Raw genomic sequence first — 108,871 nt, forward strand, 5'->3', positions numbered from 1 at the left:
GCTGTCCCACGTGGACGGCCTGGTGCTGCCCGGCGGGGAGTCCACCACGATGTCGCGCCTGCTCGAGACCTTCGAGCTGCTCGAACCGCTGCGCGAGCGGATCGCCGGCGGCCTGCCGGCGTTCGGCTCGTGCGCCGGGATGATCCTGCTGGCCCGCCAGGTCCTCGACGGGCGTCCGGACCAGCAGCAGCTCGGCGGGCTCGACGTGGTCGTGCGGCGCAACGCGTTCGGCAGGCAGGTCGACTCGTTCGAGGCCGACCTCCCGTTCGCCGGCCTGCCCGGCGGGCCGCTGCACGCGGTCTTCATCCGCGCCCCGTGGGTCGAGAAGGCGGGGGACGGGGTCGAGGTGCTGGCCACCGTGCCCGACCCGGACGACCCGCCCGACGGGCCGAGGGCGGATAGGATCGTCGCCGTCCGGCAGGGGGCGGTGGTGGCCACGGCGTTCCACCCGGAGATCACCCGGGACGAGCGCGTGCACCGGCTGTTCGTCGAGCTCGTGCGGAAAGCCTGAGCAAGGATTGCGGCGGCCGCGCCGGGAGGCTACGCGGCCGCGGGAACAGATGGAGGAAAGATGAGCGGCCACTCCAAGTGGGCCACGACGAAGCACAAGAAGGCGAACCTCGACGCCAAGCGGGGCAAGCTCTTCGCGCGGCTGATCAAGAACATCGAGGTCGCCGCCCGCACCGGGACCGGCGGAGGGGACCCGGACGGCAACCCCACGCTGTACGACGCCATCCAGAAGGCGAAGAAGAACTCCGTCCCGCAGGACAACATCGAGCGCGCGCGCAAGCGCGGCGCCGGCGAGGAGGCGGGCGGCGCCGACTGGCAGACCATCACGTACGAGGGCTACGGCCCCAACGGCGTCGCGGTGCTGATCGAGTGCCTCACCGACAACAAGAACCGCGCCGCGATGGAGGTCCGCACCGCGCTCACGCGCAACAACGGCTCGCTCGCCGACCCGGGCTCGGTCGCCTACATGTTCAACCGCAAGGGCGTCGTGATCATGCCCAAGGGCGACGCGACCGAGGACGACGTCCTCATGGCGGTCCTGGACGCGGGCGCCGAGGAGGTCAACGACCTCGACGAGAACTTCGAGATCGTCTCCGAGGGCACCGACCTGGTGCCGGTGCGCAAGGCGCTGCAGGAGGCCGGGTTCGAGTACGAATCGGCCGAGCTGACCTTCCTGCCGTCGGTGAGCGTGCCGCTCGACGTCGAGGGCGCGAAGAAGGTCTTCAAGCTGATCGACGCGCTCGAGGACTGCGACGACGTGCAGAACGTCTATGCCAACTTCGACGTGTCCGACGAGGTCATGGCCGCAGTGGACTGATCCAATCGCACGCGACACGGCCGCGCCCCCGGGAACTCCGGGGCGCGGCCGTTTTCGTCCGGGTTTTCCCTTGCCGCGCAACGGAAAGCGCGAAAATCCTTGGGACGTCGGGAAAATGACCGGCGCGGGGACTGTGCTTCCGGTGCGCGGGTGGGGCAGAATGTCCGCCGTGACGATCTCCGCCCTCACCGAGCAAGAGCAGAGCCTCATCGCCTGGATCGAGAACCAGGCAAGGGAACGGGGCAACGCGGTCATCGCCGTGCCCGCCGACGACCAAGGGGCCGGCTACTGCTTCACCGCGTGCGCGTGGGCGTTGCACAACGTGCCCGAGGCGGTCGTGATCGGCCTGCCCGACCACATGGCCCCGGTGCTGCTGGACGCGTACGTCGACCGTTCCGCCAACGGCGAGATCTTCGAGGTCGGCAAACGCTACGAAGACTTCTTCGAGGGCGCGCCGGTGGTCTTCGAACGCGTCGCGAAGGGCCACTACCCGGAGTACTTCGGATCCGCGTTCCTCGTCTACCCGGACGGCGACTTCCCGGCGCTGCAGATGATCGTCGCGACGCCGGACGGGCATTTCCCCTGGCACGCCGACGCGCCCGAGGGCTTCGCCGAATGGCAGCCGGTGCTCACCGAAAGCGGGGACCCGGAAAGCTGGACGCCCGGGGTCGACGGCCCCTGACCTGGCTAAGCGCGCCCTAGCGCGGCCAGGTCGGCGGCAGCATCCGGAAAACTCGCGGCGAGCGTCGCCGGATCCGCGAACTCCACGCAGTCGTCGGCATAAGGCGGCACCACCACGGTGCCGAGCAGGCTCCACGGGCCCAGCGGCACCGTCGCCTGCCACGTTCCCGCGGGCACGACCACCTGCGGGCGCTCTCCGGCGGCCACGTCGCTCCCCAGCACCGGGCGGGTCACCTCTCCATCGGCGTGCAGCAAGAGCATCCGGGCGGGCGAGCCCGCGTGGTGCACGAACACCTCGACCCGGTCGAGGCGGTGCGGCGCGGAGATCTCCGGTGCCGTGAGCAGGTAATAGATGGCCGAACCCTCGTCCGCGCGCCAGCTCTGCGCGAACCGGCCGCCCTCCACCGGCAACGGCTCCAGACCCAGGTGCGCGACGAAGTCTTCCGGTCCCGGCATGTCCCCATCCTGCTCGCGAGGCAGGGCGATCGTCCACGTCGGTCGCCGTTAAGGCGTGTCCGTCCGCCGGGCGGCGCGTCGCGACCGTTAGCCTGCACGTCGAACGGATGTTCGCGCGGGCGGAGGAGAAACGGTGCGGGTGCTCGGGGTCGACCCCGGTCTGACCAGGTGCGGCCTCGGCGTGGTCGACGGCGGCAAGGGCCGGTCGGTGCGCCCGGTCGCGGTCGGGGTCGTGCGCACGCCCGCCGACCAGGATCTCGCGGAGCGGCTGCTCGGCATCGCCGACGAGGTGGAGCGCTGGCTCGACCGGTACCGGCCCGAAGCGGTGGCCGTCGAGCGGGTTTTCGCGCAGCACAACGTGCGCACCGCGATGGGCACCGCGCAGGCGGGCGGCGTCGTGGCGCTGGCGGCCGCGCGGCGCGGGCTGCCGGTCGTCTTCCACACGCCCAGCGAGGTCAAGGCCGCGGTCACCGGGTCCGGCCGCGCGGACAAGGCGCAGGTCACCACAATGGTGATGCGGCTGCTCGGGCTCGAGGTCAAACCGCATCCGGCGGACGCGGCCGACGCGCTCGCGCTCGCCATCTGCCACCTGTGGCGCGAACCGATGCGGGTCCGCCTCGCCGAGGCCGAGGCCCGCGCGGCCGAACTGGTCCGCGCCCACAAGGCCCGGCTGGCGGCCGCGGCCAAGGCGGCCGGAACCACCACGAAGAACGAAACAGGAGCACGACGATGATCTCCTCGGTACGCGGCGAAGTGCTGTCCGTAGGCCTCGACCACGTGGTGGTCGAGGTCGGCGGCGTCGGCCTCGCCGTGCAGGCCACTCCGGCGACGCTGGCCACGCTGCGCCGCGGCGAGCAGACGCGGCTGCACACCGCGCTGGTCGTGCGCGAGGACTCGCTGACCCTTTTCGGCTTCGCCGAGGAGGACGCGCGCGAGCTGTTCGGCCTGCTCCAGACGGTGTCCGGGATCGGGCCGCGGCTCGCGCTGGCGACGCTGGCCGTGCTGGAGCCGGACAAACTGCGCGCGGCGCTCGTCGAAGGCAACATCACCGTGCTGACCCAGGTCCCCGGCATCGGCCGCAAGGGAGCCGAGCGGCTCAGCCTCGAACTGCGGGACAAGGTGACCGCGCTCGGCGGCGCCAGCGACGCCCCGGTCGTGACCGCGCCCGGCGCGCTGCGCGGCGAGGTGGTCGAAGCGCTGGCCGGGCTGGGTTTCCCGGCCAAACAAGCCGAGCAGGCGGTGGACAAGGTGCTGTCCGAAGGCGACGGGCACACCACTTCGTCCGTGCTGCGCTCGGCGCTGGCCCTGCTCGGTCGCAAGCGGTAGCCGCCGATGAACCACGAAGTGACCGAGTTCGACACCGGCGGCTCAGGCGGTTACGAGGCCGGCGACGAAACGCTGTCCGCGCTCGCGCAGACCGGCGAACGCGACCTGGAAACGTCGCTCCGGCCGCGCAAACTCGACGAGTTCGTCGGCCAGGAACGCGTCCGCGAGCAGCTGGAACTGGTGCTGGAGAGCGCCCGGCGGCGCGACGTGCCGCCGGACCACGTGCTGCTGTCCGGCCCGCCCGGCCTCGGCAAGACGAGCATGGCGATGATCGTCGCCGCCGAACTGGGCGCGGCCATCCGGATCACCTCCGGGCCCGCCCTGGAACGCGCCGGCGACCTGGCCGCGATGCTGTCCAACCTCGCGCCCGGCGACGTCCTGTTCATCGACGAGATCCACCGCATCGCCCGGCCGGCCGAGGAAATGCTGTACCTCGCGATGGAGGACTTCCGGGTCGACGTCGTCGTCGGCAAGGGACCCGGCGCGACCAGCATCCCGCTGGAAATCGCGCCGTTCACGCTGGTCGGGGCCACCACCCGGTCCGGATCGCTGACCGGGCCGCTGCGCGACCGGTTCGGCTTCACCGGCCAGATGGAGTTCTACTCCGCGGCCGAACTGGAGCTGGTCGTCCGCCGCGCGGCGACGATCCTCGGCATCGAGATCGACCGCGACGGCTGCGCCGAGATCGCCGGCCGGTCGCGCGGCACCCCGCGCATCGCCAACCGGCTGCTGCGCCGGGTCCGCGACTACGCCGAGGTGCGCGCCGACGGCAAGGTGACCCTGGAGGTCGCGCAGGCCGCGCTGAAGGTCTACGACGTCGACGAGCTGGGCCTCGACCGGCTGGACCGGGCCGTGCTCGGCGCGCTGACCCGCTCGTTCGGCGGGGGACCGGTGGGCATTTCGACGCTCGCCGTCGCCGTCGGCGAGGAGGCCACCACCGTCGAGGAGGTGTGCGAGCCCTACCTGGTCCGGGCCGGTATGCTCGCCCGCACTCCGCGCGGCCGGGTCGCGACCGCGGCCGCGTGGCAGCACCTCGGACTGGTGCCGCCCCCGGAAGCGGGACGTCCCGACCAGGGCGGTCCGACGCTGTTCGACCAGGCCTGACAAGGGCGGACAGCGGCCCGGGTGGTGGCGTTTCCGCCGGTACCTGGCACACTCGAACACAGCACATCCGTCGAAACCGGACGCGGGCAGCCGAGAAGGGCGTCCGTCGAGGAGAGTCATGAACAATTTACTGCTGCCGTTGCTGCTGCTGCTCGTGGTGGCCGTGCCGCTCGTCATGGGCACCCGCAAGCAGAAGAAGCAGCAGGCGGCTCAGCAGGAGATGCAGAACAGCATCGCCCCCGGTGACCGCGTGATGACCACGTCGGGCCTGTACGGCACGGTCGCCGACACGAGCAGCGAGACCACGATCGACATCGAGATCGCGCCGGGCGTCGTCACCACCTGGCTGCGGCTCGCCGTCCGCGAGAAGGTCGAGCCGACCGTCGAGGGCGAGGAGAACGAGGGCGCGGCCGAGACCGAGGTCGCCGACGTCGAGTCGGCCCCGGAAACCTCGGCGTCCTCTTCGGAGGCCCCGGCTCAGGAGTCGATCTCCGCCGAGGACAAGCAGACCTCCGGTGCGCAGGTGGCGCCCCCGCTCGAGCACGGGAAGAAGTAGCCTCCGCGCTTCACCGGGCAGTGATCCGCCCACAGCCTACGAAAGTCGGTACGGGCGAACGCCGGGCTCACGCAGCACCGAGTACTGTCTCGGTGCTGCGTGCGTGTCCGCCGTCATAGTTCACGCCCAGCCGCGTCCGGGGCCCCCTTCCGGCTCGCGCACCCGAACCACTTGGGGTCCATCCAGTCCGTGCCAGTTCGAGGAGACCGAAGCACAGTGGCACCATCGGCCGGGCATCTCCGCCCGGGACGCTATCTCGCCTTCTTCGCCCTGATCGTGGTCGTGCTGTACGCCTTGGTGTTCTTCACCGGCAGCGGCAAAGCGACGCCGAAACTCGGCATCGACCTGCAGGGCGGCACCCGGGTCACGCTCACCGCGCGCACGCCCGACGGCGGCCAGCCCACCCGCGATTCGCTGAACCAGGCGCGCCAGATCATCGAGACCCGCGTCAACGGGATCGGCGTCGGCGGCACCGAGGTGGTGCTCGACGGCAACAACATCGTGATCACCGTCCCGGGCGAGCAGGGCGACGAGGCGAAGAACCTCGGCCGGACCGCGAAGCTCGGGATCCGCGAGGTGATCACCTCGGTCCCGAACACCCCGGCCGCGCCGCCGTCGGCTCCCGCTTCCGGAGCCCCGAGCGCCCCGGCGACCGCGCCGAGCAAGCCCGCCGGCGGCGGGGGAGCGGCGGGCGCCCCGGCGCAGCAGCCGCCGAGCACGACCCCCTCGGCCCCGGCCGGCGGCCAGAACGCGGGCAAGAACCCGATCGAGGAAGCCCGCGCCGTGCGCCAGGCTCCCGCGCTGATGCCGAAGGACCCGAAGAACCAGCAGGAGGCCGCCGCCGCGCAGGCCGCGCAGCAGAAGGCGCTCGCCGCGCTCACCTGCGCGCCGAACGTCGCGGACCCGCTGGAGGGCAACGACCTGCCGAACCAGCCGCTGGTCACCTGCGGCGACAAGGACGCCACCAAATACGTGCTCGGGCCGGAGATCATCCCCGGCACCGAGATCGCGAACGCCAACTCCGGCTACGACCAGCAGCGCGGCCAGTGGATCGTCGACCTGAGCTTCAAGAGCGCGGGCGGCAAGACCTGGGGCGACTTCACGTCGGCCAACGTCGGCAAGCAGGCGGCGTTCGTGCTGGACACGGACGTGGTGTCCGCGCCGACCGTGCAGAACGCCATCCTCGGCGGCAACACGCAGATCACCGGCAAGTTCACCCAGACCGACGCGAAGAACCTGGCGGACATCCTCAAGTACGGTTCGCTGCCGCTGTCCTTCGACTCGTCCGACGCCACCACGGTGTCGGCGACGCTCGGCTACGCCTCGCTGCAGGCCGGCCTGATCGCCGGCGCGATCGGCCTCGCTGTCGTGTTCGTCTACTGCCTGTTCTACTACCGGCTGCTCGGCATCCTCACGATCTGGTCGCTGGTGCTGTCCGGCCTGCTTGTGTACGCGGTGCTGGTGCTGCTCGGCCGCTGGATCGGGTACACGCTCGACCTCGCGGGCGTGGCCGGCCTGATCATCGCGATCGGCATCACGGCGGACTCGTTCGTCATCTACTTCGAACGGCTGAAGGACGAGATCCGGGAGGGCCGGACCTTCCGGTCCGCGGTGCCGCGCGGCTGGGCGAGGGCGCGGCGCACGATCCTGGCCTCGGACGCGGTCAGCTTCCTCGCCGCCGCGATCCTGTACATCATCGCGGTCGGCGACGTGCAGGGCTTCGCGTTCACCCTCGGCATGTCGACGGTGCTCGACCTGGTGGTCGTCTACCTGGTCACGCATCCGCTCGTGGCGATGGTGTCGACCTCGAAGTCGAAGTTCCTGTCCAATCCCCGGAATCTCGGCCTCGGCGCCGTCCAGAAGCTCGGCTCGCAGCGCAAGGCCGCGCGCCCCGCTCCCGGCCGCCGCGCGAACGTGAAGGAGGCCTGACGTGAGCGACGAAACCGCAGGCGTCACGCCGGACAGCACGGAGGGCTCGAACAACTCGGCCTCCGGAGCGAAGCCCGGCAAGAAGGAAAGCTTCTTCCACCGGCTCTACGTCGGCACCGGCGCGGTCGACATCGTCGGCGCGCGCAAGCGCTGGTACGTCTTCTTCGCGCTGCTGCTCCTGGTGTGCATCGGCTCGATGATCTTCCGCGGCTTCAACGTCGGCATCGAGTTCGAGGGCGGCACGCAGATCCAGCTGCCCGCGCACGGCACGCACGGCCAGATCACCCAGGACCAGGTGATCAAGTCGTTCAACACCGCGCTGGGCGAGGCTCCGGCGGAGACGCAGACGGTCGGCACCGGCAACGCGTCGACCATCCAGACCCGTTCCGAGGCACTCACCGCGGACCAGGTCGCGAAGGTCAAGAAGCAGATTTTCGAGGACCTGGGCCCGATCGGCAGCAACGGCAAGTCGAGCGAGCAGGCGATCAGCGACAGCGCGGTGAGCGCGTCGTGGGGCGACGAGATCTCGCGGCAGGCCCTGATCGCGCTCGCCGTGTTCCTGGTCGCGGTCGTGATCTTCCTGGCGATCTACTTCGACACCCGGATGGCGTTCGCGGCGCTCATCTCGCTGCTGCACGACATCGTGGTCACCGCGGGCGTGTACTCGCTCGTGGGCTTCGAGGTGACGCCCGCGACGGTGATCGGCCTGCTGACGATTCTCGGTTTCTCGCTGTACGACACCGTGGTGGTGTTCGACAAGGTCCGGGAGAACACCCGCGGCCTGCTCGGCCTGTCGCGGCGCACGTACGCGGAGGCGGCGAACCTGGCGCTGAACCAGACCCTGATGCGCTCGTTCAACACGGCGTTCATCGCGCTGCTGCCGATCCTGGGCCTGCTGATCGTCGGGTACGTCCTGCTCGGCTCGGGCACGCTGCAGGACCTGGCGCTGGTGCAGCTGACCGGTACGCTGGTCGGCGTCCTGTCGTCGGTCGCGCTGGCGACGCCGCTGCTGGTCGACTTCAAGATGCGCGACCCGAAGTACCAGCAGCAGGCCGAGCGCGTGGCCGCCCGCCGGGCGAAGGCCGCGAAGCGAGAAGCCACCGACGACGACTTCGACGCCCAGGACGAGGAGCAGCTGGCTGCCGAACTCCGCAAGGAGAAGGCGATGGCCGCCGCGGCCGGGGTCCCGGCGCGGCACCCGAAGCAGCGTCCGTCGGGGAAGAAGAAGCGCTGAACCCGATGAAGCTCGACGAGGCACTGGACCTGATCGCCGAGGTGCCGGATTTCCCGGAACCGGGCGTGCTGTTCCGCGATCTCAGCCCGCTGTTCGCCGACGGCCCGGCCTTCGCCGCGGTCGCCGACGCACTGGCGGACACCCTCGACCCGGCGGCCGACCTGGTTGCCGGGGTCGAGGCCCGCGGCTTCCTCCTGGCCGCGGCGGTGGGCTACTCGCGCGGCATGGGCGTGGTGCTGGTCCGGAAACCCGGCAAGCTGCCGTCCGTCGCCGGGCGAGTGGACTACTCCCTGGAGTACGGCACCGCGAGCGTCGAACTGCCCGCCGACGTCGTAAAACCCGGCCAACGGATCGCGGTCATGGACGACGTCCTGGCCACCGGCGGCACCGTCGCCGCGACCGCCAAACTGCTGGAAGACGCAGGCGCGACGGTCACCGGCGTGTCAGTCGTGCTGGAACTGGCCGCACTCAGCGGCCGCTCCACGCTGGACGGCCGCTCCGTGCACGCACTCCGCACCGTCTGATCCCACGCCGGACTTCTGCTGTCCGTGAGGGGAACCCTGAAGGAATCAGATTCCCTCTGAACTGCGCCCCGGGAGTTGGACTGGGAATCCAGTTCCGGCTGTCCGGGGAGTGGTTCGTTGCATCCACGCAGTTCGTTGTCTGAGTGGCAGCGGGCGTCCGCTGTTGCGTTGTTCGAGGACGGGTATGGCGCGAAGGCCGTGGCGTCCCGGTTGGGGGTGTCGGCGGGTGCCGTGCGACGCTTGCGTGATCGTTGGAGGCTGCGGAGCGCGGGAGCGCTGATGAACAAGCCAGGCAGGCGGTCGTTCGGGTTCGAGTTCAAGCTGGAGGTCGTGCGCCGGTATGTCGGCGGCGAGGCGACCGCGGCCGAGCTGGCGCGCGAGCACGGCCTGTCCTCGCCCAAACTCGTGGAGAACTGGGCGCGGGCGTATCGGCGCGAGGGCGAGGACGCGTTGCGGCCCAAGCCGAAAGGCCGTCCGCCCGGTGTCGCGGACTCGCCGGGTCCCGGCGAGCTGGAGCGGTTGCGGGCGGAGAACCTGCGGCTGTCGGCGGAGAACGCCTACCTAAAAAAATTGCGGGCCTTGAGGGAGCAGGGGCGAGGGTGAAAACCCAGGCCGTCGCCGCCCTCAAGGCCGACTATCCGCTGCCGGTGCTGCTGGCGGTCGCGGGCCTGGCCCGGTCGACGTTCTTCTACCACCAGGCCCGCCTGGACCGGCCCGACCCGCACGCCGGGCTCAAGGCCGCGATCGCCGAGGCGTTCGAGGCCGCCCGCGGCCGCTACGGGCACCGGCGGATCCACGCGGTCCTGGCCCGCGACGGCTGGCGGGTGGCGAAGAAAACCGTGCGCACGCTGATGAACGCCCTCGGCCTGGCCTGCCAGGTCCGGCGGCCGCGCCGGTGCCGGTCCTGGCCCGGGCGGCCCGGCACGACCGCGCCGAACCTGCTCAACCGCCAGTTCAACGCCGACGCCCCGGACACCACATGGGTCACCGACGTGACCGAGTTCCGCATCCGCGACCGCAAGCTCTACCTCTCGCCCGTGATCGACCTGTTCGACCGGTCCGTGGTCGCCTACGCCTGCGGCCCGTCCCCGACGCTGGAGCTGACGAACTCCTCGCTGCGCGCCGCGATCGCGACCCTGCCCGCCGGAGCCCGCCCGCTGGTGCACTCCGACCAGGGCTTCCAATACCAGCACGCCTCCTGGCGCACCCTGCTCGCCGACGCCGGCCTGACCCAGTCGATGTCCCGCCGCGCCACCTGCCTGGACAACGCCGTCGCCGAGAACTTCTTCGGCCACCTCAAAGAAGAACTCTTCCACCACAACACGTTCGACACCGTCGACACGTTCACCACGGCACTGCACGACTACATCGACTGGTACAACACCACCCGCATCTCCACCACCCTCGGCGACCTCAGCCCAGCCGAATACCGAGCCCAGACCCTCGCCGCCTAACCTCTACATAACCAGTCCAACTTCCGGGGCCCAGTTCAGAGGGGAGCAGGGGCCCCCAGGGTTCCCCTCACGGACGGTTACGCGTCAGTCGAGAGATGGTGCTGAAGCGCGCCCAGGCCCTCGACCCGTTCCTGGGCGTGCTTGTCCTGGGCGGCCAGCTCCGCGTCGGTCAGCACGATCGCGTCCGGGCCCGGGAAGACCGTCGACTCGTGGTCCGCGCCCTCCCAGCGGACGGTGAACGGAGGGTCGCCCTCGGGCGAACCCACGGCCACGATGCGGCCCCGGTGCTCCGGCACGTCCACCTGGTTTCCCTTCACGACCAGCCAGTCTCCGCGCTGTGCGTGCATGGTTCCTCCTCTGGCGGATAGCGTCGCCTGCAGCGATACCTCATCCCGCCGGGCGTGAAACCTGGGAGTAGTCCGATCGAGGAGAGACAACGGCCGGGAGCCGCACCGCGCGAAGGTGATTGCGGACCGATGGCCTCGAAAAAACGCTCTGAACTGCGAAAACGCACTATTCTGCAGAGGTATACACGGCGCGTATACCTCTGCTGTATAGTGATCTTCACCCCCGGGTTTCCGGGGTCAAGGGAGGAACAGGGGAATGTCGGTTTCACATACCTTGCTCGGGTTGCTCGAGTCGGGTCCGAGGCACGGGTACGACCTGAAACGGGCGTACGACGAGCAGTTCGGGCAGGACCGCCCGCTCGCGTACGGCCAGGTCTACTCGACGCTGTCGCGTCTGCTGCGCAACGGCATGGTCGAGGTCGCGGGGGTCGAGAGCGGCGAAGGGCCGGAGCGGAAGCGCTACACGATCACCGACGCCGGGATCACCGACGTCGAGAAGTGGCTGAGCACTCCGGAAAACCCGGAGCCGTATCTGCAGAACACGCTGTACACGAAGGTGGTCCTCGCGCTGCTGTCCGGGCGCGACGCCACCGACGTGCTCGACGTCCAGCGCGGCGAGCATCTCAAGGTGATGCGTTCGCTCACGAAACGGAAGTACGAGGGCGACCTCGCCGATCAGCTGATCTGCGACCACGCGCTCTTCCACCTCGAGGCGGATCTGCGGTGGCTGGAGCTCACCGCCGCCCGGCTCGGCGAACTCGAGAAGGCGGTGCGCTGATGACCAGGCCGGGAACTCCGTTGCTCGCGGGCAGCGGGCTGCACAAATCGTTCGGCCAGACGCGGGCGCTCGACGGGGCGGCGCTGGCCGTCTCGGCGGGGGAAGTGCTCGCGATCATGGGCGCGTCGGGGTCGGGGAAATCGACGCTCTTGCACTGTCTCGCCGGGATCGTCCGGCCGGATTCGGGCTCGATCCACTACGGCGGGCGCGACCTGGTCGTGATGGACGACAAGGGCCGGAGTGCGTTGCGGCGCACCGAATTCGGCTTCGTGTTCCAGTTCGGCCAGCTCGTGCCCGAGCTGACCTGCCTGGAGAACGTCGCGCTTCCGCTGCGGCTGACCGGGGCTAAGCGGGGGCCCGCCGAGGGCAAGGCGAGGGAATGGCTCGCCCGGCTGGAGGTCGACAACCTGGCGAAGCGCCGCCCGGGCGACGTCTCCGGCGGGCAGGCGCAGCGGGTCGCGGTGGCGCGGGCGCTCGTGACCGGGCCGAAGGTCGTCTTCGCCGACGAGCCGACCGGCGCGCTCGACTCGCTCAACGGCGAGAAGGTCATGCAGATGCTCACCCAGGCGGCGCGGGAAACGCACGCCGCGGTGGTGCTGGTGACCCACGAACCGCGGGTCGCGGCGTACTCCGACCGCGAGATCGTGGTCCGGGACGGGCGCACGGTCGACCGGGAGCTGGTCGCATGACGCGGGATCTGCTGCTGGGACTCCGGCTGGCCGTCGGGGGCGGCCGGATGTCCGGTTCGGCGCTCCTGCGGCTCGCGATGACCGCGTTCGGGATCGCGCTCGCGGTCGCCGTGCTCCTGCCCGCCGCCTCGGTGAGCCACCTGGTGAACGCGCGGGCGGACCGGGCGGCGGCGATCAAGCAGGACACGACGGTGCGGGAGGGGATCGCGCCGCTCGCGACCTATCGCTGGTACCCGTCGGTCGGCGCGGACTACGTCCAGCTGACCGCGGTCGCGCCGACCGGGCCGAACTCGCCGGTGCCGCCGGGGCTTTCCCGGCTGCCCGCGCCGGGCGAGGTGATGGTGTCGCCCGCGTTGGCGGAGAAGCTGAACTCGTCCGAGGGCGCGTCGCTCAAGGCACGGCTGCCGGGGACCGTGGTCGGCCAGATCGCCGAACCGGGCGTCGCCGACGCCGCCGACCTGACGGCGTACTACGGGTCGACCGCCACGGAGATCAAGGCCGAAGGGGAGAACGCCAGCAGCGTTTACTCCTACGGCAAGCCGCCCGAAGGGTTCGCGCTGTCGGCGGTGATGTGGATGGTCGTCGCGCCGATCGCCGCGGTGCTGCTGCTGCCGCTGCTGATCTTCGTGACCACCGCGTCGCGAATGGGCGCGGCGCAACGGGAACGGCGGCTCGCCGCGCTGCGGCTGATCGGGGTGGACGCCCGGCAGATCAAACGGGTCGCGGCGGCGGAATCGCTGGTCGGCGCCGTGATCGGGCTCGTGGCGGGCGGTGCGCTGTTCTCCGCGCTGCGGCCGTTCATCGGGGACTGGCTCCCGTTCGGCCTCCGCGTGTTCGCGGACGACTTCACGCCATCGTGGGTGTCCTTGCTGGTGATCGTGCTGCTCGTGCCCGGTCTCGCGGTCGGCTCGGCGCTGTTCGGCCTGCGCCGCACGATCGTCGAACCGCTCGGGGTGGTCCGGCAGGGCAAACCGGTGCGGCGGCGGATGTGGTGGCGCTGGACGATCACCGGCGTCGGTGCCGTGTTCCTGCTCGGGACGCTCGTCGTCTCGCCGGGGTCGGGGGACCAGGCCGCGGCGCTGGCGCTCGCGGTGGGCAGCGTGTTCCTGCTGATGGGCGTCGCGGCGCTGCTGCCGTGGCTGGTGGAACGGATCGTCGAACGGCTACGGGGCGGTCCGCCGTCGTGGCAGCTCGCGGTGCGCCGGCTGCAGCTCGACAGCGGCACCGCCAGCCGGGTGGTGTCCGGGCTGGTCGTTGTGCTGGCCGGGACGATCCTGATCCAGGGCGTGCTCACGTCGATGACCGACCGCACCTCCCGGTCGTACGAGACGCCGCTGGGCGTCGCGGCCGCGCCGGTGCGGGTGGACACGACGAGTGCGCACGAGGCGGAAGTCCGCGAGCGGCTGGCCGGAGTGGCCGGGGTGACCGGCGTGCACAGCGGCCAATCCCTGCAGCTCCAGGCGGGCGAACGGGAGGTCTACGGCACCGTTGGGGACTGCGTGGCGCTGAAGACGCAGGCGAATATCGGCGACTGCGCTGACGGGGACGTGTTCTACGTGGCGGGCGCGTCGTCGCAGGCCGCTCCGAAGGGCGAGTACCAGCTGACCGGCTACCAGAACGGCAGGACGGTCCAGGGTCCGAAGTGGACAGTCCCGGACAATGTCCGGGTCGTGCCGTCGGGCAACACCTCGAAGGCGGCGGCCAGCAGCCTGCTGGTCACGCCCAGCGCACTCGGCGGCGTCAAGCCGCCGACGGAGCGCACGCTGCTGTTCGTGGAAGGCACCGGCAGCGTGGACGCTTTGATCGACCGGGTCGCGACCGCGGTGCGGCCGCTGGCGTGGAAGGCGGAAGTCAGCAAGACGGACTATATGGCCGACTACGCCGGCCGCGACGACCGGATGCTGGCGAGCTTCCGTGCCGTGCTGCTCACCGCGTCGCTCTTCGTGCTGGCGGTGGCCGCGATGAGCCTGCTGATGCTGTCGATCGAGCAGATCAGCGAACGACGGCGTCCGCTCGCGGCGCTGTCCGCGGCGGGCGTGCCGATCGGGGTGCTGGCCAGGGGATCCCTGTGGCAGACCGCGGTGCCGGTGGTCGTCGGGGTGGTGCTGGCGGTCGGGGCCGGGCTGGGCTTGACCGCGCCGATCCTGCGGCTGGCGAAAATGCCGATGATGGTGGACGGCGGGGTCCTGGCCGGACTGGCCGGGGCCGCGGTCGCCGCGGTGCTGCTGGTGACGGCGTTGACGTTGCCGCTGCTGCGCCAGGTGACGAGGTTGGACACGTTGCGGTCGGAGTAGGCCGGGGGTGGGTCCGGGAAGGGCTCCTTGAGGGAATCGGATTCCTTCGGGGAGCCCTTTCCGGCTTTCGGCGGCTGGCTCAGGGTTTCTGCCGCACCAGGCCGAGTTCCGCGCATCCGTCCCGAAGCGGCTCCAGACCGAACGCGTCGACCGGCCCCACCACCCCCGGCTTCGACGGTCCTTCGGTGCTCAACCGGAGCGCGGCCCAGGCCAGCAATTCCCCGGTGAGCGTGTACGCGTTGGGGCCCTCCAACCGCACCTCCACCCGGGAATCGGCGACCGCGACGACCTGCGCGCCGGTTTTCGCCCGTGCCGCCGCGTCCGGCCCGCCGGGCGGACCCGTCATCGGCCCGCTCACCGCACGCACCAGCGGCCCCGCGACCGTGGCCAGTGCGGAAATCGCAGGCATCGCCCGGCTCAGCGCCGGAAACCATCCATTGTAGACAGTCACCTCGTCGAGCGACGGAAAGTTCCGGGGCAGGAAAAGCACTTCGGTCCCGGAAACCAGAAAAGCCGACTTGGACCGTCCGCGAACCGGAAAAGCACGCACCCGGCTCCCGGTCCGTTCCTCGACCAGCCGCCGGCCTCGCCACCGCAGCGACGGCAGGGTCAATCCGTCCCGCATGGTCGTCCGGGTGCCCTGGCTCAACCCGCGGTAAAACGGTCCGGTCGCGAAATACCCGATCTCCAGCGAGCGCACGCCCTCGCCCGCTTCCTGGGCGGCCAGCGCCCCGGCGAGGATTCCCGGAACGTAGTCGTAACCGAAAGCCGGAACCATCGCCGCGCCGGTTTCGACTGCTCGTTCATGGTGCCGCTCCCGCACAGTCCGGACGAAGCCGACTTCGCCCGTCGAATCAAGGTAGTGCGCCCCGGCCTCGGCGGCGGCCTGCGCGGCCGCGTGCCCGATCCGGTCGAACGGGCCGACGGTGGCGATCAGCACGTCCCCGGGCCCGGCCAGCGAGCGAAGACTCGCCGGGTCGTTGACATCCGCGACCGCGATTTCGAGGTCGCCGTGGTCCGACGCGAGAACCTCCAGCGCGGCCCGGTTGCGCCCGGCCAGGACCGGCCGCACTCCGCGCCGCACCAGCGACTCCAGGACCAGGCCGCCGGTGTAACCGGTCGCCCCGAACACCACGATCCGGCCGGTCATGCCGCGGCCACCGGAACGTGCCGACGGAGGAAGTCAACCTGGTCCGCGACCACTCGTTCGAACGGATCGCCTTGGTAGATCGCGAAATGCCCGTCCGGATAAGTCCGAACCTCCCCGCGCGGCGCGCGGGCGGCGTACCGCAGCGTCGGTCCGGAAGGAGCGACGGAATCCTTCTCGCACACCGCGAACAACGTCGGCACCTCGATCCGTCCTGTCCCGCGCCCCGGCCGGTACCGGAGAATGTCGAACACCACCCGAGCCGCGACCTCGTTGCGGAAATCGCTGCCCGGCGGCACCAGCGCAAGGTACCCCGGCTCGGCGTCGGGCGCGGTCATCAACGCGGTGCCTCGCGGAGGACCGGCGGTGGCGATCAGGTGCGGCGGCCGACCGAGCCAGTGCCCGACGACGTCCCGGGCGGCGGCGACGGTCGCCTTGACCGAGCTGGCCGGGTGCATCGCCAGCGCGGACGCGATGCCGTCGGTGAACGGGCATTGCGCGATGGCCGCGACGAGCCCGGCCGGACGGCTCGCGGCGGTGCTGAGCACGTGCCCGCCGCCGAAGGAGGTACCCCAAGCAATCACCCGGTCGCCGTCGACCTGGGGAAGCGTGCGAGCGTACGCGATCGCGGCGGTCCAATCGGCGAGTTGTTTCCGCGGCGACAGCAGGTGACGCGGAGTGCCTTCGCTGTCGCCGAAATGCCGGTAATCGAACACGAGACACGCATAACCGGCAGCGGCGAAGCGTTCGGCGTACGCGGCGAGTCCCATCTCGCGGACCGCACCGAGACCGTGCGCCATCACGATCACCGGCGGGTTCTCGTTCACGGGCAGGTAAAGCGTTGCCGCGCACTGCTGATCCTCGACCGGGAAGGACACGTTCACGCGCGGATCTCCTCTCGGGCAGCGGCGCTGGCGACCGGGCGGTCAGCGGGGGTGCGGCCCGCCGGACGACGCGCCCCGCGCCGGCGTTCGAGCCGAAGGTCGCGCATGTAGTCGTCGTAGTCAACCTGGATGGTGTGCCGTTTGGAAGCGACGTACCGCCGCGAGATCCGTCGCCGGTGCCGGTCGATTTCGCGCTCCATCTCGGCCGCGCCGGGCAGGTGGTAGCGGCCCTGCAGATGGTCGGCGATCAGCAACGCCTGGCGTTCCGCGATCGGCATGATCGCGCCGAGCGGCTGCACCAGCCCGACGAAGTACAACCCGGGCACGCCGGGGTGGAAAACGCGCCGGTACAGGCGGATCTCGTTGTCGCCGGAGGGATCGAGGAAATCCCGGTCGAAGAACGGGAAGCTGATCTTGTACCCGGTGCAGAACACCACCAGGTCCGCGGCGACCCGCCGGCCGTCGGTGAACACGACCTCGTCGCCGTCGAACCGCTCGATGTTCGGCACCGGCGTGATCGCCCCGTGCGCGAGCCGGTCGAGGATCCGGCTGGACATCGTCGGATGCGCCTGCGCGAACTTGTGGTCCGGTTCGGGAAGTCCGTACCGGGTCATCGGCCCGGTCGCCGCCGCCATCAGCTTGCGCGCGACCGGCCAGCGCAGCGCCGAGGGGAGCCATTCCTTGCCCGCGATCTGGTCGTACGGCTTGCCCCACACGTATTTCGGGATCACGTGCACCCCGCGCCGCGCGGAAAGATACGTCGCCGCGGCGTGATACGAGGCGTCCACGGCGATGTCCATCGCGGAATTGCCCATGCCGACCACCACGACGCGCCGTCCGGCCAGCTGCTCTTCTTCGGTGTAGGAATGCGAGTGCATGATCTCGCCGCGGAATCCTTCGGCGCCGGGGAACATCGGCTCCGGCATCCGCGGATCCCAATGGTGGCCGTTCGCGACGAGCACCGCGTCGTACCGCTCGGTGTCCCCGGTGGACAGCGTCACGGAGAAACTGCCGTCCGGCTCCGGCTCGACGTGTGCGACGCCGGTGCCGAACCGGATGCGGTCGCCGAAGCCGAAGTGGCCCACGTACGCGGCGAAGTAGTCGGCGATCTGGTCGTGCCGGGCGAAGTCGGGCAGGTTCTCCGGCATCGGGAAGTCGCTGAACTCCATCCGCTGCCGCGAGGTGTTGATGTGCAGGGACCGGTACGCGGCGGAGACCCCGTTGCGGTTGCCCCACACCCAGTTCCCGCCGACCCGGTCGGACAGTTCGCAGCAGTCCACCTCGATGCCGCGCTCGGCGAGCACCTTGACGGCGGCGATCCCGGACGAGCCCGCGCCGACGACGCAGACCCGGAAGCTGTTCGCGGACATGCGCTCTCCTCCTTGTGACCGGTGGTCATATGACCGGTGGTCATAGAGTACGATCGAGGCCAGGGGAGAGTCAAGACGAGGAGGTCGGCGGTGCCGACGGGAACGTGGGAGCGGCTGCCGGAGAAACGGCGGGCGGCGGTGCTGGCGGCGGCCGAGGCGGAGTTCGCGGCGCGCGGTTTCAGCGGCGGCAGCCTCAACACGATCTGCCGTGAGGCCGGGGTGTCGAAGGGGAGCCTTTTCCAGTACTTCACCGACAAGGCCGACATGTACGTCCACCTCGCCGAGCTGGCGAGCGTGCGGATCCGCACGGCCATGGAGGCCGAGATCGCGAAGCTCCCGTGGGACGAGGATTTCGCGGGTGCGCTCGACGAGCTGCTCGACGCGTGGGTGCGGTATTTCTACGACCATCCGCTCGAACGCGCGATGACCGCCGCGGCCAACCTCGAACCCGATCCGACCGCGCGCACGCCGGTGCGCGAGGCGGTCAACAGTCATTACCTCGCGGTGCTGCGGCCGCTGGTCGAACGGGCGGTGGCGGCGGGGCAGCTGCGTGCGGACACCGACGTCGAGATCGTGTTGTCGTTGCTGCTGCTGGTCTTGCCGCATCTGGCGCTGGCCCCGCACGTCGAGGGGCTGGATCCGCTGCTCGGCCTGGTGGAGGGCGATGCCGACCACGCGGCGGCGACCGCGCGCCGGCTGACCGGGGCGATGCTGGCGCCGTATCTCCGCTGAGCGATGCGAGCGGGAGGCTCAGCCCGGAATCCGCGCCCCGCGCAGGTACGCCGCCAGCCGGATCCGCAACCCGCGCAGGTCGCGCAAAGCGAGCGGCAGGTGATAGGCCGGGCGGTAGCCCACCGCGGTGCCGGATTCCCCGCACGGTCCGGCGAAGTACACGAACCCGTCGTCGTGGTCGCGGCGGGCGGGGGACCACGGCTGGTCCTGCCAGGCGCGGGCCGCGGCGTGGCTGGCGATCCAGTAGCTCGGCGCCTTCATCGTCTCGGCGATCGCGGCGGCGAACCCGGCGGCGTCGGTGTCGCTGACGCCCAGGCCGCGGCCCGGCCACAGGCGCGGCAGCACCCGGTCGGCGGTGTGGTCTTCGAGCCACGGCGCGCAGGCGAAGATCGCGCGCGTCCCGTCGACCGAGACCGACCAGCGTTGCATGGCCGCAGTGGGCGGGATTTCGTACATGGCGACCACCTGCCGGGCAAACGACGGTTTGGCGAAGCATAAATGAACGGGAGGCGGCGGTTCATCCCGGTGCGCCGAGCGCGGCGGAAATCCGGTCGGCGACGGTGCGGGTGAACCGGCCCGCCGCGGGCAGCCGTCCGCCGAGACGCGATTTCGGCGCGGACACGTTGACCGCTGCGACAATGTCGCCCCGGAAGCCGTACACCGGCGCGGACACCCCGACCAGTCCCGGCTCGAACTCCTCGTCCACGGTTTCGTAGCCGCGTTTCCGGATCCCCGCCAGCTTCCCGGCCAGCCGGTCGAGGGTGAGCGGCGGGGGTTCCTGAGTCGAGCCGGGCAGGTCGGGGAGCGGGTGCGCGGCGCCGCCGGCGAAGGTCCGCCACCATTGCCCGACGGTTTCCTCGTCCCATTCGCTCAATAACACCCGTCCGGGTGAGGTCGTGAACGGGTCGACGCCGACGCCTTCCCAGCCGAGTCCGCGAAAAGCATGGGACGCGAGTTCGCTTCGGAGGGTGAACACCTGGCCGGCGCGCAGAACGCACAGATGCGTGGTTTCGTTCAACCGCGCCACGATCGTCCGCAGAAATGGCGCGGCCAGGTGCGCGAGATGCGTTTCGGTGGCGTGCGTGGCCAAGGCGAACAGCCGCCAGCCCGGCCGGTACGCGCGGGTGTGTTCGTCGCGCGACACCAGACCGGCGTCGGCGAGCGTCGCGAGGGCCCGCGAGACCTGTGCCTTGTCCCTGCCGGACAGTTCGGCTATGCGGGACACGCCGAGTCCGTCGCGCGCTTCCGGCAGTGCGAGGACTTCGAGCAGGTCGACGTCGCGGACCAGCCCCGAACCGTAGGTGCGCTGGTTCGCCATGTTGAGGACTGTGCAACAACGATTGGGCAGCAGTCAATCCGCGGTTACCGTCCGGAGAGTGAAGATCGCCGACATCCAGCTGCTGCCCGGGACGCTGCCGCTCGATCCGCCGTTCGACGCCGCCTGGGATCCGGTTCCGCGCACCCGCTTCGACGCGACGGTGGTCAAGGTCGTGACCGACGAGGGCGTGGTCGGCTACGGCTCCGGCGACACGATGGCCGGGTTCGAGCCGTACGCGGAGCTGTTCCTCGGGCAGGATCCGATGGCGATCAGCCGGCACGTCCGGGCGCTGGAGACCATCGCGTTCCACGCCGGGCGGTACTGGCCGTTGGAGATCGCGTTGTGGGACGTCATCGGGAAGGTCCTCGGCGTTCCGGTCGCGACGCTGTTCGGCGGCGCGGCGGACGCGATCCCGGCGTACGCGTCGACCGGCCGGATCCTGCCCGCCGAGCAGCGGGCCGAGGTGATGGCCGGGATCCGCGACCAGGGCTTCCCGGCGGCGAAGATCCGGCTGGCCGCGGACGATTTCGCCGGGGGAATCCGCACCATGCGGGCGGTCCGGGAAGCGGTCGGACCGGAGATGACGCTGATGGCCGACCTGAACCAGGCGTGGCGGATGCCCGGCGACGTGCGGCCTTCGCTCGACCCGGCGGCGGTCCGCCGATTCGCGGCGGCGCTGCGCGAACTGGACGTGTTCTGGCTCGAGGAACCGCTGCCGCTGGACGACCGGCCCGGTCTGCGCGCGGTGCGGGACACCGGGATCCGCGTCGCCGGGGGAGAAATGGTCCGGACCTTCGGCGAGCTGCTGGACCTGGTCGGCTCCGACGCCCTCGACGTCTACCAGCCCGACGTCGCGCTCGCCGCCGGAATGCTGCGCGCCCGCACGCTCGCCGAGCTGGTGCTGGCGCGCAACCGGCTCTTCACGCCGCACACCTGGTCCAATGGCCTCGGCCTGCTCGCGAACCTGCACGTGACCGCGGGCGTCGGCGGGGGACCGTACCTCGAATTCCCTTACGACCCGCCGGTGTGGACGCCGGAACGCCGCGATTTCCTGCTTGCCGCCCCGCTGGACATCGACGCGGACGGCCTGCTGCACGTGCCGTCCGCGCCAGGGCTGGGCATCGCGGTCGACGAGGAACGGTTCGGGAGGAAGCCATGACAGAGACTCAGATCCCGGCCATCGACATCGGCCCGTACCCGGCCGCCACCTTCGCCGCCGGCGCCGTCGAACAGCTGCCGCGGTTGGTCCGGACGACCGGCGCGCGGAAGGCCGTTCTGGTCAGCGACCGCGGTCTGGCCGCGACCCCGTTGCCGGAGCGGGCGGTCCAGCTGTTGCGGCAAGACGGGTTGGCGGTCGAAGTTTTCTCCGAGGTGCACCCGAATCCCACGACCGACGACGTCGACGCGGGCGGCGCCTTCGTGCGCGCCGCCGAAGCGCAAGCGGTGATTTCGCTGGGCGGCGGGTCCGCTTTGGACGCCGCGAAGGCGATCGCGCTGGCCGCCGTCAACGACCGCCCGGCCGCGGAATTGAGCTGGAGCACCGAAGCGTCGGCGGATCTGGTGCCCGCGTTGCCGATCGTCGCGATCCCGACGACTTCCGGCACCGGGTCGGAGTGCAACGACCTCGGCGTCATCACCGACCCCCGGCAGCAGCGCAAATGCTACCTCGGCGGGCCGACTTGCCTTGCCCGGTACGCACTTCTCGATCCCGCGCTCACGCTGAGCCTGCCGCCGAGCGCGACGGCAGCCGCCGGAATCGACTGCCTGACCCACGCGGTGGAGTCTTTCCTTTCCGCCCGGCCGAATCCCTGGGCCGATGGTCTGGACCTGCAAGCCGTCCGTTTGGTCGCGGGCAACCTGCGCCGCGCGGTTTCGTCCGGCGGAGATCTGGAGGCACGGGCAAACCTGATGCTCGCCGCGCACACCGCCGGCCTGGCGATGCGGACGACCGGGCTCGGCCTGGTGCACGGCATCGGGCACTCGCTGGGCGGCCGGTTCGACCTGCCGCACGGCCTGGCGTTGGCCTTGGTGCTCACCGAATGCCTGCGGTTCAACCGTGCGGTGCGGGAAGACCGCTTGGCGCGCCTGGCGGAGCCGCTGGGGGTCGCCGACGGCCGGGAATCGGCCGCGCACAACGCGGACGCGGCGATCGCGGCGGTCGAACGCCTGGTCGCGGAGGTCGAGCTGTCCGGACGGTTGCGCGAATTCGGGATCGGCGAAGGAGATCTGCCGGATCTGGTGGCCGACACGCTGGCGGACGGGGTGCTGGCGAACACCCCGCGCGAGGTCTCGGCGGCGGACGTGACGGGGATCCTCCGCGCGACCTGGTAGTCCGGCGCGGCAAACCGGCGATGTCGGACATAGTTCGCGAATACCGTTGTGCGGCAACGGCAATCCGAGCAGGATCCCGACCCGGCGTCGAATGGTGCACAAGGTAACAATCCTATGTCCGCTTATTCTGCGCGCGCCGTCGCGGAGGGACAGTGGAAGCGGACCGCCGACCCGGCAGGAGGCCGTGACATGAGCGAAGCCGGAACGACCGAACAGCCCTTCCCGGCCGTCGTCGCGGGCGACGACAAACGGCTCAAGAAGCACTTCGGCCCGATCGGGCTGCTGTTCACCGCGGTGGGGTCGATCATCGGGTCCGGATGGCTCTTCGGCGCGCTCAACGCGGCGGAGCTCGCCGGGCCCGCGGCGATCGTGTCGTGGGGGATCGGCGCGGTCATGTTCGTGCTGATCGGGATGACGTACGCCGAATTGGGCACGATGTTCCCGCATTCGGGCGGCGTCGCGCGGTTCCCGCACTACTCGTTCGGGTCGTTCGCGAGCTTTTCGATGGGCTGGGTCACCTGGATCGCGGCGGCCGCGGTGTCGCCGATCGAGGTCCTCGCGGTCGTCCAGTACGCCACGAATTACCTGCCCTGGCTGGAAAAACTCGACGCCGACCGCAACGCCGTGCTCACGCCGGCGGGCACCGGGATCTCGGTGCTGCTGCTGGCGGTCTTCGTGCTGGTGAATTTCTTCGGCGTGCGCTGGTTCTCCCGGATCAACAACGTGCTCGTGTGGTGGAAACTCGCCATCATCGCGCTGGTGATCGTCGTGTTCCTGGTGACCGCGTTCAATACCGGGCATTTCACGGACTACGGCGGGTTCGCTCCGTACGGCACGCACGGGATCTTCTCCGCCGTCGCGAGCGCCGGCATCGCGTTCTCGTTCTTCGGTTTCCGGCAAGGCGTCGAGCTGGCGGGGGAGACGGCCAATCCGAAACGCAACGTGCCGCTGACGCTCATCGGTTCGGTCGTGCTCACCGGGATCCTGTACGTGCTGCTGCAGCTCGCGTTCATCGGCGCGGCCCCGTCCGACGCGATCGGCAAACAGGGCTGGGAGCACGTCGGCGCGAACTTCACCGCGGGCAGCGACGTCCTGGCCACGTTCGGCCCGCTCGCCGCGATCTCGAGCGTGCTCGGCATCGGCTGGCTGGCGACGCTGCTGTACGCCGACGCGATCATCTCGCCCGGCGACACCGGGTTGATCTACACCGGCGTCACCGCGCGCATCTCGTATGCCATGGGGCGCAACGGAAACGCGCCGTCCGGGCTCGCGAAGGTGAACTCCGCGGGCGTCCCGTGGGTGAGCCTGATCCTGGCGTTCGTCGTCGGCTGCTTCTTCTTCCTGCCGTTCCCCGGCTGGAACAAGCTGGTTTCGTTCGTCACGAACAGCACCGTGCTGTCGTTCGGGTCCGGGCCGCTGGTGCTGCTGGCGATGCGCAGCCAGCTGCCGCGCCACACCCGCCCGTTCCGGCTCGGGCGCGGTTTCACGTGGGCGGTCGCGTTCCTGGCTTTGTTCTCCACCAACCTGATCATCTACTGGACCGGCTGGGACACCAACTGGAAACTGTTCGTGGTGATCGTCTTCGGCTACGTCCTGCTCGCGCTGCACCAGGCCTTCGCGAAGAAATCGCCGAAGCTGGACTTCCGGCACGGCTGGTGGGTGCTGGTGTGGTTCGCCGGGCTCGCGGTCATCAGCTACCTGGGCACGTATCCGGAGGCGTCCAAGCACGCCGGAAACCTGGGTGTCCTGGACTTTTCGCTGGGAGCGGTCGCGTCGTTGGTGCTGACCGCGGTGGTGATGGCGCTGGCGCTGCGGAGCGCGCTGCCCGGTGAGCGGGTGAGGGAGATCCTGGCCGAGCGCCGGGAGGCGGACGAAACCCCTGCGTGAGGTGCGGGCATAACCCGGCCGGTGGCGCTTACGGCGGTCTCGCCCCGGGTTGCTTCAGCGGCACGATGACCGAGCACTTCCACGGTGTCGACGCGGGGGAACGCAAGACTCCGGTGCTCGCCTGCGCGTGCGGGTCCTGGGGCTGCTGGCCGCTGCTGGCGCGCATCACCGTGACCGAGGACGAGATCGTCTGGGATTCGTTCGGGCAGCCGCATCGCCCGGCGCGGGATTACCGCGGGTTCGGGCCGTTCCGGTTCGCGCGCGCCCAGTACGACGCGGCGGTGCTCCGGTTCGAGTCCGCCTGACCGTGGCGTTCGGCTCTTGCCAGTTAGTCTCCGCGCAGATAGTCTCTGCGCAGACTAACTGGGAGGAACGATCATGTGGACCACTGACTACAGCGCCGACACCGCGGCGAGCCCGGAGGCGGTGTGGGCGGCGTTGCGCGCCCTGCACAGCGGCACGCCGTTGAGCGAGCGCAGCGACCGGTTCGAGTTGCACGGGCCGTTCGAGAAGGGGACCGAGTTGTCGGTCACGCCGCGGGGGCAGGACACGTTCCGTTCGCGCATCACGGAGCTGACCGAGAACGAGGTCTACGAGGACGAAACGCGGTTCGGCGAGGTGGTGCTGCGGTTCCGGCACACGCTTGCCCCGCTTTCCGGCGGCGGCACGCGCGTCACGCACCGGCTCGAAATCGAGGGGGAGGCGGGGCCGGAACTGGGGCCGCGGATCAGCGAGGACTTTCCGGTCGCGATGAGCGATTTGCTGGCCAGTGCGGAGCGGTCCGCGCGATGACGCGGTTCGCGGGTCCGGGGGACAGTCCGGGTTTCCTGCTGTGGCACGTCACTTTGGCGTGGCAGCGGCGGATCCGGCAGACGCTCGAACCGCTGGGCCTCACGCACGTCCAGTTCGTGCTGCTCGCGTGCTGCTGGTGGCTCGAAACGCACGGAACGCCGCCGCGGCAGCAGGAACTGGCGGCGCAGGCGGGCACCGACATCAAGATGACGTCCCAGGTGATCGCCCGGCTGGAGGCGGCCGGGCTGGTGACGCGGACGGTCGACGCGGGCGACACGCGCGCGAAACTGGTGCGGCTGACCGAAAAGGGCCGCGACCTGGCCGGGCGGGCGGTGACCGCGGTGGAGCGGGTGGACACGGAGATGTTCGGTGCGGAGGCCGGTCCGTTGCTGCGGACGTTGCGGTCGGTGCTCGACGCGGAGTGATCCTGGCGCGCTCGACGGGCGATTCTGCCGTTGCGGTCGTCCTGCGGGCGTGGTCGGGCGGAGTACGTTGCGGCAGAAGGTTTTTGCCCGGCCAGTAGGCGGGTTCATCGCCTCGGGCAGGGGCGGCGGCGTCGCCGTGAAGGCGCTCCGGCCCGCCTAGCGGGCTGCGGTCAGTCTCAGGGGCTGGCTTCGGCGGCGATCTCCTGATCGAGCGCGAAACTCCGCGCCAGGACCGGTATTTCGAGGTGGCCTGGACCCGCTGGACGCCGTCGCCATCCGAGCGCGCGAACGAGCCCCGCCTCGCCGAGCAGCGGAGACGGGGCCCGTTCAGGCACAGTTCAGTGCGCCGCGGCCAGCGCCGCCGTCGCGGGCGGCATCAGCTTCGGGTATTCCTTCTGGAACCGCTCGATCATCTTCGCGGACGGGATGATCCGGTTCGGGTTGTTCTGGTTCACGGCCTGCTTCTCGCCCCACGCGCCGGCGGCCTTGCGCTGGTCGGGGGTGCCGTGGCTGTGGTAGCAGTCGCCGATGGAGGCGTCGAGGTAGGTGACCTCCTGCTGGGTGCGGGCGTTCCACGCCTCGCCCTTGGCGTGCGCGACGAAGTAGCCGCCGTAGGCGTCCGGGCCCATCTCGGCGGATTCGTTGCGCGGGTAGTTGTCGTGCGCGAAGTCGACCTGGTGCCCGTACTCGTGGCCGACGACCGCTTCCACCGACACGTCGTCGAAGCCCAGGTGGTTGACGACATCGAGCAGTCCGTCGCCGAGCATGACGCGCTTGCCGCCGAGGCTGTCGGCCGGGGCGGAGAACGCGTTCAGGGTCAGCAGCGGGTTCCGGCCGCCCTGCAGCGCCGGGACCTCGTAGAGCACCTTGGTCGCGAGCGCGCCCGCCTCGGCCGCCCGCTTCGGGTCGAGGCCGAGTTTGAACGTCTGCGTCGTGCGTTCCTGGCTGCCGAGGTCGGTGCCCTTCCACGCGACCAGCTGGATGTTCCAGCTCTCGATGTCCCAGAAACCGCGCAGCTTGTCGATCGTCGCGCCGGCGCGCGGCGTGTACTGGCCGTCGGTGCCGAAGACTTGCGGGGTTTTGTCGCTGGCGACGGCCTGGGCGTAGAGCTGGCCGATCGCGCTCAGCGCGCTGAGCGCCTTGTTCTCGGTCGGGCTCAGCGCGGACGCGAGCTTGTTCGCATACGTCAGCAGCGATCCCTCGGTGCAGCCCGGGATCGGGCCCTGCGCGGCGTGCGCCTGCTGGCCCGGCCGCTTGACCGGCGAGTCGAACAGCGGGTCGACGCCTCGCAGCGCGTTCGCGGGCAGGCCGTTGTAGAGGTCTTCGACGTCCTGGTACAGCTGCGCGATGTCCTGCTCGACCGACGTCGGCCCGGCCTGCGGCGCCGCGGTCGCCGGGACGGCCGTGGCCATCGTCAGCGCCGCGAGGGTGCCCGCCGCGGCGAGCGTTCTGCCGAGAATCCTGGTCCGTTTTCGCATGGGCCCCTCATTCCGGTTTCAAGATCACCAAGTACTCGCAACCCTAATACTCCAGCTGTAGTTCGTGATCGGGTGCTGGTTGTTGGTGTCGCTGCTGGTAGTGGCTTTGGCGGGAGCGGTGTTGGTGTCGTCGGCGCCAGGCGGACCAGGCCAGGATGTCGATGATCTTGCGTGCTGGTTGCAGGATGAGCTGGGCGTAGAGGTGCCTGATCTCGTTGCGTGTCAACGGGATCAGGTCCTCGGCCGACGGTGTGCTGCGAGCCTGAGCCGCGGCGATGGCGAGGAAGGCGTGCGCGAACATGACCAGGGTGGTCCAGCGGTACCAGGAGGTCCAAGTGCGGACCTGGTGTTCGTCGAGGCCGGTGAGTTCTTTGCCGGTCTGGAAGGTCTCCTCGATCGTCCAGCGCCGCCCGGCGACGCGCGCGAGGTCGGCCAGCGCGACCCGGCGGGGGCTGTAGCAGCGGTAGAACGCCGTTTCCCCGGTCCGCCGGTTACGGCGCATCAAGATCCAGTGGTATCCGGTCTTGCCTGCCGGATGCAGCCGCAGCCGGGCCCACAGGTAGTAACGGCGGCCTTTCGCGCCGGCCCCGGCGGAGAGCTTCTGCCAGGCCCGCTTCGGCAGCGCGGCGGCGCGCTCGTCGGCCCGCACGCTCTCCTCGCCCGGACCGGGAACGCGGTGGTCGCAGGCCACGGCCAGCACATAGGCCTGTTCGCGGGCCTCGAGCGGATCGCGCAGGCCGGCGGCGTCTTTGCCGTAGGCCTCGTCCCCGGTCACCCACCCCACCCGGACTCCCGCCTCCAGCGCACGAGCGATCATCGCCAAGGCCAGCCGGGATTTCGTGGTGAACAGGGTCTGCGCGGGCACTCCGGCCCGGTCCCGCCGGGCCTGGTCCTCTGCCCAGCTTTCGGGCAGGTAGAGCTCGCGGTCGATGAACGTGTGCCCGGCCGGGGTGGAATACACCAGGAACACCGACATCTGCGAGTTCTCGATCCGTCCCGCGGTGCCGGTGTATTGCCGCTGCACCCCGACCGACTCGACGCCCTTCTTCAGGTCACCGGTCTCGTCGATGACCAGCATCGCGTCCTCGACACCCAGGTGCTCGACCACGACCTCGCGCAGGTCGTCGCGGACCCCGTCCGCGTCCCATGTCGCGCGCGAGAGCAGGTTCTGCATCCCGTCCGGGGTCCGGTCTCCGACCTGCTCAGCAATGGTCCAGCAGTTCACCCGCGCCAGCCCGGACAACAGACCCTGCACGAACCGCCCGGCCCGCCGACGCGACTCCACCCGCACGAACCGCCGCCCGATCCGCACGAACATCTCACCCAGCAACGACTGCCATCGCGCAGGGTCTACGCTGGCAGCCGCGGCCGCCACATGATCTTGAGTTGTCCTCACAAACACCATGATCACGTGGCGGCCGCACCCGTCTCACACGACCCCTCCAGCAAGATCACGAACTACAGCTGGAGTACTAAGACGATCTTGGGCGCGGAAACCGCGACGAGGGAAAGAACCCCGGGATGGCCCACGCCTTTCGGCGGGTTTTCGCCCTGCGGACATCGGCCGAAAGTACTAGCGGGCAGCTCGGGCGGCTGCCCTGGAAAACCGGGCATTCGGGGAAACGGGACGAAAGGGGCTTCGCTAAGCCCCGATCCGGAAGCGCATCCGGCAGACCACGGCGTCGGAACGGCGGCGCAGCGCCCGGGCCAGCACCGCGCCGCGGCGGTTCTGCAGGACGCGCTGCCAGACGTGCTCCGGCTCGACCTCGGCGACGAGAACGAAGACATGGCACCCGTCGTGGCGGCGGAGGTGTTCCACGATCGGCTCGCCGAGACGGCGGCGTTCGTCGTGCAGCTGGACCAGCGTGACGTCCGGGAGCCATCGTTCCCACGCTTCCACGAACTCGCGCGCTGACGCTTCCTCCTCGGGGTGCGTCACGTGGACGGCCTCGACGTGGTCGCCGAGCGAGAGGGCGGCGGCGAGCGCGTCGCGGGTCAGCCGCGACACCGTGTGGACCGGGACGACGACCAGCGACCGGTTCGGCCTCGGCGGGGGCGGGATGCGCCCGAGTTCGAGACGTTCGCCGATGCGGCGGTAGGTGCGGTGGACCGATTCCATCAGCAGCACGAGCACCGGCAGCGCGACGACGATCAGCCAGCCGCCTTCGCCGAACTTCGTCGTGGTGACCACGATCGCGGCGAGCCCGGTGAGAAGTGCGCCGAAACCGTTGAGCGCGGCCTTTCCGCGCCAGCCGCGCGGGCGCGTGCGGAACCAATGCCGCACCATTCCGGTTTGCGACAACGTGAACCCGACGAACACGCCGATCGCGAACAGGGGCACCAAAGTGTTCATGTCGCCGTTCGCGAGGATCAGCAGCAAAGCCGAAGCGAGAGCGAGGAAACCGACGCCGTAGCGGTACACCTGGCGTTCGGCGGGCAGGGCGAAAACGTGCGGGAGATTGTGGTGTTTCGCGAGCAATTGGGCCAGCACCGGAAGCCCGCCGAAGGACGTGTTCGCGGCCAGCGCCAGCAGGACCACGGTGGAGAATTGCACCACGTAGTAACCGAAGCCGTTCCCGAGCGACGCGGCGGTCACCTGTGAGAGCACGGTCGCTCCGTCGGCGGGGCGGATCGAGAACTTCCCGATCAGCGCGGCGATCCCGAGCAGCATCACCGCGAGCAGCCCGCCGAGCGCGACCTCCGCTCGCTGCGCCCGGCGCACGCGCGGTGCGCGGAACGAGGGGACGGCGTTGGCGATCGCTTCGACGCCGGTCAGCGCGGCACAGCCGTTCGCGAAAGCTTTGAGCAACAACAGGATTCCGACCGTCTGGAGGTTTGCGGCTGATCCGGTCGAGACAGCTGCGGCCGGAGCGGCACGGAAGAGGCCGACCACGACGACGGTGAGGATCGATCCGACGAACACCGCCGTCGGCACGACGAACATCCGCGCGCTTTCGGCGATGCCGCGGAGGTTGACGCCGGTGATGAGCGCGAGCACGCCGAGGCAGAGCCACAGCTTGCCGGGCAGCAACGAGGGAAACGCCGAGGTCAGGGCCGCGACCCCGGCGGCGACTGACACCGCGACATTCAGCACGTAGTCGACGATGAGCGCCGCCGCGGCGACGAGCGACGCTCGGCGGCCGAGATGGGCGCGGCTGACGCCGTAGGCCCCGCCGCCGTCCGGGAACGCGGCGATGACCTGCCGATACGACAGGGTCAGCACGGCGAGCAGGACGGCGATCGCGACCGTGACAGGCAGCGTGAAGCCGAGCCCCGCTCCACCGGCGACGGCCAGGACGAGCACGATCGCCTCGGGTCCGTAGGCGACCGACGCCATCGCGTCGAGGGACAGCGCGGCGAGGCCGCCGACGACGGAAAGCCGGTGCCGGTCGGCGGCTCGCGGCGTTTCCGGGCGGGACAGAATTGCGGTCACCCGCTCAGGCTGGCCCGCAGGACCCTCCGGAGGAGCGGTCGTTGACGGTTTCCTGACAGTGATCTAGCGGATCTTGCGGACCTAGCGGATCGAGCGAACGCGGATCATCGCGAGGATCCGGCTTGCCAATGCCGCACCGCGAACGGCCCGCCCGAGCACCGCGAGCCCGACGACCCCGGCCACGATCATGCCCGGCCGCGTGTCGAACGCTCCGGTGGCGATCAGCACCACGCTGGTGATCGTCGACAGGATCTCCAGCGCGGAGCGGCGACGGCGCCGACGCCCGGATCCGCGGGCCAGTTTCGCGCTGAGCCGCGGATCCGTGGCGGACAAACCGCGTTCGATTTCTTTCAGCGCACGCTGTTCCCGATCGGTCAGCATGCGCCCCCCTGCTTCCGGTGCGCGTGCCGGCGGCGGAGCAGGAAGCGGAGCACGACTACGCCGCCGAACACCGCCGCGAACAGCGGAAGCGGGTTGTTCCGGACCGCCTCCGCCCCCGCGCGGACCTTCTCCGCCGCCGGGGCCGAGACGGTCTTCTCGACCTGTTCGGCCGCCCGGTCGATCGTCGCGTCGACCTTCTCGCCGGCTCGCGTGCGGACGTCCAGCTTCTGTCCCAGCGCGTCCAGCGTTTCGGCCAGTTCCTCCCGGGTGACGTCCCGGTCCGCCCGGGCCTCTTCGACCTTGCGTTCGGTCATGACCGCACCTGCTTCATCGTCTCGACGTCCTCGCGCACCCTTTCCACGGATTCCTCCGGCACCGGCGGCGCGGCGCTGCTCGCCTCCTTGCCGCCGATCAGCGCGGCGAGCCCCGCGACCACTAGCAGCGCCCCTCCGACGATCAGCGCCGACAGCCAGCCAGGCACGACGAGCGCCAAGGCGAGCACAGCCGCGGCGATCAGGGTCGCGCCGCCGAGAAGGGCCAGCACGCCGGCGAATCCGACGAGCCCGGCCCCGATGCCGAAGCGCTTCCCCTTCGTCTGGAGTTCGGCCATCGCCAAGCGGAATTCGTCTTGGAGCAGGCGTTTGATGGACGTGGTCAGATCGGCCGCGAGGTCCGCGGTGGACTTCTCGTGCGCGGGCGTCCGGTTCATTTCCTCCAGCACGGCTTCCTCCCTTCCTTTTCGGGGCGTACCCGGCCCGCGCGCGGCGAAACCGGTCAGCGCCCCGCGGATTCCAGCTCGGCGAGGGCCTCGCGGAGCGCGTCGACGACCCAGTCGTGGCCCAGCGGCAGCGGGCTCGGGACCTGGTCGTGCGGATCGTCGGAACTGTGGGCGAGCACCTGGACTTCGACCCCGGAGTCGCGCAGCGCGGCGATCTCGGCGTCGTGCCGGACCAGCCAGGCTTCGTCGGCGACGGCGGCGTCGCCGGGGCTGAGCAAGCCCTCGGCGGCCGGGTCTACGAGAAGGACGGATCGCACCGACGCCGGATGCTCGGCGGCCAGCTGCAGCGCGTCGGCGGCGAGCGGGCCGCTCGTGACGAGGTCGCTGCGCTCCGGCGAGGCAAGGGTTTCGGCGGTTTCGCGCCACGCGCCCTCGACCGGGATCCGGCACCAGAGGATTTCGTGGTTCTCGGCGAGCGGCCGCCAGGTGGCGGGCAGGCCTTCGTGCTTGGCCGCGCCGGCCGGGTCGAGCACGACCAGCCGGGGCGCGCCCGACCGGCCTGCGGTGACCAGCGGCGGGCCCTCCGCGCGGACCGGGTCGGGCGGGAACGGTTCTGGCATGTCGGCTCCTTCCACGAGCCTCCGGTTACCCGGGCCGGCGAAGGAGAAACAGCTCGGCAGGCGTAACGGCCGCGAACGTGGGTAGCCGGAGAGTGACCGGAGGAAGGGAGACGATCTCATGACCACTGCCCGCGACTTGATGACGCCGAACGCGGTGTGCGTGCGCGAGTCGGAGACCGTGCACGACGCCGCGCAGAGGATGGCGGCCGAGCAACTGGGCGCGCTGCCGGTGTGCGGCGAGGACAACCGGCTCAAGGGCATGCTGACCGACCGCGACATCGTGGTAAAGGTGATCGCCGAGGGCAAGGACCCGCGCGCGGTGCACGCCGGCGAGCTCGCGCAGGGGGAAGCGGTGACGATCGGCGCGGACGACGACGTCGCCGAGATCCTGCAGACCATGTCGCAGCACCGGGTGCGCCGGCTGCCGGTGATCGACGGCCACGACCTGGTCGGCGTCGTCGCACAGGCGGACGTCGCCCGCGCCCTGCCCAATCCGGACACCGGAGTGCTGGTGGAGGCGCTTTCGCACGACTACTGATCGTCCCCCGGTTTGCCGGCCGCGGACCCGGGTAACCGCCGGGCATCCGCAGAGCGGGCCAGGGGGCGAGGGGCCGCGCAACTGTCGCAGGGGGACGGTTGCGCGGCTTTTCCCGCGATTGAACCGCGACGCAACGGGTAGCCGGAAAGGAACAGAACCGACTTTCCGGGGAGGACTCCCGTGGCAGACCGCATCCGACCGCCGCAGCAGCAGGACCCGCCGGGCACCACGGCGGAGATGGATCCGCGGCCGCGCGATTCGATGACCGACTACGAGGGCCGCGGCCTGCTCGCCGGACAGCGCGCGCTGATCACCGGCGGCGACTCCGGGATCGGCCGCGCCGTGGCGATCGCCTTCGCGAAAGAAGGCGCGGACGTCGCGATCTCCTATCTCAACGAGGACGAGGACGCCGAGTACACCGCGGACCGGGTGCGCGCCGAGGGCCGGGAATGCCTGCTGCTGCCCGGTGATCTCGCCGACGCGAGCCACTGCCGGGAGATCGTCGACAGCACGGTGTCCGAATTGGACGGACTGGACATCCTGGTCAACAACGCGGCGACGCAATGGCCGGTCGACCGTCCCGAGGACTTGACCGAAGAGCAGTGGATGCACACGTTCGACGTGAATCTGCACAGCTACTTCCGGGTGACCTCCGCCGCGCTGCCGCATCTCGGCGACGGCGACGTGATCATCAACACCGGTTCGGTGAACGGCTTGCGCGGCAACAAAAGCCTCATCGACTACTCGGCGACGAAGGGCGCGATCCACGCCTGGACGTACGCGATGGCGCAGGCGCTGGCCGACCGCGGGATCCGGGTGAACTGCGTCGCGCCGGGTCCGGTGTGGACACCGCTGATTCCGTCGACGTTCCCGCCGGAGAAGGTGGAGAAGTTCGGCTTGCAGGCTCCGTTCCAGCGGGCGGCGCATCCGGACGATCTCGCGCCGTCGTATGTGTTCCTCGCGTCGAACCGGTTGTCGTCCTATTACAGCGGCGAGGTGCTGGCCGTTTTGGGCGGCGAAACCATGCCGGGCGGATAACCGCGGTCCGGTCCGTGAAGGGCTCCTTGCGGGAACCAGATTCCCGCAAGGAGCCCTTCACGGACGTTTACCGGTCTTTCGAGGCGAGTCCCGCGGCGAGGAGCTCGGCGAGGTGGATGCCCTCGCGCCCGCCGCTGTCCAGCTCGTGCAGCTGAGTCCGGCAGCTGAATCCGTCGGCGAGCACAGCCGTCCGCCGGTCCGCCTTGCGTACCCGGGGCAGCAGCACCCGTTCCGCGCAGGCCTTGCTGACTTCCAGATGACCCCGCTCGAAGCCGAAGTTCCCGGCGAGGCCGCAACAACCCGAATCGAGTCGCTCGACGTCCACCCCGGCCGCCTGCAGCAGTTCCCGGTCCGCGTCCCAGCCCAGCACCGCGTGCTGGTGGCAGTGCACCTGAGCGAGCGCGTGTCCCGGGATCTGCGGCGGCCGGTAGCCGGGGGAGTGCTGGGTCAGCAGCTCCGCGAGCGTCACGGTCTGGTCCCGCAGCCGCCGGACGTCCTGGTCGCCGGGGAACAACTCGGCCGCGTCGGAGCGGAAGACCGCGGTGCAGCTGGGTTCCAGGCCGAGCACCAGGCCGCCGTCCCGAAGATGCGGCGCCAGCGTGCGCACGGTGCGGGTCAGGACCCGCTTGGCGACTCCGAGCTGTCCGGTGGAAATCCAGGTCAGGCCGCAGCACACGGACGGTTCCGGCAGCGTGACCCGCCAGCCCGCGTCCTCCAGTACGCGCACCGCATCCTCGGCGACGTGCGGATGGAAGTACGAGGTGAAGGTGTCCGGCCACAACAACACCGTGCCGCGCGCTCCGGTGCCGGCGGGTCGGTGCCGGGCGAACCAGCGCGGCAGGGTTTTCGGGGCGAAGCGGGGGATTTCCCGGTCTTCCACGCCCGCGGCACGCGTCGCGAACCGGGTTTTGCCCAGCAGGTTCACCAGCCGCGCCGTGTGGGTTTTGGACACCAACCGGGCGACGAGCGGCAGCCAGCCCATGCTGAAGTCCGACCGCGGCCGTTTCCAGGGCCGGCCGGCGTAGTGGTGGGCCAGGAATTCCGCCTTGTAGGTGGCCATGTCCACGTCGGCCGGACAGTCGGATTTGCAGCCCTTGCAGGAAAGACACAGATCGAGCGCGTCGCGGACCTCGGTGGAGCGCCAGCCGTTCGAGATCGGGCCGTCGTGGTGTCCGTTGAGCATCTCGAAAAGCATCCGGGCACGGCCGCGCGTGGAGTGTTCCTCCTCGCCGGTGACCTGGTACGACGGGCACATCACGTCGCCGCTTTCCGAGGTGGTCTGCCGGCAGCGGCCGACGCCGACGCACCGGTTGGCGGCCTGCGAGAACGAGCCGCCGTCGTGCGGGAAGCGGAAGTAGAGGTCCTGCGGCTCGGCGGGGGACCACGAGCCGCCGAGCCGCAGGTTTTCGTCCAGCGAGTACGGCGCGACGACCTTGCCCGGGTTCATCCGGTCGGCCGGGTCGAAGATCGCCTTCAGCTGGCCGAAAGCGGTGACCAGGTCGTTGCCGAACATCCGCGGCAGCAGTTCGCCGCGGCTCTGCCCGTCGCCGTGCTCGCCGGAGAACGAGCCGCCGAACTCCGCGACCAGGTCGGCGGCCCGTTCCATGAACCGCCGGTAGGTCGCGACGCCGGACGCGGTGTAGAGGCCGAACGGGATCCGCGTGTGCACGCAGCCCTGTCCGAAGTGGCCGTACAGGCTCGGCCCGGTTTCGTCGGCATAGCCGAATTCCGCGTACAGCGCGTCCAGGCGGCGGAGGTAGTCGCCGAGTTTCTCCGGCGCTACCGCCGAATCTTCCCATCCCTCGAAGGTGTCCGCCTCGCCGGGGACGTGCGCGGTCGCGCCGAGCCCGGCCTCGCGGACCTGCCAGAGTTCGGCCTCCTTGGCCGGATCGTCGAGGAAAGCGACGTCCGTGCCCTCGACGGAGTCGAGCAGCCGGCGAGCCTGCTTGTCGGCCTCCTCGAGCGTCTGCGCGCCGAACTGGACCATCAGGAACGCCCGACCTCGCGGCAGCTCCTCGCGAGCTTTTTCGTTGAGGTGCTTCAGCCGCTCGTCGTAGAGAAGCCGGTGGTCGACGCCTTCGAGCGCGATAGGTTCGTGCTGCAGGATGTCCGGCACCGCGTCGGCGGCGGTCGCGATGTCCGGATAGCCGAGTACGACCAGCGCGCGCTCGGGCAGGACCGGCACCAGTTTCAGTTCCGCGCGCAGGACGGTGACCAGGGTCGATTCGCTGCCGACGAGCAGCCCGGCGACGTCGAAGCCGTGTTCGGGCAGCAGCGAGTCGAGGTTGTAGCCGGACACCCGGCGCGGGATGTCCGGGAAGCGGCGGCGGATCTCGTCGGCGTACTCGTCGCGCAGCCGGCGCAGCTGCCGGTAGACCGCGGCGCGCCGGTCGCCGTGGTGCTCGATCTCGGCGTACTCGTCGTCGCTCGTTTGGCCGCACCAGAACCGGGTTCCGTCCGCCAGCAGCACTTCCAGGCGCACGACGTTGTCGACGACCTTTCCGGTGCGCTGGGCGGTCGCGCCACAGGAGTTGTTGCCGATCATGCCGCCGAGGGTGCAGTTCATGTGCGTCGCCGGCTCGGGGCCGAAGCGGAGCCCGGTGTCGGCGAGCTGCCGGTTGAGGTCGTCCAGCACGATCCCCGGCTGCACGACGCAGGTGCGGCGCTCGGCGTCCACGGACTCCAGCTTGGCGCAGTACTTCGACCAGTCGAGCACGACCGCGGTGTTGGTGCACTGGCCGGCGAGGCTCGTCCCGCCGCCGCGCGAGAGCACGGGCGCGCCGAACTCCCTCGCTACGGCCAGTGCTTCGACGGCGTCGTCGGGAGAACGCGGCACGACGACGCCGAGGGGGATCTGGCGGAAATTGGACGCGTCGGTCGAGTAGGCGGCGCGGCTGCCGTCGTCGAAGCGGACCTCGCCCTCGACCCGTTCCCGCAAGGCGGCGGCGAGCGCTTCGAGGTCGATCTCGGCCGGTTCCGGCACGCGAACGACGGGATCGGGGAGTTCAGCGGTGCTGATAGCGGTACCTTCTTTCATGGCTGGGACCTCCGGGGAACGCTTCTGGTGCTTGTCCTGCGAGGACTGAAATGAGACAGCGTCCTCGGGGGTTGTAGCCGGAGGCTTGTCGTCTTGGAGGGTGTTGTCCCGATGAGGACTGGTTTATCAGCACGACGCGCGGCCTCCGGTTCCAGTTTTTTCGTTGCTGGACGCGAAGGGAGTCGGAGCATTTGCTTGGAGCAGGCATCGACTGGGCGGAATCGTTTCACGACGTGGCCTTGGGTCGCCCCGGAGAAGGGGTGATCGAACAATTCCGTATCGACCACACCGCAGCGGGAGTCAACCGGCTTGTGGCCCGTTGCCTGGAGCTGGAAACCGACCCGGCCGACGTGCGGGTCGTGCTGGAAACCCGACACGGCCTGTTGGTGGAAACGCTGGCCGACGCCGGTTTCACTGTTCTTCCGGTCAATCCGGACGTGGTGGCCCGCCGCCGCGGGCCGGCTAAAAAGAAAGACGACGCCGAAGACGCCAGGATCTGCTGCCTGCTGGCATTGGACCAGTTTCTGGAATTGCGGAAACTGATCCCGCACGGCGAGCTGGCGGGAGAATTGCGCACGATCGCCCGGGACGACGAACGCGCCGCCCGCGACGAGCGCCGGCTGCTCAACCGGCTGCGCGCGGACCTGCTGGCAACCTTCCCTGCCGCGCTGGCCATCGCCGGCGGCAACCTCGGTTCGCCGGTCATGCTCAAGCTGCTGAGCCGCTGGCCCGGCCACGACGAGCTCGCTGCGGCCGACCCGCACGACATCGCCGCGTTCGCCCGCGCCGCCAGCCACGGCTGGCCCGACCGGTTCGCCGCCCGCGTCGCCGACGCCCTCGCCGCCGACCGGCTGCCGGTGAAAGACTACCTGGCGCGCGCGAAAACCGGCACGATCGCGCTGACCGCGACCCAGCTGCTGGCCATCCGCGACCAACGACGGGCCTGGGAACGCCGCATGGCCGAACTGCTGCTCGGAACGGCCCGCCGCGGCCACGCAACACAGGCGAAGGAACCCGATCCGGGAAAAGCGGTCCCGGGCGGTGACATCTACCTGAGTTTCCCCGGACTCGGGGACCGGCTCGCCGCCCGGATAGCCGGAGAAATCGGAGACGACATCACCCAGTTCGCCACACCGAACGGGCTGCAATGCTACGGCGGAACCGCCCCGGTCACCCGCCGCTCCGGCCGGAGCGAGTTCGTCGTCGCCCGTCGTCTGGCGCACAACCACTACCTGGGCGCAGCCGTGCATCAGTGGGCCTTTTGCAGCCTCTCCCGCAGCGCATGGGCGCGGGAGTTCTACGACGGGAAAATCGCCGCCGGGAAGAGCCATCACTCGGCCCTGCGCGCTTTGGCGAACCGATGGCTGGAAATCTTGTGGCACTGCCTGGTCAAACGCATCCGCTACGACGAGACCATTCACATTCGCAACCGGCAGCAAGCCCACCAGCATCCCTCGGCGGCCTGAGGTTGACAGAGGGTGTCTCATCGGCCCTCCTTGACCGCATACTCGGCCGCGGCGTCGGCGTGCAGGCGCATCCCGTGCCCGGCGGTGGACATCGACGGGGCGACCCGGCCGCCGCTGGGGTCGAGGCCGCCGTAGAACAGTTCCCGTTCGATCCGGTCGTGGTCGGCGAACCATTCGATGTGCCGGAAGTTCGGGGTCGCCGCGGCCGCGTGCGCGGACAGGTTCGGCGCGCAGTGCGCGGAAACCTCGCGGTTCGCGGCAGCAGCCAGCGCGGCGACGCGACGCCATTCGGTGTAGCCGCCGCACCGCGTCACGTCGACCTGGAGACAGTCGACCGACGGCAGCATCCGGGCGAAGTACGGCAGGTCGTAGCCGTACTCGCCGGCGGCGATGTCCGGTCCGTCCGGCGTGCGCAGCTGCGCGAGCCCGGGCAGGTCGTCGCTGGACACCGGCTCCTCGAACCAGGTGACGCCGAATTCCCGCAACGTCTTCGCGATCCGGCGGGCCCGGCCCACCGAGTAGCCGCCGTTCGCGTCGACGTACAGCGCGGCGTCGTCCCCGATCGTCTCGCGCGCCAGCCGGACGCGGCCGATGTCGCGGGCGACCGCGGACCCCCAGGACTCGCCGATCTTGATCTTCACGCGCGGAATGCGCTGCTTGCGGACCCAGTGGTCGAGCTGTGCGACCAGTTCGTCGTCGTCCTGGGAAGTGAAGCCGCCGCTGCCGTACACGTCGACCTCGTCGTGCACCCGGCCGAGCAGCCGGCTCAGCGGCACGTCGAGCAGCCGCGCGGCGGCGTCCCAGATCGCGATGTCCACAGCGGACAGTGCACAAGAGACCAGTCCGGCGCGGCCGAGGTTCCGGATCGCGTGCTGCATGGCGGTCCAGCACGCGGGCGGGTCCAGGACCGGCTGCCCGACGACCGCGGAGGCCAGCTTGCCTTCGATCAGCGGGACGCAGGAGAAATCGGCGTACGTCCAGCCGAGCCCGTCGGTGTCGCCGGCCCGCACCTTGGCCACGACGAGGGTGGTGGAATCCCAGGCGAGCGTGCCGTCGGCCTCCGGCGAAGGAGTCGGCACCCGGTAGGCGCGCGCGTCGATCCGTTCGAGGTGCGGGGCGGCGACGGTCACCGCGACCGTCCGGGCAGGAACTCCTGCAGCTTCGTCTTCGCGCCCTGGAACATCAGGTGGAACGCTTCGGGATCGCCCTTGAGCACGGACTCGGTCACCGATTTCATCTGCTCGAACGTCGCGTGCGGCGGAATCGGCGGGACCTCGGCGTCGCAGCGGACGTCCAGCACGGTCGGCCGGTCCGCGGCGAACGCGGTCCGCCAGGCCGAGGCGAGATCGCCCGGATCGTCGACGTTGACCCCTTCGAGGCCGATGCTGCGCGCGAACCCGGCGTAGTCGACGTCCGGCAGCGACTGCGATTCCTCGAACTTCGGCGCGCCGCCCATCGCCCGCAGCTCCCACGTGACCTGGTTGAGGTCGTTGTTGTGGAACACGCAGACGATGCAGCGCGGATCCGTCCACAGCCCCTGGTAGCGGGCGATGGTGATCAGCTCGGCCATCCCGTTCATCTGCATCGCGCCGTCGCCGACCAGCGCGATCGCCGGCCGGTCCGGGTGCGCGAACTTGGCGCCGATCGCGTATGGCACGCCGGGGCCCATCGTCGCGAGCGTGCCGGACAGCGTGCTGCGCATGCCTTCGCGGATCCGGAGGTTGCGCGCGTACCAGTTGGTCGACGAGCCGGAATCGGCGGTGACCATCGCGTTGCCCGGGATCTGCTGGGACAGCTCGTGCACGATCCGCATCGGGTTGACCGGTTTCGCGTCGACCGCCGCCTGCTGGTCCATGGTGGCCCACCATTCGGCGACGTCCTTCTCGATTTTCTCGCGCCACGAACGGTTTTCGGTCCGGGTCAGCTTCGGCAGCAGCGCGCGCAGGGTCGCCGCGGCGTCGCCGACCAGGTTGACCTCGGTGGGGTAGCGCATGCCGATGAACCGGCCGTCGATGTCGATCTGCACGGCGCGGGCCTGGCCGTACTCCGGCAGGAACTGGCTGTACGGGAAGTTGGAGCCGATGATCAGCAGCGTGTCGCAGTCGCGCATCATCTCGTAGCTCGGCCGGGTGCCGAGCAGCCCTATCGCGCCGGTCACGTACGGCAGGTCGTCGGGAAGAACGTCCTTGCCCAGCAAGGCTTTCGCCACTCCGGCACCGGTGACGTCGGCGACCTGCTTCACCTCGTCGAGCGCGCCGCGGGCACCCTGCCCGACGAGGATCGCGACCTTCTCCCCGGCGTTGAGCACGTCGGCCGCTTCGCTGATGGCGGGTTCCGCCGGCACCGGGTTCGGCCACGCGGTTCCGGGCGGGCTCGACGGCATCTGCTTGAACGCGTGCTGCGGCGGCTCGTACGGCTCTTCCTGCAGGTCCGCCGGGATGATCAGCGCGGTCGGGGTGCGGGACGCCTGCGCGACCCGGAACGCGCGGTCGAGCGCGTTGGGCAGCTGCTCGGCGACGTTCACCTCGATGCAGTACTCGTTCGCGACATCCCGGTACAGCGCCTGGAGTTCGACCTCCTGCTGGTAGCTGCCGCCCATCGCGGTGCGCGCGGTCTGGCCGACGATCGCGACGACCGGCACGTGGTCGAGTTTCGCGTCGTACAGCCCGTTCAGCAGGTGGATCGCGCCCGGCCCGGACGTCGCCATGCACACGCCGACCGCGCCGCTGAACTTCGCGTAGCCGACCGCGGAGAAGGCGGCCATCTCCTCGTGCCGGGCCTGGACGAAGCGCGGCTGGTTGTCCGCTTTGCCGAAGGAAGCGACGAGACCGTTGATCCCGTCCCCGGGGTACGCGAACACCTGTTCCACACCCCAGTCGCGCAGCCGCGAAAGCAGGTAGTCGCCGACGGTCTCGGTCATGACAAGTCCTCCCGTGCGTTGGGTCTTCCCCGGCTACCCGGAGGTCCGGGGGGTTACACGTCGTGCCGCAGCCCCTGTTGGCGCCCGGTCGCGTTGGTGGTGGTTTCCGCGCCGTCGAGGTGGCGCGCGGTGTTGACGAGCCCGACCATGCTGAAGGCCTGCGGCATGTTCCCGAGCTGGCGTCCGGCGGCGACGTCGTATTCCTCGCTCAGCAGCCCGACGTCGTTGCGGACCCCCAGCATCCGTTCGAAAACCTCGGTGGCTTCCTCGGTGCGGCCAGTCCCGTGCAAGGCGTCGGCGAGCCAGAAACTGCACGGCAGGAACGCGCCTTCGCCGCCGTGCAATCCGCCGGGCCCGGGGTCGGCCTCCGGGTCGAAACGATGGACGAAGCCGTCGTGCGACAGTTCTTTCCGCACCGCGTCGACGGTTCCGCGCACCCGAGGGTCGCTCCCGGGAAGGAAGCCGACGCGGGGGATCAGCAGCAAAGCGGCGTCGAGGCCGCGGGAACCGTAGAACTGGGTGAAAGTGTTGCGGTCGGCGTCGAAACCCTCGCGGCAGACTTCCTCGTGAATCCGGTCGCGCAGTGCCCGCCACCGGTCGACCGGTCCGTCGAGCCGGTGGCGTTCCACTGTCCGGACCGCTCGGTCGATGCCCGCCCACGCCATCACCTTGGAATGCACGAAATGCTGCGGTTCTCCGCGTACTTCCCACAGGCTGCGGTCGGGCTGGTCCCAGTGGCCCTCAAGGAAATCGAGCAGTCCGCGCTGCAGGTCCCACGCCGAATGCGTCACCGGGAGCCCGGCTTCGCGGACGAGGTGCAGGCCGTCGAGCGCTTCGCCCCACACGTCGAGCTGGATCTGGCCCGCGGCGGCGTTTCCGATGCGGACCGGGGTCGAACCGGCGTACCCGTCCAGCCAGTCCACTGTGGACTCCGGCACGCGACGGGACCCGTCCAGTCCGTAAAGGACCTGGAGTTCGGCCGGGTCTCCGGCTGCCGCGCGGACGAGCCATTCGCGCCACGCTCGCGCCTCGTCCGGGTAGCCGGTGCCGACGAGCGCCTGCAGGGTGAAAGTGGCGTCGCGCAGCCAGCAGTAGCGGTAGTCCCAGTTGCGTTCGCCGCCGAGCTGTTCCGGCAGCGACGTCGTCGGCGCGGCGAGGATGCCGCCGGTCGGCTCATACGTCAGCGCCTTCAAGGTGATCAGCGCACGACGCACCGCGACAGGCCACCGGCCGTCGTACCGGCAGCGGCCGATCCACTCCGCCCAGAATTGTTCGGTGTGCTCCAGGGCTTTCTCGGCGTCCGCCGGATCAGGGCGTTCTTTGTACGAGGCGTGATAGGTCAGCACGAACGGCACTCGCTCGCCCTCGGCGACGGTGAATTCGGCGATGCCCTCGGTCGACACTTCGACCGGCGTTGTCAGCCAGACCGCGTCCGGGCCCGCGACCGCGTCGAAGCGCCCGTCGACGTTGCGGACCCACGGCCGCACCGAGCCGTAGTCGAACCGCGGACGCAGGCAGGTCCGCATCGGGACCCGGCCGCGCAGTCCTTCGACGATCCGGACGAGATCAGCGGCGCCGTCGCGCGGCGGCATGAAGTCGAGCACGCGCACGGCACCCTCGTCGGTTTCCCATTCGCTGGCGAGGATCAGGGAGTCGCCGACGTAGCCACGCCGCGTCGCCGGCCCGCCTTCCGCGGGCCCGAGCTGCCACACCCCCGCGCGGTCGTCGTGCAGAAGCGCGGCGAAGCACGCGGGGGAGTCGAACCGCGGCAGGCACAGCCACTCGACGGCGCCTTCCCGCGAGACCAGCGCCGCGGTGTGCAGGTCGCCGAGCAGGGCGTAATCCTCGATCGGGCGCTGGTTCATCGCTGAGGAGTCAGTCCCGGCCGAGTGCCTTCGCCAGTTCCTTCTTGGTCATCGTGGACCGGCCGTGGATATTGCGCTTCTTCGCCTCGTTGTACAGCTGGTCGCGCGTCGGGCCGCCGGGGCCGAGCCGCTTGCCGGAGCGGTGCCCGCCGCGCTGCTGCGGCGATTTGTCCCGCAGCGACGTCTTGCTCGCGCGGTCCGATTCGCCCGACTGCGCCCGGTTCTTGTTCACCGTGCGGGCGGCGATCTCCTTGGCGCGCCCCTTGCTCGCGCCGCGCTTCTCCTGCGACTCCTCGATGTGCTGGTACTGCCGTTCGCGTTTCGAACTCCAAGCCTGCTGCGGCATCCCAGTCTCCTTCCGCCGTTCTTGATCCCGGATTGCCCGCGCGGCGGGGGGCGGAAACATCGCGGTTCGCCGCGCCGGAAACGGGTACCCGGCCGCGAGTGGGACGCGAACAGACTCTCGCCGGGCGGCTGCTGGCCGAGCACCTGGTCGCCGGCCGGCTCGAACCAGGGACCGAAATCGGCCTGCGGGTCGATCAAACGCTGACGCAGGACGCCACCGGCACGCTTGTGATGCAGGAGCTCGAGGCGCTCGGGCTCGACCGCGCGCGGACGGAGCTGAGCGTCCAGTACGTCGACCACAACCTGTTGCAGGCGGACGAGAAGAACGCCGAGGACCACGACTATCTGCGTTCGGCGTGCCGCCGGTTCGGGCTGTGGTTCTCCAAACCGGGCAACGGCGTTTCGCATCCGACGCACATGGAGCGGTTCGGCGTGCCCGGCAAGAGCCTCGCCGGATCCGATTCGCACACCTGCGCGGCCGGGGCGCTGGGCATGCTCGCCGTCGGCGTCGGCGGGCTCGAAGTGGCGCTGGCCATCGCCGGGGAGCCGCTCTACCTGCGGATGCCGGAGATCTGGGGCGTCCGGCTGGACAACGAGCTGCCGCCGTGGGTGTCGGCGAAGGATGTCGTGCTGGAGATGCTGCGACGGCACGGCGTGAGCGGCGGACGGCACCGGATCATCGAGTACCACGGGCCGGGCCTGGCCTGCCTGAGCGCGATGGACCGGCACGTGATCGCGAACATGGGTGCCGAGCTGGGCGCGACGGCGACGGTGTTCCCGGCCGACGAGGCGATCCGCGCGTTCCTGCGGGCGGAAGGGCGCGAACACGACTTCCGCGACCTGCGCGCCGGACGCGACGCTTCCTACGACATCGAAGAGGAGATCGATCTGTCCACTGTGGAGCCGTTGGTGGCGAAGCCGTCGTCGCCGGGCAACGTGGTGCCGGTGCGCGAGGCGTCCGGAACGCCGGTGGGACAGGTCGTGATCGGTTCGTCGGCCAACCCCGGGTTCCGGGACTTCGCGGTCGCGGCGGCCACCGTGCGGGGCAGGCAGACGGCCGATTCGGTCAGCTTCGACGTCAACCCGACGTCGCGCCAGATCCTCGTCGAACTGGCCCGCAGCGGGCACCTCACCGACCTCGTCGCGGCCGGAGCCCGCGTGCACCAGGCGGGCTGCCTCGGCTGCATCGGGATGGGCCAGGCGCCCGCGCCCGGCACGAACTCGCTGCGTACTTTCCCGCGGAACTTCCCCGGCCGGTCCGGCACCGCCGACGACTCGGTGTGGCTGTGCTCGCCGGAGACCGCGGCGGTGTCGGCACTGACCGGCGTGCTGACCGATCCGCGCGACTACGCCGCTGAACACCACCTCGCGCACCCGCGGGTCACCGCCCCGGCCCGTTCGGCCGCCGACCCGCGCGTCTTCGCCGCTCCGCTGCCCGAGGACGAGGCTCTGCGGGAGGAGCTGGTGAAGGGCCCGAACGTCGCCGGGCTGCCGGACTTCGACCCGCTGCCGGACGAGATCGAGGGCCCGGTCCTGCTGAAGGCCGGGGACGACGTGTCGACCGACGAGATCTCGCCCGCCGGCGCCCGAGCGCTGCCGTACCGCTCGAACATCCCGAAGCTGGCCGAGTTCACCTTCACCCGGATCGACGAGGACTACCCGAAGCGCGCGGCCGACAGCCCGGTGCATTTCGTGGCGGCGGGGGAGAACTACGGCCAGGGCTCGTCGCGCGAGCACGCCGCGATCACCGCGCGGTACCTGGGCCTGCGCGTGGTGCTGGCCCGGTCGTTCGCCCGGATCCACTGGCAGAACCTGGTCAACTTCGGCGTGCTGCCGCTGGAATTCGCCGACCCGGACGACAGCGAGAAGGTCCGGCGCGACGACGTGCTGTGCGTGTCCGGGCTCCATCGGCTGGCCGAGACGGCGGAGTTCACCGTCCGCAACCAGACTCGAAACGAGGAATACCGCGCGAAGCACCAGTTGTCGCCGCGCCAGGTCGACGTCTTGCTGGCCGGCGGACGAATCCCGCAGCTGGCTCGGGCGCTGCACTGAGGTACCCCCGCCTCCGCAGTTGTCCGTGAAGGACTCTTTGAGGGAATCTGATTCCCTCAAAGAGTCCTTCACGGACAACCGGGAAAAGGGGACAGCTGGGCTGGTCAGGAAGCCTTGAGGGCGGCCTCCAGGTCGGCGCGGGACATCTTCGAGCGGCCCTTGACGTCGCGCTCCTTCGCGAGTTTCTGCAGCTCCGTCTTGGACAGTTCGGACAGATCCGGGGTGCGCGGCTTGCGGCTGCTGCGCACGCTGTTGGCCAGCGCCTCCATGAGGTCGACCACCTTCGTCGGCTCCTCCGGCTCGGAGGCGGGCGTGACGGTGTTCCCGGCCCGCTTGGCCTCGATCAGCTCCTCGACCCGCTCGCGGTAGGTGTCGCGGAACTCTTCGGGCTTCCACGGCTCGGACATCGCGTCGATCAGCTTGACCGCGAGGTCCAGCTCCTTCTGGTTGGTCTTGGCCTTGGCGGGCAGCTGCGGCACGTCGTCCGCGTCGCGCATCTCGGCGGCGTAATGCAGCGTGTTGAGCACGATCACGCCGTCGCCGGCGCGGGCGAGCGCGAGGTGTTCGCGGCCGTGGAAGACGAACTTCGCGACGGCCGCTTTGTCCCGGCTGGCCAGCGCGTCGAGCAGCAGCACGTACGGGCGCTGGGCTTCCTCTTTCGCCGGGGCGAGCCAGTAGGCGCGGTCGAAGTACATCGGGTCGACCTCGGCGAGGTCCACGAAGCTCTCGACCTCGAGCGAGCGCGACCGGCCCGGCGCGATCTCGTCCAGTTCCTCCTGCTCGACCAGCACGTACTCGTCGCCGCCGACCTCCCGGCCGCGGACGATGTCGTCGTAGGGCACCTCGTCGCCGGTCCGCTCGTTCACCCGCCGGTAGCGGATCCGGTCCCGGGTCCCGCGCTGGAACTGCGTGAAGTGCACGGCGTGGTCCTCGACCGCCTTGTACATCCGCACCGGAACGTTGACCAGCCCGAACGACAGCGAACCCTGCCAGACCGGACGCATCGGCGACTCCTTCCTCCCTGGATGCCCGCCGGGTACCCGATGCGGACGCGCGGCACACGGCACCGGTGTAACCGAGGGTGATTCGGGGTAACTGATCCTCCGATGCGCATAAAACCTCGCGGAAGCCAGTTCTTCCAGCTGCTCGCGGACGCGGCCGCGAACCTCGTCACCGCCACCGCGCTGCTTCGGGACCTCACCGAGGCGGCGCCGCCGGACCGGGACGCGATCGCGGCGCGGCTGCACGAAGTCGAACACGCCGGCGACGAGCTGACGCACACCATCATGGTCGAGCTGAACAGCACGTTCGTCACGCCGTTCGACCGTGAGGACATCCAGGCGCTGGCCGCGCGGATCGACGACGTCCTGGACTTCCTGGACACCGCGGCCGACCTCGCGGTGCTCTACCGGCTCGAGAAGTTCCCGCCGGGCACCAAGGGAATGCTGCGGGTGCTGTGCCGCGCCGCGGAGCTGACCGCGGAAGCGATGCCGGGGCTGGCGAAGGTCGGCGAGCTGTCGCCGTTCTGGATCGAGATCAACGCACTGGAGAACGAGGCGGACCACACCTACCGGCGGATGCTCGCCGATCTGTTCCAGCCCGGGGCCGACGCGCTCGAAGTGCTCAAGGCGAAGGAAGTCGTCGAACAGTTCGAACTGGCGGCCGACGGGTTCGAGCACGTCGCGGACGTGGTGCAGACCATCGCGGTCAAGGAGTCCTGAGTGGACGGCACCGCCGCGCTGGTCGCCGTCGTGGTGCTGACGGTCTTCTTCGACTACACCAACGGGTTCCACGACGCCGCCAACGCGATCGCCAGCGCGGTGTCGACCCGGGCGCTCCCGCTGCGCACCGCGCTCGTGCTCGCCGCGGTGATGAACCTGGCCGGAGCCCTGCTGTCGACCGGCATCGCCGCGACCGTCGCCAAGGGAATCATCGACGTCCCGGCCGGTCCCGGCGCGCTGACCGTGGTGCTCGCCGCGCTGGTCGGCGCGATCGCGTGGAACCTGGTGACCTGGTATTTCGGGCTGCCTTCCTCGTCCTCGCATTCGCTGATCGGCGGCATGGTCGGGGCCGCGCTGGCCGCGGCGAGCACCGTGCACTGGACGGGCATCGTGGAGAAAGTGCTGGTGCCGATGGTCGCGTCGCCGCTGCTCGGGCTCGTGCTCGGCTACGCGGCGATGGTGGCGGTGCTGTGGTTGCTGCGGCGGAGGAATCCGCACCGCAGCGGCCGGGTGTTCCGGCGGCTGCAGATCGTGTCGGCCTCGGCGCTGGCGCTCGGGCACGGCTTGCAGGACGCGCAGAAGGGGATGGGCGTGCTCGTCCTGGCGCTGATCGCGGCGGGCAAGCAGAGCACGTTCTCGGTGCCGCTGTGGGTGACGCTGGTGTGCGCCGGGGCGCTTTCGCTCGGCACCTGTTCGGGCGGCATGCGAATCATGCGGACGCTCGGCCGTCGCGTATTCCCGCTCGATCCGCCGCACGGGTTCGTCGCGGAATCGGTCGGTGCTTCGGTGCTGTACTTGACCGCTTTTGCCGTGAAGGCACCGATTTCGACCACGCACGTGATCACCGCGGCGGTGATGGGCGTGGGTGCCACGCGGCGGCTTTCGGCGGTGCGATGGGGGATCGCGCGCGACATCGTGCTCGGGTGGGTGCTCACCTTCCCGGCCGCGGCGGGGGTGGCCGCGCTGGCTTTCTGGCTGCTGTCGGCGCTCGGCTGATCACGAGGGCAGCAGGGCGAGGACTTCCTGGTCGCTGGTCGGGCTGAAGTCCACGTAGAACTCGCCGACGGCGTGGAACTGCTTCGGCTCGCGGAGGAAAACGACCTCGTCCGCCTCGCGGGCGAGCTTCTCCGCTGCGGACGGCGCGCCGACGGGAGCGGCGAAGACCAGCCGAAGCGGCGCGGACGACCGAAGGGCCCGCAGCGCCGCGATCGCCGTCCCGCCGGTGGCCACGCCGTCGTCGACCACCACGGCCTCGTGGCCCGCCGCCGAGCGCGGGGTGCGCTCGCCCAGGTAGCGCCGGACCTGGTCGCGGGCTTCGGCGCGGGCGTGGTCGACCTGGTCGGCGATGTCTTCCGGCGTCAATCCCAGCGCGCGCAGCCCGGCGCGGTCGAAGAACGGCGGCCCGTCCGCCGCTACGGCGCCTAGCCCGAGTTCCGGCCGTCCCGGGGCACCGATCTTGCGGGCCACCATGAGCTCCAACGGCGCGTCCAGTTCCTCGGCGACCGGCGCGGCGACCGGCAGCCCGCCGCGAGCGAGCCCGAAGACGACCGGGTCGGACCAGTCCCGCTCGGCCAGTACGGCCGCGAGCCGTGCACCCGCGTCGGCGCGGTTCCGGAACATTCTCAGCGGCGTCCCTTCTTCGCGGGGCGGCGGAACCGAGTGTCCTTCCCGGACTTCTGGATGCGGCGCAGCCCTTGCCCGGCGATGGCAAGACCGGTTGCGGCGCGGCTGAGCGTTTTCGCCTGGCCGGATTTCCCGCGTGTCGCGTCCCGGCCGTCCGAAGTGTCCTTTGTGGACTTCAGGGTACGGCTCAGCAGCTGTCCGGCGGCGAGGGCGGCAGCGGCCAGCCCGGCCGCCACCGCGCCGTGGTGTCGGCTCAGCACCGGCTGGATGTCCCGCGCTTTCGCCTGCTGGTCGAACTCCCCGTGCGCGCCGTAGTCGAATCCGCGCGGGCCGTCCACCGGCTCCCACAGGTTCGCCGGCTGGCTCGGCGGCTGGGGCTGGCCGGTTTGCTGCGCGCCGAAGCCGGTCCGGGCGAGGTACCGGTCGAGCAGCCCGGGTGCGACGGCGTTGGCCAGCAGCGTCGCGGCGGTGCTCGAACCGACCCAGTACTCGCGGCGGCGCGGATGGTCGGCGGCGTGCAGCACCGCGCGGGCGGCGAGTTCGGGCTGGTAGATCGGCGGCACCGGCTGGGCGTGCTCGGGCAGCCGGGTCAGCAGCCAGGTGAACTGCGGCGTGTTGACCGCGGGAAGCTGCACCATGGTCGTGCGGATTCCGCTGTGCTCGTGGAGAAGTTCGCAGCGGAGCGCTTCGTTGAAGCCCTGGATGGCGTGCTTGGCCCCGCAATACGCGCTCTGCAGCGGGATTCCGCGATACGCGAGCGCCGAGCCGACCTGCACGATCGTGCCGGCGTCCCGCGGTTTCATCCGGCTGAGAGCGGCCATCGTGCCGTGCACGAAACCGAGATAGGTGACCTCGGTGACCCGCCGGTACTCGTCGGGTTTGATGTCGGTGAACCGGGCGAACACCGAGCTGAACGCGACGTTCACCCAGACGTCGATCGGCCCGAGTTCGTCCTCGGCGCGGGTCGCGGCGGCGTCGACCTGGGCGAAGTCGGCCACGTCCGTCGGCAGCTCCAACGGCGTGCCCCCGGCTTCGCGGACGTCCTCCGCCGCGGCGGCGAGCCCCTTCTCGCCCCGCGCCAGCAAGGCGACTTTCGCGCCGCGGCTCCCGAAAGCCCGGGCGACGGCCCGGCCCACTCCGGCGCTGGCTCCGGTCACGACTACGACGGGCGGCATGGAAATCCTTTCCCCGGACCAGGAGTCCGGCGGGTCGGCGGACGCAGACACTCCTGGCGGGCGACGTGCCCGCACACCGCGATCGCCGCCAGCACGAAGCCGAGCAGCGCGAGCGGCACCTCCGGCGGAAAGGCGATCCCGCAGGCCACGAGCCCCGCCGCGACCGCGGTCAGCGCCCAGCACGCCACCGCCCACGCCCGGCGCAGCGGCCACGCCGACTGGCCGAAGGCGCGGCGCACCCACAGCGCGTCGGTGGCGAGAAGCTCTCGTTCCATCGACCGCAGCGCCCGGTGGGGATCCGGCTGCCGGTGCGCGGCCATCGCCTGCTCCCTTCCGCCTGGCCGACGGCTTACCCGCTCCTGGCCAGGCCAAACCGGAACGGCGGAAGAGTCCGGTTTGCCCGGGAAGGCGAGGGGTAACCGGGCGGGCGGCAGCAACCGCCGGAACTCGGCGGAATCGCCGGAAGGAGCACGAGATGAGCAGGCTGCTGGTAGACCCGGAAAGCGCGACCGTCCCTTGTGGACAATGCGGCCGTGCGGCGGTGCACGTGGGAAGGCTGGTCCAGGAGGACGGGACGCCGGTCAGCCACGCCGTCGTGTGCACCGTGTGCCGCGCGCACCGCCCGGGACCCGGGCTGGGGGAGACGCGGCGGCCTCGGCTGGCCGTCGTGTCGAGGCAGTCGGGAGGCTGACTCTGGGCGCGCTGGGAACGCCCGGGAAGGGGTCCTTGAGGGAATCAGATTCCGTCAAGGACCCCTTCCCGGACGGTTGCGGGAGCTCCGGGACTCCCGGTCAGCCGATGCCGAGCACGGACTCCGCGGTGGTCCAGTTGGTCAGCATGGCGTGCTGTGCGTCGGCGAGGGTGACCTGCCCCGCGCAGACCGCCTTCTTGACCGCGTTTTCGACGGAATCCTTGGTGTAGGAGTTCTGGTCGCCGTCGTGCGGTTCCGGCCAGAGGTTCTTCGGGTCCTTCGGCGCGCCGCCCAGTTCGAGCGGCAGGAAGTGATCCTCCTCGTACGAGCTGAGCGAGGTGTCGGAGTAGCCGTAGTCGATGATGCCCTGCTTCTTGAGCGGGGTGGTGTACGTCGTCGGCGGGCGGATGGTCGACGTCCAGCCGGGGACGCAGATCGTGTCGCCGATGGTGTCCTGCGTGACGTCCGGGTTGGTCGCGCCGGGCGTGCAGGCCGGGTCGGGCAGCGGCAGATAGGACTGCGAGCATTTCGCGGCGAGAGTATGCGGGACGGCGGCGTGCGCGGCCGGCGCGACCAAAGCGAGCGAACCGGCGAGAATGACGGCAGGCGCGGCGAAACGGGCAAGTCGGGACATGGAAATCTCCTCCCAGTAAGACGGTCGCGCCAGCGTCCGCCGGGCTCGGGCCATCGCACCACCTACCTTCGAAGGAATGCGTGAAGAATTAACCGGATGCTCAACTTGTCAGGCGACAAAATGCGCAAGGTGGACGTAAGTCTTCGGCTGCGGGACCGGGATGATTCGCTGATGGGGCGCAATCCGGGCGAGCGAGGACGAACAGGACCGAAGTGCTTGATCCGTCAGCATTCGGTCCTTCGGGGCAGGTCGAAGCCGACCGGACCGGGAATCAGGAAAGGTTCTTCGGAACGGTTTCCGGTCCGTTTTTATGCGCCTTCCGGGATATCTGGAGAAAAAGTGCGGGAATCCGGTCGCGCTGCGCCGTTCGGCTGAAGGTTGCGGTTCTTCCGTATCCGTTCCCGGCACTCGCGCGACCTTTTTCGTGAACGTCGCCGGAATTGATCTTTTCGGGCGAAATTCCCGGGGGTGAACGATGGGCGAACGGGAAGAACCGCGGTCCGGTGCGGGACGCGGCGAGGGCGCGGAAAGCGGTTCGGCGCGCGAAAACGCGCCCGCCGAACCGGAAGCGGGATACGAGATTCCGATCGGGACGCCGGTTCCGGCCGCCGAGATGGAGCGGCTGAAGGCGGCCGCGGAGCGGCACCGCGATCGGGAGGAGGAGGCCGACGCCCCGGCACGGGCCGGTGACGAGGCCGCGGAGGAAGAGGGTGATCACCGTGATGCCTGAAGCGCAGGTGCTCGAGGGCCAGGCAGGCGAAACGGCCGGGGGCGCGTCGCGGGAGATGGCTGAGCTGACGGTCGGCGAACTGCTCGCCGCGCCGCCGTCGCCGGAGCGGTCGCCGTTGTTCGCGCAACGGTTCCCGGTGCCGGTCGAGGAGTACGACCAGCTGAAGACCGGTGCGCGGGAACACGGCGCGGAGGCACTGGCTCCCGAGGACGCGCTCGCCGTGCAGTTGGACGAGGAAGCGGCGGCGGAACCGTCGGAGGAGAATCCGCCGGAGGACGAGATCGCCGAGGGCCTGGCCCCGGCGGCGTCGGCGAGTTTCGAGGGGATCTCGCAGACCGCCTTCCGGCCGCCGGACTGCACGGTCGCGGTCGGTCCGAAGCAGGTGATGGCCGCGGTCAACGTGGACCTGGTCGGCTACGACAAGAGCGGCCTGCAACAGTTCCGGTGGGCGAATTTCACCGCGATGTTCAACCCGGTGCTGCCCGCCGGGGCGCAGCTTTTCGACCCGAAACTGGCCTACGACCACTACAGCGGCCGGTGGATCGTCTGCATCGCCGCCCGCCGCGCCAACCCGCAGGGCTCCTGGATCATGCTCGGCGTCTCGCAGACCGGCGACCCCGCGGGCGGGTACTGGATCTGGAGCACCGACGCGACCGCGAACGGTGCGACCGCGACAGGCAACTGGTCGGACTACCCGATGCTCGGCTTCGACACCCAGGCGATTTACGTGTCCACCAACCAATTCGCCTTCGGCGGCGGGTTCGCCTACGCGAAACTGCGGATCTTCAACAAGGCGGAACTCTACGGCGGCGGGGCCGGCGGGAGCCACACCATCCGCTGGTGGGACTTCTGGGGCCTGAAGAACCCGGACGGCAGCGGCGCGTTCTCCGTGCATCCGTGCTGTCATTTCCAGGGCATCGGAGGGAATCCGCGGGCCTACCTGGTGAACTCGCTGTTCCCGTCCGGGTCCAGCCTGACCCTCTGGACGTTGTCGAATCCGCTGGGCCTGTGGTCCGGCGGCGCACCGACGCTGACCTCGGCCGCCGTTCCCTGCCGCGGCTACAGCCTGCCGCCGGGCGCGGTGCAAAAGGACGGCGGCACAACGCGAATCGCCACGAACGACACGCGGTTGCTCAACGCGGTATTCCAGGCGGCGGGCCGCACCCAGCGGTTGTGGACCACGCACACTTCCGCGTACAGCTGGCCCGGCGACAGCGAGGCGCGGTCAGTGGTGCAGTGGTACGAGATCGACGTGCCCAGCCACGCGGTCGCGCAACAGGGCGCGTTCGGCGCACCGAGCAGGCATTACTTCTTCCCGGTGATCCAGACCGACATCTCCCGCAACGCCCACGTCGCGTTCGGCCGGTCCGCGCCCGACGAGTACGGCCACTTCCGCCAGACCGGCCGCCTCGCCACCGACCCGCCGGGCACGTTGCAGGGCAGCGCTTCGGTGATCGCCGGGCAGAGTGCCTACACCGGCGGCAGATGGGGCGACTACTTCGGCATCGGCCGGGACCCGTCGGATTCCCGGACCGTGTGGAGCTACGGCGAATACGCAGGCGGGGGCAACACCTGGCGGACGCGTCTCAACGCGGCGAAGTACTGAGAGCGGGGAGGTTGTCATGATCACTGCACGAAAGCTTCGGATCACGGTCGAGTCTGTGCTCGCCGCGCTCAGTGCTGTCGCGTTGGTGCTGACGTTGACCGTTCCGGACTGGATCGAGCGCACGACCGGCGCTTCTCCGGACGGAGGCGGCGGGGAAGCCGAGCGGCTGGTGACGGCTGTCGCTTGCGTAGCGACGGTCGCGTTCGCGGGCCTGGCCGCGTGGGAGTGGCGGCGGTTGCGGACGGTCTGAGCTGTCAGCGGACTTTTGTGGTCCGTGAAGGGCTCCTTGAAGGAATCTGATTCCCTGGAGGAGTCCTTCACGGACGTTCGGCTGCCCAAGTCGCACCGGCGCGTCACTCCTCATAGGCGATCGAGTGCCGAGCCGCCACCGGATTGATCTTCGCCGGGTCCAGCGCGCCGTCCGTGAGCACCGCAGGTCCCGCCTCGAAGAGATCCTCCAGATAGTGTTCCCACCCGCCCGGCGAGGAGATCTGCAGCAAGCGCGGCGGAGGATCCGAGACCGCCCGCAACGCGTGCGGAACCCCGTGCGGCAGCAACGCGAACATCCCCTTCGTCGCCACGTGAGTCTCATCCGCGAAGTCGATGCCCAGTTCGCCCTCCAGGACGTAGATGCACTCGTCGGCCTGGTGGTGGACGTGCCTCGGGATGTCACGCGCCAGTGTCACCTCCAGCAGGGAGAACCGGGTTTCGGTGTCGCCCGTCATCGCCTTCACGGCGAACGCGGGCGGCAGCGGCACCCGGCCCGGCCGCGCCTCGCCGGGCCGCAGGAGCAGGAAGCGGTCCTTCGTCATGGGGTATCCTCGCCAACGTATCGGAAGTGGAGTCCGTTTCCACATTAGCGGCAGGAGGGCGTCGGTTGTCAACGGAGCGCAAGCCGAGGGCGGACGCGGAACGCAAGCCGAGGGCGGACGCGGAACGCAACCGGGCGCGGGTGCTCGAAGCGGCCCGTGCGCTGCTCGCCGAGCAGGACGACGTCCAGTTGCCGGAGATCGCGCGGGTCGCCGGGGTGGGCGTCGGAACCGTGTACCGGAATTTTCCGGACCGGCGGGCGCTCGTGGAAGCGTTGGCGGAGCAGCGGTTCGCCGAGATCGCGGAGTACGCGCGGAAGCGGTGCCTCGACGGGAAATCCGGCGTCAAACGCTATCTGCGGCACGTCGGCGAGGTGCTGTCGGGGGACCGGGCGCTGTCGTCCGCCATCGAGACGGCGCGGGCGTCGGCGGGGAGCGAACCTCGTGGAGAAGCGCTGAAGCAGCTGGAAACCGTGGTGGCGCAGGCGATCGCGGCGGACCGGGCGGCGGGGGTGCTGCGCGCGGACTGCACGGTGGCCGACGTGTACTTGCTGGTCGGCTGCCTGTCGTCGGTGGTCCGCACGGAAAGCGGGGACTGGCGGCGGTTTCTGGAGCTGTCCCTGGAGGGGATACTGCCCCGGGACTAGTCGGTCAAGCGTTCCCGGCGGCGCGGACGGAGAGATCCGGTCGCCGCGGCGCGACCTCAGCGGGCCGCTCCGGGAACGAGTCCGGAACGGCCCGCGGACGCGGGAATCAGGCGAGGTCCTCCAGCGGGACCTCGGGGTCGGCCAGCCGGTCCGGGTCCACCGCCTTGCCCGAGCGGATGAGCGCCTTGATCGGGTCGGTGACGTCCCAGACGTTGACGTTCATCCCGGCCAGCACCCGGTTTTCCTTGAGCCAGAAGGCGATGAACTCGCGCCCGGGCACGTCGCCGCGGAAGACGACGCGGTCGTGGCCCTCGATGGCGCCCAGGTATTCCATGCCGAGGTCGTACTGGTCGGTGAAGAAGTACGGCAGCTCGTCGTACGCCTCCTCCTTGCCGAGCATCCCGGCCGCGGCCACCGCGGGCTGGTTCAGCGCGTTCGCCCAGTGCTCGACGCGGATGTGCTTGCCCAGGAACGGGTGGTAGGCGTTCGCGACGTCGCCCGCGGCGAAGATGTCCGGGTCGCTCGTGCGCAGGCTCGCGTCGGTCACCACGCCGTTGTCGACGCGGAGGCCGGCCGCCTCGGCCAGTTCGACGTTCGGCTTCGCGCCGATCCCCGCCAGGACCGCGTCCGCTTCGAGGACGCTGCCGTCGCCGAGGCGGATCCGCTTGCCCTGGCCGCCGTTGGTGATGTGCTCGACCTGGACGCCGAGCCGCAGGTCGACGCCGTGCGCGCGGTGCAGGTCGGCGAACACCGGGGCGACCTCCCGGCCGAGCGCGGTGATCAGCGGCAGTTCGAGCGTCTCGATCACGGTGACCTCGACCCCGGCCTGACGCGCGGCGGCGGTCGCTTCGAGGCCGATCCAGCCGCCGCCGACGACCACCAGCTTGGCGGCGGTGCCGAACAGCTCCTTGAGCCGGTCGGAGTCCTCGATCCGGCGCAGGTAGTGGATCCCCGCGGTGTCGGGCAGTTCGCGCGGGCTCGCGCCGGTGGCCAGCAGGAGCTTGTCGTAGCCGAGGCTGGTGCCGTCGTCGAGCGTCACCTGCTTCGCGTCCCGCGAGATCGCCGTCGCCTTGACGCCCTGGCGCAGCTCGACGTTTTTCTCGGCGTACCACGCGGCGTCGTGCACCTGGAAGCTCTCGGCCTCGGCGTTGCCCGCGAGATAGTCCTTCGACAGCGGCGGCCGCTCGTAGGGCAGGTGCCGCTCGTCGCCGACGATGGTGATCTTCCCGTCGAATCCCTTGTCGCGCAACGCTTCCGCGGCCTTGGCCCCGGCCAGTCCGGCTCCGATGATGACGAACGACGAGGTCACTGGCGAACTCCTTCGATGCGGGGACGACGGGAGTACTTATATCACTAGCGAAGTTTGGTCTTATTCGGCTGCCCGGTCAAGGTGCCCTGATCAGAGGTACCCCATCGAGACAGCGCCTACCCGCGAAGGCGTTACTTCGCTGCTCAGCCGTACCCGCCGCCGGTGTAGCCGCCTCCGCTGTAGCCGCCGGTGCTCGACGGCGCGGAACTGGCCGTCGCCGTGGTGATCGCGGCGCCGTCCGGCGTGACCATCCACCACAGCCCGCCGTTGACGTTCAGGCCCTGGCCGTTGGTCTGCCCGGCGGAGTGGTCGCCGACGTACCGGTACAGCGGATGTCCGCCGAGGGTCTCTTGCTTGGAGCCGTCCGGCCGGGTGATGGAGCCGACGCTGCCCCGCGCCGGCCCGGTGAGCGGTGTGCCCGCCGCGACCGGGGGCCAGTAGCTCGCGCAGTTCGCGGTGCAGACGGACTGGCCGTCGTGGTCCGCGGCGAACAGGTAGATCGTGTCGCCCTTGCTGTCGGTCAGATGCGTCGGCGCGGCGGGCGGCTTGGCGGGTGGCGCGGCCGTGCTCCCGCCGCCCCCGCACGCGGCGGCGAACAAGCCCGCCGCGGCCAACGCGGCCAGCAGCCCGAAATTCCTTGGGGTCGCCAGAGTCGTGACAGTCATCCCAGCCTCCAACAGTGCGTGGGTGGTGCCCTTCCCCCGACACGCGGCTGGAGCCGGAACGGTTCAGCCCGATCCGGCGAGCAGCACCGCCATCTAGACGCGAAGCGTCCCGGCACGTACGGTATGGCAAGCCTAACCTTAGTAACTCTCCGAGGAGGTCCCATGCCAGAGCGTGTGCTCGACCGGGCCGTCCCGTTCGTGCTCGGCCTGTTCCGGATCGTCGTCGGGCTGCTGTTCGCGGCCCACGGCGCGGCGGCGCTGTTCGGGGTTTTCGGCGGCGGCCCCGAGGGCGGAACCGTCGCGGTCGGCGTCTGGCCGTCCTGGTACGCGGCGGTGATCCAGCTCGGCTGCGGCCTTCTGGTCGCGTTCGGCCTTGGCACGCGGATCGCGGCGCTGCTCGCGTCCGGGTCGATGGCGTACGCCTACTTCGTCGTCCACCAGCCGGACGGGTTGCTGCCGCTGCAGAACCACGGCGAACCCGCGGCGATGTTCTGCTGGGCCTTCCTGCTGCTGGTCTTCACCGGTCCCGGCGCGCTCGCGCTCGACGCGCTCTTCGGGAAGCGGTCAGACGACGCTGGCGGCGCGCGACCACTGGGCAGCGAGGCGCGCGGCGTGCTGAGCCCGGTCCAGGTCAACCCCGGCGCGCGCGACTAGCCGGAGCCGGGAAACGCCGTCCGGGACGCTCGGCGGCCGGAAGCAGCCCACGACGATGTCCCGTTCGTAGAGCTGGTTCGCGGCCGCGACGGCCTGGTCCGGCGAGTCGGCGGGAATCGACTGCACCGCGCCCGGCGCTCGCGAAACCCCTGCGGCATCGGCGATCGCGACCGCGGCGCGGTGCAGATCCTCGACCCGCGAAGGCTCGGCGGCGATGATCCGGCACGCTTCGGCCGCACTCGCGGCAGCGGCGGGGGCGAGGCCGGTGTCGAAGATGAACGTCCGCGCCGTGTTGACCAGATGTTCGCGCAGCAACGGCGATCCCAGCACCGCGCCGCCCTGCGCGCCCAACGCCTTCGACAACGTGGCAGTCACCGCGACGTGCGGCGCTCCCGCGAGACCGGCCGCGTGCACCGCGCCCCGGCCGTTGCCCGCGACGCCGATGCCGTGTGCTTCGTCCACCACCAGAAACGCGTCGTACTCGGCGCACAACGCCGCGGTGCGCACAAGGTCCGTGGCGTCGCCGAGCACTGAATAGATCGACTCGACCACCACGATCGCCCGTTCCTGCGACCGGTCGCGCAGCAGCTGCGCGAGGGCGTCCAGGTCGCCGTGCGGGCAGATCGCGACGGGGGAGCGGGACAGCCGCGCGCCGTCGATCAGCGACGCGTGGATGTGCGCGTCGGTGATCAGCAGCGTGTCCGGCGAACCGAGTGCGGTGATGACGCCGATGTTCGCCGTGTAGCCGCTGGAAAACCCGAGCGCGGCCGGTTGCCCGGTGAGGCTGGCCAGCTCGCGTTCCAGCTCCGTGTGACACGGCGTGGTGCCGGTGACGACTCGTGACGCGCCAGCTCCCGCACCGTACTTCTCGACGGCTCGGACGGCGGCCGCGCGCAGTCGCGGATCGGTGCTGAGGCTCAGATAATCGTTCGACGCGAGGTCCAATGTGGACTTTCGCGGATGCCGTCGATCATCGGTCCGCCGGACGAGACCGGCGACGTGCCGGTCCCGTTCCGCGGCGGTCAGCCAGTCGTGCATCGACACCATGGCGGTCACGCGTTGGGTGCGGCGGCGGTGCCCGCCCCGCGTTCCCGGAGCGCCGGGGAGGAGTGCGCGGCCTGCGGCTGTTCGCCCGCGCCGAGGACCTCGAAGCCGGCGTCGGCGATCATCTCCAGGTCGGCCTTCGCCGCCTGGCCTTCACTGGTCAGGTAGTCGCCGAGGAACAGCGAGTTCACCACGTGCAGCGCGAGCGGCTGCAGCGACCGCAGGTGCATCTCGCGGCCGCCGGCCATCCGGACTTCCGTTGCCGGGCAAGCGAACCGGGCCAGCGCGAGGATGCGCAGCGCGCGCAACGGGCTCAGCTCCCACGTCCCGGCGAGCGGCGTGCCCTCGAACGGCATCAGGAAGTTGACCGGGATCGAATCGCTGCCGATGTCGCGCAGCGCGAAGATCGCGTCGATCAGCTCGTCGTCGGTCTCGCCCATGCCGACGATCAGGCCGGAGCACGCGGAAAGCCCGGCGGACTTGGCCTTTTCGACCGTGTCGACGCGGTCGTCGTACCCGTGCGTCGTGCAGATCTCGGAGTACCGGGACTCGCTCGTGTTGAGGTTGTGGTTGTACGCGTCGACCCCGGCTTCGCGGAGCCGCTCGGCCTGGCCGTCCTTGAGCAGCCCGAGGCAGGCGCACACCTCCACGTCGGAATGCGCGGACTTCACCGCCTCGACGGCTTGCGCGACCCGGTCGACGTCGCGGTCGCTCGGCCCGCGCCCGCTCGCGACCAGGCAGACCCGCGACGCGCCGCCCTGGATGCCCGCGCCGGCCTGGCGCGCCGTCTCCTCGGCGGACAGCCACGAGTACTTGAGGATCTGGGCGGACGACCCGAGCCGCTGCGAGCAGTACCCGCAGTCCTCGGGGCACAGGCCCGACTTCAGGTTGACGAGGTAGTTGACCTTGACCTTGTTGCCGAAGTGCGCGCGCCGCAGCCGCCCGGCCGCCGCGACCAGGCCGAGCACGTCCTCGTCCGGCGCTTCCAGCACCGCGCGGGCGTCAGTTCGGTCGAGTACGCCGCCAGCCAGCTGCCGGTCGGCCAGGTCGTCGAAGGTTTTGAACACCTATCAAATTCTAGGCGGCCGCTCGGCCGGAAGCAAGCGGCGGGCAGAATGAGAGGGGTGAAGGTGACGCGAGACCAGATCGTCGACCGGGCGTACGAGCTGCTGGCCGAAGCGGGGCTGAGCAGCCTGTCGATGCGGCGGGTGGCCCTCGACCTGGGGGTGCAGCCGGGCGCGCTGTACTACCACGTCGCCAGCAAACAGGAGCTGCTCGCAGTCGTCGCCGCCCGGATTCTCAAAGGACTGCCGGACGTGGCGAAGGATCCGCGCGAGGCGGCCGGAGACTTCCGCTCGGCGCTGCTGCGAGTCCGCGACGGCGCCGAGGTGGTGTCGTTCGTGCAGGCGTACCGGCCGGACCTGCTGGTGCCCACGCACGCGCTGCGGCGGCTGTTCGCCGCGAAGTTCGACGGACGGCACGCGGAGTGGGCGGCGCGGACGGTGGTCCACTATGTACTCGGGTTCGTCGCGGAGGAACAGAACCACGCCGAACTGGTACGCGCCGGGATCGTCGAGGAGGATCCGGCGCGCAGCGGGGATTCGGACGAGGCGTTCGGGTTCGGCATCGACGCGATCCTCAGCGGGTTGTCCGGCTGATCATCCGTCGCCGGACGGGCCTTCCTCCTCTTCTCCCGCGGCTTCGAGGATGTGGCAGACCGGGTCGCGGATGACCGGCGGCGTCCCCTCGGCCACGCGGCCGGTCACGCGCAGCACCTGGCCGGGTTCGAGGTCGGGATGGGCTTGGCTGAATTCCAGGGCGACCGTCGCGGTGTCGTCGGCGAGCCGCGCGGTGAGGACCGGACCCGGACTGTCCTCTTCGGACAGCGCGAGTTCCTCGAGCCGCCCGTCGACGCTGACGTCGGTGCCCGGGCGCAGTTCCGCGATGGCGCTGGGGGTCAGTTCCTCCTTCGGGGTCGTGCCGATGCGGGTCAGCAGCCGTTCGACCGCCGCGGTCGCGCGTTCTTCGGGCAGATGCGGCATGAGCGTGCGGATCCGGGTCTGCACGTCGTACGGCACGATGGTCGCCGCGGCTTGCGGGATGCGGCTGACGATCCGGGCGATCCGGTCGGCGGTCCGGTCGTGCAGCAGCCGTCCGAGCAGAGGCGCGTAGCTCCGCCGCGGCAGGAGCACGGTGATGCTCGTCCGTTCCGCGTCGGCGAGCGCGTCCCGCACCAGCGTGTACGCCGCGCGGGCGATCCGGCGGTCGGGGACGTCGATCAGCCGGAGGCCGGTTTTCATGCCGAGTTCTTCCCACCGGGCGCGCAGGCGTTCGGCGGCCTGGGCGTCGATCACGAAGTGCACCGCGGTGAGTTTGTCCGGCCGGAGGCTCTTGCCGTACCGCAGCGCTTCGAGGACCGCCAGGTCGATCGTGTTGACCAGGACGAAAACCTGGTGGCGCGCATATTTCGTCGGGTTGGCGAGGTTGGCGGTGATGCGTTCGAGCACGGCGGCTTCGGCGCGGTACTCGCGGTTGAGCCGGATCAGGACGAACACGAGGACCGGGAACACCACGACGACCAGCCACGCGCCTTCGGTGAACTTGGCGATGGCGAAGATGCCGACGACCACAGTGGACAGAACGCCGGCGGCGAGGTTGACCGAGAGCTTGAACCGCCAGCCCTGCTCGCGCAGGCGCAGATGGTGTTTGGTCATGCCGTATCCGGCCATGGCGAAACCGGTGAACACGCCGATCGCGTAGAACGGCACCAGCGAGGTCACCGTGCCGCCGGAGAAGAACAGCAGGGCGACCGCGAGCACGGTGAGCACGAGGATGCCGTTGGAGAACACCAGCCGGTGGCCGCGCTTCGTCAGCTGGCGGGGCAGGAACCGGTCGCTGGCCACGAAACTGGCGAGGAACGGGAAGCCGTTGAAGCTCGTGTTGGCTCCGGTGTAAAGGATGAGCGCGGTCGAGGCCTGGATCGCGACGAACATCGCCTGCCCGAACCAGCCGTCGCCGAACACCGCGCGGGCCTCCTGGGAGACCACCGACGGATAGCCGCTCGCGTATGGCGTCGCGTGCGTGAAGAAGGCGAGCAGCGACACGCCGCCGACCAGGACGCCGAGAATGACGGCCATCGTGACCAACACCTTGCGGGCGTTGGGGCCGCGCGGGCTGCGGAAGGCGGACACCGTGTTGGAGATGGCTTCGACGCCGGTCAGCGACGATCCGCCGTTGGCGAAGGCGCGCAGCAGCACCAGGACTGTCGCTCCGGCGATGAGACCGTCGCCGTGCTGGACCGGCACCGCGCCGGGCAGGTGGGCCGCGTCGTAGGCCGGGAGCCCGACCGTCATCGCCTTGACCAGGCCGACCACGATCATCACCAGCATCAACGCGCTGAAAAGGTAGGTCGGGACGGCGAACGGACGGCCGGCTTCGCGCAGGCCGCGCAGGTTGGCGTAACAGAGCAGGACGACGATCGCGATGGTGATTTCCAGGCTGTACGGCCCGAGCGCCGGGATCGCGGACACTACGGCGACTGTGCCCGCCGAGGTCTGCACGGCGACGGTCACGACGTAATCGATCAACAACGCCGCCGCCGCGACCTGAGCGACGCGCGGCCCGAAGTTCTCCCGCGCGACGACGTACGACCCGCCTGCCCGCGTGTAGGCCATCACGACCTGCCGGTACGACGCGGCGACGAGCACCAGGATGACCAGGATCACGCCGGTGATCGGCAGCACCAGGCTGAACGCGGCGAGACCGGCGTAGGGGAGCAGTTCGACCAGGATCTGCTCGGTGCCGTACGCCGACGACGAGATCGCGTCCGGGGAAAGCACGCCCAACGCGGTCGCGTTGGAAAGACGCTCGTGCGTCAATTGCGCGTTAATGAGCGGTTTGCCGAGAAATAGCCGCTTCACCGCATACCCGAACGCACCCGGTTCCAGGCGGCGCTGGGGTTCTTCCGTGTCTGTCACGGCATCAGCATGCCCGCGCGCCCTGCCGATCACACACTGGGCGGCGAGATCAATCCCATCCTGAAATGGGTTGAGAGACCGGCTCTTCGCTTGCGTCAGGGGCGCATTAAAACGGGTCTTTTCGCCGTTAGGATTTCGTCAAGACGGTGGCTCTCCTGGCCGGGCGAGCCCGTCGCTACGCTAGTCCGGTACCTGGCTTTTACGGAGGAGCGCGCCCGTTGTCGCAGTCGTCCGGTCTGGTGTCGCGGATGGAACGGCGCCAGGTCGTCATCTATCTCGGCGCGCTGGCGGTCGGCGCACTGGTCGGCTGGGCGGCCCCGGCGGCCGGGCCGGGGCTGGAACCGGCGATCAACCCGGTGCTGGCGGCGCTGCTGTACGTCACGTTCCTGCAGGTGCCCGCCGCCGAACTGGGCCGTTCCCTTCGGGACGGCCGGTTTCTCGGCGCCGCGCTCGCGGTGAACTTCGTCGTCGTGCCGCTGGTCGTCGCGGCGATGTCGGCTTTCTTCCCGGCCGGGCAGGCGCTGCGGCTGGGCATGCTGCTCGTGTTGCTGGCCCCGTGCGTGGACTACGTGATCGTCTTCAGCGGCCTTGCCGGAGGCAGCAGCCGCCGCTTGCTCGCCGCGACCCCGTTGCTGCTGCTCGCGCAGATGCTCCTGCTGCCCGGGTTCCTGTTCCTCTTCCTCGGCGCGGACCTGGCGCGGGTCGTGCGGGCCGGGCCGTTTCTCGAAGCGTTTCTCGTGCTGATCGTGGTGCCGCTGACCTTGGCCTGGCTGACTCAGGCGTGGGCGGCCCGGCACGCGAGCGGCCGCCGGTTCGCCGACTCGGCCGGGACCGCGATGGTGCCGTTGATGGCCGCGACGCTGGCGGTCGTGGTCGCGTCGCAGACCCCGAAGCTCCACGGCGGGGTGGGTCCGGTGGTTTCCGTGGTGCCGTTTTACGTGGTGTTCCTGGTGCTGATGGCGTTCGCGGGCCTGGGGGTCGCGCGCGCGTTCCGGTTGGACGTTCCGGCTGGGCGGGCGATCGTTTTCACCGGGGCGACGCGGAACTCGCTGGTGGTGCTTCCGTTGGCGCTGGCGTTGCCGGACGAGTTCGCGGTCGCGTCGGTTGCGGTGGTGGCGCAGACGTTGGTGGAGGTGGTCGGCATGGTGTGTTACGTCCGGCTGGTGCCTCGGTTGTTGCCGTCGGCCAGGCGGGGGTAGAGGCGCGCCGGTTTTCCGCCGTCGAGTCGCGCGTGCAGGCGGGCGGCTCCGTCCGGGAGGAACGGGGTGAGTTCCGTGGCGAGCGCCCGGCACGTGCTTACGAGGGTCCCGAGTGTTTCGTCCAGCTCGTGGCCGCTCAACGTCCAAGGCCGGGTCTGTTCGACGAACCGGTTGGCATCGGCGATCACGTCGACCAAAGCGCCGGTGGCAGCCCGGAAATCGAAGCCGGCGAGCGCCGCGTCGATCCGGCTGGCGAGGGCAGTGGCTGTCCTCAGTGGACTCGACGGGGCGAGCCGGCTGGAGCGCTGGGCGAGGCTGAGCACGCGGTGCACAAGGTTGCCCAGACCGTGCGCGAGTTCTTGGTCGGCGCGGGCGATCAGCCGTGCTTCGGTGAAGTCGGTTTCGCCGAGGGGGGCGACTCCGCGCAGCAACCACCAGCGGACGGCATCGGTGCCGTACCGGTCGATCAGGTCGGTCGGGCGGACGGTGTTGCCCGCGCTCTTGGATATCTTCGCGCCGTCGAGAGTGAGGTAGTCGTGCACGAAAATGGTGTCCGGCAGCCGTTCGCCCGCGGAGAGCAGCAGCGCGGGCCAGCAGACGGCGTGGAACCGCAGGATGCCTTTGCCGATGACGTGCACTCGTTCGGCCGCCTCGGTCCAGCGCGACGGGTCCGCGGTGAGGTAGTTGGCGAGCGCGTCCCACCAGACGTAAATCACCTGATCCGGGTCGCCGGGCACCGGGATGCCCCAGCCGTCCGCCCGCGCGGCGGGCCGGGACACGCTGATGTCGGACAGTCCGGAGCGGACGAACCCGAGCACCTCGCGGAGCCGGGCGGCGGGTTCGACCCGGAGGCGGCCGGATTCCAGCAGTTGCCGGATTTCGCCGGAGTAGCGGGAAAGCCGGAAGAACCAGTTCCGCTCGGTGACTGACTCTGGCGGGGCTTCGTGTTCGGGGCAGCGTTCGTTGTCGGGGTAGAATTGTTCGCAGCCCAGGCAGTAGCGGCCGGTGTAGTCGCGGAGGTAGAAGTCGCCGCGCCGGACGCTGGCTTGCCACAACCGTCGGACGCCTTCGCGGTGCCGCCGATCGGCGCTGGTCGTGTTGGATTGCGCCGGCTCCGCCGTCGCGGGCGGGATCGCCTCCAAACGCCGACGCGATCCCGCAGTTCGGGTCGGGTCAACGCGCGACGGCGGCCCCCGTGGTGCAGCTTCGGAGCCGATGTTTTCCGTCAGCGTCCGGTGGCGCCGTCGATCAGTTCGCGCAGGATGTCGGCGTGCCCGGCGTGCCGTCCGGTTTCCTCGATCATGTGCGTCAGCGCCCAGCGGACGCTCGGGCCATCGCGTCCGGGCACCGGCTCGGCGAGATCCGGGCAGCTGTCGAGAAGCTCGTTGGCGCGCTTGACTGTTTCCCGGTATCGGTCGACCACTTCCGCGACGCTGTCCTCAGTGCGAAACGTCGACGGCCAATTCCTGACGGTCTCGCCGAGAAACAACGACCGTTCCACGAAGGTCAGATGGTTGAGCAGACCGAGCAGATTCGTGCCGGACGGCACCGCGGCGGCGTGCGCTTCGGGTTCCGGCGCACCGTCGACCTTGGCGGCGACGGAGGTGCGGAGATAGTCGAGAAATCCGCGCAGGACTTCGGTTTCGCTGCTTCCGGTGCGGGGCGGCGGGGTATCGCGGCGGCGGGCCACAGTGGTCTCCTTGAGGTTCAGGCGGCGCGGCGGATCAGCAGCACGTGGTCGACGACCTCGGCGGTCTGGCCGTTCGGTCCGGTCGCGATACGGGTGGGGGAGTCCGCGCGCTCGACGGTCCACCCGGCAGGATCGAGGGCCAGGTCCGCGGCGATCTGCGCCGGGCTGCGGAAACGCGCGTCCGGGTCCTGGTTCCACGACCACGGCGCGCTCGAACCGTGGTCCACGACCAGCAACCGGCCGCCGGGCCGCAGTGCGTGCGCGGCGGTGCGCAGGACCGTCGTCCGGTCGAGTTCGAAGGGCGTCTGCAGGTAGTGCGCCGTGACGAGGTCGAATTCCCCGGCCGGGAAGCTGACCCGCAGGTCGTGCCGCACGGCGGTGATCCGCGTGCCGGAGAGACGGTCGACCGCGACGGCCGAGATGTCGGTCGCCGTCACGGTCCAGCCGCGCCCGGCGAGCCAGCGCGCGTCGCCGCCGTTGCCGCAGCCCAGGTCGAGCGCGTCGCCGGGCGGAAGCTCGGAGACGATTTCCTCGAGGCGGGCGTTCGGCCGCGGGTCCGCGGACGGCCGGGCGGCGTGGACTTCGTCCCAGAACAGGGTCGCGTCGGTGGTCATCGGTCGGCTCCTCGGGTCGGTGTGCGCCCAGAGTCGCCGCAACCGTGCCGGGAACGCACGTGATCTTGCCGGAACGGCAATTCCCGCGTGCTGGACAGCGGCCGGGGAGGCCGACGCGATCGAGATGGCGCCCCGGTCCCCGGAACTCGCCGCGGACGGTTACCCGCTGTGGCACCTCGGCGGGGTTTCCCGCGACCACGCGCACGGCTGCCGCGACCCGCCCAGCAGGAGCAGCACGTCCGGGCTCACGCCCGCGCGGACCCGCGAGGCGAGCTCCGGCGACGTTGTCCCGAGTGCCGAGTAGACCGCGCGGACCAGGCACCTCGCCGCGTGCGGGGAACGCCTGGTGCGCAACGAGATCTCCATCAGGAGGGCCTCGCGGTCGCACGTGCGGGCGCGGCTCGGCGCGACGATGCCCAGCCGGGTTTGCTCGGCCAGAGGAAGACATCGCAGCAGGCTGTCGACGACGCAGTCGATCGCGAGCCGGTTCAGTTCGGCGCGACGCAGGCGAGGCCCGGGCAGAATTTCCTTCCGCGCCACCATGGACCATCAACTCCTGGGCGCAGAGTAGCCGATCCTCCGCCCCGGGTGACGTTCCTGTTCCATGCGGCGGAAAACGATCCGGCGGCGCTCCCTGGTCGACGGTTCAGCCGGGCGAGCCGGACAAAACGGCGAGCCGGTCCAGGGACTCGCGGATCCGCGCGGGCACGTCGTCGCGGCGCGGGCCGGCCGGAACCGACAGGTGCAGCGTCGCGTGGCTCGTGCCCGCCGCGCCCGGACGGACCTGAAGCCAGCCGCCGTCCCATTCCAGCCGGAGCTGGTCGCGGCGACCGGCCGGGAGCACGGCGACCGGCTCCGGCATCCATTCGTTCAGGCGGGCGGCGTCGGCCGCGGCGGCGTAGACGTGCTCCGCGGGAGCGGGCATTCTCCGTTCGGCCTCGAACTCGCTCATGGCCGTGGCTACCCGTTTCGCGGCGGCGCGAAACCGGGATAGTCCACTGTGGACGCTCGGGTCACACCGCCTCGCGCAGGATGGCGTCGAGGTCCGCCGGGGTGCCCAGGGTGCGGAGTTCGGGCGGCGCGAGGCAGCCGATCCGGTGGTCGTCGTCGCGCACCGCGGCGGCGAACTCGGCGACGCGGGAAGCGGGCGGCGCGATCGACGGCCCGCCCAGGTAGCGGATGACGATGAGGTCCTCGCCGGAATGCGTTTCCACGGCCGCGGCCCAGCCGTGGATCTCGTCCCACAGCAGGGCGACGTCGCGGCCGGGGTAGGCGGGCAGGTGGCCGTCGAGGGCGACGTAGGCCGATACCGGGGTGTCGTGGTCGACGGTGCAGGATTCGAGGCCGATGCCCAGGGCGCCGGTGACGTCGGCGAGGTAGTTCCACAAGCGCACCACTGCCGGGTGCGACGGTCTGGTCTGGGCGGTGTGCAGCGGCAGGGACACGAGGACAACGCCTTTCTCGCGCGAAGGACTGACACGGACCAGGGGTGGCCTGTTCCGCGCCACGGGCCGCATCCGGCGACGCGGCGGGTGTTCCGGCTAGTGGCCGGAAAGCGCCCTGGCGGGCGGTGCGGACGTGATTCCCGGCAACGGGGTGCGGGAAACCTGGAGAACGCGGCGAATCGGCCCGCGGGGCCGGCAGGTCATCGGAGTCACCTCCACCGCTCGACAGGGGACGTTCTCTTCTTCTAGCATGTCGTCAAAAGGATGACAACTGTCGAGTCGTCGAGAGGATGACGCGATGGCGGAGGTGGAGCCCGGACTGCTGCTCCAAGGCGTCCGCGAGGCGGTGCAGGCCGCCCGGGACGGGGGTGCGGCGGCCGACCGGTCGCTGGCCGCGCTGTCCGCGCTGCGGGCGCTGCGGGCGCTGCGCGACCAGCTCGGCGAATGGGAACCGGAACTGATCGCGGCCGCGCGCGCGGCGGGCGCGAGCTGGGCCGCGCTGGCCCCGGCGCTGGGCGTGGCGAGCAGACAGGCGGCCGAGCGCCGGTACCTGCGGCTGCGGCCGTCGGCGACCGGCGAGACCACCGGCGAAGCACGCGTCGACGCGGAACGCGGCCGCCGCGCGGGAGACCGGGCGGTAGCGGACTGGGCCCGGCGCAACGCGGCGGTGCTGCGGCGGCTGGCCGCGGAGGCCAGTGCCGCACCCGACCTGGACCCCGCCGGACAGGAAAGCGCCGACCGGCTCGGCGTGGCGCTGGGAGAGGACGATGTCACGAACCTGCTGCCGCCGCTGGCGGACGTGCGCGTGCATCTCGAACCACGACACGCGGCGCTGGCGGACCGGGTCGGCGAGATCAGCGAGCACACGAACCGCTTGCGCCAGGACGCGGCCGGACAGCGGCGCGGCCGTTCGCGATAAGCGGGAGTGGGCGCGGTGCTCGGATCCCGGCGTGCTGGTCGGCCGGGTGAGGTCGCGGCTGCGCGGTGGGGCACCTGTCCGTGGTGAGTCGCGTCGGGTGCGCGGCTGGCGGCGAGGTGCGCGCTGCGCGTGTCGCGTCGCCTCGACCTGCGGGGCCGGGCTGCCGGACAGCGGCACAGCCGGGCGCAATGGCCCGATCTGGGCGTCCCGCTGGCAGGGACGCGGCTCGAATCGCGTCGGCTCAGCCTGCCGGGCCGGGGCGGCGAGCGCGTCTACAGGCCGTGCGCGGACGCGGCAGGGCAGTAGCGCACCCGTCCGCACTGCGCTGCATGCCGGGAGCCGCTGCGGAATCGGCGCGCGTGTCTCGAGTCGCGACCTGCCGTGTCGGCGGATCGGGCCGGCGAGTGGTCCGGTCGGCCTTGGCGGGACTCGGCCGGGCGGTCCCGGAGCCGCCCGCGGTGAGCCGAATGTCTCTTCCCGGGTGCCCCCGCGCTGCCGATGTCCCCGGGATTCGAGATCATTTCCGGCGGCGGCAGTTCGTGCGAGCCGCCGATGTGAGGCATGCTATTCGCGGTTGAGCAGCCAGCCGCGTACTTTTCCTGCCCGGACGCTGGCGTGCCGGGCTTCCTGAGGAGGGAAAGAGCGATGAGTGAGCTGACCGACCCGGTGATCGACCCGCCGGGTTCGCTGTCGATCGAACGGGCCGACCGCGCTCCCGCGACGGTGCTGGCCCTGCACGGGGACCTGGACCTCGGGACCGCCCCGAAATTGACGGCCGCGGTCGCCGAAACCGTCACCGGGAAGCCCCCGCTGCTGGTCCTGGACCTGACCGGGGTCGACTTCCTCGCGTCGGCGGGGCTGACCGCGCTGCTGGCCGTGTGCCGGGAGGCGCCGGAGGGCACCGAGGTGCGGATCGTGGCGTCCGGCCGCGCGACCCTGCGGCCCATCCAGCTCACCGGGCTGGAGCAGAGCCTGCCGCTGTACCGCACGCTCGACGAGGCGCTGCCCGAGACCTGATCAGTGCGTTTCCGCCCCCGCAGTGCGCTGGAGCACCACGAGTGCGACGTCGTCCTGCGGGGGGCGGGACCCCACCATCGCGGCCATGATCCGCGCGCAGGCCCGTTCCGGGTCCTCCGGCCGGACCAGTCCGGCGAGCTGGTCCATGCCGGTGTCGACGAGGCGGTCCCGGCGCTCGACGAGACCGTCGGTGTAGAAGGCCGCGACAGCTCCCGGCGGCAGGTCCACGGTGGTGGTGCGCCGGTCGAGAGTGGCTCCGACGGTCAGGCCGACCGGCGGGTCCGGCGGGGCCGGAACGAGTTCGGCCGGTTTGCCCGGCGAAGCGACGACGGGCGGAAGGTGCCCGGCGAGCGACAGCGCCATGCTGGTGTGGCCGGGTCTGAGGACGCCGTAGGCGACCGTCGCCATCACGCCGTGCTCGAAGTGATTGGCTTTGCGGTCGAGTTTGGCGAGGACTTCGGCGGGATCGTCGCAGTCGAGCGCGTAGGCGCGCAGCGCGCTGCGGAGCCGTCCCATGATGACCGCGGCTTCGAGGCCGTGTCCGGACACGTCGCCCATCACGATCCCGGTCTGGTTGCCGGGAAGCCGGAAGACGTCGTACCAGTCGCCGCCGAGCCCGGCCTCCGCGCCGGGCACGTAGCGCGCGGCCAGGCGGAGGCCTTCGACGGCGGGAAGGATGCCCGGCAGCAGGCTGCGCTGGAGGGCGATGGTCGCGGCCTGGTTCTGGTGCATGGTCTCCGCCTGCAGCACGGCCGCCAGCCGCTCAGCGAGCAGCCGCACGGTTTCGATGTCGGTGGTCGAGAACCGGCGCTCCCGCACGGACCCGACGTGCAGCACGCCGACCAGTTCGGTGCCGGCCAGCATCGGGACGCCGAGCATGGTGTGCAGGCCGCGCTCGGACAGCAGCGCGTTGATCACCGTGGTCTTGTCGACGCGGTCGATGACGACGGGCTCCCGGCTCGCGGCGACCTCCCCGGCGAACCCCTCGCCGACCGGCACCTGGACGCCCTGGTAGACCTCCTCCTCGAGGCCCGCCGCCGCGACGGCGACGAGGCGCTGCCAGCGGGACTCGTGCCGGAGCACGGTGGCGGTGTCGACGTCGAGGACCGTGCAAGCCCGGGCGAGGATCTTCGCGAGATTCTCGCCGAGGTCGGCATTGCTCGTCCCGTCGCCGAGGATTTCGGCGAGACGAGTGCGCGATTCGGGCTCCGGCGCGTGAAGCGGCATGCAGCGACACTAGCCGAACCGGCGCGGGGGTCCAGAGATGTGCGTCGGCAGGTGTGAAGTCTGCCCTGTCCGGGTACGCCCGATTGGGCATCGACGAAGTCGAGAACGAGAAGGGGACTTCCCCACGTGAGGTCAAGCGGCTGCGGCGAGGGACGGCGAAGCGCGGCGGCGTTTTCCGGAATGGAAGCTTCCCCGCATCCCGCCGAGCCGCCGGCGGGAGAGGGGTCTTGTTGTCCTGGCCAACAGAAGAGGGACCGGCCGTGACCGGCCCGGACTCCGGGGCGGGCGACGCGCCCTGGGTGCTGGACCTGCGCGGTACCGGCGTGTCCGCCCTGCCCCGGGTGCGCGCCTGGGCGGGCAAGTCCCTGGGGCATCTGTCGCCCGACCATCTCGCGGACGTCCTGATGGTGATCGAGGAACTCGCCTCGAACGCCTACGAGCACACGTCGGGCCCCTTCTGCGCGCGATTGACCGTGCTGTCGCGCCCGTGCGTCGTGGTGATCGAAGTGGACGACCCGGAGCCCGGCCGCCCGGAGGTCCGCCCGCCGGACTACGAGCGGGCGCGCGGCCGGGGCATGCTGCTCGTCGACCGGCTCGCCGACGAGTGGGGAGTGCACGAGCACACCGGCGGCAAGACGGTCTGGGCCCGGCTCGGCTGCGGGGTGCCGGCCCGGGAAGCCTGCGAATCGTCCCGTTGAGGCCACGGGTCACCGGCCCTGCTGCGGGTCCGAATCGTCGTGCTCGTCGCCGGACGTGCCCTGTTCGCCGCGGATGGTCTCGCGTTCTTCTTCCGGCGTGTCGCCGTAGACGTCGTCGGACTCGCGCGGTTCGGTCATGGTTTCGCTCCTTCCGTTCGCGCTCCGGGTACCCGGGGACGGCGCCCGCAATCCGGTTGTCCGCTGTGGCGTCGGGTACCCGCCGGTCAACCGGATGCGGAAGGAGGCGCGGAATGGCCGAAGGGGACATCCACACGTGTCGCGAGGGCGGGCTGTGGAAGAACCGGATCGAGGGCATCCGCCGGGTGGCGAACACCGCGGCGCGCCGGGCCGACGCGGTGTCGATCGGCCGGGAGATGGCGCAGGCGCGCGGGGTTGGCCACTACGTCCACGGAGAACCCCGGCCCAACGGCGACGGGGAGATCGTGGAGCAGCGTTCCTACCGGCCCGCGGCCTCTGCTCGGTGACCGGGTGTCCGGCCGTTTTCGGGGCGGTGCGGCGGAAATCGCTGTTTGTCCTCACCGGACGGGGGTATTCCCGGCGGACCGACCGAGACGGAGGACCGCCATGACCATGTCCGTGCGCACCGCAGCGGAGGCCCGGCCGCTGGGCAGAGTATTCCGGCTGCCCGGGGTCTACCGCCCGCAAGAGGACACCGCCCTGCTTTCCGGGGTGCTGGCCGCGGATACGAGCATCGGATGCGGAAAGCGCTGCGCGGACTTGGGAACCGGCAGCGGCGCGCTGGCGATCGCCTTGGCGCGCACGGGTGCCACGGTCGTCGCGGCGGACATTTCGATGCGGGCCTTGGCTTCCGCGTGGATGAACACCGTGCTGCGGGCTCTGCCGATCGGCCTGATCCGGGGCGGGCTCCCGGAAACAGTGGAAGCCGGGCCGTACGACGTCGTGGCCGCCAATCCTCCGTACGTGCCTTCTCCCGTGCCGGCGGTCCGCTCGAGTCGAGCATGGGACGCCGGGCCGGACGGCCGCGCGATGCTGGACCCGTTGTGCGCGGCCGCTCCTTCGCTGCTGACCCGCACTGGCGCGCTCTATCTGGTGCAGTCGACGATGTCCGATGTGGACAAGACCCGCTTCGCGCTGGCGGCGGGCGGGCTGCGCAGCGAAGTGGTCGCGCGGGCGGAAGTGCCGTTCGGGCCGGTGGTTTCCGGACGCCTGGACTACCTGATCGACCGCGGATTCGTGCGGCCCGGCGAGCGCACCGAGGAACTGGTGGTGCTCCGTGCCGCGCGATGAACGCCGGGTCCGGGTGGTGCCGGGCGGGCCGGTCCTGGTGGAGGGCCCGGTGGAAGTGTCCACTCCGGACGGAGACACGGTGCGGTCGGACCGGTTCGTCGTCGCGGTGTGCGCTTGCCGGCGCAGCAAGAGGTTTCCGTGGTGCGATACGAGCCATCGGAAGCGGGTGCGCGGCAGCGGGTGACTCGCGCACACACCGGAGGACTCCTTGCGGGAAGCTGATTCCCGCAAGGAGTCCTTCATGGACGTTGGCCGAGGTCAAGGCAGCGGCTGGCGGAGCGAAGACAGCCCGGCCTGCCAGCAGCCGAGCAGGTGCTGGTCGAGCTGCGCTTCCAGGAAGCCGGTGGCCTGGATGCCGAAGACGACGTCCGCGGCCAGTTCCGGTTCCGCGGCCAGCAGGCCGCCGACGACCTCGTGCCGCATGACCTGCTCGTGCACCGCGTCGGCCTCGATGTGCTCGGTGTAGAAGAAACGGCAGGCCGCGGGCGCGTCGAGGCGGCGCAGGATCCGGTCCATCCGCTGCGCGCCCGGGGCGGTGGTGATCTCCGCGGCGGCGAAGTGCCCGACCAGCGCCCCGCGCGACGCCCGGTGCAGGCCGAACATCGACATCATGTTGACCAGCGCGAGCATCGGCCCGGGAACGTGGTCCAGCAACGCCAGGTACCCGTCGGGCAGGCCGGCCGCCGCGAGCAGGTCGGCGAACAGCGTGGCGTGCACCCGGTCGGCGTGGCCGCCGCCGAACTCGTCGAATTCGACCGCGACCAGTCCGGCCTTCGCCGCACCGGAGAGCCGCGGGATGACCCACGCGTGCGGATCGGCTTCCTTCAGGTGGTAGATCGACCGGTGCGCGAACAGTTCGCGCACGTGCCACCATTCGCCTTCGGCGAGCAGGAAACCGACAGCTCCGTCGGCGTCGTGTTCGGTCAGCAGTCCGTCGAGTTCGGCGTCCACGTCGGAGCCGCCCGCGACCGCGTCGCGCAGTGCGGAGCGGAACGTGTTTTCCAGCTGTGCCCGGATTCTCAGCAGCGCGGTGTCCCATTCGCGTTCCGCGTCGACGCCGGGCAGCCCGCGGTAGTGCAGTTCGTAGCAGAGATGCAGGGCGAGGTGGAGATCGTCGCCGAACGGGTCGGCGTCGCGGAGGTCGACCGCGGTCTGGCTGCCTGGATCGCGCAGGAGTTCCAGCAGCGCCGCGGAGACCGGTCCGCGAGCGGTCGGCAGTGCGAGGAGGGAGGTCGTCATTTCCCCCGGGTACCCGCCTGGAGCGAGGTCACGCGTGGAACGGTGCGCGCGGCGAGCATCGCGACCACTCCGTCCGGCCCGGCTTTCCGTTGTGCGGCTGAACCAGTGCCGTTTCGCAACGCTGCTTGGACGAGCCGGTGGGCGAGTTCGCGGTCCCCGGCCGCTTGCAGCGCAGGTTCCGCATAACGGAGCAGATCGGCTAGGACGTCGGCGGCGGGCAGCGTTCTCGCGCGGACCGGGTCGACGAGGGCACCGGTGAGGCCGTGCCGCGTCGCCGCCCACACCGCCGCCGAACCGATTTGCGGATCGAGCGGAGATGCCTCGACGCCGCGTTCCAGGTCAGCGAGTGCGGACGCGACAAGTGCGCGCGACAGGACCGCTTGGACGAGCGTGCCGTCAACGGTCAACGGCACGTCGGCGACCCGCAGTTCGACCGTCGGATACCGGGGCGAAGGCCGAGCGAGCCAGAACGTCTGCTCGCGGTCCACCAGCGCGCCGCATTCCACCAGCGAGTCGACGAGACGCAGATGCTCGGCGTGCGAACGCGCGTGCGGGGCGAGCCCGGAGCCGGGAAAACGGGTCTGCAGAGCCATTCTCCAGCTGTGCAGCCCGGTGTCGCGGCCGCGGTCGAACGGGGAGTTGGCTGACAGCGCGAGCAGCGCCGGGAGCCACCGCGCGAGATGGTTCACGACCGCTACCGCGGTGTCCGCGTCCGGCACGCCGACGTGCACGTGGCAGCCGCAGGCCTCGTAATCGGCGGCCAGATCGCCGTAATGCGCGTCGATCCGCGCGTACCTGTCCGGCGGCAGCGGCTCGGCGGGGGAGCGGCGGGCGCCGACCGGGCTTCCGGTGGCCAGGAGCGCGCAGCCAGCGTCGGTCGCGGCGCGGGACAGCGCCAGGCGGCCGCGGCACAGCTGGTCGCGAAGCTGCGCCGCGGTCGTGCAGACGCCGGTGGCGTGTTCGACCTGGGTCGCGCGCAATTCCCGGTGGACGGCCGCGCCGTCCGCGAGCTGTCCGACCTTGCCGAGAACCTCGTCCGCGACGGGCATCGGGCGGCCGTCGTCCGGCGCGGCGAGCAGGAATTCTTCCTCGACGCCGAGTGTCGGTACGTCCATCGGCACCTCCCCGGATCGGAATACCCACGCGGCGGCGAGGCAATCCGCGGCGGTCCTTTCCCGGCACCGCGGCGTTTCCCGCGGAGGCCGGCGGGTATCCGGCGCGGCGACCGGCAGTCCGCGAAGGAGGCTTGATGGGCAACGACGATCGTCCGCACGGCGCGGTGATGCCGAGCGACGTCCCGCAGCGGCTCTCCTGGTTCGACCGGTTCGCGACGACGACGAGCGGTTACGTGTCGCACGCCTGGTTTTTCGTCGCCTGCGTGCTGCTGGTGGTGGTGTGGGCGCCGTCGATTTTCGTGTTCGGCACGGTCGACACCTGGCAGCTGGTGATCAACACGCTGACCTCGATCGTCACCTTTCTTCTCGTCGCGCTGCTGCAGAACACGCAGAAGCGGGCCGACGAAGCGGTGCAGCACAAGCTGAACGCGATCGCCGACGGGCTGAGCGACCTGATGGAGCACGTCGGCGGCGAAGATCCGGACGTCGACCGGGATCGCCGGGAACTGCGGCGCGCGGTCGGGCTGGAGGATCGGGAAAGCTCGGCGTGAACCCGGTTCAGGCGTGGAACCGGGTGGTCTCCGCGAGCGGGGCGCGCCCGACCGAGAACCGGTTGACCGGTGCGGCGCGGCCGGCGTAGCCGAACGCGATCCCGAACAGCAGGTTGCCGCGGTCGAGGCCGAGGGTTTCCCGGACCGTGTCCGCGTAGAAGCTCAGCAATCCTTGCGGGCAGCTGGAGACTTCGTGCGCCTCGTGGTCGTCGAAACCGATCCGCAGCGCGCCGGACAACGCGCCGCCTGCCGAGGCGGTTCTCGGCATGGCAGGACGTCCTCCCAAGGTAGCCACAAAAGTGCCCACTGGGCAACTTTCTGCTCGGGCGTCCTCTCGGTGTCGAAACGACGGAGCCGAATTCGTGGCGTAGGCAAGAGCGGCTCCGCACTGGGCCGCGGAAGACGAGGAGAGGCCGTCATGACCGAAAAAGTGAGCGCCACGCTGACCATCGCCGCGTCCGCCGAGCAGGTCTTCGCGGTGCTGGCGGATCCGGCCGCGCACGCCGCGATCGACGGCACCGGCTGGGTCCAGGCCGCGGTCGACCACGCCCCGCTCGCCGCGCCCGGCCAGCTCTTCCGCATGGGCATGCACCACGCCGACCACCCGGACGGCGACTACGAGACGGTCAACAAAGTGGAGGTCCTGGATCCGGCGCGAGCCATCGGCTGGGTGACCGGCTACCGGAAAGGCGACGGCGAACTGGAGTTCGGCGGCTGGCTCTGGCGGTACGACCTGGCACCGCTCGGCCCGGCCGGGACCGAGGTGACGCTGTCCTACGACTGGTCGGCCGTGCCGCAGTTCGTCCGCGACCGCGGCATCCAGTTCCCGCCGTTCGGTCCCGGCCACCTGGACGGCTCCTTGCGCCACCTGGCCGAGTTGTGCGCCGCCGGCTAGGCGAGCTTCAGCAGGAGTTCGCTCAGTTCGACCGGCATCGTGATCATGCAGTCGTGCCCGGTCGGCAGCTCCCACACCTGCGACGGCGTCCCGTTCGGCTGGATCGCGGGGACGGGACGGCGGACGATGCCCTTCGGGGTCGTGCCGACGCAGTGGATGTGCGTGCGCGGGATCGCTCGCGCGGCCGGGTTGTCCAGCCGCACCGGCTGCTGCAGGCAGCGCACCGGCTGGTCGGAGAGCATTCCGCGCAGCCATTCGAGGTCGGCCGGATCGGTGACGCCGAAGAGCCCGAACGGCGCGGGCTGCTCCGGCAGCGGCGGAACGCGCCAGCCGTCGCCGTGCTGCTGGGCGAGGTCGATCAGGCTCTGGCTGACCGGCTGGACGTCGACCGCGGTTTCGCCGTCCTCGGGCACCATCGCGTCGAGGTAGACCAGCTCGGCGACCCGGTCCGGCACCTCGTTCGCGGCCGACGAGACGACCAGCCCGGCGTAGCTGTGCCCGACCAGGACCACGTCCTGTTCGCGGCGGAGCACGTCCACGATGTCCTGGACGTGGGTGTCGAGCCCGATTTCGGGGCTGAGCAGGTGTTTCTTGTCGCCGTAGCCGGTCAGGGAGGGCGCGAGCACCCGGTGCCCGGCAGATTCCAGCAGCGGGACCACCCGGTCCCAGGCCCGGCCGCTGTGCCAGGCGCCGTGGACCAGTACGAACGTCGTCATCTCAAGGTTCCTCGTTCTCGGGATTCGCGGTTACCAGCAGTAACCCGGTACTGTTCGATAACCATCGTGATCGTCCGCGCGGCAGCGGGCAATAAGGCACTCATTAGTGCCTCGGTTCTCCGGAGGTAACCATGGCCGACCAGGTGTGCCGGACCCGAGTGGTCCTCGAGATCGTGGGGGACAAATGGGCGCTGCTGATCGTCCGCATGCTGCGCGACGGCCCGCGGCGGTTCACTGAGCTCAAAAGGGAAATCGAGGGGATCAGCCAGCGGATGCTCACGGTCACGCTGCGGGATCTGGAACGCGACGGGATTCTCACGCGGACTGTCCACAATGTCATGCCGCCGCACGTTTCCTACGAGCTGACGGCGATGGGCCGGACCCTTCGCGAGGCGACCGCGCCCTTGCTGGAGTGGAGCGTCGAGCATTTGGCGAAAATCGAAAAGGCGCGCGCGGACTACGACGCTCGCTGAACGGGCCGGTTCGCCGGACCGGCGCGGCAGCGGATCGCTTGACCGGCGCGCCGGCCACGCCTGGCCTGGGGTGTTCCCGTCCGGACCGGTGGCCTCGTCGTGGGGTTGATCTGACTGTGGTAGTTTTGATTCGGTCAGATAAAACTCCAGGTGGGGCGATGGATCGAACGTTCACGAACCAGGCGCGGCGGGCGCAGATCGTGCAGGCCGCGATCGACACGATCGCGGAGCTCGGCTACGCCAAGGCGTCCTTCGCGCAGATCACGAAGCGGGCCGGGCTGCGCAGCCCGCGGATGATCTCGTACCACTTCGCCGACAAGAACGACCTGATCCGTCAGATCGCCGTCGAAGTCTTCACCGCCGGCGCCCGCTACATCCACGAACGCACCGAGGCCGCGGCCACCGGTCTCGGCAAGCTCCGTGCCTACCTGGAAGCCAACCTGCAGTTCCTGCGCGACCACCCGAAGGAGGTCGCGGCGCTGACTGAGATCGGCAGGCATCTGCGCACCGACGAGGGGAAGGCCTACACCTCCACCAGCGCGCAGGAAGTCAGCGTGGAGAGCCTGGAAACCCTGCTGGCCCAAGGTCAGTCCGGCGGCGAGTTCCGGGACTTCGACGTTCGCTCGATGGCGATCATGATCCGCGCCGCGGTCGACGGCGCCGCGCAACGCCTGCGAGACGAACCGGAATTCGACTTCGACGCTTATGCGAGCGAAGTTGTCGCCGTCTTCACGCTCGCTGCTCGAAAACAGTAATTCGTCATGTCTGGGGGCACCATGATGACCGGCAATTCCGGCGTGCGCGCGAGCCTGCGACGGCTTCCGCTTCTAGAGATTTTGGCACCGCTCGTGCTGTTCTACGGTCTGCGCTGGCTGGGGGTGAATCAGTTTGTGGCGCTGCTAGCCGGAAGCGTCATCCCGGCTGTGGGTGCGGTGCGCGGTCTCGTCGCCGAACGGCGGATTTCCGGGGTGCGGGTGTTCGTGCTCGGCACCATGGCGGTCACCGTCGCCGGTTCCTTCATCTCTGGGAGCCCTCGTGCTCTGTTGTTGCGCAGCGCGATACTGACTGTCGCGCTGGGCTTCTTCTTGCTCTCGACGCTGTTTTTCCGTCGCCCGTTCCTGTATGAGGCGGCCCGGGTGGTATTTGACGAAGACAAACAACAGATCTGGGAACGGAATTGGGACGAGGTCCCGGTGTTCCGCCAGTTGCTGTGGCGGATCAGCCTGATCTGGGGCCTTGCCTGCCTGGCTGACGCCGCGGTCCGGGTCGTTGTCGCGCTGCTGCTGCCGGTCGACGTCGTGCCTGTCTTGGACGACGGACTCCTCGTGGTCACGCTGGTCGTCCTGGTGGCAGTCCAACGTTTCTACGGCAGAGCTTTCTTGCGACGCAACGGGCTTCGGCTGCACGGTGTGCACCTCGTTCCCTTGGCGGAGGCGTGATGCGCCAGGTCGCGCTGATCACGGGCGGTGCCAGCGGAATCGGCGCCGCCGCGGCCCGCCTGCTCGCCGCCCGCGGGATGCGGATCGTGCTCGTCGACCGGGACGAGGAGCGGGGCGCTGCCGTGGCCGCTGAACTGGACGGCCGGTTCGTCGCCGCCGATGTCGGCTCGCTGGCGGACAACGAGCGAGCGGTGCGGGTCGCGGCGGACGAGTTCGGGCGGTTGGACGTCGTGGTGCTCAACGCGGGCGTCCCCGGACGGTGCGGACTGGCCGATTTCACCGAACTGTCCTATCGGGACACCATGCGGACCAATGTGGACGGTGTGGTGTACGGCCTGCGTGCTTGCCTGCCGCTGGTGCGCCGCCAGGGCGAGGGGTCGGTCGTCGTGACGGCGAGTTTGGCCGGACTGACCGGTTCGCCGGACCTGTTCTACGCGACCAGCAAGCACGCCTTGATCGGCCTGGTTCGGTCGGCCGCGCCGCAGCTCGTCTCGGACGGCATCCGGATCAATGCTCTCTGTCCCGGTTTGGTGGACACGCCGGTCCTCGCGGGATTCCGTTCGTCGCTGGAGAAAGCCGGGCTCCGGATCGCCGATCCCGCCGAAGCCGCGGCGGCCGTGGAAACGATCCTGGCGAGCGGCGAGACCGGCGGCACGTGGGTCCTCCAGGCCGGTCGCCCGGCGAGTCTTGTGCCGGTGCCGGAAATCCCGCTTGCCGCTGGGTGAACGCGTCCCACCTCGTTCCGGCAGAGGGTTGGGCGAGTTTCGCCGTTTTGTACTCGGCTGGCGGCTGCGGCCTGTCCGGTTTGACCGGAAATTGAGGGACGCTGCCTGAGCTGCGTGTGCCCGAGCCGGAATTTGTCCGAGGACGTACTATCCTGGGCGGGCAGGGATGCGGGGACAGGCTTCGGCGGGCCGGACGGGCTGCTGCGGCGCGGGTGCGTAGTTAAGGTCGAGGGATGTCGACAGCAGTGGGTGGGGCAGCGAAAGGCGGCTCGCGGGTGGGGCGTCGGGTGAGCCTGGAGGCGCCGGCGGATCTCGCCGCGGCGCCGGGGTACGGGGCTCGGCGGCTGTACCAGGCGTATTTGGCGGCTTGGAATCGGCATGTCGATTCGGTGCTGACCGGGCCGCAGTTCGCGGTGCTGTCGGCGGTGCGGGCTTATCCCGGATTCGACCAGACCGCGTTGGCCAAGGCGGTGGCGCTGGATACGTCGACGATGGCTGATGTGTGCCGCCGGTTGGAGAATCGGGGGCTGATCGCCCGGGGGCCCGCGCCGCATGACGCGCGGGCGAAGGTGCTGACGTTGACGGAGGACGGGTTGGCCGCGTTTCGCGAGGTGACCCGGCGGACCCGGAAGCTGGATCAGGCGTTGCTGGCGGGCTGCCCGGAGGAGCGGCGGGCGGAGATCGCGGGGATGCTGAATGAATTGGGGGCGCTGTGGGAGGCGGTTGCTGAGCGTCCGGAGATTTGAGGTCTTTTTGGTGTGAGTCTGCTCGTCGCCTGGCGGCGACGTTGCAGGTGGGTGGTGCGGTGGGGCACCCCGAAGCTTGATTGTGCTGACGGTCTGGGGGTGCTTGTCAAGGCGGGAAAGATGCCTTGACAAGCACCCCCAGACCGCAGGGAGGCTTCGTATCGGGGTGTGGGGGAGGGGCTGGGTGCCTCGACGGTTGGGTGCGTCGGCTGCGGTCGGGTGCTTGGCGGGGTCGTTGCGCGCGGCTTGGGCTTGGGTGCCTGGGTTTGCGAGGGCGGGTTAGCGCGCCGAGATGGCGTTGGATACGGGTGCGCCGGGTCATGTGGGTGCGACGGACGCACCGGACGCCATATTGGGCACAATCCGACGCAGCCCATGCCGCATGGGGTGCGTCTGAGCGGCAGGTGTTGGTCTGTGAAGGGCTCTTGAGGAAATCTGCGTTCGTGAAGGGGCCCTTCATGGACGGCCGAGCGCCGCGAGGGGCTCCTTGGGGGAATCTAAGTCCGTGGAGGAGTCCTTCGCGGGCGGCGGGTCGCGGGGAATCCCCTGAGGGAATCTGAGCCCGTGAAGGGTCCCCTCGCGGATTGCGTCGCTGTCCCGGGGGGTGCTGTTCGGTGGTGGGCTTGGTGTTTCGCGGCTCGGGGGGTCTTGCGGAGCGGCACCGGCGGTGAGCGGGATGTCGGAGGAGTCCGGTCGGAGCGGGCTGCGCAGGCATCAACCTGGGCGCGGCATCAACTCGAGCGCGCCGTGCTGGGTCGGCAGGGGTGCGACTGTCTCGGCAGTGCTGTGTGCCGTCCAGAGGTTTCCAGGTCGCGACTGCCTGTGGAGAACCTGGCCTGAGCGGTCCGGCGAAAACCGCTGTGTCGCCTCGCTCGGTGACTGGTCCGGCACCCACCGCGCCCACAACACCTGGTCGTCCCGGAAATTCCCCGAAGACTATTGCGTGTTCGGATAATCCGTGTTCGGATTAACCGCAGCCGGGTGACGGGTCGAGCTAGCGGTAGGAGGTCAGCGGGTGGCGGCGAGTCAGTCTTTCGAGGTAGTGGTCGCCGGGGGCGGGTTGGGCGGGCTGTGTGCTGCGTTGTCGTTGCGGCAGCGCGGGTTGCGGGTCACGGTGGTCGAAGCGGCGCCGCAGCTGGGGGAGATCGGGGCCGGGATTCAGACTGCGCCCAATGCCAGCCGGATCCTGATCGGGTTGGGGTTGCGGCCTGAGTTGCAGAAGGTTCGGTGCGAACCGCAGGATCAGGTGCGGCGGAGGTGGGCTGACGGCAGCATTATCGCGCAGTTGCCGCTCGGGCAGCGGGTCGTCGACAAGTACGGGGCACCGTATTGGCATTACCATCGGGCGGATTTGCATTCCGTGCTGTTGCGGGCGTGCGTTGATCCTGACGGGGCCGGGCCGGTCGTGAAGGTGGCTACTGCGGCGAAGGTGGTCGATCTCGATCGCGGGAATCCGGAGAGGCCCGCGGTCATTACCGAGGACGGGCGCCGGTTTGAGGGCGACGTTGTCGTCGGGGCGGACGGGATCCGTTCCGCGGTAAGGGATCTCGCCGGGTTCGACGATACTCTCGCGTTTTCCGGCGAGATGGCGTATCGGGCGTTGATCCCGGGCGATTCGATCGCGGCGGATCCGGCGACGCGGTTCCTGGTCGATCGTTATCATTCTACGATTTGGTACGGGCCGGACAAGCACCTGGTGCACTACATGATCCGCGGCGGCGAATATCTCAACGTGGTGGCGATCGTGCCGTGCACGGAGGAAGTCGAGAAGAACTGGAGTGCGCCGGCGAGCGCGGAGCAGCTCGCGGCTGAGTATTCCGATTGGGACGACCGCGTGCCGACGATGCTGTCGAAGGCCAAGGACGACGTCTCGGTCTGGGCGATGTACCGGCGGCGCCGCGATCCGGTGTGGGTGGACGGGCGCGTCGCGTTGCTCGGGGACGCTTGTCACGCAATGCTTCCGTATCAGGCGCAGGGTGCGTCGCAGGCGATGGAGGACGGCGCGGTTCTCGCGGAGGAGCTGGGGCAGGCCACCCGCGAAGGGATCGACAACGCGCTGACCCGGTATGTGCACCGGCGCGCCAAGCACGCGGGGATGGTGCAGGACGCATCCTTGCGGAACATGAGTTTTTACCATATGCCGGACGGTCCGGCGCAGCGCGAGCGCGACGAAAAGCTGCGGAGTTTCGACGGCGAGTCCGATGTGTCCTACGACTGGCTGTGGAACGGGACTCCGCTCAACGACCCGGACAACGAATCCATTCACTACCAGTTCGCCCGATAGCACGAACGGCCCACGCAGACTTTCGCAAAGGAGCAAAGCTATGCGTACCGGAGACCAGGTGGTCCAAGACTTGCCGTGGCGCTGGCGCGTCCAGGGCAAGATCTTCCTCATCGGCGGGCTCGGCTACATGTTCGACGCCTGGGACGTGGCGCTGAACGGATTCCTCACCCCGTTGGTGGGCACGGAATTCGGGCTGTCGGCCACGCAGCGGGGATTTGTCGCCACGGCCAATCTGATCGGCATGGCGGTGGGCGCGGTCGCCTGGGGGACGGTCGCGGACCGGATCGGCCGCAAGCGGGCGTTCAGCATCACGTTGCTGTTGTTCGCGTTCTTCTCGGTGTTCGCCGCGTTGTCGCCGAACATCGAGGTGTTCCTGCTGCTGAGGTTCCTCGCCGGAGTCGGGCTCGGCGGCTGCATTCCGGTGGACTACGCGATTGTCAGCGAGTTCTCGCCGCGCAAGCAACGGGGGCGCGTACTGTCCGCGATGGACGGTTGGTGGCCGGTCGGCACCACGCTCGCGGGGGCGTCGGCGACGCTGCTGGTTCCGGTTTCCGGGAACTGGCGGTGGATGCTGGTGCTGATGATCCTGCCCGCGGTGCTGCTGTTCTGGGCCCGGCGCGGGGTTCCGGAATCGCCGTTGTATCTGGTCCGCAAGGGGCGCGAGGCCGAAGCCCGGCTGGTGATCGACGATCTCGTCGAACGCACGGGTGCGCCGAAAGAACAGTACCGGATTCCGGCGGCGATCCAGGAAGACAAGCGGGCCGGCGGGGTGTTCGCGGCGGCCGATCAGCTGCGGCGGGTCTGGGCGTACAACCCGAAGGTCACCGGGGTCGCCTGGGCATTGTTCATCACCGTGATGCTGGTGTACTACGCCGCGCTGAGCTGGATGCCTTCGATCCTCAAGGCGCAGGGCTTCGGGGAGATCGCCGCGTTCGCTTCGACCACTTTGATGAACGCGCTCGGTATCGTCGGCGTCGTGGTGGCGGTGTTGCTGGTGGACCGCATCGGCCGCAAGCGGGTGATCGCCGCGGCCGGGCCGGTGGCTGCGGTCACGCTGGTGATTTTCTCGCTGGTGCTCGGGTCGGCCGGGGCCGCGGTGGTGGCGATCGGCGCGTTCGGGCTGTTCTCGCTGGTGGTCATTCCGGTGATGTACGCGTTCGTATCCGAGCTGTACCCGACGGAGCTGCGCGCGTCGGGCTTCGGCTGGGCGTCGTCGTCCAGCCGAGCGGTCACCGGGTTCGCGCCATTGCTGTTCGGCAGCGTGCTGTGGCCGGTGCTCGGGCTGCCGCTGACGTTCACGCTGCTCGGCCTGCTCGTCGTCGGGGCCGTGGTGTTCATGGTCTTCTGCGCGCCGGAAACCCGGGGCCGGGAGCTGGACCGGATCGCCGACGAGACCGCGCCCGCGCCGAACCAGTCCGAAATGGACGCAGTCTGATCCGCCGCCGCAGAAAGGGAATCGCATGAAGCCCGCCGCGTTCGCCTACCACCGGGCGCACGACGTCGCCGACGCCGTCGGCCTGCTTTCCGACCTCGCCGGGCGAGGGCGGGAGCCGAAAGCGATCGCGGGCGGGCAGAGCCTGATGCCGATGATGAGCTTCCGCCTGGCCCGCCCGAGCGACCTGGTCGACCTCGGGCGGCTGCGGGACCTGCCGGGGATGACCGAGATCGCGCGGACCGGTCCGGCGCTCCGCATCGGCGCGATGACGACGCACCGCCAGGTCGAGCTGGCCGCGCTCGGCCCGGGTTTCGCGGTGCTGGCGGAGGCGATGCGGTACGTCGGGCACCTGCCGATCCGGTCCCGGGGCACGGTCGGCGGCAGTCTCGTGCACGGCGACTCCACTGCGGAGTGGTGCATGCTCGCGCTGCTGCTGGACGCGGTGATCGTCGCCGAAGGCCCGGACGGCCGCCGTGAAATCCCGGCCGGGGAGATGTTCTACGGCTTCTACGCGACCGCGGTGGAGGCGGACGAGGTCGTCACCGAGGTCCGGTTCACCCGGGCGGCGCCGAAGGCCGCGTTGACCGAGTTTTCCCGCCGTGCCGGGGATTTCGCGACGGTCGCCGCGGCGGTGACGCTCGAGCCTCGCGCGGACGGATCGCTGGAAGGCGGCCGGGTGGTGCTCGGCGGGGTCGCGCCCGCACCGATGCGGGTTCCGGAAGCCGAGGCGGTGCTGGCGGACGGCGAACCGGGACCGGAGTTGTTCGCCGCGTGCGGGCGGGCGGCGGCGGAGGCGATCGACCCGCGGAGTGACGCGCAGGGGAGTGCGGACTACCGGCGTGCGCTGACGAGGACGTTGGTGGCACGGAGCCTGGGCCAGGCGTGGGAAAAGGGAGAGCGGTGATGGCGAGTTCGCCCGAAGAACCCCGGTTCGACGGCCGGGGCGGCAAGTGGATCGGCGCGTCCGTGCGCCGTCGCGAGGACCCGCGGCTGGTCACCGGTCGGGGGCGGTTCGTGGACGACATCCACCTCCACGGCATGCTGCACGCCGGGTTCGTGCGCGCGACCGTCGCGCACGGCAAGATCACCGGACTCGACCTCAGCGCCACTCGCGAGGTGGACGGCGTCGTAGCCGCGTACTCGGCGGAAGACCTCCAGCTCGGCGACATGGTCGCGCTGCTGGACCGCCCGCCCGAGGAGTTCACCCCGACCACGATGCCGATCCTCGCGCGCGGAAAGGTCCGGTTCGTCGGCGAGCCGATCGCGCTGGTCATCGCGAAGGATCCGTACGCGGTCGAGGACGGCATCGAGGCCGCTCAGGTGAGTTACGAGGTCCTCGACGCTGTCGTCTCCGAGGAAACAGCGCTCGCCGAGAATGCGCCGTTGGTGCACGAGGACGCGCCGAGCAACGTGCTGCTCGATGTCACGGCGTTCGACACCCCGGGCGTGGACGAAGCGTTCGCGGACGGGTGCGTGATCGAACTCGTCACCCGCAGCGGACGGCAGAACGCGCTGCCGCTCGAGACGCGCGGCGCGGTGGCGTCCTGGGACGACCGCGACGAGCAGCTCCTTGTCCAGACGTGCAGCCAGGTGCCGCATCAGGTCCGTACCGTGCTGGCGCGGTCGCTGCGGATCCCGGAGCGTTCAGTGCGCGTCGTGGTCCCGGACATGGGCGGCGGCTTCGGGCAGAAATGCGTCGTGGGGCGGGAGGAAATCGCCGTCGCGGCGGCGGCGAAACTGTTGCGGCGTCCGGTCAAATGGATCGAGGACCGCAGCGAAGCCCTCGCGTCCGGGTTCCTGGCGCGCGAGCAGCGGTACCGCACGCGCGCCGCGTTCACTCCGGACGGCGAACTGACCGCGCTGGAGTCCGACATCGTGTGCGACATGGGCGCGTACTCGTGCTATCCGTTCACCGTCGGCATCGAACCTCTGATGGCGGCGGCGGAAATGCCGTCGGTGTACCGGGTTCCGGCCTACCGGGTGCGGGCAAGAGCGATCACGAGCAACAAAGCGCCGACTGCGCCGTACCGCGGGGTCAGCCGTCCGCAGTACGTCATGGTGATGGAGCGGATCATGGACCTGGCCGCGCGTCGGCTCGGCCTCGACCCGGTCGAGATCCGCCGCCGCAACGTGATCACCGAATTCCCGTACGTGGGCATCAACAAGGTGACCTACGACCCCGGCAGCTACCTCGAATCGCTGGAGCTGGCCGAGAAGATCCTCCGCGACGAGGGCTGGTACGAGCTGCGCGAGAAGAACCCGTACCTCGGCATCGGCTACAGCTGCTTCTCCGAGCGCACCGGCTACGGCTCGGAGGCGTTCGCGAAGCGGAAGATGACCGTCGTCCCGGGGTTCGACGTGAGCGAGATCCGGATGGACCTCACCGGTTCGATCGTGGTCACGAGCGGCACGATCAACCACGGGCAGTCCCACGAGACGACGTTCGCGCAGATCGTCGCGGAACGGCTCGGCGTCGACCTCGCCAAGGTCAAGCTGCGCCAGGGCGACACCGAGCGGATTTCCTACGGCTGGGGCACTTTCGCGTCGCGCTCGGTGACCATCGGCGGCTCCGCCGTGGCGACCGCGGCGACCCGGCTGGGCGAGCAGCTCTGCGTGATCGCGGCGCATCTGCTGGACACCCGCGTCGAGAACGTCGGCCTCGACGGCGACGGCGGCGTGATCCAGCTCGACGACCCCAGCCGCCGGCTTTCCTTCGAGGAGATCGCCGACGTCGCGTACCTGCGCAGCCACCTGCTGCCCAAGGAAGCCGAGCCGACGCTCACCGCCACCGCGGCGTTCGACGTCCCCGGCGACGGGACGTTCTCGAACGCCACGCACGCGGTCGTGGTGGAAGCCGACCCGGGCACCGGCCAGGTGAAAATCCTCCGCTACGCCTGCGTCGAGGATTGCGGCGTGGTGATCAACCCGAAGGTGGTCGACGGGCAGGCGCGCGGCGGGATCGCGCAGGGCATCGCCGGCGCGCTGTTCGAGGAGGTCACCTACGCGGAGAACGGCGAACCGTCGGCGGCGAGTTTCATCGACTACCTCGTGCCGACCGCCGCGGAGATTCCCGACATCACCGTCGACCATCTCGAAACCCCGTGCGCCTTCACCGAAAGCGGCGCGAAGGGAGCCGGGGAGGGCGGCACGATCGGCGCGCCCGCCGCGGTCCTGAACGCGGTCAACGACCTCCTCTGGCGCACCGGGGTCCAGTTGGAGCAGACCCCGATCCACCCTGAGGCCGTCCTCGCCGCGCTCGCTGTGACTGACCTGGCCGACCGGGAGAAAGCGGGAACCGGAGCATGACCGACAAACAGCTGATCGTCCTGACCGTCAACGGCGAGGAGCACGAACTGCTCGTCGAACCGCGATGGACGCTGCTCGACGTGCTCCGGCACCACGTGGGGCTCACCGGCACGCACGTCGGCTGCGAGCACGGTGTGTGCGGAGCGTGCACGATCCTGGTCGACGGAGAACCGGTGCGCGCCTGCCTGATGTACGCAGTGCAGGCGGAAGGCTGCGCGATCCGGACCGTCGAGGATCTCGGCACCCCGGAGGAGCCGAACGACTTGCAGCAGGCGTTTTCGGAACACCACGGGCTGCAGTGCGGCTTCTGCACGCCCGGATTCCTGATGCTCGCCGAAGGATTCCTGGCCCAGGAACCGTCGCCGACGCGGGAGCAGATCCGGGAGACGGTGTCGTCGAACCTGTGCCGCTGCACCGGGTACCAGACCATTGTGGACGCGATCGAGGCCACCGCCGCGCAGCGCTCCACCGAATCCGGCAGGAAAGAGGACGCCGTCCGATGATTCTCGAGAACACCCTTGACCTTCCCGGCGATCCGGACACGGTGTTCGCGCTGCTCAACGACGTCGAGCGGGTCGCGGGCTGCCTGCCCGGCGCGGTGCTGGAGGGCCGGGACGGCGAGTCCTACCTCGGCAGGGTCAAGTTCAAGGTCGGCCCGGTCAGCGCCGCGTACGCGGGCAAGGTCCGGTTCACCGAGATCGCCGAGGCCGAGCGCCGGCTGCGGCTGTCGGCGCGGGGCGCGGACAGCCACGGCAACGGCGACGCGGAAGCGGACGTCACGCTGACCCTGGTGCCCGGTCCGAAGGGTTCGTCGCTGAACCTGCGCACCGATCTCGTGGTGCGGGGCAAGATCGCGCAGTTCGGCAAGGGCGCGATCAGCACGGTGTCGAACCGGATCCTGCAGCAGTTCGCGCAGAATCTCGGTGCGCTGCTGGAAAACGGCGGAAGCGCACCGGCTCCGGCGGCAGCGGCGACCGCCACCGCGCCTGCCTCGGATTCGCTCGACGGCTTGGCGATGCTGCTCCCGCCTGGTGCCAAGCGTTATCTCCCCGTCGTCGCGGCGGGCGCGCTGGGGCTGTTCCAAGGCTGGCTGCTCGGCCGGATCCGGTCGCAGAACAAACTGATCAAGGAGCTGCTGCGTGAACGCGCCTGAAAACGGACTGCACGGCGCAGAGACGGACCAGACCTATGCCCGCGCGGGTTTCGGCGCCGCGGTGCCGAGAGGGACCTCGCCGGTGCTGGTCGTGGTCGACCTGACCCGCGGCTTCACCGAACCGGAATTCCCTTCCGGCGCGGACCTTTCCGCCGAAGTCGAAGCAGCTGACACGCTGGTCCGGGCCGCGCACGAGAGCGGGGCTCCGGTCGTCTGCACCGCGATCAGCTACACCCCAGCGGAGGCGGACGGCGACGCGATCGCCTGGCTGCGCAAAGCTCCCGGCATGCGCAGCCTGCGCGACGGAAGCGCCGAAGTCGCGCTCGACCCTCGGCTGGAACGGCACGACACCGACCACCTGATCGTCAAAAAGGGTGCATCCGCGTTCCACGGAACGGGCCTCGCCGCGCTGCTCACCGGCCTGGGCGCGGACACCGTGCTGGTCTGTGGCGCGACGACCTCTGGGTGCGTACGAGCGACGGCAGTCGACGCTGTCCAGTCCGGCTTCAACACACTCGTCGTCCGCGACGCTTGCGGCGACCGGGCGCGCGGACCGCACGACGCCGCTCTCTTCGACCTGCAAGCCAAATACGCCGACGTGATCGACCTGGGCGAGGGCGTCGAGCTGCTCGCCAAGGCCCGCTGAACCCCGGAAGGAGTTCCCGCATGTCCGCAGTGTCCGACCGGGTGCTGACCCAGCCCGCGCTCGCCGAACTGGCGAACGTCCCGGCGACGAGCGTCTGGGTGCGGTCCGGTTCCGTCCGGCTGCACGTCCTCGACTACGGCCCGGCCGACGGCGTCCCGCTCGTGGTCCTGCCCGGGATCACCAGCCCGGCGATCACCATGGACTTCGTCGCCCGCGAGCTGACCGACCTGGTCCGCCCGCTGGTGCTCGACATCCGCGGCCGCGGCCTGTCCGACGACGCGCCCGGCGCCGGGCCGTTGCACGGCTACGACCTCGATGCCTACGCCTCGGATGTCGACGCCGTCATCGACCAGCTGCAGCTGTCCGATCCGGTGCTGCTCGGCCACTCGATGGGTGCGCGGATCGCCGCGAAGGCCGCGAGTTCCGCGCACGGCACGATCCTGGCGGACCCGCCGATGAGCCACGCGGACCGGCCGTATCCGACCACTTTGGACACTTTCGCCGCGCAGCTGGACCAAGCCCGGCGCGGTAGCGACGCGGACGAGGTCGCCGCCTCCTGGCCCCGGTGGCCGCGCCGGGAACAGGAACTGCGCGCCGGCTGGCTCGCGTCGTGCTCCCGGACCGCGATCGCCGCGACGCACGCCGGGTTCGAGTCCGAGGAATTCCTTCCCCTGTGGGAGAAACTGACCGGACCGGCGGTCCTGCTGTTCGGAAAGGACAGTCCCGTGGTGACGCCGGAGGACGTCGCCGCGCTGGCTGAAGCCAACCCCGCGCATCCGCTCGTGGGCATCGAGAACGCCGGGCACATGATCTTCTGGGACGAGCCGGAGCCCGCCCTGCAGGCGCTGCGGTCGGCGTTGCAAGACCTGCTCGCCGCGCGCTCACCCGCCGTGCCGTGAAGGACTCCTTGAGGGAATCTGATTCCCTCAAGGAGTCCTTCACGGACCGTCGGCACATTACGCGTACTCGGATAATCCGTATTCGGACAATAAAGGAGGTCGCCATGGACCAGAACCTGTTCAACGACATCTGCTTGCGCCAGCTGACTTTTTCGGGCGTGCACGAGGGGGAGACGGTCGTCGTGCTGACGCGCGGCGCCGAGCGCGCGGAGTACGCGGATGCCTTCCTCTGGGCCGCCCAGCAGCTCGGTGCCGCGACCTACCACATGCGGCTGCCGTCGCCGGCGAGCGCGTCCGGCGCGTGGGCGGTCGGGGATTCCGGCCTTGACCAGCTGCCGCTCGCCGTCGAGGCGCTGAAGGCCGCGGACATGGTCGTGGACTGCACGTTCCTGCTGTTCAGCGAGGAGCAGTTCGCGATCCAGGCCGCCGGCACCCGGATCCTGACCGCCGTCGAACCGCCCGAGCTGCTGGCCCGGCTGATGCCGACGAAGGAACTGCGCGAGCGCGTCGAGATCGGCGCGGAACTGCTGGCCAAGGCCAAGACCATGCGGATCACCAGCCCGCACGGGACGGACGTGACCTACCAGCTGGGCGTGTACCCGACGATGAGCGAGTACGGCTACACCGACCAGCCGGGCCGCTGGGACCACTGGCCGGCGGCGTTCGTGTTCACCGGCGGTTCCGACGACGGCGTGGACGGCAAGATCGTGCTCGCGCCCGGCGACGTGCTGCTGCCGTTCAACACCTATGTCCAGACGCCGGTCGAGCTGACCATCGAAAAGGGCTTCATCCAGGACATCCGCGGCGGCGCGGGCTCGTCCGGCCTCGACGCCGACCTGCTGCGCAGCTACATCGAGTCCTTCCACGACCCGCGTGGCTACGGCATGTCGCACGTCGGATGGGGCCTCGACGAGCGGGCGCACTGGCACGGCCTGACCCAGTTCCCCGGCGGCATGGGCATGGAACTGCGGAGCTTCTACGGCAACGTGATGTTCTCCATCGGCCCGAACAACGAACTCGGCGGCCCGAACGACACGGCCTGCCACTTCGACATCCCGATGCGCGGCAACAGCCTGTACCTCGACGACGAGCTGATCGTCGACGCGGGCGAGCTGACCGTGAAGGACATGCGCCCGGCGGCGAAGCGATGACCGACCACCACATCGGGATGATCGTCCCGAGTTCCAACCTGACCATGGAAACCGAGCTGCCGCGGATGCTGCGCGCCCGCGAGGAGCGGTACCCGGAGGACCGGTTCGTCTTCCACTCCGCCCGCGCGCGCATGCAGCACGTGACACCGGAGCAGTTGCGCGCGATGAACGCCCAGGCGGAACGCGCGGCGACGGAACTGGCCGACGCGCGGCCGGGCGTCGTGGCGACCGCGTGTCTGGTTGCGATCATGGCCCAGGGACCGGGTTATCACTGCACCGCCGAGGAGTCGATCAGGTCGGCGTTGCGCGCGGAGGGCTCGGATGCGCCGGTGGTTTCGTCCGCGGGCGCGCTGTTGTCCGGGATCGCCGCGCTGGAGGCGAAGCGGGTCGCGATCGTGACGCCGTATATGAAGCCGTTGACCCAGGCGGTCGTCGAGTACCTGGAGGACGCGGGCGTCGAGGTGGTCGACTCGCTCTCGCTGGAGGTGCCGGACAACCTGGCGGTGGCGCGGCTCGACCCGGCGGATCTGCTTGAGCACTACCGGAAACTGGACCTGTCGCGGGCGGACGCGCTGGTGCTGTCGGCGTGCGTGCAGATGCCGTCGCTGCCGTCGATCCAGCCGGTGCAGGACGCGGTGGGCATCCCGGTGCTGTCGGCGGCCACGGCCACGACGTTCCGGATTCTCGGCGAGCTCGGTCTCAAGCCGGAGGTGCCGGGGGCGGGGCATTTGCTGAGCGGGAAGGTGTCGGCGGCGAAGGCTGCCTAGCGCGGAATCCCGAGGCCAGGCTGGTCTGTCCTCGGGATTCGCCGGTTACCGACGGCGGGCGGCCACCCGTTCGCGGACCCGCGGCGCGACCTCCCGGGCGAACAGCCGGATGGCGTCGGCGGAGTCCGCGGACAGGAGAAACGCGCTCATCCCGTGCGTGAGCGCGAGTTCGGCGAGCTGGTCCGCCCATTCGCCGGTGCTGCCGGACGGAATCCCCGGCAGGTTGTACAGCCGCCGGATCTCGGCGGGGGACCGGCCCGCCTTCCGGGCCGCTTCGTCGATGAGCGCGTTCGCGGCGGGCAGGCGCTCCGGCGGGACGCGGGTCATGCTCGGCAGCCAGCCGTCCGCGGACCGGCCGATCAGGCGCAGCGTCCGCGGGCCGAGCGCGCCGAGCCAGAGCTCCATCCGGTGTGCGGGGAACGGGCCCGGCGGAGCGCCGGCGAGCCGGTGATGCGAGCCGGACACGCTGGCCGGCGGCCCGGGTGTCCACAGTGCACGGACGACTTCGATTGCTTCCGTGAGCGCGTCGAAGGCTTCGCCGGGGGTGTACCGCGGACCGCCTTGGGCGGCGATGTCGCCCCAGTACGCGCCCGCGCCGAGGGCGAGTTCGGCGCGGCCGCCGCTGAGCAGGTCGAGACTCGCCGCCGAGCGCGCGAGCACCGCGGGCGGGCGCAGGGGCAGGTTGGCGACGTTGGGGAACACGCGCACCCGCTCGGTGCGCGCCGCGAGGACGCTCAGCACGGTCCACGCGTCGAGCAGATCCGGCCGGTACGGACGGTCCGGCACGCTGAGCAGCTCGAGCCCGGCGGTGTCGGCGGCTTCGGCGAGCGCGGTCGCCGCGCCGGGGTCGGCGGCTTCCGGCAGGAGGACGACGCCGAACTGGAGGTCGTGGCCGTAGTCAGGCATGCGTCGCCGGAAATCGTGTCATGACGACATGATTACCTAACGACATTAGTTCTGTCCAGCGGCTAGGATCCGGGCATGGACGAACTGCGCCCGCCGACCCTGCTCGCGCTGCCCTCGTACCTGGCCGGGCACGTCGCGCGGATCGGACGCCGGGAGCTCGTCAGCGCGCTCGAGGCGCACGACCTCCGGCTGCCGCATTTCGCCGTGCTGGCCGGTCTTTCCGACTTCGGGCCGCTGGCGCAGCACGCGCTCGCCGACCGGCTTGGGCTCAACCGCAGCCACCTCGTGGGCTACCTGGACGAACTGGAGCGCCGGGAGCTCGTCGGCCGCGAACGCGACCCGGACGACCGGCGGCGCCAGCGCGTCACGCTCACCGAGGCCGGGAAGACGCTGACGCGGGAGCTGAAAGCCGAGGCCAGCCGTTCGCAGGACGCGTTCCTTGCCGAACTGTCCGCCCGAGAACGCGAAACGCTGATTTCCCTGCTGCGGCGGGTGGTGGTCGCGGACGACCGGGCGCGGTCCGGGGCCGGGCCGGGAGAGTAGTTCCGTTTCGGGTGGTTGCCGTGCGGCGCAACGGGTAACCGGAGGTTTCCCGACACCCGAGGAGGCAGCATGGCCGCACCCACCCGAACCGATCTGATCACCGTGATCACCGACGACCACCGCGACGTCGAGCGGGTGTTCGCCGAACTCGAGAGGGAACCCGAGGCGGGCAACCGGAAAGACGTGGTCGACCACGTGATCGCCGAGCTGGTCCGGCATTCCGTCGCCGAAGAGCAGCACATGTACCCGGCCGCGCGCAAGCACCTCGACGGCGGCGACCAGATCGCCGACCACGAGATCGAGGAGCACGCCGAGGCCGAGAAGGTGATGAAGCAGCTCGAGCGCAAGAACCCCGGGGAACCGGAGTACGAGGAGCTGCTCGGCAAGCTCATCGCCGACGTCCGGCACCACATCAAGGACGAGGAGAACGACCTGCTGCCGCGGCTGCGGGAGGCGTGTTCGGCCGAGGAGCTGGACAAGCTGGGCGAGCAGGTGCTGGCGGCGAAGAAGATCGCGCCGACCCGGCCGCATCCGGCCGCGCCGAGCAAGCCGCCGGCGAATCTGATCCTCGCGCCGGGAGCGGCGTTCGTCGACAAGATCCGCGACGCGCTGAGCGGGCGGAAGAGCTGACCGGACGGAAGAGCGGAACGATGACAGACGACGTGTTCGTGCTCGGTCTTGACGAGGAGAACGAGCGCATCCTGAGAAGACTCCCGTCCGCGGCCGGGCTGCGGTTCCGCCCGCTGCTCAGCCCGGACGAGCTGCAGCACGGCGAGATCGACTTCCCGGACCTGATGGAGAAGGCCCGCCAGCAGCTGGACGATTTCGACGGCGAGCCCGCCGCGATCGTGACCTATTGGGATTTCCCGGCCGCCAGCATGGCCCCGCTGCTGTGCGAGGAGCACGGCCTCCCGCACGTGCCGCTCCCGGCGGTGCTCAAATGCGAGCACAAGTACTGGAGCAGGCTCGAACAGCGGAAGGTGATCGACGAACTGCCGCCGTTCGGCATCGTCGACCTGGACGGGGACCCGCAGCCGCCGCCGGGGGTGGACTTCCCGATGTGGCTGAAACCGGTCAAGGGATTCTCGTCGGAACTGGCGTTTCACGTGCGGGACAAGCAGGGCTTCGCGGACGCCGTCGAAGAACTGCGGGAGGGCGTCGGACGGGTCGGGGACCCGTTCGAGGACGTGTTGCGCCAGGTCGATCTGCCGCGCGAGATCGCCGAGGTGGGCGGGGCCGCCTGCCTGGCCGAATCCGAACTGCACGGGGTCCAGGCGGCGGTCGAGGGGTACGTCTGGAAGGGCGAGGTGCACGTCTACGCCGCGCTGGATTCGCTCGATTTCCCCGGCCGGTCCTCGTTTCTGCGGCACCAGTACCCGTCGCAGCTGCCGGACGAGACCGTCCGGCGGATGGCCGACATCGCCGAACGCGTGATGCGGCAGATCGGCTTCGAGAACGGCACGTTCAGCATCGAGTTCTTCTGCGACCTGCAGTCCGGGCAGGTGTGCCTGCTGGAGATCAACCCGAGGCATTCGCAGTCGCACGCGGAGCTGTTCGAGCTGGTCGACGGCGTGGCCAACCACGAGATCATGGTCCGGCTCGGGCTCGGGCTGGAACCGCGTTTCCCGCGCGGCCGAGGGCAGTACCGCATCGCCGGCCGTTGTTACGTGCGCCGGTTCGACGGCGACGCGGTGGTGACCCGGATTCCGACCGAGGCGGAGATCTCCGCGCTGTGCGAGGAACTCGGCGGCACGACGGTCTCGATCACGCCGGAGGAAGGCCAGCGGCTGTCCGACCTGCCTGAGCAGGACAGCTACTCGTTCGAACTGGCGGAGCTGATCATCGGCGCGGACACCGAGGACGAACTCGAGGCGAAGTACCAGAAGTGCACGGAACGGCTGCGCTTCGAGTTCGAGGACTGAGGACTGAAGGGGAGAAGCGAAGGTGGACGGCGACGTCGAGACGCTGTATGAGAACCAGTTGTGGAAGAACCGCGTGGAGGGACACCAGCGCGCGGCGAACACGACGAAGTCCCGCGAGGAAGCGGTGAAAACGGGACGGCATATGGCGAAGGCTCGGCGCTCTGTCCACATTGTCCGGACCGAGGACGGGAAGGTGGCGAGCCGCGACGACTACCGGACGAGTCGTCGCGGCGTGCCGCTTCCGGTGGAGCCGGAGTGACCCCGGGGGGTCAGCGGCGGAGGATGCGTTCGAGATGGTTGCGGGCCTGGCGGCCCTCGGGGATCTGCTGCATGAGCCAGTTGTGGAACATGCCGGGGTATTCGGCGTAGTCGACGTCGATCCCGGCGTCGCGGGCGCGGGCGGCGAAGCGGCGGGCGTCCGGGAGGAGGACGTCGCGGGTGCCGATGAACAGGCTGAACGGCCCGAGTCCGGTCAGGTCCGCGTAGAGCGGGCTGATCCGCGGGTCGTGCGGATCGGTGCCCTCGGCGTACATCTTGCCGGCCTCGCGCAGCCCGGTGATGCCGAGCATCGGGTCGTGCTCGTCCAGCACGACCGAAATCGGGTCTTCCAGCGTCACGTCCAGCCACGGAGACAGCAGAATCGTCTGTTTCGGCTGCGGCCGGCCCTCGTCCCGGAGCCGTTGCGCGACCGCCAGCGCGAGCGCCGCACCGGCGGAATCCCCGGACAGGACGGTGTTTTCCGCTGGCTCGGCGCCGAGCGTCTGCTCGAACGCGGCTTGCACCATGGGGAGCGTTTCGACGTTGCTGTGCCGCGGGACGAGCGGATAGATCGGCAGCGTGACCGTGCAGCCGAGCCGGCGCACCAGATCAGCGGCGAACTCCCAGTGGTGTGATTCGATTTCCTCGACGTAACCGCCGCCGTGCAGGTGGAAGACATGCAGTCCGGCCTTGGCGCGCGGCCGCACGGTCCAGCACGCGTACCCGTGCACCTCCCGGTGCTCGAGGTCGAAATGCTTGCGCAGCTTCCGCGGCGGCCGGGCTTGCGACGGCCGCTGGTGGCGGTGCAGGCGCTGGTGCAGCACGCGGGCGTCGTCGTAGAAGGCCTTCTGCCGCGTCGCGCGCAGGTAGGCCTGATACAGCTGGGCTTTCAGGCTGATCATGCCGGACGGATACCCGATTTCCCGCTGCGGGCAACACCGTTTCGTGCGCGCCGGGCCGGGTACCCGGCAGACATGATCACGCGCGCACTCCCTTCGCTGCCGTACGAGATCATCGAGGACGAGGACGTCCGGATCCCCGTTTCGGACGGCACCCGGCTGGCGGCGCGGATCTGGCGGCCCGCCGGATCGGAATCGCTGCCCGTGCCGGGAATCGTCGAGTACATCCCGTACCGCAAGCGAGACCTGACGTCCGTCCGCGACTCGATCCACCATCCTTATCTCGCGGGGCACGGCTACGCCTGCGTGCGCGTCGACCTGCGCGGCTCCGGCGAGTCCGAGGGCGTGCTCGCGGACGAATACCTGGAACAGGAACAACAAGACGCCGAGGACGTGCTGGCCTGGCTCGCCGACCGGCCCTGGTGCGACGGGCGCACCGGCATGATGGGCATTTCCTGGGGCGGGTTCGCCGCGCTGCAGGTCGCGGCGCGGAAACCGCCGAGCCTCGGCGCGATCGTCATCTCGTCGTTCACCGACGACCGGTTCGCCGACGACATGCACTACATGGGCGGCTGCCTGCTGTCGGACAACATCGCCGAGTCCGGGACGATGTTCGGCGAGGCCACGATGCCGCCCGATCCGGCGCTGGTGGGGGACCGCTGGCGCGAAATGTGGCTGGAGCGGCTGGAAAACTGCAGCCTGTGGGCCGAACAGTGGCTGCGTCACCAGCGTCGCGACAGCTACTGGCGGCACGCCTCGGTTTCCGAGGACTACTCCGGCGTGCAGTGCCCGGTGCTCGCCTCCAGCGGCTGGGCCGACGGGTATTCCAATGCGGTCACCCGGCTGCTGGCGAATCTCGACGTGCCGTGCCGCGGGCTGATCGGGCCGTGGTCGCACAAGTATCCGCACCTCGGCGAGCCCGGTCCGGCGATCGGGTACCTGCAGGAGGTCGTGCGCTGGTGGGACCACTGGCTGAAGGACGTCGACAACGGCGTGATGGACGGCCCGGTCCTGCGCACGTGGATGCAGGAAAGCGTGCCGCCGTCGACGTCCTATGAGGACCGTCCCGGCCGCTGGGTCGGGGAGGCGGAGTGGCCTTCGCCGCACATCCGGCCGACGGACTACGCGTTGGCGCGGCACCGGCTCGCACGGCCCGGCGAGTCGGTGGCCGAGGAGCCGCTGAACGTTTCCTCGCCCTTGTCGGTCGGGCAGTTCGCCGGGAAATGGGCGTCGTACAGCGCGCCGCCGGACCTGCCGTACGACCAGCGGGAGGAGGACGGCGGGTCGCTCGTGTTCGACACGGACGTGCTCACCGAGCCGTGCGAAATCCTCGGCGCGCCGGTGGTGAAGCTGCGGGTTTCGGCGGACCAGCCGGTGGCGATGGTGGCCGCGCGGCTGTCCGACGTCGCCCCGGACGGCCGGGCGACGCGGGTGACCTACGGCCTGCTGAACCTCACGCACCGGGACGGCCACGAGGAACCGAAACCCCTTGCCCCGGGCGAAGAGTGCACTGTGGACTTTGAGCTGAACGGGGTGGCGCAGGCGTTCCCGGCCGGACACCGGATCCGGCTCGCACTGTCCACTTCGTACTGGCCGCTCGCGTGGCCGCCGCCGAAACCGGTCACCCTCTCCGTGCGGACCGGGGCGAGCGCGCTGACCCTGCCGGTGCGGCCGACCGGCGAACCGGACGAGGTCGCCCCGGACGAGTTCGGCGAGCCGGAAGGCACGCCGCCGCTGCCGACCACGCAGCTGAGCCGGCCGGAACAGAAGTGGACGGTTTCGCGGGACCTGGTCGCGTACCACTCGGCATTGGACGTCGTGAAGAACTCCGGCACGATCCGGTACGACGACATCGACCTGGAGATCACCCGCGACGTGCACGAGTGCTACACCTGGGTCGCCGACGATTTCTGTTCCCCGGCCGCGGAAACCTCGTGGACGGTGACGTTCGAGCGGGACGACTGGCTGGTCCGGACGGAGACGTACACGCGGGTCAGCTGCACCCCGGAGGAGTTCGTGATCGACGCTCAGCTGGACGGCTACGAGGGGGACCGGCGGCTGGTGTCGAGGAACTGGCATCGCCGGGTGCCGCGCGATCTCCTGTGACGGGTTATTCGACGAGTTGTTCGGAGACCGCCCGGTCGCCGAGTGCGATGGCTTCCTGGGGAGTCCCGTCGGAGATCTTGCGCAGCGTCGCGGCGGCTGTCTTGAACAGCGGCTGCTTCGACACTGGATCCCAGTCCGTGATGGTCAGCTCGTTGGCCGCGCGGACGCCGTCCGCGCCGGTCGGGTCGGGGGTGTCCCAGTAGCCGTAGTGGAACGGCAGGAACAGCACTCCGTCGCGGATCCCGCACGGGCGCGCCTTGGCGCGGACGCGTCCGCGCGGGGTCCGGATCTCGATCAGGTCGCCCTCGGCGATTCCGCCGCGTTCGGCGTCGCGGCAGGACAGCTCGGCCCAGACGTCCGGGGCGGCGGTCTCCAGCTGCGGCGCGCGGCCGGTCTTCGTCCGGGTGTGGAAGTGGTACAGCGTCCGCCCGGTGATCAGCGCGAACGGGTAGTCGGCGCTGGGCGGTTCGGCCGGCACGAGGTACTCGGCCGGCTTGAGCATGGCTTTGCCGTCGGGGTTGTACTCCCGGTATTCCTCCGGCTTGACCGGCTCGCCGGTGTGCAAATCCTTGCCGTATTCCTCGCAGTAGTCCGGGTCGGCGAAGAACGTGCCGTCGGCGTAAAGCCGCTCGGTGCCGTCCGGATGGGCTTCGCCGACCGGCCACTGGACTCCGCTGACCACCCGGAGCTTCTCGTAGGACAGTCCACTGTAGTCGCAGGGCCGTCCGGCGGAAGCCTTTTGCCAAGCCTGGTATGCGGATTCGGCGTCGTGCCACGGCGGGAAGGCAGCGCCGTCGCGGTCGCGCAAGTCCATCCGGCGGGCGTAGTCGAGGAAAATGTCGAGGTCCGGCCGCGCTTGCCCGGGCGGGTCGACCGCCTTCTCGGACAGATGCACGGTGCGGTCGGCGTTCGTGAAGGTCCCGGTTTTCTCGCCCCACATTGCCGCGGGCAGCACCACGTCGGCGAATTCCGCGGTTTCCGTGCGGAAGGCGTCCTGCACGACGAGGAAAAGGCTTTCCTGGCCGAGAATCTTCCGGACCCGGGCCAGTTCGGGAAGCGACACCGCGGGGTTGGTCGCGGAGATCCACCAGAACTTCAGGTCGCCGCTCTCGGCGAGGCCGAGCATCTTCATCAGGTGGGTCGGCGGGCCGTCGTGCGGGATCTGCTCCATCGGCACGTTCCACAGCTCGGCCAGCTGAGCCACGTGCGCGTCGTTGTTCCAGTTCCGGAACCCGGTGAGGTCGCCGTCGGCTCCGCATTCGCGGGTGTTCTCCGCGCTCGGCTGGCCGTTCATCTGGAGCACCCCGCAGCCCGGCCTGCCCAGCATTCCGCGCAGCAGCACGAGGTTGTTCACCTGCACCGCCGCGGCCGTAGCCTGATGCGATTGGTAGAACCCTTGCAGCACCGTGCACAGCAGCCGATCCGTGGTGCCGACCAGCCTTGCCGCGGCCCGGATGTCGTCCGCCGGGACGCCGCAGATCGACGCCGCGCGCTCGGGCGGATAGTCGCGGACGACCTTGACGAGATCGTCGTACCCCACGGTGTGCTGGTCGATCCACGCGTCGTCGCACCAGCCGCGGAGCACGACCTCGTGCAGGATTCCGTTCAGCAGCGCGACATTCGTGCCGGGCAGCGGAGCCAGATGCAGCTCGGCCGCCTCCGCGACCGGGGTCTTCCGCGGGTCGACGCACAGTAGCCGCGGCGGGCGCGGACCGGCGATCCGGTCGAGGATGCGTGACCACAGCACCGGTTGCGTCGCGGCGACGTTGTGCCCGAAGAGTGCGATGACGTCGGCGTGGTCGATGTCGGTGTAGGAGGACGGCTGGCCGTCGCAGCCGAAGCTCTCCTTGAGCGATTCGCCCGCGGTCGCGGTGCACAGCCGCGTGTTGCCGTCGAGATGGTTCGTGCCGAGCGCGCCGCGCGCGATCGCGGCCAGGGTGTAGTACTCCTCGGCGAAAAGCTGTCCGCTGGTGTAGAAGCCGAGCGAGCCGGGTCCTTCGGTGTCGAGCACCGCGCGGCTGCGCTGGACGATCCGGTCCATCGCTTCGTCCCAAGTGGACTCGCGGAGCACGCCGTCATCCCGGACCAGCGGCGTGCGCAGCCGGTCCGGCGCGTTGTTGGCCTGCCAGCCGAAGAGATCCTTGGGATCGAGCCGTCCGCGGTTGACGCGGTCGTCGGCCCGGCCGCGGACGCCGGCGATCCGGCCGTCCTTCACCGCGAGGTCGAGGCCGTCGCCGTTCGAGTGCAGGACCGCGGCGGTGCGGACCCAGCGGTCGACGTCGCCGACCTCGAGGCCGTCGGCGAGGTGGCAGTCGACGCGCACCGGCCAGTCCTCGCCCGGGCCGTACGGCGTGCGCGTGCCCCATGGTTCGGCGATTCCGTCCCGCACCCTGTCTCCCTCTTTCAGCCGACTCGCGCGGGTACCCCGGCAGGCGGCGGCCAAACTCCGGGTTTCGCCCGCGACCCCTCGGGTACGCGCCGAGAGGAGGCCCGCGCGGAGGAGGTCCTGGCAGATGACTGAGCACCGCACGCTCGTAGTCCTGGACGAAGGCGCCCGCGGCGAGGCCCCGCCGGGCTGGCGGCAGGCGGCGCCGGAACACCGGGTCGTGCACTGCCCGCCGGAGAAGGCCCCGACGCTGCTCGACCAGGCGGCGGGCACTCGTCCGCTGGCCGACGTGGTGGCGGGCGGCCAGCTGGCGCCGGTCGCGCTGCGGCTGGCCGAACGGTACCCGCACGCGGTGCGCTCGGTGCTGCTCGTCGGGCCCGACCCAGAGGGCGACGGCCGCGCGTCCCGTGAATGGTTCGCCGCGCACGGCACGCGCGTCGCCTCGGTGCGCGAGGCCGGGGTCGAGGTCGAGGTGCTCCCGCACGGTCCGGCCGGCGCTCCGCTGACCGAACCGCGAGTCGCCGCGGCGGTGGCGTCGACGCTCGACCGGCTTCCGGCGGTCCGCCGCCCGGACTGGTGACGTGAGGAGGAGCGAACGAAGTGAAGGCTGTGGTGTGGCACGGAACTGGGGACATCCGGCTCGACGAGGTGCCCGACCCGAAAATTCTCGAACCCAGCGACGCGATCGTGCGCATCACTCGCAGTGCGATCTGCGGCACTGACCTGCACCTGGTGCGCGGCACGATGCCCGGCATGGCCGAAGGGACCGTGCTCGGGCACGAGGGAGTGGGCGTCGTCGAAGAGGTCGGGCCCGCGGTGCGCGGGTTCTCGCCCGGCGATCGCGTGGTGATCCCGTCGACCATCTCGTGCGGCACGTGTTCCTACTGCCGCTCCGGCTACTACGCGCAATGCGATCGCGCGAACCCGAACGGCCCGTCGGCGGGCACCTGCTTCTTCGGCGGGCCGGAAGCCACCGGCTCGGTCGACGGGCTGCAGGCCGAGTACGCGCGGGTCCCGTTCGCCATGACGTCGCTGGTCCGCGTCCCGGACGCGGTGAGCGACGACCGCGCGATCCTGCTGTCCGACATCTTCCCGACCGCGTGGTTCGGCGCGCGCCTGGCCGAGATCAGCCGCGGGGACAGCGTGCTGGTGCTCGGCGCGGGCGTGGTCGGCCAGTTCGCGATCGCTTCGGCGAAACGCCAGGGCGCGGGCCGGGTGTTCGCGGTGGACGGCATCGCGTCCCGGCTGGACAAGGCGCGCGAACAGAACGCCGAGACGATCAACTTCAACGAGGAGGACCCGGTCGCGCTTGTCCGCGAACTCACCGGCGGGATCGGCGTGGACCGGGTGATCGACGCGGTCGGCGTGGACGCGGAACGGCCGAAGACCGGTCCCGCGGCACCGGCGGAGACCTCGCACTTCGACCAGGAACGTGCCGAGGTCGCGCCCGACGCGGCACCGGACGGCGAGCTGTGGGTGCCGGGCGACGCGCCGAGCCAGGCAGCGCGCTGGGCCGTGGACGCGGTTGCGAAGGCGGGCAGCATCGGCGTGATCGGGGTCTACCCGCCGGGGTTCGAAGGATTCCCGTTCGGGACCGCGATGAACAAGAACCTGACGATCCACCTGGGCAACTGCAACCATCGCCGCTACCTGCCGGAGCTGCTGGACCTCGTGCGCACCGACGTCGTCGACCCGACCGCGTTCATCACGCGCCGCGAGGAGCCGACGGCGGCGATCGAGGCGTACGAGTCGTTCGACCGGCGCGAGGACGGCTGGCTCAAGACCGTGCTGGAGGCGGCATGACCGAGGAACGCCCCGTGGAAGAGCAGACGGCGAACCCGCGCCGCACTCAGGTCGACAAGGACGAGAAGCAGCCGCCCCGGCGGCCCGAACCGGAGAGCCCGCTGGAAGACGAGGAGGGCCGGTCGAAGCGCGGGCATCCGCAGCTGGGCGACAATTTCCGCGGCGAAAGCTGACCCGAGTACCCGGTACAACGGCTGGTTTAACGTCGAAATCCGCGGTTAAGCCAGTCCCATGAGGATCTTGCTCTGGCACGTGCACGGGTCGTGGACGGACGCGTTCGTCCGCGGCCGGCACGAGTACTTCGTCCCGGCGAGCCCGGACGGAGCGCCGTGGGGACTGGGCCGGGCGGGACGGGACTGGCCGTCGGTGACCGAGGTCCCGGTCGACCGGCTCGCGGACGCCCGGCCGGACGTGGTCGTGCTCCAGCGGCCGGAGGAAGCCGCGTTCGTCCGGCCGCAGCTGGGCTCGCGGGTGCCGATGGTGTACGTCGAGCACAACGCGCCGCGGCACGGCGCCGCGGTCTCCCGGCATCCGATGGCCGACCAGGACGAGGTGCCGATCGTGCACGTCACCTCGTACAACGCGCTGATGTGGGACAACGGGATCGCGCCCGTGGTCGTCATCCCGCACGGCATCCCGGACCCCGGCGAGCGCTACACCGGCGAGCTGCCCGCGGGCGCGGCGATGATCAACGAACCGCGGCGCCGCGCCCGCGTGACCGGTGCCGACCTGCTGCCGGCGTTCCGCGAAATCGCGCCGGTGAACGTGTTCGGCATGGGCACCGAAGGCTTGCCCGGCGGACAGGGCGACGTGCGTCCGCCGCGGCTGCACGACGAACTCGCCCGGCACCGCGTGTACTTGCACACCGCGCGCTGGACGTCGCTGGGGCTGTCGCTGCTGGAAGCGATGCACCTGGGCATGCCGATCGTCGCGGTGGCCTCCACGGAAGCGCCTTCGGCGGTGCCGCCGGACGCCGGGGTGTGCTCCGCTGACATCGAAGTGCTCGCGCGCCGGTTCCGGGAACTCGTGCACGAACCGGATTTCGCCGTGCTGGCAGGCAAAGCGGCCCGCGAACACGCACTGGCGCACTTCGGCCTCGACGCGTTCTTGTCGCGCTGGGACCGCCTGCTCGCCGAAACCGTCCCCGCTGCGGAAGGAGTCTGATGAGGATCTCGATGGTGTCCGAACACGCCAGCCCGCTCGCCGCGCTGGGGGAGGAGGACGCGGGCGGCCAGAACGTCCATGTGGCCGACCTTTCCGCGGCGCTGGTGCGCGCCGGCCACGACGTGACTGTCTACACGCGCCGCGACGACCCGGACTCGCCGGACACGGTGGAGACGCCCGCGGGCTACCGCGTGGTGCATGTACCGGCTGGCCCGCCGCGGCGGCTGCCGAAGGACGAGCTTCTGCCGTACATGGGGGAATTCGGCAGCTGGCTGCGCGACCGGTGGACGGAGGAGCCGCCGGACGTGGCGCACGCGCACTTTTGGATGTCCGGCGTGGCCACGGTTCTCGCCGCGCGCGAGGCCGGGGTGCCGACCGTGCAGACTTTTCACGCGCTCGGCGTCGTGAAGCGGCGGCATCAAGGGGACGCGGACACGAGCCCGCCGGACCGGATGCGGCTGGAGCGGATGATCGGCAAGCAGGTCGACCGGATCGTCGCGACCTGCTCGGACGAGGTGTTCGAACTGGCTCGGCAGGGGGTGCCGCGGCAGCGGATCTCGGTGGTGCCGTGCGGGGTCGACCTCGACCGGTTCGGCGGAGGCGGCCCGGTCGCGCCGCGGAACGCGCCGAAGCGGGTCGTTTCGGTGGGGAGGCTGGTGCCGCGCAAGGGATTCGACCTGGCGATCGCGGCGTTGGCTCGCGTGCCGGAGACCGAGCTGGTGATCGCGGGCGGACCGGCTTCCGGAGCGCTTTCCCGGGACCCGGAGGCCCAGCGGTTGCAGCGGCTCGCGGAGAAGCTCGGGGTGGCCGACCGGGTGCAGCTGGCGGGGCAGGTGAGCCGGGCTGAGATGCCGGCCTTGTTGCGTTCGGCGGACGCGGTGCTGTGCACGCCGTGGTACGAGCCGTTCGGGATCGTTCCCCTCGAGGCCATGGCCTGCGGGGTTCCGGTGGTGGCCGCTGCCGTCGGCGGTTTGACGGACACCGTGGTGGACGGGATCACCGGGCGGCTGGTGCCGCCGCGCGATCCGGCGCGGCTGGCCGCCCGGTTGCGGGCGTTGCTGGACGAGCCCGCGGAGCTGGAAGCACTGGGGACCGCGGGGCAGGAGCGGGTCCGGGCGCGGTACTCCTGGGACCGGATCGCGGCCGAGACTGTGCGGGCGTACGAGAAGGCCATGCCGGTGGGGGAGTCCGGCTGGGCCGCGGTGCCGTGACGCCGGGGAGCGTGCCGGGCCGGACGGCTCTTCGCTGATCCGGCCCGGCAAGCCTCCCGGTCAGCCGGTGTAACGCCGGGCTGCCGACTTGCGCTGGGGTTCCTCCAGCAGCCGCAACCCGTGCTCGACCTCGGCCGGAACCACCGACCGCTCCCGCAGCACCCAGGGCAGTCCGCGCAAGCACTCCGCCACCGCGGCGACCGTCGTCCGGTCCCGGGGCGCGGAAGCCAGCACGGCGGCTCCCCGGCGCAACACCGAACGCCATGGGCGGCGCAACATCAACGTCCACAACGTATTCCGGATCCCCAGCCCCCGCCGCCGGCGCGGATCGCGCAGCTTCGACGGGGCGTGGTGGATCACGACGTCCTCCCGCCAGCACATCCGCCAGCCGAGCGCGGCGAGGTCGAGCGCGAGCAATTCCTCCTCGCCGCCCAGCCACATGCGCGGCGAGAAGCCGCCGACGTCGCGGAACGCGCGCACCCGGACCATCGTCAGCCCGGCCATGATCCCGAGCAGCGCGGGGCCGGGCAGCCATTCCGGGCCGGGCACCGGCGAAAACCGCAGTTCCGGCGTGATCGGGTCCTCCCGCAAATCCGGTTCGACCAGGCAGCGTCCGGTCACCGAACCGAGGCCGGGGTGCGCGTCCAGCACGTCGGCGGCGCGGGCGAGGGAGCCGGGCTGCCAGGTCGTGTCGTCGTCGCAGAACGCCACGTACGGTGTCGTCACCTCGCGCACCGCGATGTTGCGGCCGACCGCGCCGAGGTTCTGGTCGAGCTTGATCAGCCGCAGCTCGGGGAAGTCGCGGGCGACGAGATCGGCGGTGCCGTCGGTGGAAGCGTTGTCCACCACGAAAATCGGCGGACGCTCCGGCAGCGCGACGAGGTGCTTGAGCGTTTCCCGCAGCTGTTCGCGGCGGTTGTGCGTGATCACCACGACAGACGCGCGGTCCTCCATGCTCATCCCTCCGTCAGCCGGGCTTGTCGTTCGATCGCGGCGGGCAGCACCCGGCGGCGAGCCAGCGCCCGCGGCAGCCGGACTGCGGCGGCCGCGAGTGCGGCGAGCAGACCCGGTTCCCTCGGCGCGCGGGCGAGCAACCGCCGCAGTTGGTGCGCGCAGACGTCGGCCGGCCGCCGTTGCCAGGCGATGAGCAGCTGGTTCCGGGCCTCGGCTCGCCGACGCCAGCCCGGCGACGGCCGGGACGGCGACGGATGATGGTGCGCCACCACGTCTTCGGCGTAGCAGAGCTGCCAGCCTGCCGCGGCGAGGTCGTAGGACAGCAGCTGTTCCTCGGCGCCGAAGTGCAGCATCGGGCTGAACCCGCCGACTTGCAGGAAAGCCGACCGCCGCACGATCGCGGAGCAGGCGAGGAAACCGAGCACGAGCGGGCCGGGCGCGTCCGGCGGAGTCCCTAGCGGACTGTGCGCGAGGGCCGGGGTGATGGGGTCTTCGCGTTCTTCCGGGCCGACCAGGGTCCGTCCGGTGAGGAGGCCGAGCCGAGGGTGAGCGTCGAAGAGCTTCTCGGCGCGGGAGAGTGCGTCGGGAGCCCACCAGGAGTCGTCGTCGCTGAACGCGACATACGGAGTCCGGGCGGCGATGACGCCTTGGTTGCGCGCGGTGGCTCCGTGGTTGTGCGGGCTTCGGATGACGCGGACCTGCTCGAAGGAAGCGGCGATGTCGGCCGTGTGGTCGGAAGAACCGTTGTCCAGGACGATCACCGGCGGTTGAGGGTCTACTGTGGACAGTTGGGCGAGAGTGCGCGCCAGTTCGTCAGCCCGGTTGCGGGTGGCCACGACGACGGTCGTCCGGCTCACGGCATTTCCTCGAGCGCACCGACGAGTTCGGCCAGCGGCCCGGGAAACGGGTGTTCCGCGGCGGCGCGGGCGCGTGCTTCGGCGGAACAGCACCATTCGAACCACTTGTCGAGGTCGGCTCGGGTGGCGTCCGCGGGAAGGACGGCGGGCCAGCGCAGCGCGGTCGCCTGTGCGGTCACTTTGCCGCCGTGCGCGACCGGGTCGACGGCGAGCACCGGGACGCCGGCCTTCAGCCCGAGGGCGAGGCCGTGCAGCCGGGTGCTGACCAGCACGTCCAACCGGGACAGCGTGCTCACGAACTGGTCCGGCGTCGCGCAATGCCGCCAGTCGTCGGTGGCGAGGCGGGTGTCGAGCGGGACGCGGCCGCAGTCGAGGTCGCGCAGCCAGGCGGCGAGGGTCGTGTGCACTGTCTCGTGCCGCCGGTCGGCGCCGTATTCGGGCTGGTCCGGCGCGAGCACGACGCCGACGACCGGCGGTGACTCGACGCGGGTGGCGAGGGACAGGTCGGCAGCGCAGGCGTCGCCGTCGTCCCGGGGGAGAACCACGTCGAATCCGGTGACCGCGGGGTCCGCCGGATCGGGCACGGACACGCCGACCGCCAGCCTCCGGCTCCGCGGGTATCGGCGGTGCAGCTCGTGCAGTTGCGTGCCGCGCAACGGGCCGCAGGCGAAGACAATGTGGGTGAACGCGTCCGGCTCGGCGTCGTCCAGATGCGGGCCCTCGGGGCGGAACGCCGGGCTCCACGCGGTCAGGTGGTCGACCCCGGCTTCGGTCAGGACATCGCTCACCGCGCGCAGACTGAGCACGTCGCCCGCGGTGGCCTCGCCGTGCCGGAAACTCGCCCAGCCGGTCAGGAGTACTCGCATACGCGGCGGTTACCCGCGGGTCCCCGGGGTTAACGCGGCGCTGCCCGGGTATCCGGCGCGGCATGGTTTTCTCTCACGCGGTAGTCACCGGCGGAGCCGGGTTCGTAGGCGCGCGGCTGTGCGCGAAACTGCTCGAAGCGGGCGCGAGAGTGACCGCAGTGGACAATCTCTCGACCGCTCGCCCCGGCGCGCTGGACGCCGTCGCCGGACATCCGCGGTTCCGGTTGCTGGAGCACGACGTGACCAAGCCGATTCCGGTGCCCGGGGCGGTCGACGTGGTGTTCCACCTCGCCTCACCGGCATCGCCTCGGGATTACTTGCGGCTGCCGCTCGAGACGCTGCGCGTGGGTTCGATCGGCACCGAGAACGCCCTCGCCGCGGCGCGCGGGGCGCGGTTCGTTCTCGCGTCCACCAGCGAGGTGTACGGCGACCCGCTGGAGCATCCGCAGCGCGAAACCTATTGGGGCAACGTGAACCCGATCGGCCCGCGCAGCGTGTACGACGAGGCCAAGCGCTACGCCGAAGCGTTGACGAGTGCGACGCGGCGCGGCGAAGGCGCGAACACCGGGATCGCGCGGATCTTCAACACCTACGGCCCTGGGATGCGGGCCGACGAC

118 protein-coding genes and 1 pseudogene (2 of these 119 cut by a window edge) are annotated in these 108,871 nt (G+C 70.3%); 71 read left to right on the forward strand and 48 right to left on the reverse strand.

The features are described from left to right. The 3 genes from pdxT to ATK30_RS37875 form a co-directional block, all read left to right on the forward strand. Positions 1–511: the 3' portion of a pyridoxal 5'-phosphate synthase glutaminase subunit PdxT gene (gene pdxT, locus ATK30_RS37865; protein ID WP_101439527.1), read on the forward strand. Its footprint begins 125 nt before the window's first position; the window shows 511 of its 636 coding nt (coding positions 126–636); its start codon lies beyond the left edge, outside the window; it ends in the stop codon at positions 509–511. A 60-nt stretch (positions 512–571) separates the two neighbouring features. Further along, positions 572–1,327, forward strand: a complete 756-nt coding sequence (locus ATK30_RS37870) for a YebC/PmpR family DNA-binding transcriptional regulator (RefSeq protein WP_009079324.1) — start codon at positions 572–574, stop codon at positions 1,325–1,327. 160 nt (positions 1,328–1,487) lie between these two features. Next, a complete protein-coding gene (locus ATK30_RS37875) occupies positions 1,488–2,009 on the forward strand; it encodes a DUF4262 domain-containing protein (RefSeq protein WP_101441282.1) in 522 nt (173 codons plus the stop codon). Between the two features lie 5 nt (positions 2,010–2,014). On the opposite strand, the gene ATK30_RS37880 is transcribed toward ATK30_RS37875, so the two are convergent. After that, positions 2,015–2,464, reverse strand: a complete 450-nt coding sequence (locus ATK30_RS37880) for a cupin domain-containing protein (protein WP_101439528.1) — start codon at positions 2,462–2,464, stop codon at positions 2,015–2,017. 133 nt (positions 2,465–2,597) lie between these two features. On the opposite strand from ATK30_RS37880, the gene ruvC reads away from it, so the two are divergent. The 10 genes and pseudogenes from ruvC to ATK30_RS37920 all read left to right on the forward strand — a co-directional run bounded on the left by ruvC (position 2,598) and on the right by ATK30_RS37920 (position 10,591). Then, positions 2,598–3,197 carry a crossover junction endodeoxyribonuclease RuvC gene (ruvC, locus tag ATK30_RS37885; protein ID WP_101439529.1) on the forward strand — a complete coding sequence of 200 codons (600 nt, stop codon included), beginning with the start codon at positions 2,598–2,600 and terminating at the stop codon, positions 3,195–3,197. After that, positions 3,194–3,790, forward strand: a complete 597-nt coding sequence (gene ruvA, locus ATK30_RS37890) for a Holliday junction branch migration protein RuvA (protein ID WP_101439530.1) — start codon at positions 3,194–3,196, stop codon at positions 3,788–3,790. The genes ruvC and ruvA overlap by 4 nt, the downstream gene beginning before the upstream one ends. Before the next feature lie 6 nt (positions 3,791–3,796). After that, positions 3,797–4,894 (forward strand): Holliday junction branch migration DNA helicase RuvB, encoded by a 1,098-nt coding sequence (ruvB, locus tag ATK30_RS37895; protein ID WP_101439531.1) that lies wholly within the window; start codon positions 3,797–3,799, stop codon positions 4,892–4,894. A gap of 118 nt (positions 4,895–5,012) precedes the next feature. Then, entirely contained in the window at positions 5,013–5,450 is a 438-nt protein-coding gene (gene yajC / locus ATK30_RS37900) for a preprotein translocase subunit YajC (RefSeq protein WP_101439532.1), read from the forward strand. Positions 5,451–5,666: 216 nt separating this feature from the next. Beyond that, a complete protein-coding gene (gene secD / locus ATK30_RS37905) occupies positions 5,667–7,379 on the forward strand; it encodes a protein translocase subunit SecD (RefSeq protein ID WP_167442071.1) in 1,713 nt (570 codons plus the stop codon). Position 7,380: 1 nt separating this feature from the next. Further along, positions 7,381–8,613 (forward strand): protein translocase subunit SecF, encoded by a 1,233-nt coding sequence (secF, locus tag ATK30_RS37910; protein WP_101439533.1) that lies wholly within the window; start codon positions 7,381–7,383, stop codon positions 8,611–8,613. Positions 8,614–8,618: 5 nt separating this feature from the next. Further along, positions 8,619–9,137 carry an adenine phosphoribosyltransferase gene (locus tag ATK30_RS37915; protein WP_101439534.1) on the forward strand — a complete coding sequence of 173 codons (519 nt, stop codon included), beginning with the start codon at positions 8,619–8,621 and terminating at the stop codon, positions 9,135–9,137. A 135-nt stretch (positions 9,138–9,272) separates the two neighbouring features. Beyond that, positions 9,273–9,383 (forward strand): annotated as a pseudogene (locus ATK30_RS47820) (helix-turn-helix domain-containing protein); the annotation flags it as partial. A gap of 33 nt (positions 9,384–9,416) precedes the next feature. After that, positions 9,417–9,740, forward strand: coding sequence for a helix-turn-helix domain-containing protein (locus tag ATK30_RS46630; protein ID WP_101438641.1), 324 nt, complete (start codon positions 9,417–9,419; stop codon positions 9,738–9,740). Then, positions 9,737–10,591: an IS3 family transposase gene (locus ATK30_RS37920; RefSeq protein ID WP_244194528.1), complete on the forward strand. Its 855-nt coding sequence runs from the start codon at positions 9,737–9,739 to the stop codon at positions 10,589–10,591. The genes ATK30_RS46630 and ATK30_RS37920 overlap by 4 nt, the downstream gene beginning before the upstream one ends. A gap of 77 nt (positions 10,592–10,668) precedes the next feature. On the opposite strand, the gene ATK30_RS37925 is transcribed toward ATK30_RS37920, so the two are convergent. Further along, on the reverse strand, positions 10,669–10,938 hold the full coding sequence (locus ATK30_RS37925) for a DUF1918 domain-containing protein (protein ID WP_101439535.1): 270 nt from the start codon (positions 10,936–10,938) through the stop codon (positions 10,669–10,671). Positions 10,939–11,194: 256 nt separating this feature from the next. Between ATK30_RS37925 and ATK30_RS37930 the strand changes: the two genes are divergently transcribed. From ATK30_RS37930 to ATK30_RS37940, 3 genes are read left to right on the forward strand one after another with little or no spacing between them, the layout of a single operon-like run. Continuing rightward, on the forward strand, positions 11,195–11,716 hold the full coding sequence (locus ATK30_RS37930) for a PadR family transcriptional regulator (RefSeq protein WP_101439536.1): 522 nt from the start codon (positions 11,195–11,197) through the stop codon (positions 11,714–11,716). Next, entirely contained in the window at positions 11,716–12,405 is a 690-nt protein-coding gene (locus ATK30_RS37935; protein ID WP_101439537.1) for an ABC transporter ATP-binding protein, read from the forward strand. Before ATK30_RS37930 ends, ATK30_RS37935 begins: the two co-directional genes overlap by 1 nt. Continuing rightward, positions 12,402–14,699, forward strand: a complete 2,298-nt coding sequence (locus ATK30_RS37940; RefSeq protein WP_101439538.1) for an FtsX-like permease family protein — start codon at positions 12,402–12,404, stop codon at positions 14,697–14,699. Before ATK30_RS37935 ends, ATK30_RS37940 begins: the two co-directional genes overlap by 4 nt. Positions 14,700–14,778: 79 nt before the next feature. On the opposite strand, the gene ATK30_RS37945 is transcribed toward ATK30_RS37940, so the two are convergent. The 3 genes from ATK30_RS37945 to ATK30_RS37955 are packed head-to-tail and all read right to left on the reverse strand — an operon-like array spanning position 14,779 to position 18,100. After that, entirely contained in the window at positions 14,779–15,849 is a 1,071-nt protein-coding gene (locus ATK30_RS37945) for a saccharopine dehydrogenase family protein (protein ID WP_101439539.1), read from the reverse strand. Continuing rightward, the gene (locus ATK30_RS37950; protein ID WP_101439540.1) at positions 15,846–16,730 is read right to left on the reverse strand and encodes an alpha/beta hydrolase; all 885 of its coding nucleotides are present in this window, start codon (positions 16,728–16,730) and stop codon (positions 15,846–15,848) included. The genes ATK30_RS37945 and ATK30_RS37950 overlap by 4 nt, the downstream gene beginning before the upstream one ends. Continuing rightward, positions 16,727–18,100: a flavin-containing monooxygenase gene (locus ATK30_RS37955; protein ID WP_101439541.1), complete on the reverse strand. Its 1,374-nt coding sequence runs from the start codon at positions 18,098–18,100 to the stop codon at positions 16,727–16,729. The genes ATK30_RS37950 and ATK30_RS37955 overlap by 4 nt, the downstream gene beginning before the upstream one ends. 90 nt (positions 18,101–18,190) lie before the next feature. Between ATK30_RS37955 and ATK30_RS37960 the strand changes: the two genes are divergently transcribed. Next, positions 18,191–18,832 (forward strand): TetR/AcrR family transcriptional regulator, encoded by a 642-nt coding sequence (locus ATK30_RS37960; protein WP_101439542.1) that lies wholly within the window; start codon positions 18,191–18,193, stop codon positions 18,830–18,832. A gap of 18 nt (positions 18,833–18,850) precedes the next feature. Here the strand turns inward: ATK30_RS37960 and ATK30_RS37965 are convergent, their stop codons facing one another. Together ATK30_RS37965 and ATK30_RS37970 are read right to left on the reverse strand one after the other, a co-directional pair. Beyond that, positions 18,851–19,288, reverse strand: coding sequence for a hypothetical protein (locus tag ATK30_RS37965; RefSeq protein ID WP_208637526.1), 438 nt, complete (start codon positions 19,286–19,288; stop codon positions 18,851–18,853). A 61-nt stretch (positions 19,289–19,349) separates the two neighbouring features. Beyond that, on the reverse strand, positions 19,350–20,150 hold the full coding sequence (locus ATK30_RS37970; RefSeq protein ID WP_101439544.1) for an IclR family transcriptional regulator: 801 nt from the start codon (positions 20,148–20,150) through the stop codon (positions 19,350–19,352). A gap of 58 nt (positions 20,151–20,208) precedes the next feature. On the opposite strand from ATK30_RS37970, the gene ATK30_RS37975 reads away from it, so the two are divergent. The 6 genes from ATK30_RS37975 (at position 20,209) to ATK30_RS38000 (ending at position 25,585) form a co-directional block, all read left to right on the forward strand. Then, positions 20,209–21,309 (forward strand): mandelate racemase/muconate lactonizing enzyme family protein, encoded by a 1,101-nt coding sequence (locus ATK30_RS37975; RefSeq protein ID WP_101439545.1) that lies wholly within the window; start codon positions 20,209–20,211, stop codon positions 21,307–21,309. Continuing rightward, positions 21,306–22,481 carry an iron-containing alcohol dehydrogenase family protein gene (locus ATK30_RS37980; RefSeq protein ID WP_101439546.1) on the forward strand — a complete coding sequence of 392 codons (1,176 nt, stop codon included), beginning with the start codon at positions 21,306–21,308 and terminating at the stop codon, positions 22,479–22,481. Before ATK30_RS37975 ends, ATK30_RS37980 begins: the two co-directional genes overlap by 4 nt. A 189-nt stretch (positions 22,482–22,670) precedes the next feature. Then, the gene (locus ATK30_RS37985; protein ID WP_101439547.1) at positions 22,671–24,368 is read left to right on the forward strand and encodes an APC family permease; all 1,698 of its coding nucleotides are present in this window, start codon (positions 22,671–22,673) and stop codon (positions 24,366–24,368) included. Between the two features lie 65 nt (positions 24,369–24,433). Then, a complete protein-coding gene (locus ATK30_RS37990; protein ID WP_101439548.1) occupies positions 24,434–24,673 on the forward strand; it encodes a hypothetical protein in 240 nt (79 codons plus the stop codon). A gap of 73 nt (positions 24,674–24,746) precedes the next feature. Continuing rightward, positions 24,747–25,160: an SRPBCC family protein gene (locus ATK30_RS37995; RefSeq protein ID WP_101439549.1), complete on the forward strand. Its 414-nt coding sequence runs from the start codon at positions 24,747–24,749 to the stop codon at positions 25,158–25,160. After that, positions 25,157–25,585: a MarR family winged helix-turn-helix transcriptional regulator gene (locus tag ATK30_RS38000; RefSeq protein WP_101439550.1), complete on the forward strand. Its 429-nt coding sequence runs from the start codon at positions 25,157–25,159 to the stop codon at positions 25,583–25,585. The genes ATK30_RS37995 and ATK30_RS38000 overlap by 4 nt, the downstream gene beginning before the upstream one ends. A 338-nt stretch (positions 25,586–25,923) precedes the next feature. Here the strand turns inward: ATK30_RS38000 and ATK30_RS38005 are convergent, their stop codons facing one another. The 7 genes from ATK30_RS38005 to ATK30_RS38035 form a co-directional block, all read right to left on the reverse strand. After that, positions 25,924–27,063, reverse strand: coding sequence for a hypothetical protein (locus tag ATK30_RS38005; protein ID WP_101439551.1), 1,140 nt, complete (start codon positions 27,061–27,063; stop codon positions 25,924–25,926). A gap of 43 nt (positions 27,064–27,106) precedes the next feature. Then, positions 27,107–28,381, reverse strand: a complete 1,275-nt coding sequence (locus ATK30_RS38010) for an IS701 family transposase (RefSeq protein ID WP_101433821.1) — start codon at positions 28,379–28,381, stop codon at positions 27,107–27,109. A gap of 324 nt (positions 28,382–28,705) precedes the next feature. Then, a complete protein-coding gene (locus ATK30_RS38015; protein ID WP_101439552.1) occupies positions 28,706–30,496 on the reverse strand; it encodes an APC family permease in 1,791 nt (596 codons plus the stop codon). Positions 30,497–30,577: 81 nt separating this feature from the next. After that, positions 30,578–30,877: a DUF3040 domain-containing protein gene (locus ATK30_RS38020; protein WP_101439553.1), complete on the reverse strand. Its 300-nt coding sequence runs from the start codon at positions 30,875–30,877 to the stop codon at positions 30,578–30,580. Beyond that, the gene (locus ATK30_RS38025) at positions 30,871–31,191 is read right to left on the reverse strand and encodes a DUF3618 domain-containing protein (protein ID WP_101439554.1); all 321 of its coding nucleotides are present in this window, start codon (positions 31,189–31,191) and stop codon (positions 30,871–30,873) included. The genes ATK30_RS38020 and ATK30_RS38025 overlap by 7 nt, the downstream gene beginning before the upstream one ends. After that, entirely contained in the window at positions 31,188–31,598 is a 411-nt protein-coding gene (locus ATK30_RS38030; protein ID WP_167442072.1) for a phage holin family protein, read from the reverse strand. Before ATK30_RS38030 ends, ATK30_RS38025 begins: the two co-directional genes overlap by 4 nt. A gap of 53 nt (positions 31,599–31,651) precedes the next feature. Further along, a complete protein-coding gene (locus tag ATK30_RS38035; protein ID WP_101439555.1) occupies positions 31,652–32,215 on the reverse strand; it encodes a hypothetical protein in 564 nt (187 codons plus the stop codon). Between the two features lie 118 nt (positions 32,216–32,333). On the opposite strand from ATK30_RS38035, the gene ATK30_RS38040 reads away from it, so the two are divergent. Together ATK30_RS38040 and ATK30_RS38045 are read left to right on the forward strand one after the other, a co-directional pair. After that, positions 32,334–32,753 carry a CBS domain-containing protein gene (locus ATK30_RS38040; protein ID WP_101439556.1) on the forward strand — a complete coding sequence of 140 codons (420 nt, stop codon included), beginning with the start codon at positions 32,334–32,336 and terminating at the stop codon, positions 32,751–32,753. Positions 32,754–32,933: 180 nt separating this feature from the next. Next, positions 32,934–33,791, forward strand: a complete 858-nt coding sequence (locus tag ATK30_RS38045; RefSeq protein ID WP_244194847.1) for an SDR family oxidoreductase — start codon at positions 32,934–32,936, stop codon at positions 33,789–33,791. A 67-nt stretch (positions 33,792–33,858) separates the two neighbouring features. Here the strand turns inward: ATK30_RS38045 and ATK30_RS38050 are convergent, their stop codons facing one another. After that, positions 33,859–36,828, reverse strand: a complete 2,970-nt coding sequence (locus ATK30_RS38050) for an FAD-binding and (Fe-S)-binding domain-containing protein (protein ID WP_208637527.1) — start codon at positions 36,826–36,828, stop codon at positions 33,859–33,861. A gap of 191 nt (positions 36,829–37,019) precedes the next feature. On the opposite strand from ATK30_RS38050, the gene ATK30_RS38055 reads away from it, so the two are divergent. After that, a complete protein-coding gene (locus ATK30_RS38055) occupies positions 37,020–38,294 on the forward strand; it encodes an IS110 family transposase (protein WP_101434032.1) in 1,275 nt (424 codons plus the stop codon). A gap of 17 nt (positions 38,295–38,311) precedes the next feature. Here ATK30_RS38055 and ATK30_RS38060 read toward each other — a convergent pair whose 3' ends face one another. The 4 genes from ATK30_RS38060 to ATK30_RS38075 are packed head-to-tail and all read right to left on the reverse strand — an operon-like array spanning position 38,312 to position 43,425. Beyond that, positions 38,312–39,424 (reverse strand): enolase C-terminal domain-like protein, encoded by a 1,113-nt coding sequence (locus ATK30_RS38060; protein WP_101439557.1) that lies wholly within the window; start codon positions 39,422–39,424, stop codon positions 38,312–38,314. After that, the gene (locus ATK30_RS38065) at positions 39,421–41,214 is read right to left on the reverse strand and encodes a thiamine pyrophosphate-requiring protein (RefSeq protein WP_101439558.1); all 1,794 of its coding nucleotides are present in this window, start codon (positions 41,212–41,214) and stop codon (positions 39,421–39,423) included. Before ATK30_RS38065 ends, ATK30_RS38060 begins: the two co-directional genes overlap by 4 nt. 53 nt (positions 41,215–41,267) lie before the next feature. Next, positions 41,268–43,079, reverse strand: a complete 1,812-nt coding sequence (locus ATK30_RS38070; protein WP_101439559.1) for a glycoside hydrolase family 15 protein — start codon at positions 43,077–43,079, stop codon at positions 41,268–41,270. A 10-nt stretch (positions 43,080–43,089) separates the two neighbouring features. Continuing rightward, complete coding sequence (locus ATK30_RS38075; RefSeq protein WP_101439560.1) at positions 43,090–43,425, reverse strand: plasmid stabilization protein; 336 nt, start codon at positions 43,423–43,425, stop codon at positions 43,090–43,092. 98 nt (positions 43,426–43,523) lie between these two features. Between ATK30_RS38075 and ATK30_RS38080 the strand changes: the two genes are divergently transcribed. After that, positions 43,524–45,476, forward strand: coding sequence for an aconitate hydratase (locus tag ATK30_RS38080; protein ID WP_101439561.1), 1,953 nt, complete (start codon positions 43,524–43,526; stop codon positions 45,474–45,476). Between the two features lie 104 nt (positions 45,477–45,580). Here ATK30_RS38080 and ku read toward each other — a convergent pair whose 3' ends face one another. Further along, positions 45,581–46,480: a non-homologous end joining protein Ku gene (ku, locus tag ATK30_RS38085; RefSeq protein ID WP_101439562.1), complete on the reverse strand. Its 900-nt coding sequence runs from the start codon at positions 46,478–46,480 to the stop codon at positions 45,581–45,583. 102 nt (positions 46,481–46,582) lie between these two features. On the opposite strand from ku, the gene ATK30_RS38090 reads away from it, so the two are divergent. Further along, positions 46,583–47,197, forward strand: coding sequence for a DUF47 domain-containing protein (locus tag ATK30_RS38090; RefSeq protein ID WP_101439563.1), 615 nt, complete (start codon positions 46,583–46,585; stop codon positions 47,195–47,197). Next, positions 47,198–48,193 carry an inorganic phosphate transporter gene (locus tag ATK30_RS38095; RefSeq protein WP_101439564.1) on the forward strand — a complete coding sequence of 332 codons (996 nt, stop codon included), beginning with the start codon at positions 47,198–47,200 and terminating at the stop codon, positions 48,191–48,193. Here ATK30_RS38095 and ATK30_RS38100 read toward each other — a convergent pair whose 3' ends face one another. The 3 genes from ATK30_RS38100 to ATK30_RS38110 are packed head-to-tail and all read right to left on the reverse strand — an operon-like array spanning position 48,194 to position 50,315. Then, the gene (locus tag ATK30_RS38100) at positions 48,194–48,817 is read right to left on the reverse strand and encodes a phosphoribosyltransferase (protein WP_167442073.1); all 624 of its coding nucleotides are present in this window, start codon (positions 48,815–48,817) and stop codon (positions 48,194–48,196) included. A gap of 2 nt (positions 48,818–48,819) precedes the next feature. Beyond that, a complete protein-coding gene (locus ATK30_RS38105; protein ID WP_101439565.1) occupies positions 48,820–49,995 on the reverse strand; it encodes an SDR family oxidoreductase in 1,176 nt (391 codons plus the stop codon). Next, a complete protein-coding gene (locus tag ATK30_RS38110; RefSeq protein ID WP_101439566.1) occupies positions 49,980–50,315 on the reverse strand; it encodes a DUF3040 domain-containing protein in 336 nt (111 codons plus the stop codon). The genes ATK30_RS38105 and ATK30_RS38110 overlap by 16 nt, the downstream gene beginning before the upstream one ends. Positions 50,316–50,470: 155 nt before the next feature. Here ATK30_RS38110 and ATK30_RS44880 point away from each other — a divergent pair, with 155 nt between their 5' ends. Beyond that, on the forward strand, positions 50,471–50,686 hold the full coding sequence (locus ATK30_RS44880; protein WP_143271472.1) for a hypothetical protein: 216 nt from the start codon (positions 50,471–50,473) through the stop codon (positions 50,684–50,686). 100 nt (positions 50,687–50,786) lie between these two features. Here the strand turns inward: ATK30_RS44880 and ATK30_RS38115 are convergent, their stop codons facing one another. After that, positions 50,787–51,320, reverse strand: a complete 534-nt coding sequence (locus ATK30_RS38115; protein ID WP_101439567.1) for a hypothetical protein — start codon at positions 51,318–51,320, stop codon at positions 50,787–50,789. 475 nt (positions 51,321–51,795) lie between these two features. On the opposite strand from ATK30_RS38115, the gene ATK30_RS38120 reads away from it, so the two are divergent. From ATK30_RS38120 to ATK30_RS38130, 3 genes are read left to right on the forward strand one after another with little or no spacing between them, the layout of a single operon-like run. Next, on the forward strand, positions 51,796–52,050 hold the full coding sequence (locus tag ATK30_RS38120) for a hypothetical protein (protein WP_101439568.1): 255 nt from the start codon (positions 51,796–51,798) through the stop codon (positions 52,048–52,050). After that, positions 52,043–53,656, forward strand: a complete 1,614-nt coding sequence (locus ATK30_RS38125; protein ID WP_244194848.1) for a hypothetical protein — start codon at positions 52,043–52,045, stop codon at positions 53,654–53,656. Before ATK30_RS38120 ends, ATK30_RS38125 begins: the two co-directional genes overlap by 8 nt. 16 nt (positions 53,657–53,672) lie before the next feature. Next, positions 53,673–53,906 carry a hypothetical protein gene (locus tag ATK30_RS38130; RefSeq protein WP_101439570.1) on the forward strand — a complete coding sequence of 78 codons (234 nt, stop codon included), beginning with the start codon at positions 53,673–53,675 and terminating at the stop codon, positions 53,904–53,906. 103 nt (positions 53,907–54,009) lie between these two features. Here the strand turns inward: ATK30_RS38130 and ATK30_RS38135 are convergent, their stop codons facing one another. Then, positions 54,010–54,468 (reverse strand): cupin domain-containing protein, encoded by a 459-nt coding sequence (locus ATK30_RS38135; RefSeq protein WP_101439571.1) that lies wholly within the window; start codon positions 54,466–54,468, stop codon positions 54,010–54,012. Positions 54,469–54,533: 65 nt separating this feature from the next. On the opposite strand from ATK30_RS38135, the gene ATK30_RS38140 reads away from it, so the two are divergent. Continuing rightward, on the forward strand, positions 54,534–55,112 hold the full coding sequence (locus ATK30_RS38140; RefSeq protein WP_220817439.1) for a TetR/AcrR family transcriptional regulator: 579 nt from the start codon (positions 54,534–54,536) through the stop codon (positions 55,110–55,112). A 106-nt stretch (positions 55,113–55,218) separates the two neighbouring features. Here ATK30_RS38140 and ATK30_RS38145 read toward each other — a convergent pair whose 3' ends face one another. Then, positions 55,219–56,421 carry an NAD(P)/FAD-dependent oxidoreductase gene (locus ATK30_RS38145; protein WP_101439572.1) on the reverse strand — a complete coding sequence of 401 codons (1,203 nt, stop codon included), beginning with the start codon at positions 56,419–56,421 and terminating at the stop codon, positions 55,219–55,221. A gap of 143 nt (positions 56,422–56,564) precedes the next feature. Then, positions 56,565–57,086, reverse strand: a complete 522-nt coding sequence (locus ATK30_RS38150; protein ID WP_101439573.1) for a COG4315 family predicted lipoprotein — start codon at positions 57,084–57,086, stop codon at positions 56,565–56,567. Positions 57,087–57,248: 162 nt separating this feature from the next. Between ATK30_RS38150 and ATK30_RS38155 the strand changes: the two genes are divergently transcribed. Next, positions 57,249–57,740: a DoxX family protein gene (locus tag ATK30_RS38155; RefSeq protein WP_101439574.1), complete on the forward strand. Its 492-nt coding sequence runs from the start codon at positions 57,249–57,251 to the stop codon at positions 57,738–57,740. Here the strand turns inward: ATK30_RS38155 and ATK30_RS38160 are convergent. Both ATK30_RS38160 and bioB read right to left on the reverse strand, forming a co-directional pair. Further along, positions 57,651–58,787 carry an 8-amino-7-oxononanoate synthase gene (locus tag ATK30_RS38160; RefSeq protein ID WP_167442271.1) on the reverse strand — a complete coding sequence of 379 codons (1,137 nt, stop codon included), beginning with the start codon at positions 58,785–58,787 and terminating at the stop codon, positions 57,651–57,653. The two genes, ATK30_RS38155 and ATK30_RS38160, sit on opposite strands and share 90 nt — an antisense overlap. A 5-nt stretch (positions 58,788–58,792) precedes the next feature. Beyond that, on the reverse strand, positions 58,793–59,851 hold the full coding sequence (gene bioB, locus ATK30_RS38165) for a biotin synthase BioB (protein ID WP_101439576.1): 1,059 nt from the start codon (positions 59,849–59,851) through the stop codon (positions 58,793–58,795). Positions 59,852–59,899: 48 nt separating this feature from the next. Here bioB and ATK30_RS38170 point away from each other — a divergent pair, with 48 nt between their 5' ends. Beyond that, complete coding sequence (locus tag ATK30_RS38170) at positions 59,900–60,442, forward strand: TetR family transcriptional regulator (protein WP_101439577.1); 543 nt, start codon at positions 59,900–59,902, stop codon at positions 60,440–60,442. Here the strand turns inward: ATK30_RS38170 and ATK30_RS38175 are convergent, their stop codons facing one another. Beyond that, positions 60,443–62,761: an APC family permease gene (locus ATK30_RS38175; protein ID WP_208637528.1), complete on the reverse strand. Its 2,319-nt coding sequence runs from the start codon at positions 62,759–62,761 to the stop codon at positions 60,443–60,445. Positions 62,762–63,009: 248 nt separating this feature from the next. Between ATK30_RS38175 and ATK30_RS38180 the strand changes: the two genes are divergently transcribed. Continuing rightward, complete coding sequence (locus ATK30_RS38180) at positions 63,010–63,960, forward strand: bile acid:sodium symporter (protein WP_101441290.1); 951 nt, start codon at positions 63,010–63,012, stop codon at positions 63,958–63,960. Here ATK30_RS38180 and ATK30_RS38185 read toward each other — a convergent pair. The 6 genes from ATK30_RS38185 to ATK30_RS38210 all read right to left on the reverse strand — a co-directional run bounded on the left by ATK30_RS38185 (position 63,912) and on the right by ATK30_RS38210 (position 67,703). Beyond that, on the reverse strand, positions 63,912–65,015 hold the full coding sequence (locus ATK30_RS38185; RefSeq protein ID WP_208637529.1) for a methionine--tRNA ligase: 1,104 nt from the start codon (positions 65,013–65,015) through the stop codon (positions 63,912–63,914). The two genes, ATK30_RS38180 and ATK30_RS38185, sit on opposite strands and share 49 nt — an antisense overlap. A 170-nt stretch (positions 65,016–65,185) precedes the next feature. Next, on the reverse strand, positions 65,186–65,650 hold the full coding sequence (locus tag ATK30_RS38190) for a DinB family protein (RefSeq protein WP_101439579.1): 465 nt from the start codon (positions 65,648–65,650) through the stop codon (positions 65,186–65,188). A gap of 17 nt (positions 65,651–65,667) precedes the next feature. Next, positions 65,668–66,264 carry a class I SAM-dependent methyltransferase gene (locus ATK30_RS38195; protein ID WP_101439580.1) on the reverse strand — a complete coding sequence of 199 codons (597 nt, stop codon included), beginning with the start codon at positions 66,262–66,264 and terminating at the stop codon, positions 65,668–65,670. 159 nt (positions 66,265–66,423) lie between these two features. Next, the gene (locus ATK30_RS38200; protein ID WP_101439581.1) at positions 66,424–66,807 is read right to left on the reverse strand and encodes a hypothetical protein; all 384 of its coding nucleotides are present in this window, start codon (positions 66,805–66,807) and stop codon (positions 66,424–66,426) included. A 103-nt stretch (positions 66,808–66,910) separates the two neighbouring features. Beyond that, a complete protein-coding gene (locus ATK30_RS38205) occupies positions 66,911–67,216 on the reverse strand; it encodes an SRPBCC family protein (RefSeq protein ID WP_101439582.1) in 306 nt (101 codons plus the stop codon). Between the two features lie 61 nt (positions 67,217–67,277). Then, on the reverse strand, positions 67,278–67,703 hold the full coding sequence (locus ATK30_RS38210) for a DUF6292 family protein (protein WP_167442272.1): 426 nt from the start codon (positions 67,701–67,703) through the stop codon (positions 67,278–67,280). A gap of 304 nt (positions 67,704–68,007) precedes the next feature. On the opposite strand from ATK30_RS38210, the gene ATK30_RS38215 reads away from it, so the two are divergent. Together ATK30_RS38215 and ATK30_RS38220 are read left to right on the forward strand one after the other, a co-directional pair. Then, positions 68,008–68,628, forward strand: a complete 621-nt coding sequence (locus tag ATK30_RS38215; protein ID WP_101439583.1) for an HSP18 transcriptional regulator — start codon at positions 68,008–68,010, stop codon at positions 68,626–68,628. Between the two features lie 645 nt (positions 68,629–69,273). After that, positions 69,274–69,645 carry an STAS domain-containing protein gene (locus ATK30_RS38220; RefSeq protein ID WP_101439584.1) on the forward strand — a complete coding sequence of 124 codons (372 nt, stop codon included), beginning with the start codon at positions 69,274–69,276 and terminating at the stop codon, positions 69,643–69,645. Here the strand turns inward: ATK30_RS38220 and ATK30_RS38225 are convergent, their stop codons facing one another. Further along, positions 69,646–70,872: a PP2C family protein-serine/threonine phosphatase gene (locus ATK30_RS38225; protein WP_101439585.1), complete on the reverse strand. Its 1,227-nt coding sequence runs from the start codon at positions 70,870–70,872 to the stop codon at positions 69,646–69,648. 260 nt (positions 70,873–71,132) lie between these two features. Here ATK30_RS38225 and ATK30_RS38230 point away from each other — a divergent pair, with 260 nt between their 5' ends. After that, the gene (locus tag ATK30_RS38230) at positions 71,133–71,570 is read left to right on the forward strand and encodes an ATP-binding protein (protein WP_101439586.1); all 438 of its coding nucleotides are present in this window, start codon (positions 71,133–71,135) and stop codon (positions 71,568–71,570) included. A 9-nt stretch (positions 71,571–71,579) separates the two neighbouring features. On the opposite strand, the gene ATK30_RS46985 is transcribed toward ATK30_RS38230, so the two are convergent. Further along, on the reverse strand, positions 71,580–71,708 hold the full coding sequence (locus ATK30_RS46985; protein ID WP_268744698.1) for a hypothetical protein: 129 nt from the start codon (positions 71,706–71,708) through the stop codon (positions 71,580–71,582). 113 nt (positions 71,709–71,821) lie between these two features. Between ATK30_RS46985 and ATK30_RS38235 the strand changes: the two genes are divergently transcribed. The 3 genes from ATK30_RS38235 (at position 71,822) to ATK30_RS38245 (ending at position 73,023) form a co-directional block, all read left to right on the forward strand. Then, a complete protein-coding gene (locus ATK30_RS38235) occupies positions 71,822–72,055 on the forward strand; it encodes a DUF2188 domain-containing protein (protein ID WP_101439587.1) in 234 nt (77 codons plus the stop codon). Between the two features lie 100 nt (positions 72,056–72,155). Next, the gene (locus ATK30_RS38240; protein WP_101439588.1) at positions 72,156–72,839 is read left to right on the forward strand and encodes a methyltransferase; all 684 of its coding nucleotides are present in this window, start codon (positions 72,156–72,158) and stop codon (positions 72,837–72,839) included. Next, positions 72,826–73,023, forward strand: coding sequence for a CDGSH iron-sulfur domain-containing protein (locus tag ATK30_RS38245; RefSeq protein ID WP_101439589.1), 198 nt, complete (start codon positions 72,826–72,828; stop codon positions 73,021–73,023). Before ATK30_RS38240 ends, ATK30_RS38245 begins: the two co-directional genes overlap by 14 nt. Before the next feature lie 74 nt (positions 73,024–73,097). Here the strand turns inward: ATK30_RS38245 and ATK30_RS38250 are convergent, their stop codons facing one another. After that, on the reverse strand, positions 73,098–74,078 hold the full coding sequence (locus ATK30_RS38250) for an iron-containing redox enzyme family protein (protein WP_101439590.1): 981 nt from the start codon (positions 74,076–74,078) through the stop codon (positions 73,098–73,100). Then, positions 74,075–75,193, reverse strand: coding sequence for a carboxylate-amine ligase (locus tag ATK30_RS38255; protein WP_101439591.1), 1,119 nt, complete (start codon positions 75,191–75,193; stop codon positions 74,075–74,077). Before ATK30_RS38255 ends, ATK30_RS38250 begins: the two co-directional genes overlap by 4 nt. Before the next feature lie 134 nt (positions 75,194–75,327). Here ATK30_RS38255 and ATK30_RS38260 point away from each other — a divergent pair, with 134 nt between their 5' ends. Beyond that, entirely contained in the window at positions 75,328–75,744 is a 417-nt protein-coding gene (locus ATK30_RS38260; protein ID WP_101439592.1) for a low affinity iron permease family protein, read from the forward strand. Between the two features lie 7 nt (positions 75,745–75,751). On the opposite strand, the gene ATK30_RS38265 is transcribed toward ATK30_RS38260, so the two are convergent. Beyond that, on the reverse strand, positions 75,752–76,012 hold the full coding sequence (locus tag ATK30_RS38265; protein WP_244194849.1) for a nitroreductase family protein: 261 nt from the start codon (positions 76,010–76,012) through the stop codon (positions 75,752–75,754). Positions 76,013–76,162: 150 nt separating this feature from the next. Here ATK30_RS38265 and ATK30_RS38270 point away from each other — a divergent pair, with 150 nt between their 5' ends. Next, complete coding sequence (locus ATK30_RS38270) at positions 76,163–76,639, forward strand: SRPBCC family protein (RefSeq protein ID WP_101439593.1); 477 nt, start codon at positions 76,163–76,165, stop codon at positions 76,637–76,639. On the opposite strand, the gene ATK30_RS38275 is transcribed toward ATK30_RS38270, so the two are convergent. Further along, on the reverse strand, positions 76,636–77,355 hold the full coding sequence (locus tag ATK30_RS38275) for an alpha/beta fold hydrolase (protein ID WP_101439594.1): 720 nt from the start codon (positions 77,353–77,355) through the stop codon (positions 76,636–76,638). The genes ATK30_RS38270 and ATK30_RS38275 overlap by 4 nt on opposite strands. A gap of 131 nt (positions 77,356–77,486) precedes the next feature. Between ATK30_RS38275 and ATK30_RS38280 the strand changes: the two genes are divergently transcribed. The 15 genes from ATK30_RS38280 (at position 77,487) to ATK30_RS38350 (ending at position 92,379) form a co-directional block, all read left to right on the forward strand. Then, a complete protein-coding gene (locus tag ATK30_RS38280; RefSeq protein ID WP_101439595.1) occupies positions 77,487–77,828 on the forward strand; it encodes a winged helix-turn-helix transcriptional regulator in 342 nt (113 codons plus the stop codon). A 158-nt stretch (positions 77,829–77,986) separates the two neighbouring features. Beyond that, on the forward strand, positions 77,987–78,583 hold the full coding sequence (locus ATK30_RS38285; protein WP_101439596.1) for a TetR/AcrR family transcriptional regulator: 597 nt from the start codon (positions 77,987–77,989) through the stop codon (positions 78,581–78,583). Between the two features lie 21 nt (positions 78,584–78,604). Then, positions 78,605–79,267: a VC0807 family protein gene (locus ATK30_RS38290; RefSeq protein ID WP_244194850.1), complete on the forward strand. Its 663-nt coding sequence runs from the start codon at positions 78,605–78,607 to the stop codon at positions 79,265–79,267. Beyond that, the gene (locus tag ATK30_RS38295; protein WP_101439597.1) at positions 79,267–79,992 is read left to right on the forward strand and encodes an SDR family NAD(P)-dependent oxidoreductase; all 726 of its coding nucleotides are present in this window, start codon (positions 79,267–79,269) and stop codon (positions 79,990–79,992) included. The genes ATK30_RS38290 and ATK30_RS38295 overlap by 1 nt, the downstream gene beginning before the upstream one ends. A 233-nt stretch (positions 79,993–80,225) precedes the next feature. After that, entirely contained in the window at positions 80,226–80,738 is a 513-nt protein-coding gene (locus ATK30_RS38300; RefSeq protein ID WP_208637531.1) for a MarR family winged helix-turn-helix transcriptional regulator, read from the forward strand. 1,015 nt (positions 80,739–81,753) lie between these two features. Continuing rightward, complete coding sequence (locus ATK30_RS38305) at positions 81,754–83,022, forward strand: FAD-dependent monooxygenase (protein ID WP_101439599.1); 1,269 nt, start codon at positions 81,754–81,756, stop codon at positions 83,020–83,022. 40 nt (positions 83,023–83,062) lie between these two features. Beyond that, a complete protein-coding gene (locus tag ATK30_RS38310; RefSeq protein WP_101439600.1) occupies positions 83,063–84,457 on the forward strand; it encodes an MFS transporter in 1,395 nt (464 codons plus the stop codon). Between the two features lie 25 nt (positions 84,458–84,482). Next, positions 84,483–85,361 carry an FAD binding domain-containing protein gene (locus tag ATK30_RS38315; RefSeq protein ID WP_101439601.1) on the forward strand — a complete coding sequence of 293 codons (879 nt, stop codon included), beginning with the start codon at positions 84,483–84,485 and terminating at the stop codon, positions 85,359–85,361. Further along, positions 85,361–87,763 carry a xanthine dehydrogenase family protein molybdopterin-binding subunit gene (locus tag ATK30_RS38320; RefSeq protein WP_101439602.1) on the forward strand — a complete coding sequence of 801 codons (2,403 nt, stop codon included), beginning with the start codon at positions 85,361–85,363 and terminating at the stop codon, positions 87,761–87,763. Before ATK30_RS38315 ends, ATK30_RS38320 begins: the two co-directional genes overlap by 1 nt. Further along, complete coding sequence (locus ATK30_RS38325; protein WP_101439603.1) at positions 87,760–88,266, forward strand: (2Fe-2S)-binding protein; 507 nt, start codon at positions 87,760–87,762, stop codon at positions 88,264–88,266. Before ATK30_RS38320 ends, ATK30_RS38325 begins: the two co-directional genes overlap by 4 nt. Beyond that, positions 88,263–88,916, forward strand: a complete 654-nt coding sequence (locus ATK30_RS38330) for an SRPBCC family protein (protein ID WP_101439604.1) — start codon at positions 88,263–88,265, stop codon at positions 88,914–88,916. Before ATK30_RS38325 ends, ATK30_RS38330 begins: the two co-directional genes overlap by 4 nt. Then, positions 88,903–89,562, forward strand: coding sequence for an isochorismatase family protein (locus tag ATK30_RS38335; protein WP_101439605.1), 660 nt, complete (start codon positions 88,903–88,905; stop codon positions 89,560–89,562). Before ATK30_RS38330 ends, ATK30_RS38335 begins: the two co-directional genes overlap by 14 nt. Before the next feature lie 20 nt (positions 89,563–89,582). Beyond that, complete coding sequence (locus ATK30_RS38340; RefSeq protein ID WP_101439606.1) at positions 89,583–90,461, forward strand: alpha/beta fold hydrolase; 879 nt, start codon at positions 89,583–89,585, stop codon at positions 90,459–90,461. A 104-nt stretch (positions 90,462–90,565) separates the two neighbouring features. Further along, positions 90,566–91,612: a M29 family metallopeptidase gene (locus ATK30_RS38345; protein ID WP_101439607.1), complete on the forward strand. Its 1,047-nt coding sequence runs from the start codon at positions 90,566–90,568 to the stop codon at positions 91,610–91,612. Further along, positions 91,609–92,379: a maleate cis-trans isomerase family protein gene (locus ATK30_RS38350; protein WP_101439608.1), complete on the forward strand. Its 771-nt coding sequence runs from the start codon at positions 91,609–91,611 to the stop codon at positions 92,377–92,379. Before ATK30_RS38345 ends, ATK30_RS38350 begins: the two co-directional genes overlap by 4 nt. Positions 92,380–92,424: 45 nt before the next feature. On the opposite strand, the gene ATK30_RS38355 is transcribed toward ATK30_RS38350, so the two are convergent. Continuing rightward, positions 92,425–93,285 (reverse strand): LLM class flavin-dependent oxidoreductase, encoded by an 861-nt coding sequence (locus ATK30_RS38355; RefSeq protein WP_101439609.1) that lies wholly within the window; start codon positions 93,283–93,285, stop codon positions 92,425–92,427. 75 nt (positions 93,286–93,360) lie between these two features. Here ATK30_RS38355 and ATK30_RS38360 point away from each other — a divergent pair, with 75 nt between their 5' ends. The 4 genes from ATK30_RS38360 to ATK30_RS38375 all read left to right on the forward strand — a co-directional run bounded on the left by ATK30_RS38360 (position 93,361) and on the right by ATK30_RS38375 (position 96,009). After that, positions 93,361–93,828, forward strand: coding sequence for a MarR family winged helix-turn-helix transcriptional regulator (locus ATK30_RS38360; protein WP_101439610.1), 468 nt, complete (start codon positions 93,361–93,363; stop codon positions 93,826–93,828). A gap of 69 nt (positions 93,829–93,897) precedes the next feature. Further along, positions 93,898–94,458 (forward strand): hemerythrin domain-containing protein, encoded by a 561-nt coding sequence (locus ATK30_RS38365; protein ID WP_101439611.1) that lies wholly within the window; start codon positions 93,898–93,900, stop codon positions 94,456–94,458. Between the two features lie 20 nt (positions 94,459–94,478). Beyond that, positions 94,479–95,750 (forward strand): ATP-grasp domain-containing protein, encoded by a 1,272-nt coding sequence (locus ATK30_RS38370; RefSeq protein ID WP_101439612.1) that lies wholly within the window; start codon positions 94,479–94,481, stop codon positions 95,748–95,750. A 22-nt stretch (positions 95,751–95,772) separates the two neighbouring features. Beyond that, complete coding sequence (locus tag ATK30_RS38375; protein WP_101439613.1) at positions 95,773–96,009, forward strand: DUF2188 domain-containing protein; 237 nt, start codon at positions 95,773–95,775, stop codon at positions 96,007–96,009. A gap of 10 nt (positions 96,010–96,019) precedes the next feature. Here the strand turns inward: ATK30_RS38375 and ATK30_RS38380 are convergent, their stop codons facing one another. Further along, complete coding sequence (locus ATK30_RS38380; protein WP_101439614.1) at positions 96,020–96,910, reverse strand: alpha/beta hydrolase fold domain-containing protein; 891 nt, start codon at positions 96,908–96,910, stop codon at positions 96,020–96,022. A gap of 72 nt (positions 96,911–96,982) precedes the next feature. On the opposite strand from ATK30_RS38380, the gene ATK30_RS38385 reads away from it, so the two are divergent. After that, on the forward strand, positions 96,983–99,013 hold the full coding sequence (locus tag ATK30_RS38385) for a CocE/NonD family hydrolase (protein WP_101439615.1): 2,031 nt from the start codon (positions 96,983–96,985) through the stop codon (positions 99,011–99,013). Positions 99,014–99,017: 4 nt separating this feature from the next. Here ATK30_RS38385 and ATK30_RS38390 read toward each other — a convergent pair whose 3' ends face one another. Beyond that, a complete protein-coding gene (locus ATK30_RS38390; RefSeq protein WP_101439616.1) occupies positions 99,018–101,402 on the reverse strand; it encodes a molybdopterin oxidoreductase family protein in 2,385 nt (794 codons plus the stop codon). Positions 101,403–101,526: 124 nt separating this feature from the next. Between ATK30_RS38390 and ATK30_RS38395 the strand changes: the two genes are divergently transcribed. From ATK30_RS38395 to ATK30_RS38410, 5 genes are read left to right on the forward strand one after another with little or no spacing between them, the layout of a single operon-like run. Further along, positions 101,527–101,979, forward strand: a complete 453-nt coding sequence (locus ATK30_RS38395; RefSeq protein ID WP_101439617.1) for a hypothetical protein — start codon at positions 101,527–101,529, stop codon at positions 101,977–101,979. Between the two features lie 20 nt (positions 101,980–101,999). Next, entirely contained in the window at positions 102,000–103,202 is a 1,203-nt protein-coding gene (locus tag ATK30_RS38400) for a zinc-dependent alcohol dehydrogenase (protein ID WP_101439618.1), read from the forward strand. After that, positions 103,199–103,375 (forward strand): hypothetical protein, encoded by a 177-nt coding sequence (locus ATK30_RS45190; RefSeq protein ID WP_158242556.1) that lies wholly within the window; start codon positions 103,199–103,201, stop codon positions 103,373–103,375. The genes ATK30_RS38400 and ATK30_RS45190 overlap by 4 nt, the downstream gene beginning before the upstream one ends. Positions 103,376–103,433: 58 nt before the next feature. Continuing rightward, positions 103,434–104,366, forward strand: a complete 933-nt coding sequence (locus ATK30_RS38405) for a glycosyltransferase (RefSeq protein ID WP_101439619.1) — start codon at positions 103,434–103,436, stop codon at positions 104,364–104,366. After that, positions 104,366–105,577, forward strand: coding sequence for a glycosyltransferase (locus ATK30_RS38410; protein ID WP_101439620.1), 1,212 nt, complete (start codon positions 104,366–104,368; stop codon positions 105,575–105,577). The genes ATK30_RS38405 and ATK30_RS38410 overlap by 1 nt, the downstream gene beginning before the upstream one ends. Before the next feature lie 60 nt (positions 105,578–105,637). Here ATK30_RS38410 and ATK30_RS38415 read toward each other — a convergent pair whose 3' ends face one another. From ATK30_RS38415 to ATK30_RS38425, 3 genes are read right to left on the reverse strand one after another with little or no spacing between them, the layout of a single operon-like run. Continuing rightward, entirely contained in the window at positions 105,638–106,537 is a 900-nt protein-coding gene (locus ATK30_RS38415) for a glycosyltransferase family 2 protein (protein WP_463672413.1), read from the reverse strand. Continuing rightward, positions 106,534–107,388, reverse strand: coding sequence for a glycosyltransferase family 2 protein (locus ATK30_RS38420; protein ID WP_101439622.1), 855 nt, complete (start codon positions 107,386–107,388; stop codon positions 106,534–106,536). The genes ATK30_RS38415 and ATK30_RS38420 overlap by 4 nt, the downstream gene beginning before the upstream one ends. After that, positions 107,385–108,254: a polysaccharide pyruvyl transferase family protein gene (locus ATK30_RS38425; RefSeq protein ID WP_101439623.1), complete on the reverse strand. Its 870-nt coding sequence runs from the start codon at positions 108,252–108,254 to the stop codon at positions 107,385–107,387. Before ATK30_RS38425 ends, ATK30_RS38420 begins: the two co-directional genes overlap by 4 nt. A 62-nt stretch (positions 108,255–108,316) precedes the next feature. Here ATK30_RS38425 and ATK30_RS38430 point away from each other — a divergent pair, with 62 nt between their 5' ends. Beyond that, on the forward strand, positions 108,317–108,871 hold the 5' portion of the coding sequence (locus tag ATK30_RS38430) for an NAD-dependent epimerase/dehydratase family protein (protein ID WP_101439624.1). It continues 390 nt past the right edge of the window; 555 of the gene's 945 nt are visible here — the first part of the coding sequence; its start codon is at positions 108,317–108,319; the stop codon falls past the right edge of the window.

The organism is Amycolatopsis echigonensis, from assembly GCF_002846615.1.
GTDB lineage: Bacteria > Actinomycetota > Actinomycetes > Mycobacteriales > Pseudonocardiaceae > Amycolatopsis > Amycolatopsis echigonensis.

Excerpts from the sequence above, each read along its gene's own strand:
- ATK30_RS37870 (WP_009079324.1), top strand. The coding sequence starts at position 572 with ATGAGCGGCCACTCCAAGTGGGCCACGACGAAGCACAAGAAGGCGAAC.
- ATK30_RS37875 (WP_101441282.1), top strand. The coding sequence starts at position 1,488 with ATGTCCGCCGTGACGATCTCCGCCCTCACCGAGCAAGAGCAGAGCCTC.
- ATK30_RS37880 (WP_101439528.1), bottom strand. The coding sequence starts at position 2,464 with ATGCCGGGACCGGAAGACTTCGTCGCGCACCTGGGTCTGGAGCCGTTG.
- ruvA (WP_101439530.1), top strand. The coding sequence starts at position 3,194 with ATGATCTCCTCGGTACGCGGCGAAGTGCTGTCCGTAGGCCTCGACCAC.
- ruvB (WP_101439531.1), top strand. The coding sequence starts at position 3,797 with ATGAACCACGAAGTGACCGAGTTCGACACCGGCGGCTCAGGCGGTTAC.
- yajC (WP_101439532.1), top strand. The coding sequence starts at position 5,013 with ATGAACAATTTACTGCTGCCGTTGCTGCTGCTGCTCGTGGTGGCCGTG.
- ATK30_RS37915 (WP_101439534.1), top strand. The coding sequence starts at position 8,619 with ATGAAGCTCGACGAGGCACTGGACCTGATCGCCGAGGTGCCGGATTTC.
- ATK30_RS46630 (WP_101438641.1), top strand. The coding sequence starts at position 9,417 with ATGAACAAGCCAGGCAGGCGGTCGTTCGGGTTCGAGTTCAAGCTGGAG.
- ATK30_RS37925 (WP_101439535.1), bottom strand. The coding sequence starts at position 10,938 with ATGCACGCACAGCGCGGAGACTGGCTGGTCGTGAAGGGAAACCAGGTG.
- ATK30_RS37930 (WP_101439536.1), top strand. The coding sequence starts at position 11,195 with ATGTCGGTTTCACATACCTTGCTCGGGTTGCTCGAGTCGGGTCCGAGG.
- ATK30_RS37935 (WP_101439537.1), top strand. The coding sequence starts at position 11,716 with ATGACCAGGCCGGGAACTCCGTTGCTCGCGGGCAGCGGGCTGCACAAA.
- ATK30_RS37940 (WP_101439538.1), top strand. The coding sequence starts at position 12,402 with ATGACGCGGGATCTGCTGCTGGGACTCCGGCTGGCCGTCGGGGGCGGC.
- ATK30_RS37945 (WP_101439539.1), bottom strand. The coding sequence starts at position 15,849 with ATGACCGGCCGGATCGTGGTGTTCGGGGCGACCGGTTACACCGGCGGC.
- ATK30_RS37955 (WP_101439541.1), bottom strand. The coding sequence starts at position 18,100 with ATGTCCGCGAACAGCTTCCGGGTCTGCGTCGTCGGCGCGGGCTCGTCC.
- ATK30_RS37965 (WP_208637526.1), bottom strand. The coding sequence starts at position 19,288 with ATGTACGAAATCCCGCCCACTGCGGCCATGCAACGCTGGTCGGTCTCG.
- ATK30_RS37970 (WP_101439544.1), bottom strand. The coding sequence starts at position 20,150 with ATGGCGAACCAGCGCACCTACGGTTCGGGGCTGGTCCGCGACGTCGAC.
- ATK30_RS37980 (WP_101439546.1), top strand. The coding sequence starts at position 21,306 with ATGACAGAGACTCAGATCCCGGCCATCGACATCGGCCCGTACCCGGCC.
- ATK30_RS37985 (WP_101439547.1), top strand. The coding sequence starts at position 22,671 with ATGAGCGAAGCCGGAACGACCGAACAGCCCTTCCCGGCCGTCGTCGCG.
- ATK30_RS37990 (WP_101439548.1), top strand. The coding sequence starts at position 24,434 with ATGACCGAGCACTTCCACGGTGTCGACGCGGGGGAACGCAAGACTCCG.
- ATK30_RS37995 (WP_101439549.1), top strand. The coding sequence starts at position 24,747 with ATGTGGACCACTGACTACAGCGCCGACACCGCGGCGAGCCCGGAGGCG.
- ATK30_RS38000 (WP_101439550.1), top strand. The coding sequence starts at position 25,157 with ATGACGCGGTTCGCGGGTCCGGGGGACAGTCCGGGTTTCCTGCTGTGG.
- ATK30_RS38005 (WP_101439551.1), bottom strand. The coding sequence starts at position 27,063 with ATGCGAAAACGGACCAGGATTCTCGGCAGAACGCTCGCCGCGGCGGGC.
- ATK30_RS38010 (WP_101433821.1), bottom strand. The coding sequence starts at position 28,381 with ATGTTCGTGCGGATCGGGCGGCGGTTCGTGCGGGTGGAGTCGCGTCGG.
- ATK30_RS38020 (WP_101439553.1), bottom strand. The coding sequence starts at position 30,877 with ATGCTGACCGATCGGGAACAGCGTGCGCTGAAAGAAATCGAACGCGGT.
- ATK30_RS38025 (WP_101439554.1), bottom strand. The coding sequence starts at position 31,191 with ATGACCGAACGCAAGGTCGAAGAGGCCCGGGCGGACCGGGACGTCACC.
- ATK30_RS38035 (WP_101439555.1), bottom strand. The coding sequence starts at position 32,215 with ATGCCAGAACCGTTCCCGCCCGACCCGGTCCGCGCGGAGGGCCCGCCG.
- ATK30_RS38040 (WP_101439556.1), top strand. The coding sequence starts at position 32,334 with ATGACCACTGCCCGCGACTTGATGACGCCGAACGCGGTGTGCGTGCGC.
- ATK30_RS38050 (WP_208637527.1), bottom strand. The coding sequence starts at position 36,828 with ATGAAAGAAGGTACCGCTATCAGCACCGCTGAACTCCCCGATCCCGTC.
- ATK30_RS38065 (WP_101439558.1), bottom strand. The coding sequence starts at position 41,214 with ATGACCGAGACCGTCGGCGACTACCTGCTTTCGCGGCTGCGCGACTGG.
- ATK30_RS38070 (WP_101439559.1), bottom strand. The coding sequence starts at position 43,079 with ATGAACCAGCGCCCGATCGAGGATTACGCCCTGCTCGGCGACCTGCAC.
- ATK30_RS38075 (WP_101439560.1), bottom strand. The coding sequence starts at position 43,425 with ATGCCGCAGCAGGCTTGGAGTTCGAAACGCGAACGGCAGTACCAGCAC.
- ku (WP_101439562.1), bottom strand. The coding sequence starts at position 46,480 with ATGCGTCCGGTCTGGCAGGGTTCGCTGTCGTTCGGGCTGGTCAACGTT.
- ATK30_RS38090 (WP_101439563.1), top strand. The coding sequence starts at position 46,583 with ATGCGCATAAAACCTCGCGGAAGCCAGTTCTTCCAGCTGCTCGCGGAC.
- ATK30_RS38100 (WP_167442073.1), bottom strand. The coding sequence starts at position 48,817 with ATGTTCCGGAACCGCGCCGACGCGGGTGCACGGCTCGCGGCCGTACTG.
- ATK30_RS38105 (WP_101439565.1), bottom strand. The coding sequence starts at position 49,995 with ATGCCGCCCGTCGTAGTCGTGACCGGAGCCAGCGCCGGAGTGGGCCGG.
- ATK30_RS38110 (WP_101439566.1), bottom strand. The coding sequence starts at position 50,315 with ATGGCCGCGCACCGGCAGCCGGATCCCCACCGGGCGCTGCGGTCGATG.
- ATK30_RS44880 (WP_143271472.1), top strand. The coding sequence starts at position 50,471 with ATGAGCAGGCTGCTGGTAGACCCGGAAAGCGCGACCGTCCCTTGTGGA.
- ATK30_RS38115 (WP_101439567.1), bottom strand. The coding sequence starts at position 51,320 with ATGTCCCGACTTGCCCGTTTCGCCGCGCCTGCCGTCATTCTCGCCGGT.
- ATK30_RS38120 (WP_101439568.1), top strand. The coding sequence starts at position 51,796 with ATGGGCGAACGGGAAGAACCGCGGTCCGGTGCGGGACGCGGCGAGGGC.
- ATK30_RS38125 (WP_244194848.1), top strand. The coding sequence starts at position 52,043 with ATGCCTGAAGCGCAGGTGCTCGAGGGCCAGGCAGGCGAAACGGCCGGG.
- ATK30_RS38130 (WP_101439570.1), top strand. The coding sequence starts at position 53,673 with ATGATCACTGCACGAAAGCTTCGGATCACGGTCGAGTCTGTGCTCGCC.
- ATK30_RS38135 (WP_101439571.1), bottom strand. The coding sequence starts at position 54,468 with ATGACGAAGGACCGCTTCCTGCTCCTGCGGCCCGGCGAGGCGCGGCCG.
- ATK30_RS38150 (WP_101439573.1), bottom strand. The coding sequence starts at position 57,086 with ATGACTGTCACGACTCTGGCGACCCCAAGGAATTTCGGGCTGCTGGCC.
- ATK30_RS38155 (WP_101439574.1), top strand. The coding sequence starts at position 57,249 with ATGCCAGAGCGTGTGCTCGACCGGGCCGTCCCGTTCGTGCTCGGCCTG.
- ATK30_RS38160 (WP_167442271.1), bottom strand. The coding sequence starts at position 58,787 with ATGGTGTCGATGCACGACTGGCTGACCGCCGCGGAACGGGACCGGCAC.
- ATK30_RS38170 (WP_101439577.1), top strand. The coding sequence starts at position 59,900 with ATGAGAGGGGTGAAGGTGACGCGAGACCAGATCGTCGACCGGGCGTAC.
- ATK30_RS38180 (WP_101441290.1), top strand. The coding sequence starts at position 63,010 with ATGGAACGGCGCCAGGTCGTCATCTATCTCGGCGCGCTGGCGGTCGGC.
- ATK30_RS38195 (WP_101439580.1), bottom strand. The coding sequence starts at position 66,264 with ATGACCACCGACGCGACCCTGTTCTGGGACGAAGTCCACGCCGCCCGG.
- ATK30_RS38200 (WP_101439581.1), bottom strand. The coding sequence starts at position 66,807 with ATGGTGGCGCGGAAGGAAATTCTGCCCGGGCCTCGCCTGCGTCGCGCC.
- ATK30_RS38205 (WP_101439582.1), bottom strand. The coding sequence starts at position 67,216 with ATGAGCGAGTTCGAGGCCGAACGGAGAATGCCCGCTCCCGCGGAGCAC.
- ATK30_RS38215 (WP_101439583.1), top strand. The coding sequence starts at position 68,008 with ATGGCGGAGGTGGAGCCCGGACTGCTGCTCCAAGGCGTCCGCGAGGCG.
- ATK30_RS38220 (WP_101439584.1), top strand. The coding sequence starts at position 69,274 with ATGAGTGAGCTGACCGACCCGGTGATCGACCCGCCGGGTTCGCTGTCG.
- ATK30_RS38225 (WP_101439585.1), bottom strand. The coding sequence starts at position 70,872 with ATGCCGCTTCACGCGCCGGAGCCCGAATCGCGCACTCGTCTCGCCGAA.
- ATK30_RS46985 (WP_268744698.1), bottom strand. The coding sequence starts at position 71,708 with ATGACCGAACCGCGCGAGTCCGACGACGTCTACGGCGACACGCCGGAA.
- ATK30_RS38235 (WP_101439587.1), top strand. The coding sequence starts at position 71,822 with ATGGCCGAAGGGGACATCCACACGTGTCGCGAGGGCGGGCTGTGGAAG.
- ATK30_RS38240 (WP_101439588.1), top strand. The coding sequence starts at position 72,156 with ATGACCATGTCCGTGCGCACCGCAGCGGAGGCCCGGCCGCTGGGCAGA.
- ATK30_RS38250 (WP_101439590.1), bottom strand. The coding sequence starts at position 74,078 with ATGACGACCTCCCTCCTCGCACTGCCGACCGCTCGCGGACCGGTCTCC.
- ATK30_RS38255 (WP_101439591.1), bottom strand. The coding sequence starts at position 75,193 with ATGGACGTACCGACACTCGGCGTCGAGGAAGAATTCCTGCTCGCCGCG.
- ATK30_RS38260 (WP_101439592.1), top strand. The coding sequence starts at position 75,328 with ATGGGCAACGACGATCGTCCGCACGGCGCGGTGATGCCGAGCGACGTC.
- ATK30_RS38265 (WP_244194849.1), bottom strand. The coding sequence starts at position 76,012 with ATGCCGAGAACCGCCTCGGCAGGCGGCGCGTTGTCCGGCGCGCTGCGG.
- ATK30_RS38270 (WP_101439593.1), top strand. The coding sequence starts at position 76,163 with ATGACCGAAAAAGTGAGCGCCACGCTGACCATCGCCGCGTCCGCCGAG.
- ATK30_RS38275 (WP_101439594.1), bottom strand. The coding sequence starts at position 77,355 with ATGACGACGTTCGTACTGGTCCACGGCGCCTGGCACAGCGGCCGGGCC.
- ATK30_RS38280 (WP_101439595.1), top strand. The coding sequence starts at position 77,487 with ATGGCCGACCAGGTGTGCCGGACCCGAGTGGTCCTCGAGATCGTGGGG.
- ATK30_RS38285 (WP_101439596.1), top strand. The coding sequence starts at position 77,987 with ATGGATCGAACGTTCACGAACCAGGCGCGGCGGGCGCAGATCGTGCAG.
- ATK30_RS38290 (WP_244194850.1), top strand. The coding sequence starts at position 78,605 with ATGATGACCGGCAATTCCGGCGTGCGCGCGAGCCTGCGACGGCTTCCG.
- ATK30_RS38295 (WP_101439597.1), top strand. The coding sequence starts at position 79,267 with ATGCGCCAGGTCGCGCTGATCACGGGCGGTGCCAGCGGAATCGGCGCC.
- ATK30_RS38300 (WP_208637531.1), top strand. The coding sequence starts at position 80,226 with ATGTCGACAGCAGTGGGTGGGGCAGCGAAAGGCGGCTCGCGGGTGGGG.
- ATK30_RS38310 (WP_101439600.1), top strand. The coding sequence starts at position 83,063 with ATGCGTACCGGAGACCAGGTGGTCCAAGACTTGCCGTGGCGCTGGCGC.
- ATK30_RS38315 (WP_101439601.1), top strand. The coding sequence starts at position 84,483 with ATGAAGCCCGCCGCGTTCGCCTACCACCGGGCGCACGACGTCGCCGAC.
- ATK30_RS38320 (WP_101439602.1), top strand. The coding sequence starts at position 85,361 with ATGGCGAGTTCGCCCGAAGAACCCCGGTTCGACGGCCGGGGCGGCAAG.
- ATK30_RS38325 (WP_101439603.1), top strand. The coding sequence starts at position 87,760 with ATGACCGACAAACAGCTGATCGTCCTGACCGTCAACGGCGAGGAGCAC.
- ATK30_RS38330 (WP_101439604.1), top strand. The coding sequence starts at position 88,263 with ATGATTCTCGAGAACACCCTTGACCTTCCCGGCGATCCGGACACGGTG.
- ATK30_RS38340 (WP_101439606.1), top strand. The coding sequence starts at position 89,583 with ATGTCCGCAGTGTCCGACCGGGTGCTGACCCAGCCCGCGCTCGCCGAA.
- ATK30_RS38345 (WP_101439607.1), top strand. The coding sequence starts at position 90,566 with ATGGACCAGAACCTGTTCAACGACATCTGCTTGCGCCAGCTGACTTTT.
- ATK30_RS38350 (WP_101439608.1), top strand. The coding sequence starts at position 91,609 with ATGACCGACCACCACATCGGGATGATCGTCCCGAGTTCCAACCTGACC.
- ATK30_RS38355 (WP_101439609.1), bottom strand. The coding sequence starts at position 93,285 with ATGCCTGACTACGGCCACGACCTCCAGTTCGGCGTCGTCCTCCTGCCG.
- ATK30_RS38360 (WP_101439610.1), top strand. The coding sequence starts at position 93,361 with ATGGACGAACTGCGCCCGCCGACCCTGCTCGCGCTGCCCTCGTACCTG.
- ATK30_RS38365 (WP_101439611.1), top strand. The coding sequence starts at position 93,898 with ATGGCCGCACCCACCCGAACCGATCTGATCACCGTGATCACCGACGAC.
- ATK30_RS38370 (WP_101439612.1), top strand. The coding sequence starts at position 94,479 with ATGACAGACGACGTGTTCGTGCTCGGTCTTGACGAGGAGAACGAGCGC.
- ATK30_RS38380 (WP_101439614.1), bottom strand. The coding sequence starts at position 96,910 with ATGATCAGCCTGAAAGCCCAGCTGTATCAGGCCTACCTGCGCGCGACG.
- ATK30_RS38385 (WP_101439615.1), top strand. The coding sequence starts at position 96,983 with ATGATCACGCGCGCACTCCCTTCGCTGCCGTACGAGATCATCGAGGAC.
- ATK30_RS38395 (WP_101439617.1), top strand. The coding sequence starts at position 101,527 with ATGACTGAGCACCGCACGCTCGTAGTCCTGGACGAAGGCGCCCGCGGC.
- ATK30_RS45190 (WP_158242556.1), top strand. The coding sequence starts at position 103,199 with ATGACCGAGGAACGCCCCGTGGAAGAGCAGACGGCGAACCCGCGCCGC.
- ATK30_RS38405 (WP_101439619.1), top strand. The coding sequence starts at position 103,434 with ATGAGGATCTTGCTCTGGCACGTGCACGGGTCGTGGACGGACGCGTTC.
- ATK30_RS38410 (WP_101439620.1), top strand. The coding sequence starts at position 104,366 with ATGAGGATCTCGATGGTGTCCGAACACGCCAGCCCGCTCGCCGCGCTG.
- ATK30_RS38415 (WP_463672413.1), bottom strand. The coding sequence starts at position 106,537 with ATGAGCATGGAGGACCGCGCGTCTGTCGTGGTGATCACGCACAACCGC.
- ATK30_RS38425 (WP_101439623.1), bottom strand. The coding sequence starts at position 108,254 with ATGCGAGTACTCCTGACCGGCTGGGCGAGTTTCCGGCACGGCGAGGCC.